The sequence below is a fragment of the Acinetobacter tjernbergiae DSM 14971 = CIP 107465 genome, from assembly GCF_000374425.1.
GTDB classification, from domain to species: domain Bacteria; phylum Pseudomonadota; class Gammaproteobacteria; order Pseudomonadales; family Moraxellaceae; genus Acinetobacter; species Acinetobacter tjernbergiae.
In genome coordinates this window covers 57,672-173,014 of sequence record NZ_KB894353.1, presented here as the reverse complement: position 1 = coordinate 173,014, position 115,343 = coordinate 57,672, and the positions used below count along the sequence as shown (strand labels likewise).

The 115,343-nt window shown below is 39.7% G+C and carries 84 protein-coding genes, 1 other RNA gene, 3 pseudogenes and 1 CRISPR repeat array (2 of these 89 cut by a window edge); of the genes and pseudogenes, 60 read left to right on the top strand and 28 right to left on the bottom strand.

Features of this window, described 5'->3' with window-relative positions; genetic code table 11:
- Positions 1-957: the 5' portion of a carbamoyl-phosphate synthase large subunit gene (carB, locus tag C502_RS0100680; RefSeq protein WP_018676936.1), read on the bottom strand. Its footprint begins 2,277 nt before the window's first position; 957 of the gene's 3,234 nt are visible here — the first part of the coding sequence; the start codon lies at positions 955-957; the stop codon falls past the left edge of the window.
- A gap of 14 nt (positions 958-971) precedes the next feature.
- Complete coding sequence (gene carA / locus C502_RS0100675) at positions 972-2,111, bottom strand: glutamine-hydrolyzing carbamoyl-phosphate synthase small subunit (RefSeq protein ID WP_018676935.1); 1,140 nt, start codon at positions 2,109-2,111, stop codon at positions 972-974.
- A 361-nt stretch (positions 2,112-2,472) separates the two neighbouring features.
- Between carA and C502_RS0100670 the strand changes: the two genes are divergently transcribed.
- A complete protein-coding gene (locus C502_RS0100670) occupies positions 2,473-3,081 on the top strand; it encodes a hypothetical protein (protein ID WP_018676934.1) in 609 nt (202 codons plus the stop codon).
- A gap of 52 nt (positions 3,082-3,133) precedes the next feature.
- Here the strand turns inward: C502_RS0100670 and C502_RS0100665 are convergent, their stop codons facing one another.
- Positions 3,134-3,670: a DOMON-like domain-containing protein gene (locus C502_RS0100665; protein ID WP_018676933.1), complete on the bottom strand. Its 537-nt coding sequence runs from the start codon at positions 3,668-3,670 to the stop codon at positions 3,134-3,136.
- A gap of 5 nt (positions 3,671-3,675) precedes the next feature.
- Entirely contained in the window at positions 3,676-4,002 is a 327-nt protein-coding gene (gene yhbY, locus C502_RS0100660) for a ribosome assembly RNA-binding protein YhbY (protein WP_023274485.1), read from the bottom strand.
- Between the two features lie 231 nt (positions 4,003-4,233).
- Between yhbY and rlmE the strand changes: the two genes are divergently transcribed.
- The 6 genes from rlmE (at position 4,234) to C502_RS0100630 (ending at position 10,415) form a co-directional block, all read left to right on the top strand.
- The gene (gene rlmE, locus C502_RS0100655; RefSeq protein WP_018676931.1) at positions 4,234-4,884 is read left to right on the top strand and encodes a 23S rRNA (uridine(2552)-2'-O)-methyltransferase RlmE; all 651 of its coding nucleotides are present in this window, start codon (positions 4,234-4,236) and stop codon (positions 4,882-4,884) included.
- Between the two features lie 136 nt (positions 4,885-5,020).
- Complete coding sequence (gene ftsH / locus C502_RS0100650; protein WP_018676930.1) at positions 5,021-6,916, top strand: ATP-dependent zinc metalloprotease FtsH; 1,896 nt, start codon at positions 5,021-5,023, stop codon at positions 6,914-6,916.
- Positions 6,917-6,985: 69 nt separating this feature from the next.
- The gene (locus C502_RS0100645) at positions 6,986-7,294 is read left to right on the top strand and encodes a hypothetical protein (protein WP_018676929.1); all 309 of its coding nucleotides are present in this window, start codon (positions 6,986-6,988) and stop codon (positions 7,292-7,294) included.
- Positions 7,295-7,389: 95 nt separating this feature from the next.
- Positions 7,390-8,241 (top strand): dihydropteroate synthase, encoded by an 852-nt coding sequence (gene folP / locus C502_RS0100640; RefSeq protein WP_018676928.1) that lies wholly within the window; start codon positions 7,390-7,392, stop codon positions 8,239-8,241.
- Between the two features lie 122 nt (positions 8,242-8,363).
- A complete protein-coding gene (locus tag C502_RS0100635; protein ID WP_023274487.1) occupies positions 8,364-9,983 on the top strand; it encodes a vWA domain-containing protein in 1,620 nt (539 codons plus the stop codon).
- Between the two features lie 117 nt (positions 9,984-10,100).
- Positions 10,101-10,415: a DUF5713 family protein gene (locus C502_RS0100630; protein WP_023274488.1), complete on the top strand. Its 315-nt coding sequence runs from the start codon at positions 10,101-10,103 to the stop codon at positions 10,413-10,415.
- A gap of 28 nt (positions 10,416-10,443) precedes the next feature.
- Here the strand turns inward: C502_RS0100630 and C502_RS0100625 are convergent, their stop codons facing one another.
- Together C502_RS0100625 and C502_RS0100620 are read right to left on the bottom strand one after the other, a co-directional pair.
- On the bottom strand, positions 10,444-12,045 hold the full coding sequence (locus tag C502_RS0100625) for a CocE/NonD family hydrolase (RefSeq protein ID WP_018676925.1): 1,602 nt from the start codon (positions 12,043-12,045) through the stop codon (positions 10,444-10,446).
- Between the two features lie 121 nt (positions 12,046-12,166).
- Positions 12,167-13,120 carry a DMT family transporter gene (locus C502_RS0100620; RefSeq protein WP_018676924.1) on the bottom strand — a complete coding sequence of 318 codons (954 nt, stop codon included), beginning with the start codon at positions 13,118-13,120 and terminating at the stop codon, positions 12,167-12,169.
- Between the two features lie 420 nt (positions 13,121-13,540).
- Here C502_RS0100620 and pnuC point away from each other — a divergent pair, with 420 nt between their 5' ends.
- Entirely contained in the window at positions 13,541-14,116 is a 576-nt protein-coding gene (gene pnuC, locus C502_RS0100610) for a nicotinamide riboside transporter PnuC (RefSeq protein ID WP_023274489.1), read from the top strand.
- A gap of 39 nt (positions 14,117-14,155) precedes the next feature.
- On the opposite strand, the gene C502_RS0100605 is transcribed toward pnuC, so the two are convergent.
- The gene (locus tag C502_RS0100605) at positions 14,156-15,289 is read right to left on the bottom strand and encodes a glycerophosphodiester phosphodiesterase (protein WP_018676921.1); all 1,134 of its coding nucleotides are present in this window, start codon (positions 15,287-15,289) and stop codon (positions 14,156-14,158) included.
- A 136-nt stretch (positions 15,290-15,425) separates the two neighbouring features.
- Positions 15,426-17,039 carry a phosphoethanolamine transferase gene (locus C502_RS0100600; RefSeq protein WP_018676920.1) on the bottom strand — a complete coding sequence of 538 codons (1,614 nt, stop codon included), beginning with the start codon at positions 17,037-17,039 and terminating at the stop codon, positions 15,426-15,428.
- 328 nt (positions 17,040-17,367) lie between these two features.
- On the opposite strand from C502_RS0100600, the gene C502_RS0100595 reads away from it, so the two are divergent.
- Positions 17,368-20,466, top strand: a complete 3,099-nt coding sequence (locus C502_RS0100595) for a multidrug efflux RND transporter permease subunit (RefSeq protein ID WP_018676919.1) — start codon at positions 17,368-17,370, stop codon at positions 20,464-20,466.
- Positions 20,467-20,778: 312 nt separating this feature from the next.
- Entirely contained in the window at positions 20,779-22,116 is a 1,338-nt protein-coding gene (gene mgtE, locus C502_RS0100590) for a magnesium transporter (RefSeq protein WP_023274490.1), read from the top strand.
- Positions 22,117-22,208: 92 nt separating this feature from the next.
- On the opposite strand, the pseudogene C502_RS0100585 reads toward mgtE, so the two are convergent.
- The 3 genes and pseudogenes from C502_RS0100585 to C502_RS0100575 form a co-directional block, all read right to left on the bottom strand.
- Positions 22,209-22,424 (bottom strand): annotated as a pseudogene (locus tag C502_RS0100585) (RND transporter); the annotation flags it as partial.
- A 4-nt stretch (positions 22,425-22,428) separates the two neighbouring features.
- Positions 22,429-25,614: a multidrug efflux RND transporter permease subunit AdeG gene (gene adeG / locus C502_RS0100580; RefSeq protein WP_018676916.1), complete on the bottom strand. Its 3,186-nt coding sequence runs from the start codon at positions 25,612-25,614 to the stop codon at positions 22,429-22,431.
- Between the two features lie 5 nt (positions 25,615-25,619).
- Positions 25,620-26,843, bottom strand: coding sequence for an efflux RND transporter periplasmic adaptor subunit (locus tag C502_RS0100575; protein ID WP_018676915.1), 1,224 nt, complete (start codon positions 26,841-26,843; stop codon positions 25,620-25,622).
- A 196-nt stretch (positions 26,844-27,039) separates the two neighbouring features.
- On the opposite strand from C502_RS0100575, the gene C502_RS0100570 reads away from it, so the two are divergent.
- Positions 27,040-28,071, top strand: a complete 1,032-nt coding sequence (locus C502_RS0100570) for a LysR family transcriptional regulator (RefSeq protein WP_018676914.1) — start codon at positions 27,040-27,042, stop codon at positions 28,069-28,071.
- Positions 28,072-28,664: 593 nt separating this feature from the next.
- On the opposite strand, the gene C502_RS0100565 is transcribed toward C502_RS0100570, so the two are convergent.
- From C502_RS0100565 to ssrA, 6 genes are all read right to left on the bottom strand, one after another.
- The gene (locus C502_RS0100565; RefSeq protein WP_018676913.1) at positions 28,665-29,129 is read right to left on the bottom strand and encodes a hypothetical protein; all 465 of its coding nucleotides are present in this window, start codon (positions 29,127-29,129) and stop codon (positions 28,665-28,667) included.
- Positions 29,130-29,202: 73 nt separating this feature from the next.
- Complete coding sequence (locus C502_RS0100560; RefSeq protein ID WP_154650399.1) at positions 29,203-29,739, bottom strand: hypothetical protein; 537 nt, start codon at positions 29,737-29,739, stop codon at positions 29,203-29,205.
- Positions 29,740-29,867: 128 nt separating this feature from the next.
- Positions 29,868-30,068 carry a helix-turn-helix transcriptional regulator gene (locus C502_RS0100555; RefSeq protein WP_018676911.1) on the bottom strand — a complete coding sequence of 67 codons (201 nt, stop codon included), beginning with the start codon at positions 30,066-30,068 and terminating at the stop codon, positions 29,868-29,870.
- A 54-nt stretch (positions 30,069-30,122) separates the two neighbouring features.
- A complete protein-coding gene (locus C502_RS0100550) occupies positions 30,123-31,070 on the bottom strand; it encodes a phage/plasmid replication protein, II/X family (RefSeq protein ID WP_018676910.1) in 948 nt (315 codons plus the stop codon).
- Positions 31,071-31,491: 421 nt separating this feature from the next.
- A complete protein-coding gene (locus C502_RS0100545; protein WP_018676909.1) occupies positions 31,492-32,736 on the bottom strand; it encodes a tyrosine-type recombinase/integrase in 1,245 nt (414 codons plus the stop codon).
- A gap of 180 nt (positions 32,737-32,916) precedes the next feature.
- Positions 32,917-33,275, bottom strand: a transfer-messenger RNA (tmRNA) gene (gene ssrA / locus C502_RS18700).
- Between the two features lie 479 nt (positions 33,276-33,754).
- Here ssrA and C502_RS0100540 point away from each other — a divergent pair.
- From C502_RS0100540 to C502_RS0100495, 10 genes are all read left to right on the top strand, one after another.
- Entirely contained in the window at positions 33,755-34,621 is an 867-nt protein-coding gene (locus C502_RS0100540; RefSeq protein WP_023274491.1) for a metal-dependent hydrolase, read from the top strand.
- A 16-nt stretch (positions 34,622-34,637) separates the two neighbouring features.
- The gene (locus tag C502_RS0100535) at positions 34,638-35,573 is read left to right on the top strand and encodes a metal-dependent hydrolase (protein WP_018676907.1); all 936 of its coding nucleotides are present in this window, start codon (positions 34,638-34,640) and stop codon (positions 35,571-35,573) included.
- Positions 35,570-36,481, top strand: coding sequence for an alpha/beta fold hydrolase (locus C502_RS0100530; RefSeq protein WP_018676906.1), 912 nt, complete (start codon positions 35,570-35,572; stop codon positions 36,479-36,481). The genes C502_RS0100535 and C502_RS0100530 overlap by 4 nt, the downstream gene beginning before the upstream one ends.
- A gap of 35 nt (positions 36,482-36,516) precedes the next feature.
- Positions 36,517-36,957 carry a PaaI family thioesterase gene (locus C502_RS0100525; protein ID WP_018676905.1) on the top strand — a complete coding sequence of 147 codons (441 nt, stop codon included), beginning with the start codon at positions 36,517-36,519 and terminating at the stop codon, positions 36,955-36,957.
- Positions 36,958-37,020: 63 nt separating this feature from the next.
- Entirely contained in the window at positions 37,021-37,479 is a 459-nt protein-coding gene (locus C502_RS0100520; protein ID WP_018676904.1) for a DUF6632 domain-containing protein, read from the top strand.
- Positions 37,480-37,495: 16 nt separating this feature from the next.
- Positions 37,496-38,179 (top strand): glutathione S-transferase family protein, encoded by a 684-nt coding sequence (locus C502_RS0100515; protein WP_018676903.1) that lies wholly within the window; start codon positions 37,496-37,498, stop codon positions 38,177-38,179.
- Entirely contained in the window at positions 38,176-38,949 is a 774-nt protein-coding gene (locus C502_RS0100510) for an SDR family NAD(P)-dependent oxidoreductase (RefSeq protein ID WP_018676902.1), read from the top strand. Before C502_RS0100515 ends, C502_RS0100510 begins: the two co-directional genes overlap by 4 nt.
- A gap of 1 nt (position 38,950) precedes the next feature.
- Entirely contained in the window at positions 38,951-39,640 is a 690-nt protein-coding gene (locus C502_RS0100505; protein ID WP_018676901.1) for an SDR family NAD(P)-dependent oxidoreductase, read from the top strand.
- A gap of 580 nt (positions 39,641-40,220) precedes the next feature.
- Positions 40,221-41,285: an AraC family transcriptional regulator gene (locus tag C502_RS0100500; RefSeq protein ID WP_018676900.1), complete on the top strand. Its 1,065-nt coding sequence runs from the start codon at positions 40,221-40,223 to the stop codon at positions 41,283-41,285.
- 281 nt (positions 41,286-41,566) lie between these two features.
- Positions 41,567-43,264: a hypothetical protein gene (locus C502_RS0100495; protein WP_018676899.1), complete on the top strand. Its 1,698-nt coding sequence runs from the start codon at positions 41,567-41,569 to the stop codon at positions 43,262-43,264.
- A gap of 122 nt (positions 43,265-43,386) precedes the next feature.
- Here the strand turns inward: C502_RS0100495 and C502_RS0100490 are convergent, their stop codons facing one another.
- The 5 genes and pseudogenes from C502_RS0100490 to C502_RS0100470 form a co-directional block, all read right to left on the bottom strand.
- Positions 43,387-44,898 (bottom strand): hypothetical protein, encoded by a 1,512-nt coding sequence (locus C502_RS0100490; protein WP_023274492.1) that lies wholly within the window; start codon positions 44,896-44,898, stop codon positions 43,387-43,389.
- A 399-nt stretch (positions 44,899-45,297) separates the two neighbouring features.
- Positions 45,298-45,572, bottom strand: a pseudogene (locus C502_RS18695) (IS982 family transposase); the annotation flags it as partial.
- 363 nt (positions 45,573-45,935) lie between these two features.
- On the bottom strand, positions 45,936-48,428 hold the full coding sequence (locus tag C502_RS0100480; RefSeq protein WP_018676896.1) for a TonB-dependent siderophore receptor: 2,493 nt from the start codon (positions 48,426-48,428) through the stop codon (positions 45,936-45,938).
- A 66-nt stretch (positions 48,429-48,494) separates the two neighbouring features.
- On the bottom strand, positions 48,495-49,451 hold the full coding sequence (locus C502_RS0100475; RefSeq protein WP_018676895.1) for a FecR family protein: 957 nt from the start codon (positions 49,449-49,451) through the stop codon (positions 48,495-48,497).
- A 22-nt stretch (positions 49,452-49,473) separates the two neighbouring features.
- On the bottom strand, positions 49,474-49,989 hold the full coding sequence (locus C502_RS0100470) for a sigma-70 family RNA polymerase sigma factor (RefSeq protein ID WP_018676894.1): 516 nt from the start codon (positions 49,987-49,989) through the stop codon (positions 49,474-49,476).
- Positions 49,990-50,220: 231 nt separating this feature from the next.
- Here C502_RS0100470 and C502_RS0100465 point away from each other — a divergent pair, with 231 nt between their 5' ends.
- From C502_RS0100465 to C502_RS0100440, 6 genes are all read left to right on the top strand, one after another.
- On the top strand, positions 50,221-51,432 hold the full coding sequence (locus C502_RS0100465; RefSeq protein WP_018676893.1) for an efflux RND transporter periplasmic adaptor subunit: 1,212 nt from the start codon (positions 50,221-50,223) through the stop codon (positions 51,430-51,432).
- Between the two features lie 4 nt (positions 51,433-51,436).
- Positions 51,437-54,526 (top strand): multidrug efflux RND transporter permease subunit, encoded by a 3,090-nt coding sequence (locus C502_RS0100460; RefSeq protein WP_018676892.1) that lies wholly within the window; start codon positions 51,437-51,439, stop codon positions 54,524-54,526.
- Positions 54,523-57,630 carry an efflux RND transporter permease subunit gene (locus C502_RS0100455; RefSeq protein WP_018676891.1) on the top strand — a complete coding sequence of 1,036 codons (3,108 nt, stop codon included), beginning with the start codon at positions 54,523-54,525 and terminating at the stop codon, positions 57,628-57,630. Before C502_RS0100460 ends, C502_RS0100455 begins: the two co-directional genes overlap by 4 nt.
- Positions 57,631-57,639: 9 nt before the next feature.
- Positions 57,640-59,058, top strand: coding sequence for an efflux transporter outer membrane subunit (locus tag C502_RS0100450; protein WP_018676890.1), 1,419 nt, complete (start codon positions 57,640-57,642; stop codon positions 59,056-59,058).
- Positions 59,059-59,326: 268 nt separating this feature from the next.
- On the top strand, positions 59,327-60,394 hold the full coding sequence (locus C502_RS0100445; RefSeq protein ID WP_018676889.1) for an amidohydrolase family protein: 1,068 nt from the start codon (positions 59,327-59,329) through the stop codon (positions 60,392-60,394).
- Between the two features lie 9 nt (positions 60,395-60,403).
- On the top strand, positions 60,404-61,243 hold the full coding sequence (locus C502_RS0100440; protein ID WP_018676888.1) for an SDR family NAD(P)-dependent oxidoreductase: 840 nt from the start codon (positions 60,404-60,406) through the stop codon (positions 61,241-61,243).
- Positions 61,244-61,325: 82 nt separating this feature from the next.
- Here the strand turns inward: C502_RS0100440 and C502_RS0100435 are convergent, their stop codons facing one another.
- Positions 61,326-61,748 (bottom strand): Lrp/AsnC family transcriptional regulator, encoded by a 423-nt coding sequence (locus C502_RS0100435; RefSeq protein ID WP_018676887.1) that lies wholly within the window; start codon positions 61,746-61,748, stop codon positions 61,326-61,328.
- Between the two features lie 229 nt (positions 61,749-61,977).
- Here C502_RS0100435 and C502_RS0100425 point away from each other — a divergent pair, with 229 nt between their 5' ends.
- The 7 genes from C502_RS0100425 (at position 61,978) to C502_RS0100395 (ending at position 71,022) form a co-directional block, all read left to right on the top strand.
- Entirely contained in the window at positions 61,978-63,252 is a 1,275-nt protein-coding gene (locus C502_RS0100425; RefSeq protein ID WP_171067595.1) for a Glu/Leu/Phe/Val family dehydrogenase, read from the top strand.
- Positions 63,253-63,332: 80 nt separating this feature from the next.
- Positions 63,333-64,538, top strand: a complete 1,206-nt coding sequence (locus C502_RS0100420; RefSeq protein WP_018676885.1) for an aspartate aminotransferase family protein — start codon at positions 63,333-63,335, stop codon at positions 64,536-64,538.
- Positions 64,539-64,559: 21 nt separating this feature from the next.
- Positions 64,560-65,603 (top strand): arginine N-succinyltransferase, encoded by a 1,044-nt coding sequence (gene astA / locus C502_RS0100415; protein WP_018676884.1) that lies wholly within the window; start codon positions 64,560-64,562, stop codon positions 65,601-65,603.
- Positions 65,603-67,072 carry a succinylglutamate-semialdehyde dehydrogenase gene (gene astD / locus C502_RS0100410; protein WP_018676883.1) on the top strand — a complete coding sequence of 490 codons (1,470 nt, stop codon included), beginning with the start codon at positions 65,603-65,605 and terminating at the stop codon, positions 67,070-67,072. The genes astA and astD overlap by 1 nt, the downstream gene beginning before the upstream one ends.
- A 32-nt stretch (positions 67,073-67,104) precedes the next feature.
- The gene (gene astB / locus C502_RS0100405) at positions 67,105-68,445 is read left to right on the top strand and encodes an N-succinylarginine dihydrolase (protein ID WP_018676882.1); all 1,341 of its coding nucleotides are present in this window, start codon (positions 67,105-67,107) and stop codon (positions 68,443-68,445) included.
- 32 nt (positions 68,446-68,477) lie between these two features.
- On the top strand, positions 68,478-69,452 hold the full coding sequence (gene astE, locus C502_RS0100400; protein ID WP_018676881.1) for a succinylglutamate desuccinylase: 975 nt from the start codon (positions 68,478-68,480) through the stop codon (positions 69,450-69,452).
- 178 nt (positions 69,453-69,630) lie between these two features.
- Positions 69,631-71,022: an amino acid permease gene (locus tag C502_RS0100395; RefSeq protein ID WP_018676880.1), complete on the top strand. Its 1,392-nt coding sequence runs from the start codon at positions 69,631-69,633 to the stop codon at positions 71,020-71,022.
- A 102-nt stretch (positions 71,023-71,124) separates the two neighbouring features.
- Here C502_RS0100395 and C502_RS0100390 read toward each other — a convergent pair whose 3' ends face one another.
- Complete coding sequence (locus C502_RS0100390) at positions 71,125-71,412, bottom strand: DUF1330 domain-containing protein (RefSeq protein ID WP_018676879.1); 288 nt, start codon at positions 71,410-71,412, stop codon at positions 71,125-71,127.
- 55 nt (positions 71,413-71,467) lie between these two features.
- Entirely contained in the window at positions 71,468-72,130 is a 663-nt protein-coding gene (locus C502_RS0100385) for a GntR family transcriptional regulator (protein WP_018676878.1), read from the bottom strand.
- Positions 72,131-72,283: 153 nt separating this feature from the next.
- Here C502_RS0100385 and C502_RS0100380 point away from each other — a divergent pair, with 153 nt between their 5' ends.
- The 11 genes and pseudogenes from C502_RS0100380 to C502_RS19700 all read left to right on the top strand — a co-directional run.
- Entirely contained in the window at positions 72,284-72,886 is a 603-nt protein-coding gene (locus C502_RS0100380) for an amino acid synthesis family protein (protein ID WP_018676877.1), read from the top strand.
- On the top strand, positions 72,855-73,646 hold the full coding sequence (locus C502_RS19065; RefSeq protein ID WP_018676876.1) for an alpha/beta fold hydrolase: 792 nt from the start codon (positions 72,855-72,857) through the stop codon (positions 73,644-73,646). The genes C502_RS0100380 and C502_RS19065 overlap by 32 nt, the downstream gene beginning before the upstream one ends.
- A 30-nt stretch (positions 73,647-73,676) precedes the next feature.
- Positions 73,677-74,609 (top strand): flavin-dependent trigonelline monooxygenase reductase component, encoded by a 933-nt coding sequence (tgnA, locus tag C502_RS19060; protein WP_018676875.1) that lies wholly within the window; start codon positions 73,677-73,679, stop codon positions 74,607-74,609.
- 2 nt (positions 74,610-74,611) lie between these two features.
- A complete protein-coding gene (gene tgnB, locus C502_RS0100365; RefSeq protein WP_018676874.1) occupies positions 74,612-75,649 on the top strand; it encodes a flavin-dependent trigonelline monooxygenase oxygenase component in 1,038 nt (345 codons plus the stop codon).
- Positions 75,650-75,659: 10 nt separating this feature from the next.
- On the top strand, positions 75,660-77,129 hold the full coding sequence (tgnC, locus tag C502_RS0100360; protein ID WP_018676873.1) for a (Z)-2-((N-methylformamido)methylene)-5-hydroxybutyrolactone dehydrogenase: 1,470 nt from the start codon (positions 75,660-75,662) through the stop codon (positions 77,127-77,129).
- A gap of 315 nt (positions 77,130-77,444) precedes the next feature.
- Positions 77,445-78,845 (top strand): purine-cytosine permease family protein, encoded by a 1,401-nt coding sequence (locus tag C502_RS0100355; protein ID WP_026315701.1) that lies wholly within the window; start codon positions 77,445-77,447, stop codon positions 78,843-78,845.
- A 25-nt stretch (positions 78,846-78,870) separates the two neighbouring features.
- On the top strand, positions 78,871-80,040 hold the full coding sequence (locus C502_RS0100350) for a hypothetical protein (RefSeq protein ID WP_018676871.1): 1,170 nt from the start codon (positions 78,871-78,873) through the stop codon (positions 80,038-80,040).
- Between the two features lie 147 nt (positions 80,041-80,187).
- Positions 80,188-81,645, top strand: coding sequence for an NAD-dependent succinate-semialdehyde dehydrogenase (locus C502_RS0100345; protein ID WP_018676870.1), 1,458 nt, complete (start codon positions 80,188-80,190; stop codon positions 81,643-81,645).
- On the top strand, positions 81,642-82,028 hold the full coding sequence (locus C502_RS0100340) for a carboxymuconolactone decarboxylase family protein (RefSeq protein WP_018676869.1): 387 nt from the start codon (positions 81,642-81,644) through the stop codon (positions 82,026-82,028). Before C502_RS0100345 ends, C502_RS0100340 begins: the two co-directional genes overlap by 4 nt.
- 301 nt (positions 82,029-82,329) lie before the next feature.
- Positions 82,330-84,030, top strand: a complete 1,701-nt coding sequence (locus C502_RS0100335) for an NAD-dependent malic enzyme (RefSeq protein WP_018676868.1) — start codon at positions 82,330-82,332, stop codon at positions 84,028-84,030.
- Between the two features lie 189 nt (positions 84,031-84,219).
- Positions 84,220-84,337 (top strand): annotated as a pseudogene (locus tag C502_RS19700) (IS5/IS1182 family transposase); the annotation flags it as partial.
- 227 nt (positions 84,338-84,564) lie between these two features.
- Here the strand turns inward: C502_RS19700 and C502_RS0100330 are convergent.
- Complete coding sequence (locus tag C502_RS0100330; RefSeq protein ID WP_018676867.1) at positions 84,565-85,383, bottom strand: rRNA large subunit pseudouridine synthase E; 819 nt, start codon at positions 85,381-85,383, stop codon at positions 84,565-84,567.
- Between the two features lie 192 nt (positions 85,384-85,575).
- Between C502_RS0100330 and icd the strand changes: the two genes are divergently transcribed.
- The 4 genes from icd (at position 85,576) to C502_RS0100310 (ending at position 91,474) form a co-directional block, all read left to right on the top strand.
- Entirely contained in the window at positions 85,576-86,832 is a 1,257-nt protein-coding gene (gene icd / locus C502_RS0100325) for an NADP-dependent isocitrate dehydrogenase (protein ID WP_018676866.1), read from the top strand.
- 158 nt (positions 86,833-86,990) lie between these two features.
- Positions 86,991-87,500, top strand: coding sequence for a hotdog fold domain-containing protein (locus C502_RS0100320; protein ID WP_026315700.1), 510 nt, complete (start codon positions 86,991-86,993; stop codon positions 87,498-87,500).
- A 242-nt stretch (positions 87,501-87,742) separates the two neighbouring features.
- The gene (locus C502_RS0100315) at positions 87,743-88,561 is read left to right on the top strand and encodes a PhzF family phenazine biosynthesis protein (RefSeq protein WP_026315699.1); all 819 of its coding nucleotides are present in this window, start codon (positions 87,743-87,745) and stop codon (positions 88,559-88,561) included.
- A gap of 144 nt (positions 88,562-88,705) precedes the next feature.
- Positions 88,706-91,474, top strand: a complete 2,769-nt coding sequence (locus tag C502_RS0100310) for a M16 family metallopeptidase (RefSeq protein ID WP_018676863.1) — start codon at positions 88,706-88,708, stop codon at positions 91,472-91,474.
- A 48-nt stretch (positions 91,475-91,522) separates the two neighbouring features.
- Here the strand turns inward: C502_RS0100310 and C502_RS0100305 are convergent, their stop codons facing one another.
- Positions 91,523-91,909, bottom strand: a complete 387-nt coding sequence (locus tag C502_RS0100305) for a DUF3144 domain-containing protein (RefSeq protein ID WP_018676862.1) — start codon at positions 91,907-91,909, stop codon at positions 91,523-91,525.
- A 104-nt stretch (positions 91,910-92,013) separates the two neighbouring features.
- Here C502_RS0100305 and C502_RS0100300 point away from each other — a divergent pair, with 104 nt between their 5' ends.
- The gene (locus C502_RS0100300) at positions 92,014-92,646 is read left to right on the top strand and encodes a hypothetical protein (RefSeq protein WP_018676861.1); all 633 of its coding nucleotides are present in this window, start codon (positions 92,014-92,016) and stop codon (positions 92,644-92,646) included.
- 103 nt (positions 92,647-92,749) lie between these two features.
- Here the strand turns inward: C502_RS0100300 and C502_RS0100295 are convergent, their stop codons facing one another.
- The gene (locus tag C502_RS0100295) at positions 92,750-94,198 is read right to left on the bottom strand and encodes a CYTH and CHAD domain-containing protein (protein ID WP_018676860.1); all 1,449 of its coding nucleotides are present in this window, start codon (positions 94,196-94,198) and stop codon (positions 92,750-92,752) included.
- Positions 94,199-94,374: 176 nt separating this feature from the next.
- Between C502_RS0100295 and C502_RS0100290 the strand changes: the two genes are divergently transcribed.
- The 10 genes from C502_RS0100290 to hemL form a co-directional block, all read left to right on the top strand.
- Positions 94,375-94,746, top strand: coding sequence for a DUF962 domain-containing protein (locus C502_RS0100290; protein ID WP_018676859.1), 372 nt, complete (start codon positions 94,375-94,377; stop codon positions 94,744-94,746).
- 114 nt (positions 94,747-94,860) lie between these two features.
- Complete coding sequence (gene cas1f, locus C502_RS0100285) at positions 94,861-95,808, top strand: type I-F CRISPR-associated endonuclease Cas1f (protein ID WP_018676858.1); 948 nt, start codon at positions 94,861-94,863, stop codon at positions 95,806-95,808.
- A gap of 343 nt (positions 95,809-96,151) precedes the next feature.
- A complete protein-coding gene (cas3f, locus tag C502_RS0100280) occupies positions 96,152-99,526 on the top strand; it encodes a type I-F CRISPR-associated helicase Cas3f (RefSeq protein WP_018676857.1) in 3,375 nt (1,124 codons plus the stop codon).
- Between the two features lie 18 nt (positions 99,527-99,544).
- Positions 99,545-100,780 carry a type I-F CRISPR-associated protein Csy1 gene (gene csy1 / locus C502_RS0100275; protein WP_018676856.1) on the top strand — a complete coding sequence of 412 codons (1,236 nt, stop codon included), beginning with the start codon at positions 99,545-99,547 and terminating at the stop codon, positions 100,778-100,780.
- Complete coding sequence (gene csy2, locus C502_RS0100270) at positions 100,780-101,667, top strand: type I-F CRISPR-associated protein Csy2 (protein WP_018676855.1); 888 nt, start codon at positions 100,780-100,782, stop codon at positions 101,665-101,667. The genes csy1 and csy2 overlap by 1 nt, the downstream gene beginning before the upstream one ends.
- Positions 101,668-101,693: 26 nt before the next feature.
- Positions 101,694-102,707: a type I-F CRISPR-associated protein Csy3 gene (gene csy3 / locus C502_RS0100265; RefSeq protein WP_018676854.1), complete on the top strand. Its 1,014-nt coding sequence runs from the start codon at positions 101,694-101,696 to the stop codon at positions 102,705-102,707.
- A 3-nt stretch (positions 102,708-102,710) separates the two neighbouring features.
- Positions 102,711-103,325: a type I-F CRISPR-associated endoribonuclease Cas6/Csy4 gene (gene cas6f, locus C502_RS0100260; RefSeq protein ID WP_018676853.1), complete on the top strand. Its 615-nt coding sequence runs from the start codon at positions 102,711-102,713 to the stop codon at positions 103,323-103,325.
- Between the two features lie 131 nt (positions 103,326-103,456).
- A CRISPR array of direct repeats spans positions 103,457-113,268; the repeat unit is 28 nt; unit sequence GTTCACTGCCATGTAGGCAGCTTAGAAA.
- A 122-nt stretch (positions 113,269-113,390) separates the two neighbouring features.
- On the top strand, positions 113,391-114,398 hold the full coding sequence (locus C502_RS0100255; RefSeq protein ID WP_023274705.1) for a S1 family serine peptidase: 1,008 nt from the start codon (positions 113,391-113,393) through the stop codon (positions 114,396-114,398).
- 46 nt (positions 114,399-114,444) lie between these two features.
- Positions 114,445-115,056 carry a thiamine phosphate synthase gene (gene thiE / locus C502_RS0100250; protein ID WP_018676851.1) on the top strand — a complete coding sequence of 204 codons (612 nt, stop codon included), beginning with the start codon at positions 114,445-114,447 and terminating at the stop codon, positions 115,054-115,056.
- An 81-nt stretch (positions 115,057-115,137) separates the two neighbouring features.
- Positions 115,138-115,343, top strand: partial view of a glutamate-1-semialdehyde 2,1-aminomutase gene (hemL, locus tag C502_RS0100245; protein ID WP_018676850.1) — the 5' end (the start) only. It continues 1,102 nt past the right edge of the window; only the first 206 of its 1,308 coding nucleotides appear in the window; it begins with the start codon at positions 115,138-115,140; the stop codon falls past the right edge of the window.

The following is a 115,343-nucleotide window of genomic DNA, read 5'->3' as shown; positions in this document are numbered from 1 at the left end:
AATCGGGAAACCTGTTGCTTTAGATGCAAGCGCAGATGAACGAGAAACACGAGGGTTCATCTCGATCACAACCATACGACCGTCTTTCGGGTTAATACCGAATTGAACGTTTGAACCACCTGTTTCAACACCGATTTCACGAAGAACAGCAACCGATGCATTACGCATGATTTGATATTCTTTATCTGTCAATGTTTGAGCAGGAGCAACTGTGATTGAGTCACCAGTGTGTACGCCCATTGGGTCAAAGTTTTCGATCGCACATACGATAATACAGTTGTCGTTTTTATCACGAACAACTTCCATTTCGTATTCTTTCCAACCAATTAAAGATTCGTCGATCAATAATTGTTTGGTTGGAGAAAGATCGAAACCACGTTCACAGATTTCAATAAATTCTTCTTTATTATATGCGATACCGCCACCAGAACCACCCATCGTAAATGATGGACGAATGATTACTGGGAAACCAAAACGTGACTGAATTTCCAGTGCATGTTCCATGGTTTCAGCAACATCGGCACGAGGACATTCCAAACCGATTTTACGCATTGCGATATCAAAAAGTTTACGATCTTCTGCTTTTTCAATCGCTTCTTTTGATGCGCCAATTAACTCAACATTGTATTTTTCTAAAATACCGTTGGCATCTAATGCAAGCGCACAGTTCAATGCAGTTTGACCACCCATGGTTGGGAGGACAGCATCTGGGCGTTCTTTTTCAATGATTTGTGCAACAGTCTGCCAAGTGATCGGCTCGATATACGTTGCATCCGCCATTGAAGGGTCAGTCATAATGGTTGCTGGGTTAGAGTTCACCAAAATAACACGATAGCCTTCTTCACGAAGTGCTTTACATGCTTGCGCACCTGAGTAATCAAACTCACATGCTTGACCGATCACAATTGGACCTGCACCAATAATTAAGATGCTTTTAATATCCGTACGTTTAGGCATTATTCGCTCCTTAATTACTTCTTAGATGCTTCAATAAGTTCGATGAAATGATCGAACAATGGAGCGCAGTCATGTGGACCAGGGCTTGCTTCAGGGTGACCCTGGAAGCTAAATGCTGGTTTGTCAGTGCGATGGATACCTTGGTTTGTACCATCAAACAGTGAACGATGTGTCACTTTTAAGTTTGCAGGTAAAGTACTTTCATCGACAGCAAAGCCGTGGTTTTGAGAAGTAATCATCACTGTACCATTCTCAAGGTTCTGTACAGGATGGTTTGCGCCGTGATGACCATGATTCATTTTCATCGTCTTCGCGCCAGAAGCGAGCGCCAAAATTTGGTGACCTAAACAAATACCAAAAACAGGTAAAGTTGTGGTTTCAACAATGGTTTTTACTGCTGCAATGGCATAATCACATGCTGCTGGATCACCAGGACCATTTGATAAGAATACGCCATCTGGATTTAAAGCGAGAACTTTCTCAGCAGGGGTTTGTGCAGGCACAACAGTGAGTTTACAGCCACGGTCTGCAAGCATACGTAAGATGTTGGTTTTGACACCATAATCGTATGCAACAACATGAAATTTAAATTCTGGTTGGCTAAAGCCTTGACCTAAAGTCCAAGAACCTTCAGTCCATTCAAAGCCTTCAGGATCACAGCATTCTTTTGCAAGGTCTAAACCATTTAAACCAACGAATGCACGTGCTTTCGCAATTGCTTCTTCTTCAGTGATATTTTCACCAGCAAGGATGCAACCATTTTGCGCGCCTTTGTCACGTAAAATACGTGTCAATTTACGCGTATCAATATCAGCGATTGCAACAACATTATGTTGTTCCAAGTATTCACTGAGTGATTGTTCTGCACGGAAATTACTATGTAATAAAGGAAGATCACGAATAATTAAACCGTTCGCCCATACTTTATGGATGCGACCAGATTCAACGTCTTCGCTATTACAGCCTGTATTTCCAATATGGGGATAAGTCAGCGTCACAATTTGTTGCGCGTAACTTGGGTCAGTCAAAATTTCTTGGTAGCCAGTCATGGCTGTATTAAAAACGACTTCACCAGTCGTACTTCCTGGCGCACCGATAGACGTTCCTTTAAAGATCGTTCCATCTGCGAGGGCTAAAATGGCGGGGGTGCTCAAACCAAAGCTCCTGAACTAAAACCACAAAAATAGGGCTGTAAAAAAGCGAGTAGACATAAAAAAAGGTAGGCTGTCCTTTAAAAACACGCCCCTCCTTCCAGTCTGCTCGCTTGTAACTTAACAGCGCATTATACGCATGAGTGTGTGAAAAGTCTATGTGTTTTATTTATTAAAGTAAGTAATCGCATATTTTCTTTTATCTGTTTGGTTCATATTGTGTCTATTGCAAAATCAGTCATTCTTCTATCTATATCATGAGATATTGTGCAAATTGTTAGACAATTTTTTAATGGTCTGAGTATAAAGCGTTTTATCTTATATTTAGCCAAAAAATTAACAATCAATATAGAGGGGAAACAAAATGGCTGAGAATCAAACAACAGCAGCAACTGAAGAAGTGAAAGATGTTGTGGCTGAAAAAACTGCGAAAGCAAAAGAAGTGGTTGCAGAGAAAACAGCAGAAGTGAAAGAAGCTGTTGCTGGAAAGACTGCTGAAGTGAAAGAAGTGGTTGCTGAGAAAACTGCAAAGGCGAAAGAAGTTGTTGCAGAAAAAACAGCAAAGGCAAAAGAAGTGATTGCTGAGACTCAAGAGCAGGCGAAAGAAGTCATTGCTGAAACTCAAGAGCAAGTGAAAGAGGTTTTAGCTGAAACTCAAGAGAAAATTGAGACTGAAGCGAAAGAACTCAATCAAAATATCCAAAATCAGCTTGCCCAAATCAAGCAAGATATTCTACAACGCATTGATGTAATTAAAACACAATTGAATTCATCACAAGGTAACTTGGTTGAGTTAACAGCTGCGTTGAAAACAGAATTGAATGCTTTGATTGAAGACTTAACTAAAGTTAGCAAAGAACTTAAAGATGACATTAGTCAGATTTCTGTTAAGCATAAAGATACTTTAGTGGGTAGCTTTAAGCGTACTAAAGAACAAGCGGTTGAAGCTTGGAATAAAGTGCACGCAAGCTAATTGCAGATAGAGATAAAAAAGCGAGAAATTTATTTCTCGCTTTTTTTTATGATTAAAATTGATGTAACCAATCTCGCTTATTGTGAAAGTCTGCTTGGCGACCACTGTGTTGCATTGCAAAATATTGCAGTCCTTGAGTGGTATTCAATACTGCCGATAAGCCAAGATACAAGTCAGTCCACTTTAATTTATTTTGTTGCATAAATTTTGATAAATCTAAACTGACATTTAAACCATAATGTGTACGTTGCAAATGGTTCAGTTCAATATCGTATGCTGCAACAGGTGGCATATTTTCGGGATAGCGGTATTCTTCAAATTGATAGACTTGCCATGCCTGAGAGGGGGAAAGATTGATTTCACGATAGAGATCCTCATCTTTCACACCAATAAAGATTTCAAAGCAGGTCTGTTCCCATAAAAAGTCATGGCGCGGGTGTGCCGCAACTTTGTCTGGATAAATCAAAAATTGATTTGGGTCACGAACCCAAAAACCAACATTTAATGTTGCTGGCGTTTGTTGCTCAATCGCTCCAACAACAGTAATGGCGCTAAAGCGATCAAAAGCAGATAGTTCATAACTTGCCATTGATATTACTTGTTACTTAAATGCGCAAAACGAACTAAGTTAGACAGGTGTTGATTTTGTTTTGCTGCTTTTTTATAAAGCAAAACGATTTTACCAATCTTTTGTACAGATTCTGCACCTGTTGCTTCAACAATTGCATCAATGGTTGCTGCACGTGCATCGCGGTCTTCACCCGCAATTTTCACTTTAATCAGTTCATGATCGTTGAGTGCACGATGAGTTTCTTCAATGACGTTTTCTGTAAGACCTTGGCTACCAATCATTACAACTGGATTAAGTGCATGACCAATTTGACGTAAACGCTTACGTTCATGGATAGATAAAGCCGCCATTAAAAATACCTGATTCGAGAAACGACCTAGTATAACTTGCATCCTGATTCTAAGATAGATTCAGAAGAGAGTCACTTGAAACAAATCTGTGCAAAATTGCCGAAAAACAACCAATCCTAGTGATCGGAAAAAATCTGTAAAAGTTCGTGTGAATGAACTACATCCGTACTGTAATAAGAATAATTTTCACGTACAATGATCAATCAGAAGTTTTTTGAAATTTAGTGAGTTATGGCGACGCGCATTACCAATCAAAAATTGTCGAAAAGCAGCCGTGTGTGGATGAGAGAGCACTTGGATGATCCTTTTGTAAAGAAAGCACAAAAAGAGGGTTATCGCGCACGAGCAGCATATAAGTTACTTGAAATCCAAGAAAAATATAAAATGATCAAACCAGGTATGACGATTGTTGACCTTGGTGCAGCACCCGGAAGCTGGTCGCAAATTGCAGGTAAACTGGTTGGATCAAATGGATTAGTGATTGCCTCAGATATTTTACCGATGGATGCACTTCCAGATGTAACTTTCTTGCAAGGTGACTTCCGTGAAGAAGAAGTTTTCGAAAAATTGTTAAATATTTTAAATGGACGTCAAGTAGACGTTGTAATTTCAGATATGGCCCCCAATACATCAGGTAATAGGGCTGTTGATCAACCACGTCAGATTTACTTATGTGAATTGGCTTTGGATTTTGCTCAGAAAGTGCTCGGACCAAACGGACAGTTTATTGTTAAAGTGTTCCAAGGCTCAGGATTTGATGAGTTTAGAAAACAAGTGGTCGATAGTTTTGATGTATTAAAAACAGCCAAACCTGCGGCATCACGTGCTCGATCGAAAGAAGTTTTTTTGATTGGTCAAGGTCGTAAAAAGGCATTGCAATAAAAGTGTACTTGCCAAGTTGTTAAAAATTGTGCATTTTGTACCTTTTAAGTTTTTTGCAACGCAAATTCATTGCTGTTTTTGTGAAGGTCAGCCAAGATTAGGTATGATCAAATTAGATTGATATGGGAATAAAGCCTTGAGCGATTACTTCAAGAATGCCGTATTGTGGCTCATCATACTCGGTGTTCTGATTTTGATTTTTAGCAACGTCAGTGACCGCAATAAGCCTGCAGCGATGAAATATTCTGATTTCGTTGCAGCGGTGAATGCTGGGCAAATTAAACAAGTCACAATTGACGGTTTAAATATTAGTGGTGAAAAAACCAATGGTTCTTCTTTTGAAACGGTTCGTCCGCAAGTAGAAGACACTGAATTGCTACCAAGCTTGAATAAACAGAATGTAGTCGTTGAAGGTACTGCACCACAACGTCAAGGCATTTTGATGCAACTTCTCATTGCGAGCTTCCCTGTATTACTGATCATCTTATTATTCATGTTCTTTATGCGTAATATGGGTGGGGGTGCTGGTGGTAAAAACAGCCCAATGAGTTTTGGTAAGTCAAAAGCGAAAATGTTATCTGAAGATCAAATTAAGATTACATTTACTGATGTTGCGGGTTGTGATGAAGCCAAACAAGAAGTTGTTGAAATTGTTGACTTCTTAAAAGACCCTTCTAAGTTCAAACGTCTTGGTGCAACCATTCCTCGTGGCGTACTCATGGTTGGTCCCCCAGGTACTGGTAAAACATTATTAGCCAAAGCAATTGCGGGTGAAGCTAAAGTTCCATTCTTTAGTATCTCTGGTTCTGACTTTGTTGAAATGTTTGTCGGAGTTGGTGCATCACGTGTCCGTGATATGTTTGAACAAGCAAAACGTCATGCACCATGTATCATCTTTATTGATGAGATTGATGCGGTTGGTCGTCATCGTGGTTCAGGTACAGGTGGTGGTCATGATGAGCGTGAACAAACCCTGAACCAAATGCTTGTTGAAATGGATGGTTTTGAAGGCAATGAAGGTGTGATCGTTATTGCTGCAACCAACCGTGCAGATGTGCTTGATAAAGCATTACTTCGACCAGGTCGTTTTGACCGTCAAGTCATGGTGGGTTTACCTGATATCCGTGGTCGTGAACAAATTTTAAATGTTCACTTGAAGAAACTTCCATCTGTTACTGGTGTAGACCTTAAGGTTCTTGCACGTGGTACACCAGGATTCTCAGGTGCGCAACTTGCAAACTTAGTCAATGAGGCAGCGTTATTTGCTGCCCGCCGTAATAAAAACACGGTGGATATGCATGACTTTGAAGATGCAAAAGACAAGATTTACATGGGGCCAGAACGTAGATCGATGGTGATTCGTGAAGAAGAACGTCGTGCGACGGCTTACCATGAAGCTGGACATGCGATTGTTGCTGAAATCTTACCAGGTACAGATCCAGTGCATAAAGTAACAATTATGCCGCGTGGTTGGGCACTTGGTGTGACTTGGCAGTTACCTGAACAAGATCAAATGAGCCACTATAAAGATAAGATGTTGAATGAGCTTTCAATCTTATTTGGTGGTCGTATTGCTGAAGAAGTCTTTATTAATCAAATGTCGACTGGTGCATCGAACGACTTTGAACGTGCAACCAAAATGGCGCGTGCAATGGTGACCAAATATGGTATGTCTGATGCGCTCGGTGTGATGGTTTATGAAGATGAAAACCAAAATGGTTTCTTCGGTAATGTCGGTAGTCGTACTATTTCTGAAGCAACACAACAAAAAGTTGATGAAGAAGTACGTCGCATCTTAGACGAACAATATAAAGTTGCACGTAATATCTTGGAAAATAATAAAGATATCGCGCATGCAATGGTGAAAGCGTTGATGGAGTGGGAAACCATTGATCGTGACCAAATCCGTGACATCATGGAAGGTCGTGAGCCTCAACCACCAAAAGTTTATGTTGCTGAAAATCCAGTGGCTGCATTTGAACCTCCTAAAGATGGTCCATCTACACCGCCACCATTACCAGCAATGGGTTAATGGTTGAAATCAAAGAGAGTCGCTAAAGAGCGGCTCTTTTTTATGACCTAATAAAAAGAGTGAATTAAAATGGCCAGAGTTGAAAGATCGTCAGCATTATTTTTGAAAGTTGAAAATTTGGCTTATAAATATTTAGAAAGAATTTTTCAAAAAAATACTTTGAGTGATCTAGATATATTATGTGACTTTGAGTCACTTCAATTCCAGACAGAATCTATTTTACAAGAAGTAAATAAGGATTATTCTCAATCTATATTTATTTGCAAACTTGATGTTTTTCAGAAAGAAACCAAACAGCTAGGTTATTACAAACTCATTCTTGATATGGATTATCAATTTTTGGATGAGTTTTTTGTCATTGTTGAAAATCTAGAATGAAAACCGAGCAGACAAGAGAAAAGATTGAAAATAAAGAAACACTTAAATCTACTGATCATTGTTAAAATATACGTTATTAAAAATGGAGAATATTGATGCAGTTGATGCCATTACCACAATGTCAGTTACAGTGTGGTCGTTTTACATTGGATTTATCTCAACTTCAAATGATGGGCATCTTAAATGTTACCCCTGATTCATTCAGTGATGGCGGACAGCATCATCAAAAAGACCTCGCCATTCAACATGCTTTGCAGATGATTGAAGAGGGTGCAAGCATTATTGATATTGGTGGAGAGTCAACTCGCCCAAATGCATCACCCGTTGAGCTAGAAGAAGAAATTCAGCGTGTCATTCCTGTGGTTGAAGCATTATCCAAGTATGATGTGATCATATCGATTGATACCAGTCAGCCTGAGGTGATTCGAGCTGCCGTGAAAGCAGGTGCGCATATCTGGAATGATGTTCGTGCTCTAACTCGTCCACAAGCTTTAGAAACGGCAGCTGAATTAAATATCCCTGTGGTGTTGATGCATATGCGTGGTGAACCGACCAATATGAATCAGCTAGATCAATATCAGGATGTGACCGAAGAAGTAATTTTTGAATTACAGCAGCGGCTTAATCAAGCAATTGAGGTCGGGGTAAGCAAAGAAAATATTATTATCGACCCAGGTTTCGGTTTTGCCAAGAATGCACAACAGAATTTTCAATTGCTGAATGAGTTTTGGAAATTGAATCGAATGGGGTATCCGATCTTATCTGGACTGTCACGTAAACGTTTTATTGGTGAAGCATTGAATGGTATACCTGCACAGGAACGTGCGGTTGGAAGTGTAATAGGACATCTACTAAGTATTCAGCAAGGTGCTAGTATTGTTCGAGTGCATGATGTTAAAGCCACCAATGATGCGATAAAAGTTTGGAATGCGATGCGTTTAGCTTAGTAATTACAGAGAAATAATGAAGATAAAGATACATTCCAATACGGTGTATCTTTATTTTTTTGCATACAATTACATTAATAGCGTCATTCATTTAAAAGACATAAAAATTGGGGAATTAAAATATGCATCAATCTACAAAAATACTGACCTTAACCTTGCTAAGTTCCATGATGATCGCCTGTGGTAATCCCGTAAAGGAACGTAGCCATGTAGTCGCTCCTGCATCTTCTATCATGTCTAATATGGCAATAGATAGTACTCGAAAGATGATTGCTCCTGCTGCTTACATGGCAGTAATGCCTAGTCCAGAAAGCGTGCGACTAGAACAGAATACTGAAAAATATCAAAAGAATGAGGTTAATCCTATTTATCGGGTTGCAGATCAAGCAGTCTCAACTTTTAGTGTTGATGTGGATACGGGCAGTTATACCAATACACGTCGTTTCCTGAATGATGGTCGTTTACCTCCTGTTGATGCAGTCCGTGCAGAGGAAATGATTAATTATTTTGATTATGAATATCCGCAACCGAATAGTATTCACCCATTCTCAGTCAGCACTGAAACTGTAGATTCACCGTGGAAAGAGAATGCTAAGTTGATCAAAATCGGCATTCAAGCAAAGGACTTAACAACCAAACAACTTCCACCTGCTAATCTCGTTTTCCTTGTTGATGTGTCGGGTAGTATGGATGCAGCAGATAAATTACCCTTAGTTAAGCAAACACTCAGATTATTGACTGAGCAATTGCGCCCTCAAGATAAAGTCACGATTATTACTTATGCCAGTGGTGAGAAACTCATTTTAGAACCCACTTCTGGTGATCAAAAAGACAAAATTTTAACCGTCATTAATGAATTACAGGCAAGCGGGGCAACCGCAGGCGAACAGGCAATTCAATTGGCTTATCAACAAGCTGAAAAAGCCTTTGTGAAGAATGGGATCAATCGTATTTTATTGGCAACTGATGGCGACTTTAATGTGGGTATTACTGACTTTAGCACTTTAAAAGGGATGGTGGCTGAGAAACGTAAAAGTGGTATTTCTTTAACGACATTGGGTTTTGGGACAGGAAATTATAATGAGCAGTTGATGGAGCAACTGGCGGATGCAGGAGATGGTAATTACAGCTATATTGATAATAAAAATGAAGCGAAAAAAGTGGTACAACGTCAGCTTTCGTCAACACTGGCAACAGTTGCTCAGGATGTCAAAATTCAGGTGGAGTTTAATCCTGCCACGGTAAAAGAATATCGCTTAGTTGGCTATGAAAACCGTATGTTGAAACAGGAAGATTTTAATAACGATAAAGTTGATGCGGGCGATATTGGGGCAGGGCATAATGTTACGGCAATTTATGAAATCATTCCAGTAGGTCAGCACGGTTGGCTCAATGATTCACGTTATCAAGCATCAACAAAGACAGATGCAGCGAAAAAGTCAGAATATGCTTTTGTAAACTTGCGCTATAAATTACCAAATCAAGAAAAGAGTATTCTATTAAGCCAACCTGTGAAAGCAGAAAGTAAAACGCTTGCTCAAGCCAATAACGATACACGTTTTGCCATCGCAGTTGCTGCGTACGCTCAGCAATTAAAGGGTGGGCAATATAATGGTGCAATGGGGTGGGATCAAATTATTCAATTGGCAAAACAATCTGCACAGCCTGATCCCTATCAGATGCGAGAGGAATTTATCGAGCTTGCGAAAATTGCTAAAAGTTTAAGTGCAAAAAGAGATTAAGCATTATTAATGCTTTAAGAAGCGGCCAGAAACAACCGCTTTTTTTACGCGTAAATATCGTGATTTGTATGAGATTGTGTTATAAGCATGGCGTTTTATTAACATATAATTTTATTTATGTTTGAAGATCTCCTCCTCCCCATGTTTGATGATGAATATTATCCCGATATTCTTGTCGCAGAAGTTAAACAGCATATTCAACAATTTTTGAAAAAAGTAGCTCGTTCTGGTTTGTCTGAAGCAGAAATTTATCGTTTTGCCCATCAAACAATAATTGAAATAAATGAAATGAAACCTCAGTTTGAGGACTTAGATTCAAGCTTAGATGATACTGCTGCGGATTATATTGCTGAAGCAATGATGATGATTGTGCAAGAAGCAGGTTATTTTGATATTGAAATGGAAGAATTGATTGTCAATCGAGAGTGGTAAAACTCACTCTCGATTTTTATAAAAAAGATTATTTTGTCGCGGTCGCATCCCAAAGTTTTGGTAAAGTAATTTGTCCTGAAATCCATGCTTCAATTTTAGGCTGTTTAATTTTTTGATAATAAATACTTTCTGTATGAATCAGTAAGCCTAAAGTATCACCTTGATTTAAGTTTCCATTTATACTTGGTAATTCAATGGTTTGATTATCTTTTTGATTCGATTTTGATCCGAAAATAACTTGATCAAAAGCCTGCTTTTTGCTTGGGTTAAATGCTGCTGTTTGATCATTGAAGATGACATATTTTCCAGTTTTCTTCGACTTTATCGCAACAGAAATAAATAAAGTAGGTGTTGAATCTTTCGATTGCGTTTCAATATTTAAAGCGAGCTTTGGTGTGCCTGTAATATGCATGACTTCAGTCATAGTCTGAATTGGAACAAAGATTGGGTGTGAATTTTTTGCTTCAATCCAAGTTTTATTTAAGGTGTAATGTGTCGTTGCATCTAAATCTTTGAGCTGCTGAACGGGGCTTTTATCAACACATAATTCAGGTAAATCATTTGTTGCGGCTTGGTCTTTGAGTTTTTGATCGAACCATCCCATGATTGTGCTTTGTAATTTATATTGCTTTTGATTCCCACAGGTAACAGATTTCCCAATATACCAAAAAGGGGTATCACCTAAAGGGGAGTGTTGGGCAAAGGGTTGTAAATGCCCGCCTTGTACACCGATTAAATGCACTTCATGTTGGGCTTTCTGAATACATTGTGCTGCTTTAACACCTTGATTAAAAGGGAATAATACATCTCTGAACCCTTGGATAATGAGCGCATCTGCTTTTGGCACTTGAGCATTTTCACAGAACCAACTGGCTTGATGCGTTTTTAAAAAATGATAGGTCGATTGTTTTAATTGTCCTTGTTGCGTATCTTGATAGGCTTGTTTAAGTTCAGGATCAAATTTGTTCCAGTTCCACCAGTCACCAATTAAATTTAAGAAACTTAGCCAATCTCCTTTTGGAACGCCATTGGGTACAAGGCTATCGACGATATCGTACCAAGTTGTGATTGGTACAATTGCTTGTAAGCGAGGGTCTAAAGCAGAAGCAATGTATTGCACACCGCCTGCATAAGATTCGCCAATCATGCCTGTACGAACACCATTTTGATTTTGTGCCAGTTGTGATAAGTTCTTTTCAGCCCAGTTCATAATGCTAATCACATCTTGAGCTTCTTTTTCAGGATCTGTTAAGCGGATTTTACCCTGACTATGTCCATGTCCACGTTGATCATAGCTAATCACCCAATAGCCATTTTTCCATGCTGTTTTAGCAACTTGCCCCGTTGGCAGTAAAAAACCGTACAGACTGAGTTCAGGTCGTTTCATGCGAGATAAACCAAAACCATGGGTATGTAGCAGTAAAGGTGCAGTTTGATCTGCTCTTAAATGAGGCTGATACACTGTAAAAGCAAGCACAGTACCATCTGAGGCAGTTGTTTTTGCTTGAAAATAACGTTGTTTTAATTTAATAGGTTGTTGTTGAACTGTTTGAGGTCGTAGGGTTGCATGTACACAACCTTGTAATAGGAAAAATACACCGAACCAGATCCATAAAACATTTGAACGCATCGATTTTTTCATCCTTGAGCAAATCTTTGGGAAGTTATAATGTGATGAACGCGAGTTTACTGTGTCAAACTCGCCGAGACTATAAAAGGATAGGTCATTTTACTGACCTACCAGTTTTGTTCTATTTTATCTGACGTGAGTTGGAACGATAAGCATATAAGAATAACCCTGCACACAAGAAAATTAAACCTAAAATTAAGTGTGAGTTCAGTGGTTCATGATTGAAAAATATGCCCCATACACTTGCCAACACGGGGGTGATAATTGTAATTAACATGACTGTGGTTGGGTTGAGTTTTTGAATCAGATTGAAATAAAAAATCATCGCCAAAACTGATGAAAATACTGCGCTATACAACAAAGCAAGACTGACTTGTAAACTTGGTAATTGCACTGGTGCTTGGGCGATAAAGAAGGGCAATAAACACAGATAGCCAAGCCATGAAATCAGTGTTGATCCTGTCGTTTGAATAATTGGATGAATCTCCGCACCAATTTTTGCGACGAGAAACATTGAGATCACATAAAGTAATACGGCAATAATTTCATAGCTAACACCAATGATATCCATTTGAATGTGATCAGAACCTATGCCCAGCGTGAGTGATAAGCCCAAAATGGCAATTATTAATCCATACCATTGACGTTTTAGAAAATGCTCACGTTTTAAAATAAAAACCGCAATTAAGCCAGACCATAAAGGTGCTGTTCCATAAATAATCGAGATCATTCCTGATGAGACTTTGCTTGCACCCATATAACAAAAAGCCATTGAACCAAATAATCCAAGCGCACCCGCGGCATAACTCATCATGGCTTTAAAGTTCAAGATAAGTTTAAGTTTGAAATAAAACAGACAAAGCAATGCAAGTGGAATGGCGAGGCTGAATCGAAGAAATAAACCCCAAGCCCAATGAATTTCATGCACAGTCCAGACGGCTGCTAACGGTGTAAATGACCAGATCAGCACAACTGCAATAAATTGACCGACTGTAGCTAGGCGAGGGTGAGTAGGGGCTACAGTCGGTTGAATCTGTGTCGTTTGTATAAAATTCTTTTGCTGAAACTGTGTCATGGAGATGCTCCTGTTGTCGTTGTGATTGCAACGCTGTATTTGAGTAATTAAAATGAAGGCAATAAAAAAGGTCGCTCTTGAGGCGACCTGTACTTTTCAAATGATGAGCTTGTTAAATTGTCATCGGATGAAAGAGATGTGCAAAGTCACCGTGCATAAAAATGCAGACACGTCGCCACATTGGATTGGCGGGAATGCAATCCTTAATGTGAATAAGACGAGTGGGTGAAACCTTGCGAATCAACATGTGATAAATTTTAAAATAAGCTTTACATTTTTATAGCATAAGGCTTGAGTGAAAAATAGTCTTTAGCTTTAAAAATACGGCGAATAGAAGCATATCAGATCAAGATTTTTGGCTTGCTTAAATAAAGAATATTTCCATAATGTTGTTATTCGGATTTTCAAAGTAGTTTGCTCTTGTCTTCTTTAGAAATTATTGCCGTTATTATTAGTGTGATCGGTGTTGCACTCACGATAAAACGGAATATGTGGTGTTGGTGGTTTAATTTTTTGGCATTTATTTTATATGCTTACCTTTTTTTCACCTTTAAATTATACGGCGAGACGATTTTACAATTCTTATTTATGCTGATGAATTTCTATGGTTTTTATTATTGGCTTAAAGGTAAACGCCAAGATCACGAGATTCGGATCGAACCAATTGCAGCCAAAATGGTATTGATGCAAATGGGTTTGGCAGCAATCGGTGGATTATTATTTGGTTTAACACTTAAACATTTTACCGATGCTGCTGTACCGATCTTAGATGCGCAACTTGCTGCATTTAGTTTATTGGCAACCTATTGGACGAGCCGTAAACATATCGCAACGTGGGTACTTTGGGTTTTTGTCGATATTGTGTATGTCGGTATGTTTATTTATAAAGAGTTATTCTTAACCGCAGGTCTGTATGCTGCTTTTGTTTTGTTGGCAGCTTATGGTTGGTGGCAATGGGAGCAAGTTAAGCAGAAACAGTTGGCGTCTCAAACATAAATAAAGGCAGTCAAGCTGCCTTTATTTATGAGTCTTGGATTATTTAGAGGTGCTGAGATAACTTTGTACCGCTTGACGACCTAGCGCAGGGTCATCTGTGAATACACCATCCACACCTGCTTTAAAATAGAGCTGCATTTCTTTAATTGAGCCTGTTGGACAGCGTTCATCTGCTTTTGAGCTACATTTTAAAGTATCAGCTAAATAATTGTTTTCAGGACGGAAAGTATAAGGATGTACTTTTAAGCCCATTTGGTGCGCATCGGGAATAAATGAGGTCGTTTGAGTCATGGTGCTATCTTTAAAGATATATACTTTCCATGGCCCTACGCCGTTTGCATATTTTGCGACATCTTTTAAACCTTGTGCGGTCGCCATGTCTGCGTAAGTTGTGTTGATATTTTGGGCAACATAATCAGCAGGTCTTGCAGTTTGTTCATCGTACAGTTGGATCAACTGCGCATGTTTCACGCTCTTATATAAATCTAATTGCCCCTTGAGATACTTTAAATTTCCAACTTCAAAAGACTGTAGATAAATTGGGGCAATATCACGGGTGTATTGATATTTAGATAATATTTTAAGTAAAGGATCTTCCATGGCTAAATTCTGTTTTTGGAAGTAGGTTGGATGTTTGGTTTCAATGTATAAGCCAATAATCTTGCCTGTTTTTTGATAATGTGCTTCAGTCAGCTCAATAATTTGCTCTAAGGTTGGAATGCTATATAAGTCATTGTATTTTGTGTTGGCTGGTCGATATTGAGGAATCCGTTCACGTGCTTTAAGTTGTTGTAACTCTTTCAAACTAAAGTCTTCGGTAAACCAACCTTCTAAAGTGACCCCATCAATGACTTTGGTTTTTTTACGATCGGCAAACTGAGTTAACGTGGCGACATTGGTTGTACCACTAATTTCATTTTCATGGCGAGCCACCAAAAAACCATCTTTGGTCGAGACTAAATCAGGCTCAATGAAATCAGCACCATCATCAATCGCTTTTTGATAAGACTCTAAGGTATGTTCGGGGCGCAGCGCACTCGCTCCACGATGTCCGATAACCAAAATTTTGGGTAATTGATAACTCGATTGAGTGTTATTATTTTGATCATTATTGTCATCATTACAACCAACAAGGCTAATGAAGCTAAGACAAAGAACTGCTTTTTTTAACATTATGATGCTCAAATGTTTTTATTAAAGTGGTTAGTTTGTCGTGGAAATTTATCAAGGGGATGACAGTTCAGTGATCGTTTTATGAAAAAATCAGTGTTTATAAAACAACTAAAATAAAAAATAGTCTGATTGAATGTTAAGACTTATTTTTCCAGTAGGGCCAATTCGCTTCTGGCGTAAAATGATAATTATCATCTAGCCAATAGCTCTGTGGTGGAGCGGATTTATCTTTGAGACCCATAATATGCATAAGATTATTATCGAGTTCTGCTGTGTTTAGGGTTTTATCTTTATTCACACCCGTGACTGGTATTTTGTCGTACCACATCATGACAGGGACTTGATAGCCTGCTTTTGTGTTTGGGCTATGACCAGCATAATCAATTTCATGCCCGACTTCATTACCATGATCAGAAACCATGGTAAATGATCTAAAATCAGGTTTATGATCCGCCTGTAAAGTCTCTAAGAATTTTACGAGCAATGAATCTTGATATAGCATTACATTGTCATAGTCGTTTCGTAATGACCGAATCCAAGGATCAATATTTCTGTCCTTGAGATCGCGTTCTACGGCATCATTACTGTCACTACTAAATTTATTAAATACAATTGGATAGCGTTCTTGATAATTCGGATGCGCACCAATCAAGTGAAGAATAATTAGTTTTTTCGGATTGGGATCTGCCAACGCTTGCTGATAGACAGGAATTAATGTTTCATCCAAAGAGGTACTGCTACGTCCAGAGCGTGTATTTTTATAGACGGCTTTATCCGCATAAGACCCAAATAAGGAGGATAAATAGCTGTCATCTTGGTTGCTTAACCAATAAATCTTATAACCTGCTGCTCGAGCATATGCCAATATACTTTCAGGGGAATATTGATCATGTTCTGATGCTGGGCTTTCAGTGAGTAGCACACGTAATGCATTAATGGTCGAAGGTGAGGGCGAAAATGCATTACAAAAGATACGAAGTTGATCAATTTTCTTTGCTAACTCTGGTGTGGTATTTCGTGGATAGCCACAAACCCCTAGATTTAAGCTGGTTAAACTTTCTGAAAGTACCAACACATGTGTTTGCTTAACGTGAGCTGACGTTGTGAGAACTAGATTCTGCTTTGCGCTCAGATCCCATTGATGGTGAACATCTTTATGTTGTTTGATTCTATTTTGGAAATCTTGAATCTTGGTTTGATAATCTGACCAAAAAACCACAGGATGAACGTTACGTGAAGGCTTCATTAAATAGCTCGTCACGGTCAATAAGATCAGTAGAATGATGCAACTACGGTAAATTCGACTATCCCAAAGTTGATTAAAATGTTTTGCCTTAATCAGTTTAAACGCTAAAAAACTATAAACCGTTAATAAAGTCATTAAAGCCAATACAACAATCGCAATGGTGTTTAGATGAAGTTGTAAGAACTCCCATGTTTCTTGTTGATTGGTATTGGCGATCGCTTCGATAATAAAATAGGCTTCATTATCACTATTAAATAAAAACCAAGTACTAGAACGAAGCAGTGCATCTAACCACGCAATAAACCACCAGATGACTGAAAGTATGTACCAATAAATGATTTGCTGCGAAATCGCGAGGTAAATAAAAGCAACACCTGGTAAAGAGAGAAAGCCAAGTCTTAAACCATCGGATAAATTTCCTGCAAAGATCAACAAACCACCCGTGATCAACGCTGGCAGTAAAATAAGTAGCAGAGTATTAAACCGTGTTAAGTTGGCCTTCATAGATGCCTGATAAAATGGGGGGAGAATAGAGAGCGTGCTACTATCGGTTTAAGTAAGTAGAGTGTCAATCTGAAATTGAGAACTATTTGATTGCATAGTAAATTAAATTATTTAGCTGAACTTTAGTTTTTGAAGATATTTATCATTTTTACTGGTCTTTAGCATATTTAAGAATATTCATGATTTCTCCGTAATTGTCGCTTTTTGCAATGATATGTTAATAACAATGGTGTTTGCTTGAAAGCTCAGTAATGATCATTGTTTGAAAATAGTACTCTCTCCCTATCTTTTTGAAAAATAGACTGTTTCAAAAATGGAATGAACAGCCATGTTATCTAAGTTTTTTATTGAGCGTCCGATCTTTGCAACCGTACTTGCGATTATGGTGATGGCTTTTGGTATTTTCTCTATTTTAAATCTCCCTGTAGAGCGCTATCCCGATATTGCACCACCTCGTATTACAGTCTCTACCACATATACGGGGGCTTCAGCTGAAACTGTTGAGCAAAGTGTGACTCAAGTTTTAGAACAACAAATTAAAGGCATTGATCATTTACTGTATTTTAGTTCAACCAGCGATTCATCTGGTCGTAGCCGCATTAACCTCAGTTTTGATATCGGTACTAATCCTGATACAGCACAGGTACAGGTACAAAATAGTATTAATGGTGTGTTGAATCGTTTACCTGAAGAAGTACAACGACAAGGGGTAAATGTTTATAAATCACTTGGCGATACACATATGGTGATTGGCTTATATGACACCACAGGTCGTAGCAGCAATATCCAGATTTCAGACTATTTAGCAGACCATATCGAACAAAATATTGCTCGAATTGAAGGTGTTGGTGAAATTGACGTTTTTGGTTCGCAATATGCCATGCGAATTTGGTTGAACCCACTCAAGTTAAAGCAATATCTGTTGATTCCAAGTGATATTCGTGCAGCAATTGAAGCCCAAAATACGCAAGTTGCAGCAGGTTCGATCGGGGCTTTGCCTGCGGTATCAGATCAATATTTAAATGCAAAAGTCAGTTCAGGTTCACGTTTGCAAACAGTTGAACAATTTGAAAATATTATTATTAAAGCCAATGTGGATGGAAGCTTTGTTTATTTAAAAGATATTGCTCGAGTTGAATTGGGTGCAGAGAACTATCAATCATTCAATACCATTAATGGCTATCCATCTGCGGGGATGGGTATTTCACTGGCATCAGGTGCCAATGCTTTAGCCACTTCCGCAGCCATCAAAGCTGAACTTGATCAGCTTTCAGCAAAAATGCCGCAAGGCTATAAAGTCGTTTATCCACGAGACAACACGCCGTTTGTGCAAGAGTCGATTAAACAGGTGGTGAGTACGCTATTTGAAGCCGTGGTATTGGTTGTGGTGGTCATGTTCCTATTTTTACAGAATTGGCGTGCCACGCTTATTCCGACTTTGACTGTTCCGATTGTAATTTTAGGTACATTCACGGTGCTGTATGTACTTGGGTTCAGTGTCAATACCCTAACTTTATTTGCGATGGTGTTGGCGATAGGTCTATTAGTCGATGATGCAATTGTTGTGGTTGAAAATGTTGAACGCTTGATGCATGAGCAACACCTTTCAGCGAAGCAGGCTGCGATTGCTTCCATGCAGGAAATGACGGGTGCGTTGATCGGGATTACCTTGGTGCTGACGGCTGTATTTATTCCTATGGCATTTTTTGGCGGCTCTATGGGGGTGATTTATCGACAGTTCTCAATTACATTAGTTGCTGCGATGATTCTTTCATTACTGGTTGCTTTAATTTTAACACCCGCCTTATGCGCGCTTATTTTAAAATCCAATCCTCAGCCTGCCAAATGGGCACAGTGGTTTAACCAAAAATTAGATCAATTAAAACAACGCTATTTGCAATCTGCCCAATACAGCATCCAACATAAAGCAATCGTTTTAGTGTTATTTGTGGGGTTAATTGCGATATTTGGTTTGGTGTATAAAGCCCTACCAACGAGCTTCTTGCCAAGTGAAGACCAAGGAATTTTGAGTGTGCAGTTCAAAACTGCGGAAGGAACGCCGTTACCGAGAACACAAGAAATGGGAGAGCGAATTCGCCAATATTTTGCTGATCATGAAGCTAAAAATGTTGAGGTTATTTTAGTTCGTTATGGGCGTAACAATTCAGGCACAGGGCAAAATTTAGGATCGGCTTTTATTGCTTTAAAACATTGGGATGAACGTAAAGGACAGAAAAATGCGGCACAAGCGATTCGCCAACGTGCAATGAAATTTTTTAAAAATAATCCCAATGTACAAGTAAATGTGATGATGCCTGCTTCAGTCAGTGGCTTGGGACAAACCAGTGGTATCGACTTTTGGATTCGAGATATTAATGGTCAAGGTCGGACTTTCTTAGATCAAAAATTTAAGGCGTTACAACAGCAGTCGGCGAACCAAAACAGTTTTGAAAATATTGATAAACAAACCACTTCTGATAAAACGGAGCTGAAAGTTCATATTGATCAAAAACAAGCAATGGCAATGGGGCTCACTCAAGCGGCAATGAACAGTACATTATCTGCTGCATGGGGTGGAACGTATATTAATGACTTTATTGATCGTGGACGAATTAAGCGAGTCATGATGCAAGGTGATGCACAGTTTCGTTCCAAGCCTGAAGATTTACAGTATTGGTTTGTACGCAATAACCAAAATCAAATGGTGCCTTTTAATCAGTTTGCTCAAACGGCATGGCATGGTGAACCTGATGTGGTCACGCGTTATATGGGCTATGCAGCAGTTCAAATGCAAGCAGATATCAAAGATGGATTTAGTTCGGGTGTTGCCATGAACGATCTGAAAAAGATGGTGAATCAGTCTGATGATCTAGATTTAGCATGGAGTGGTTTATCTTTTCAAGAACAGCAGTCAGGTCAAATGGCAATCTGGCTATATCTGGTGTCCGCAGGATTCATTTTCCTGTGTCTTGCTGCTTTATATGAAAGCTGGAGTATTCCAACTGCAGTTATGGCTGCAATCCCATTGGGCATCGGTGGCAATATCTTGTTTGCTTACTTGACTGGTTTTCCAAATGATATTTATTTCCAAATTGCCTTGCTCACAACGATTGGTTTGTCGTGTAAAAATGCGATTTTAATTGTTGAATTTGCAGCAATTGCTCAAGCACAGGGGCACAATGCAGTTCAAGCTGCTTTACAAGGAGCAGGTTTGCGTTTGCGTCCAATTTTAATGACCTCTTTTGCTTTTGGTGCAGGTATTTTACCACTCGTTTTTGCATCAGGTGCAGGGGCGGTGAGTCGTCAAGAAATTGGTACGAGTGTATTGGGCGGCGTTATTTTTGGAACCGTATTGGTGCTGATTTTTATTCCTTTTATGTATGTATTGGTGTCTAATATTTTCAAAATAAAATCAAAGCAGTGTTAAAAATACAGAATATGCTGATCTGTAGGTCACAAAACTGATGAGCAATTGATCGAGTCACTTAAACAGTTGATTCGCTTAATTGTTCATTTTTGTTGCCTAAGTTGTGAATAGAAAAAAAGGTTTGTAGTATTGCCATGCCGTATAAGCGGTTAAATGAGGTTTTGTTCGTTCAATGGACATACACAGTTGTGATTTATTAAGAATTACACATTTTTATATTCATCAAAATCTGAATGAAGAGCATTATTCGAGCGTCATATAATCGGCCGTATTGGCTCTTCATTGCAGGTGATTGGTCGTGAAGAGGCAAACATGGGCTATAATAACTTCTTATACTTATTAAATGATGCGCTAAAAAATAATCATATCGAACTTGCACTTGCATCATTAAAAACTTTCCGTGCCGCAGACATCGCAGATGTATTAACTCAATTATCTATAGAGCATAGCCAATTGTTGTTAATACACTTGCCTGAGCGTGCCTACATTTTTTCTTATCTGCCACCTACTCAACAAGTCAAATTCGCTGAGGCAATACCCAGAAATATTTTTGCAGAAATTATTGGCGAAATGCCATCGGATAAACGTGCTGATGTATTCAAACGTTTAGATGAAGCACAGCAAAATGCATTATTGCCTGCTTTAGCGCAAGCTGAAAGAGAAGATATTCGTCAACTTTCATCTTATATTGAAGGGACAGCTGGCGCAATTATGAGCTCTGAATATGTCACATTGAAACCCAATATGATGGTGAAAGATGCTATTAAGATGTTGCGTTTTGAAGCACATGATACCGAAACCATCTACTTTGCCTATGTTTTGGATCAAGCCCGAAAAATTCTTGGTGTTTTATCTTTAAAGCAATTAATCCTTGCACCCGAAGAACAAAATATTAATGAGTTAATGGAAACGAATTTGTTAACAGCTTATGTGGATACCGATCAGGATGAAGTCGCTAAAATTATTGCCCGTTATGATTTATTAGCACTGCCAATTATTGATCATCAAGACATGATGGTTGGAATCGTAACTTATGATGATGCAATGGATGTTGCCAGTGAAGAAGCAACAGAAGATTTCTTAAAAGTTGGTGCTGTTAATGCTTCATCTAAACTCAGTATTAAATCTGCGCCAATTCTGCAACTTTATCAAAAGCGTGTTTTTTGGTTAGTGTTTTTGGTCTTTGGTAGTTTACTGTCAGGGATTGGGATTGCTCACTACGAAGATGTGATTGCTCAGCACCTTGTTTTGGTCTTTTTTCTCCCACTTTTGGTTGGGAGTGGTGGTAATGCAGGTTCTCAGTCTTCCACGCTAATGGTTCGTGCTTTAGCCACAGGCGATGTACAATTTAAAGATTGGTTCCATTTACTTGGACGTGAGAGCCTCGTTGCATTGTGTTTAGGTGGAACAATGGCAATTGCTGTATCAATACTTGGTTATTTCCGTGGTGATGAAATGGTGGCACTGGTCTTGGCGCTGAGTATGATGGGCATTGTGCTGATGGGCTGTCTGATTGGGATGAGCCTGCCTTTTATTTTAAATAAAGTAGGGCTTGATCCTGCAAGTGCATCAGCCCCCTTAGTGACGTCCATTTGTGATGCAACAGGGGTGATTGTGTACTTATTTATTGCTTCGATGATTTTATTTTAATGAGTGGTGATAGTTAAAATATCTGTTAGAAATAGTGAGTAAAGAAGCTAAATTTATTTATTAGTTATCTGTTGTTCTAGATCATTCAGTTATGAATCCTTAAAAACATGCCACCATTCGCTGCGAGACTGCGCATTGGCAGCTTGAGAAATTTTCCAGTTCTGATCTCCACGTTGCAGGTCGGCTTCTTTAAATTGCAGCGGAATAACCACTTGAGCTGGTTGATATTCAGGGGCCAATGAGCAGCCTGCAAGTAGCAGGCTCCCCATCAGTGAGCATAACAACCAGTTCTGTTTCAGCAGGGTCATATGCTCATTCCTGGTGATCGTATGAACTGTGCAGGGGTGCTTCATGCACAGCGGCTGAATGCAGTTTATGTTTGCTGTTCAGGGTACGAATTAATACATAGAAGGCAGGGGTCAGGAACAAACCAAAGAAGGTCACTCCGATCATACCAAAGAACACGGCAACGCCCATGGCATGGCGCATTTCAGCACCTGCACCCGTTGATATGACGAGGGGAACTACACCCATAATGAAGGCGATTGAAGTCATCAAGATTGGACGTAAACGTAGTCGACTGGCTTCTACTGCTGCGTTAAACGCAGTCATTCCTTGCATTTCCAGTTCTCGGGCAAATTCGACAATCAAAATGGCATTCTTACAGGCCAGCCCAACCAGTACCATCAAGCCGATTTGGGTAAAGATGTTGTTATCTCCACCTGTGAGCCAAACGCCGGTCAGTGCAGCCAAGATACCCATCGGTACAATTAAAATCACAGCCAATGGCAAGGTCAGGCTTTCATATTGGGCTGCCAAAACCAAGAACACCAACAGCACACTGATCGGGAACACCCACAATCCAGCATTACCTGCCAAGATTTTTTGATAGGTCAGGTCAGTCCATTCAAACTTCACCCCACGTGGCAAGGTTTCAGCGGCAATACGCTCAACCGCAGCTTCGGCTTGGCTAGATGAATAACCTGGTGCAGGACCACCATTAATATCGGCAGCGGTATAACCGTTATAGCGCACCACCATTTCTGGGCCATAGGTTTGAGTCACATTGACCAGTGAAGACAGCGGCACCATTTGTCCGGCATTGTTACGGGTTTTAAGCTGTAAAATATCTTCAGGATTGGCACGGAATGGTGCATCGGCTTGAGCACGCACCTGATAGACCCGACCAAAGCGGTTAAAGTCATTCACGTATTGTGAACCGAGGTAAATCTGCATGGTATTAAATACATCGGTGACGGCGACGCCTTGCTGCTTAGCTTTAATCCTATCCAGATCAACATTCAATTGCGGTACATTGATTTGATAACTGGAGAACATTGGCCCCAATTCAGGTGCAGATTGTGCCGCCTTCATAAAGGATTGGGCTGCGTTATTTAACTCGGCATAGCCTAAAGCACCGCGATCTTCAAGCTGGAGTTTAAAGCCACCCATGGTGCCGAGACCCATCACGGGTGGTGGGGGGAATACTGCAATATAAGCATCTTGAATCGCTGAGTATTTTTGATTTAAAGCACCTGCAATTGCATTGGCAGAAAGATCGGCCGCTTTACGTTCAGCAAAAGGTTTTAAGGTCACAAAGACAATCCCTGCACTGGAACTGTTGGTAAAACCATTAATAGATAAACCTGGGAAAGCCACAGCACTTTCTACACCCGGCTGTTTTAGCGCAGCATCACTCATTTTACGGATGACATTTTCGGTTCGATCCAGTGAAGCACCATTCGGTAATTGGGCAAAGCTGATCAGGTACTGCTTATCTTGTGCAGGCACAAAACCACCCGGAACGATATAAGAAATCCCAATGGTCAGACCGAGTAGTACTGCATAGACACCCATCGCTGAGGTTTTATGCGAAATCACCCGACTGACGCCACGACCATATTGATCCGATGCGCGTGAGAATACGAGGTTAAACAAGGCAAAGAAGCGCCCAAAGACACGGTTCATCACACGGGTCAGGAAGTCAGGTTTGGCATCATGACCTTTGAGCAACATGGCGGCCAAAGCTGGTGACAGGGTGAGTGAGTTGAATGCCGAAATCACGGTGGAGATGGCAATGGTCATGGCAAATTGTTTATAGAATTGCCCTGTTAACCCTGTCATAAAAGCCAGCGGGACGAACACCGCAACCAAGGTTAATGCGATGGCAATAATTGGCCCACTGACTTCACGCATGGCACGGTAAGTCGCATCTCGTGGACTGAGTCCTGCTTCAATATTCCGCTCGACATTCTCCACCACCACGATGGCATCATCGACCACGATCCCAATGGCGAGTACCATCCCGAATAGTGACAGGGCATTGATGGAATAACCGAAGGCCAGCATTAAGGCGAAGGTACCAATGATGGAAACAGGTACTGCCAGTAAAGGAATGATTGAAGCACGCCATGTTTGTAAGAACAGGATCACCACCACAACCACTAGTGCAATCGCTTCAAGCAGAGTATGAATCACCGCTTTGATACTTGAACGCACAAATTGAGTCGGGTCGTAAACGATATCGTATTTAATTGAGGCTGGAAAATCTTTGGACAGTTCCGCCATGGTGCTACGTACTTGGTCCGAGACCTGTAAGGCATTGGCACCCGGTGCTTGGAAAATTGGAATCGCCACCGCCTGTTTATTGTCCAGTAATGAACGCAAGCCATATTGTGAAGCGGCCAGTTCAACACGCGCGACATCACCGAGTCTAGTTACTGCACCATCCGCAGCCGTTTTTAAAATAATATCGGCAAATTCCTGTTCGGTACTCAGACGACCTTGCGCATTCACCGATAGCTGCAATGGTGAATTATTGGGTGCAGCACCAATGGTTCCTGCGGCAACTTGAATATTCTGTTCACGAATGGCATTGACGATTTCAGTGGCGGTGAGATTGCGTTGCGCCACCTTTTGTGGGTCTAACCATACACGCATGGCGTAATTGCCTGAACCAAACAGACCAACTTCACCGACACCTTGTAGGCGTGCTAAACGGTCTTTGACATTGAGCACGGCATAGTTACGCAAATAGGTCATGTCATAGCGATTATAGGGTGAGGTCAGATGCACCACCATCGTCAAGGTTGGTGAGCTTTTCAGCGTAGTCACACCGAGACGCTGTACATCTTCTGGCAAACGTGGCAAAGCTTGAGAAACCCGATTCTGGACCAGTTGCTGTGCTTTGTCGGGATCAATGCCAAGCTTGAAATTGACGGTAATGGTTAGGTTGCCATCGCTGTTGGCTTGAGACTGCATATACAGCATGTTCTCAACGCCGTTGATGGATTCCTCCAACGGAGAAGCAACCGTTTCAGCAATCACTTTAGGGTTGGCACCTGGATATTGAGCACGCACCACCACAGAGGGTGGCACCACTTCTGGATATTCAGAAATAGGCAGTTGGAAAAGGGAAAGTAAGCCCGCCAGTAGAATCAGGACGGACAGCACCCCAGCAAAGATCGGACGATCAATAAAAAATTTAGAAATATTCATGCGGATTAACCTTTTGCCGAAGTTGGGGTTTTTTCTGTAGGCTGAGGTTGTTGTGCTGTGTTATCGGTGATGATTTGAGGATTCGGCATAGAGACCAGATGTGGACTCACAGGATCGCCTGGACGAATACGTTGTAAGCCATTCACCACGATACGATCACCGACTTGCAGACCACTATTGATGATTTGCAGACCATCTTGTTGTGCGCCGAGTTTTACTTCACGGTATGCAGTTTGATTTTTCGCATCGACCACCACTACAAAACGTTTGTCTTGATCGACACCAATCGCAGTCGGGCTAATCAGAATCGCCGCACGAGGCTGTCCACCGCCCAGACGAATGCGGGCATACAGCCCAGGGAGCATCACCCCTTTGGGATTATCAAAGGTGGCGCGGACACGGATGGTGCCTGAGGTGGTATTTAAATTATTGTCGATGGAACTGATAAAACCTTCACGACTAAAACCAGACTCATTGGCGAGACCTAAATAGACAGGAACTTGGGCTGAATTACGCTGATTGCTGATGTATTTTAAATAAGTCTGTTCATCAACATCGAAAGAAGCATACAGACGTGATACTGAAACCAAACTGGTGAGGACTTGGGCACCATTGCCTGCTGAAACCACGTTACCCACCGTGACTTCGGCACGGGAAATACGCCCACTGACAGGGGCAGTAATACGGGTATATTCCAGATTTAAACGGGCGGTTTCCACTGCGGCTTTGGCTGCTTGCAAGTTGGCATTGGCTGAGCGAGCTTCATTTTCCGCTTGATCAAGCTCTTGATGGGCAATCGCATTACTTTGGATTAAACGCTGGTTACGGCCTAGGTTAGCTGAAGAGTATGTCACTTGCGCTTCAGCAGAAGCCAGTTGCGCTTTGGCGCGATTCAGTTCTGCTTCAAAAGGGCGAGGGTCAATGGTGAAGAGTAGGTCACCTTTGTTGACCAAGCTTCCATCTTTAAAATGCACGGCAATGAGTTTGCCTGAAACTTGGGGGCGGACATCGACTTGATCGATGGCTTCCAGACGCCCCGAATATTCTTGCCAGTCGGTAATGGTTTGGCTGATGACATTTGCAACATCCACGGTCGCAGCAGGTGCTGCACTTGCTGTTGGAGTGGCTTTGGCATCTGCTTTTTCTTGGAAGAGAATAAAACTGCCACCCGTTGCAAAAATAGCAACAATGACGGCAGACAGCGTCAGCTGTTTGCGAGAAATTGACATGGGATGCTCCAGGTTATTTGAATCCCTGTTTTCAGACTTTTTGTTTTGGTCTGTATGGGAGAAACAGGTTTATGGAATGAAAGGAGCATAAAAGTTTGTCAATTACGAATAAATATACTAAATTTGATAACACTATTCGTATTTTTATAATAATTGTTGTGTGAAACTGAAAAGACACAGCAATGGGAGTGGGCCTGTGGATCTATTTCATGCAATGAAAGTCTTCAATAAAGTGGTTGAAACCAACAGCTTTAGTTTGGCTGCGGATAGCCTTGGACTACCACGTGCATCGGTCACGACCACGATTCAAGCTTTAGAAAAACATCTTCAAGTTCGCCTACTGAATCGAACTACACGTAAACTGAGCCTTACACCCGATGGTGCGGTTTATTATGATCGCAGCTTGAGAATTTTGGCGGATGTTGAAGATATTGAGGCGTCGTTCCATGACGAGGAACGAGGGCCACGAGGGCGTTTACGGATTGATGTGCCTGTGTCGATTGGCCGTTTGATTCTAATTCCAAGGTTAAGAGAGTTTCATCATCGCTATCCAGACATTGATTTGGTGATTGGTATGAATGATCGTCCGGTAGATTTAGTAGGTGAAGCGGTAGATTGTGCAATTCGGGTGGGAGAATTACAGGACTCGAGTTTAATTGCCCGCCGTATTGGAACCTTTGAGTGTGCAACAGCGGCATCAGCATGCTATTTAGAAAAATATGGTGAACCAACGACTATTGAGGATCTGCAAAAAAATCATCAAGCCATTCATTTCTTCTCCAGTCGTACGGGGCGCAACTTTGACTGGGATTTTGTGGTTGATGACTTGATTCAAAGCGTCAGTGTCAATGGGCATGTTTCTGTCAATGATGGTGATGCTTATATTGATTTGGCTTTACAAGGTTTTGGTTTAATCCAAGGACCACGTTATATGCTGGTTAATCATTTAGAATCTGGGGCCTTAAAAGAAGTTCTGCCTCAATGGACACCTGCACCGATGCCGATTTCAGCAGTCTATTTACAAAGTCGGCATTTATCTCTTAAGGTGCGAGTTTTTGTGGATTGGGTCGCAGAGCTATTTGCTGGTTGTCCATTATTGGGAGGAAGTACCTTAGCTTTAGATCAGAAATGCGAATTTGCTTGTGATCAAAAAACCAATCATGAATATACCATTCGAACGTTGGTTGAACAGCATAATATTGCAGAAGCACGTGCTTTGAAAACGTAAGAGTAAATTTGTTGTATTCAGAACTTCTTATTTCATCAAGAATTTATTGATATTAAAGTAATGAGATTGATTAGATTAAGTTGGGGTGGTTGTTTTTAAAGCAAAAAAGCCTTTTTTATGGATTCTTATTTTTCACTTAGGCTGTCGATATATTTTATTTAAAAGTAATTTAATCAATAAATTGATTTGCGATGATTAACATAAGAAAACCATCACCCTCTAATTCTCGATATTCTTTTTCTTCGGGTTTAAGGTTGGTAAGTATGGTGTCAGAAAGTGGACTGCGTTTTTATTTCTGTTCTTTTCATTTTCTTGTATCCCTGCGGTTTCAATTTTTCTTCAAGGATACACGTAGGGATACACGGTGAGCAATACTATATAAAGTTATGATCAGCTATGTATAGGCAAGAAAAAAGGCTTAAACCATTACAGTTCAAGCCTTTTCGTCTTATATATCGCTAAATGAAGTGATATAAATTTATGTATTTGGTGGGATGGCGTCAATTGAACCCACATCATAAACTACTGTAATTAATAAAATTAATCCACAGAATGATTTTCACCATACACAATACCATACAAATAGCTTTGTATTATTGAATTGAATCAAGTACACCTTTCTCAAATTTACCCATAGAGTTACAACTAATTTGACTTACTTGATTCTCATATCGTATCTGCTGAGAAATCGTTGTTGTCACTGTCACTTTTGGTTGTGCTGTTGCTTTAGAAACAAATATATTAAAACTACCAAATGCAATACCTCCGGTCCAAAACAACGGAGGTTGACCACAATCAGCTATTGGGAAGAATTTACTGAAAGAAGGTTTTGAAAAGTTATCAATTTCACTATAAATAACACCACTATCCTTTTCGATAGTTTTTATTGGAATATTATTAGCTGTCATAAATTCAATTACACCATCCCATACTTGATCATAAGTTTTATTACTATATGTTCTAGAGTTCTCGAATTGATAATTTTTAGCAGGAACTGTTGCACACCCCCACAATGAAATAGAAGTCACTGCAACAACCATTAACTTAAAGTTTTTCATAAACCACCCCTAAAATAAAAATTTAGCAACATTAATTAATACTATGAAATATATGGAATATTCTATCAAGTATTTACAAATCCAAACCACGCGGTCCATACACACGTTTTGAATAAGTTAAGCTTACAAAGCGTAATGCGTCTCGAATATCCACCAGTTCAATTACTTCTGATTTAGTTTGCCAGCTTGTCGTAATTTGCTTGCCCTTTATTGAAGTTACCCCTTGTCCATATTTACTAGCTAAAGAATCCTTTAATTCTTCATATTGATTTGTATTACGTAAACTAAGATATACAGAATTAAGGGTTGTTTCATTTAACTTTGCTCTAAAACTAACATCAAACTCAAATGGTCCTGTTTTGAAATCACTTACAGCTAAACAATCAAAATAATATGGGTTTGACTTGTTTCTCTGTTCCTCACCGAATACAGCCCTTGCTTTGCCATGAGAAGCTTCAACAATTTGCTCAGCAGTCATACCCCAATTTGCATACTGCCATCCTGATTTATTAGTTTGCTTTTGTGTTTCTCCAACTTTTATCTTCTGAGTAGGATTTGATGATTCAGCAGAACAGTACCCACTAATAAATAATATAACTATAAGACCCAAGTACCTCATAAATATTTCACAACATTGATAAATGATGCTCCCAACATAAAGAAAAATTAATGAAAAATATATAGTTTTTATCCCACAATAAAAAAAAACAGCTACCTAAGTAACTGTCATTTCATATCTCAACTATATCGAGTCTGCTTTTTGACTTCCCACCATTCAATCAACTCATTATGATCAAAATACACGGCGGATTGTCTAGTAGAACCTTCTTTGATTGGTCTTGGAAAAGTAGGATCATCCTTAACCATCTTATTTAATTTATCACGTTGTACTGATAAAAAGTGACAAACTTCATTCATTGTTAAGCGTAACTTCTGCATCTTTTTATTTCCCCCTCAATTCACATTAAATCGCTGTATTAGCCCCATAACAAGTCATACCATCAAACCGTAATCTCTAGCTAAATCACGCTTATAACGAGCTCTAGTAGATGCTGTATAACCTATATGCAAGGCTCCTTGCTTCTGTGTCGCTAAGAATCGAATATACTTAGCAGGTAACTCTATTTCCGACACAGGTTCAGGTAGATTCAGTTTGCTATGGGAGTCCTCAACTAAATGTTTAACCAACTCTTCATTCCAACAATAGCCATAATTCAATTCCTGATCTCTTAATTGCTGATTAAATAAACGTACTTCACATCTAATCATACGATCAGCATATTCTCTCAACTCAGTTGTAAGCGTTGTCTGTTGCTTGTTATGAGAACGGATTTCTTGACCTTTAAAATAGTAAAGCAAAGTAGTCCGCTTGCTACCTTTACCAAAGTAGATACCATTATTTTCGACTTCTCTATCGCGCCGTGGATAAGTTCCATGCTCTTTGATTGAACTTAAATATTGTTGAGCTTTTTGCTTATCATCAAACAATAATGCTTTATTCACGTCAATTCGATAGATGCGGAATAAACCTAATTTAATATTCTCAATCTCGGTATCAGTTGGAGTAATTGCATTGAATATCTGACTGAGTCTATTCACAGTATCGAGGACTAACTGAATCAAGTCAGTTGTACCTGTAACATTTTGACCATTCAACCACTTAAACAAATTACCCTGAATTAATATCTCATTTTTGTTAATTGCTTTAATTTGAATATGATCGTTATAAGAACCGCATACCCATTGCTTGCTATAAGATTCTTGTAATGGCTGAAATTCACCATCAAACTTGGTTAGGGGGATAACCATATTTTGAGATAATTCTAGTGGATTATTTGTTATTTCTACTTTTAGTTTTAAGTAATCAATAGCAAATATATGTTTAGCTTCCAGCACCTCTTCATTGTTAATTTGTTGATTTAAAACATTATTCAATACCATATATTTTCCTCACATAAAATTTAGAACGCAAAAAACCCTCAAACATCGATAGTCCATTTTTAAACTAGATGTAGAGAGTCAAGACTTTAAGTTTTCATTTACCTTAATAGGTTAGGTTTCGGATTTGCTTGTATAACTTATACAATCGTTCCGTCATGTTGTATTAACATAAAACAATACTTTTAAATATACAATAAACACAAGCAAAGAGTCAATAAAAATTATTGCTAATTGATTGTTTTTTGATCAATCAATTTTATTGTTAAAGCCTTACGTCATAAGGATAACATACCTCAAAAATATTATTTTATATCTCTATAGGGAGGAGAGGCAGTAGGCTTAACACCACTGTATTTATCGATGAGGTGCTTAACAATCTCGATACTCCCTGCTTCATTAACTTTCAAAATATTAAAATATCCTATGCTCTTTTAAACTGAATTACCGTACCAACTGCCAATTGTTCCAAATGATCAGCATACCATTGCATAATACCTTTTCTCTCTTCAAAATGAGTTGCCTTATCATACGTCCCTTTAACACCGTTTTTAGTATGAGCTAAACATGCCTCAACCACTTGGGGTTTATCACTAAATTGGTTATTTAATATGGTACTAGCAATATGACGGAAGCCATGAGGGTTTTGCTTTCCACCATACCCAATTCTTTTTAAAGCTTCGATAAATACCGTATCCGACTTAGGTTGCCCCTTATTACTCCTACTAGGAAATAAAAATGGTGAATGACTTGTTAATTGCTTTAGCTCTTGCAGTAACAACAAGGCTTGTTTTGCTAGTGGAACTTTATGCTCTTTCTTCATTTTCATTCTTGATGCTGGGATTAACCATATACCCTTTACCAAATCAAACTCCTCCCATTTTGCCTCTCTTAATTCAGATGGTCTGCTGAAAAGCATTGAAAGCAATTTAAGACCAATACGTGTATCCAATGCAGGGTATTTATCAATAGCCCGCAATAATGCTGGCAGTTCCTCATCAGCGACATGCTTCATCCCATTGCTTTCGTGTTTTTTAAGATACTTATGCAAATTAGTAATAGGGTTATATGTAGCTTTACCTGTCACCTCAGCATAATCATAAATTTCTCGTACCAATGCTGTGACACGCTGACCTGTTTCAATAATTGGTTTACCCGTTCGAGGATTCAGCTTTTTTTGTATCCCCTGAAAAAGATCATGCCATTCTTGTTTATTGATATTTCGGTAATCTTTCTTACCCATTGCAGGCATTACATGATTATTTAATGCACCTACATTACGAGCTGTAGTGTCAGGCGTCCATGTTTTTGTAAGATAAAACTCTTCAGCAAGTTGCTGAAAAGTAAAAGCTCCTTGCTCCAATGTCGCTAGTCTAACTTCCGCTTTCTGTACAACTGGATCAACACCTTGAGCAATTAACTTACGAGCCTCATCAGCTTTCTTTCTTGCAAAGCTTCCACCAACTTCAGGATATGTACCTAAACCCACCCATGACCACTTACCACTGCTAGGCTTTTTATATCTTAACTCCCATCGCTTATTGCCTTTAGGGTGAACTACAAAATGTAAGTTATTTCCGTCATTAATGCGGTACTCTTTTTCTTCTGCTTCCAATGAGCCTAATACGGTATCTCGCATCGGATAAGACTTTACATCTGATTTTTTCATAGCATGTCTTGTATGGTGGCTTTTTACTAATTCATACTATACACGCTACCATACACAGCAACAAGCTATAAGAAACTTCATATAACAGCATAAACAGGCATAAAAAAAAGCCTAAACCATTAAGATTTAAGCTTTATTTACTCATATACCGTAATGTTACGACATACAAATTTAAGAATTTGGTGGAGATGGCGGGAGTCGAACCCGCGTCCGCCAGCACTACGCTCGAGAATACTACATGCTTAGATATCGTCAATTATTTTAACTCTTTGTGACCCGACGAACAGGGTACAAATCGCGATCCTCTAAGTTTAGTACAAAGCCCCGAGGCTTGGCTTTATACGGACTTGTGTGCGTGCGCTTCAGTCGGACTCTCTAACCACAAGTATTCAGAGAGGCGGACAAGCTGCCCTTAGGCAGCTAGAGCGTATGATTCGTCGTTTGCGACTAAAAAATGCAAATTTGATTTACGAGAGAAAATGCGCTCTCGACATGCATCTATGAGTTTCATCACCAGCGTCGAAGCCAGGAACATCCCCAATTGATTTGCAATCATAGCATAGTTTATTAAAAACTAAATGTTAATTTATAACCAATTAGCAAGATATGAACAGAGTTCTTGTGATTGGATCACAGAGATTTTAATAATTTTAACAGCAGTTTCTTTCGGAAATGAACTGATAAGATTATGTTTATACTTATTATTTAGTTATTGATGTTTTTGGAAATACTTAAATTGAAATAGTCACATTTTAGAAATCATGGGCTGAGAAGATTCATAATTATCCTAGATTATTAAATTAAATATAAAAACTAATAGCACACCTATTCATCAGTCAATCTTTGAATCATTATTTTTTTATCAATTTATCTTTATGGGAAGAAGGCTGTCATTTGAGGACAACTTTACTGGTCGACCTATCTACTTTGTTGACAAGCTATTTGAGCATCGTTATTTTGTTTTTATAAGTTCCTTTTTAGAACTTAATATTTTGAGATAAAATTCTTGAGGTGAGTCATGTCTATGTCAGTGTTGAAAGAAAAATCAAAGCAAAAAACACCTGCATCATTCCCAGTACGTCGTATGGATTATGAGTTTCAGGATATGCCTAAGTATTGGTGTAATAATGAGCCTACGTTTACCCATTATTTCACGGGGTTGTCTACATTATTTCCAGAAGGTGAGTCTTATTTTGTACGATCAGTCCGTGCCTTGCGAAGTCAGGTTAAAGATAACCAGCAGTTAGATCGTGATATTGGTGCATTTATTGGTCAGGAAGCCATGCATTCCAAAGAACATCATGCATTTCATCGTAGTGCGCAGCAGTATGGTTTAGATCCTGAATCATTAGAAAAAACCACAGGGATTATTCTGAAAGCGATTGAACGAACTTTTCCCAAAAAATGGAATTTATTGGTTACGGTGGGCTTAGAACATTACACCGCTGTACTTGTGGTGGAAATGATGAAAGATGTGAATGAACTCATGACCGATGAAACCATTCGTAATTTATGGTTATGGCACAGCGTTGAGGAAACAGAACATAAAGCGGTTGCTTATGATATGTATGAATATTTATATGGCAAAGGATTGGCTGCTTATATTCCGCGAGTTGCTGTTTTTACCTTTAGTTTAGCCATGATTACCGCCATGTCGACAGCATATCAAGTGGTACTTTTGAAGCGTGATCAACAACTGTTAAATCTAAAATCATGGCGTAAATTTGCACAACATGGCAGAGAAAAATATAAAGTTTTCATTCCTAAATTTTTAGATTATTACCGTTTTAATTTTCATCCCAATGACAGTGATGAGTCTGAAATCGTCGCAAAAACCAAAGTAAAAATTGGATTATCCCAAGTCGAAAATCATTTACCTGCTTAACTTTGAGGAATAACCCATGCAATCACAAGCATCAAAAGCAAGTTGGGCGATGATTCCTCGACAAGTGAAATTTGAATGGAATGCTTCACCCTTACATTGGATTCCACAAGATCCATTAGCCAGTCATGGTGTTAATCATTTTAGTTTTACCTTGGTTCGTGGTGAGTATTTTTTCTGCCGCATGTTCAATAAAGCCTTGCCGTTGATTGAAGATGAAAAATTAAGAGCAGATACCAAGATCTTTATTCGACAAGAAGCCATTCATTCTCAAGCACATAAAGGCTCAATTGATGCCTATCTAGTGCGCTATGGCGTTGATGTAGAGCAGCAATATAAACGCGTCGTCAATCTGTTTGATCATGTCTTAGCGGACAAACCTTTAGGGTTTAAATTACCAAAATCATGGCAAAGACCTTGGCTAAATGCACGTGTTGGACTTGTAGCTGCTGCGGAACATTTTACTTCTGCAATTGGTCAATATGTTTTGACGCGTTCCGATTGGGAAGCTCGTGGGGGTGATCCTGTGGTCAGTGATTTATTCACTTGGCACAGTGCTGAAGAAGTTGAACATCGCACAGTTGCTTATGATGTTTATCAGCACATTTCTGGAAATTATCTATTGCGTATTGCGGTGATGGCAGTGACAGCACCTATTTTTACTTACCTGATGGCGGCAGGTACAGTACAACTTGCGCAAGATGATCCATTGATTCCGAAGCAGCAAAAAAGCTTATGGCGACCTGCATTTTGGAAGGCTTGGCATCGTTCGGATTTAAATGGCTATATGCCTGGTCCTGTATGGTTTTTGACTACCAGTTTACGGTTCTTTAAACCCAATTATCACCCGTTTTACGAAGCTTCAACGGAGCTTGCACAAAGCTATTTGGCTCAATCTGCGGGTGTACTTGCTTATCAGCAAAAAGCCGAGACTTTGACACAGGTGCAGTCATGAATCATTTTGAAAAAACCAAGCATTATGTGCATTCAGGCAATATCTGTTTAGCAGCTTATCACTGGGGGCGTTTAGATGCGGATCGAGAAACAATCGTATTGGTACATGGTTATCCTGATGCTGCTGATGTCTGGCAGTTGGTTGCCGAACGTTTAGCAGTTGATTTCAATGTGGTTGCTTATGATGTAAGAGGCACAGGGTTGTCTGATATTCCTGAAACCACGCAAGGCTATGCTTTTGATTATTTAGTACAAGACTTATCTCAAGTCATTCAAGCAGTGAGTCCAGACCAAGCCATTCATTTAGTTGGTCATGATTGGGGTGCTTTGCAAGCTTGGGAAGCCGTATTAGGGGATCGTTTAAAGCCTCAAATTGCCTCGTATACTGCATTAGCACCGAGTGCAGATCATGTGGGGTGGTGGTTTCAGCGTCAATTGGCTCAACGAAATTTCCAAGGCTATTTTAATGTCGCCAAGCGCATAACCGCATCTGGTTATATGGCGATGTTTCAGATACCGATATTGCCAGAACTGACGTGGCATTTAGGCTTAGATAAGCTGTGGTCAACGCTTGTGGGTTATTTAGAAAATACCACGGTCGAAGCAAGCCCGACACAACTGAGAAATGCAAAAAGCGGTCTGGGGCTATATCGTCAGAATTTAGTAAAACCACTTTTAAATCCTTCACGCCGTCGCACCAGCATTCCTGTGCAGATGTTGTTGATGAATCAAGATCCGTTTGTGCCCTTGTCATTGAGTCGAGGTATGGAGGAGTGGGTTCAGGATATTCGCTATACCGAAGTGAGCGCAGGGCATTGGGGAATTCTAAGTCAGCCACAGCCGATTGCAGAAAAGATTCAGCAATTTGTGCAATCCATTTCACAGCGTAGATCAAAGCAAATTGCTTAAACACTTTATTTCACATAGAAAATGAGATCAAACAGATGAAAACTCCAAATCAAATGACGGGTTTAGAAATCATGCAGGCATTTCAACAAGGTTTAGTGCCACCACCTGGAATTGCTAAAACAATGGGCATGGAAGGTGTCGCTGAAGTTGAATATGGGCGGATTGTATTTATTGCGATTGCAGATGAACGACATACTAATCCTTTAGGGGGCGTAAATGGTGGTTTTGCTGCAACAGTATTAGATTCGGTGACGGGTTGTGCAACGCATACCGTGCTAGCAGCAGGTGAGGGTTATGGTACAACGGATTTAGCCATCAAAATGTGTCGTCCAATGCCATTTAATAAAAAACTCATCGCTGAAGGAAAAGTGATTAATGTTGGACGTAATTTGGTGATTTCTGAAGGTTATCTGCGTGATGAGGAAGGAAAATTATATGCCCATGCGACAGCAACCAATATGGTGATCCGTACTTAATCGATGTATCAGTCAGTATGTAGGTTCTGAATCAAAACTAAAATGAGTTGTTGGAGATGAAAGATGCAAACCAATTTTTACGCTCGTCATTTCAATAAAGTAATGACTTTAATGGGATTGGGTTTTCTTTCTTTTTTTGGTATTGCTTTATTCGCCATACTTTTTGGATGGACTGATCATCTATTAAAAAATGAGGTCGGAAGACTGATTTTACGTTTAATTCGATGGGGCGGTGTAGAACCACATGCTGAACACTATGAAGCCATGATCTCGATTATTTATGTTGTTTGGGGATGGTTTCTGCTCAAGATTGCCAAGTTTCCTGAGAAAAATATCGCATTCTTGGATTTTACCGCAATCGCAAATATAGGTCATTTTGGATTAATGACAGCAATGGCATTGGTCATGCCGAATGAAAAAATACATCTACTGGGCGATTTGCTTTTAGGTTGGAGCATATTAGTGTTATTTATCGTATTTTGGCTTCCAACTCGCCGAAGTATTTTGCAAGAAACACAATAATTGACAGGAAAAAAGAATGAAAAATTCAGTTGTTTTACATCAGTGGGAAATCTCACCGTTCTGCCAAAAAGTTGCTCGAATGTTGAAGTTCAAAGGCATTGCCTATGAAACTGCCAATTATAATGGGGTTCTAGGTGCGAAAGTGCCGATGTTGAGCAAAGTTGGTAAAGTACCTGTATTGGATATTAATGGTCAACGGATTCAAGACAGTACGCGTATCGCTCGTTATTTGGATGAGACTTACCCTGAATTACCTCGTTTATATCCAGCAGATCCTTTGCAAAAAGCCTATGTTGAACTTTGGGAAGATTGGGCGGATGAGCTGCTATATTTCTATGAAATTCATTTCCGCGTGAGTGATGCTGAAGCATTTAATCATGCTGTGGCAATCAGTGCTGAAGGTCGTCCTAAGCATGAAGTTATTTTGCTGAAACCGTTATTGAAATCAGCTTTGAGTTTGCAGTTAACAATGCAAGGTACAGGACGTATGGCAAAAGCGGATATTGAGGCTGAATTTATTCGACATTTGGAACGAATTGAGTTGGTCTTGAGCAAAACGGGTTGGCTGGTTGGCGAGGTAAAAACGTTGGCTGATATCTCAGTTGGTTCACAGCTTCTGGAAATCGTACGTACTAATAAAGTATGGGGCGCAAAAATTAACAGCTATCCACATATTGCACAATGGATTGTCCAATTATGAGTACGCCAAGTAACAGCATAAAACTAACCAATCCGATACCATGTGCGGTGGTGATTGGTGTAGGTGCTCAGCAAGGCATTGGTGCGGCAGTTGCACGACGTTTTGCACAAGCGGGTTTAAAAGTCTATGTGGTTGGACGTACGTTGCAGAAGGTTGAAGATGTCGCTGCTGAAATTCGATTACATGGTGGAACGGCAATCGCAAAATCGTTAGATGCGGAAGACCCTGTACAAATTCAGATTTTGTTTGACTCGATCAATCACTCAGATGAACAGATTGCAGCAGTGATTCATAATGTCGGTGGTAATGTTCCTTCAATTTTCCTAAAAACGTCGCTTCAGTTTTTTACGAAAATGTGGCGTTCTACTTTTTTATCTGCCTATTGGGTATCGCAAAGTAGCCTAAAGATCTTTGAACAGCAACAAAAGGGCACGTTGATCTTTACTGGAGCAAGTGCCTCAATGCGAGGAAAACCATTTTTCGCAGCTTTTACCATGGGGAAGTCAGCATTAAGATCATATGCTTTAAATCTCGCACAATGCTATAAATCGCAAAATATTCATGTGGCGCATGTGGTGGTTGATGGCATGGTCGATGGTGATCGTGTCAATAAGGCTTTATTTGGCTTAGGGCGTTTGGCTCGGTTGACGCGTGGAACGGGTGGTTTAAATATCGAAGCAATCGCTGAAAATTATTGGATGCTGTATCAACAAAGTAGTGATTTGTGGACACATGAATTGGATTTACGCCCGTATCAGGAGCGATTCTAAGATGAAAAAAATATTCACACGATTGTTTCAATCACATCTCAAGCAACAGCCTTGTATTGTTCTTTTCGGCGATGATATTCAAGCCTTGAGCCAAGTTTGTATCGAACAGCATAAGCATAAAGCAATGCATGTTTATCAGGTCTTACATGATGCCAAGCAAAATTCGGTCAAGATTGAATGCCAAAATTCTGAATTGACGCTTGTCTATTTAAACTTAATCAATCAGATGGCTTTAAAAGATTTGATGCAGCATATTCGACAGCAAGCACATCAGATTGAACTATGTATATTTCAGCCTAGTTTTCATTCATATCCTCAAAAAGAAGCTGAATTAACTCAACAGATTGAACAGCAGTGGCAAAATACGGGACTAAGTGCCGTCAGTGTTTCACAAGTCATGATCAAGCAGATGCTGCGTCAGCAAGGTGGTACATTGATTTTTCTTGGAGGGCAACCGACGATGGCAGCACATGTCGATTTTCTGAGTCAAAGTATGTTTGCAGGTATTCGAGCATTATCACAATCTTTGGCGAGAGAGTTTCATCCGAAAGGGATTCATATTGCGTATTGTATGCTGCTTGATTGGGATAGCCAAAATAAGGCATTGATGACATCAGTTCAAAATCTTTGTTGGCATATTTATCAACAACCTGAGTCGACTTGGAGTCAGGAACTCAGTAATAACATTTAACATGCTATAGTTCTCGCTTGTTTATGATAAGCCCAACTGAATGCTTAAGATTGTTGTAATTATAATTAAGAAATATTTCCATAATTAAAAAAATCAGAAATTGATTTATAACGATAGGGATAATTTTAGGTTTATTTTTGCTTAAGCTCAAAATTTAGGACAAGAATATTTTACACTTGATTTACTTCGATAGACTAAGTCAATCAAGTGTAAATTAAATAAGAAAAATATAGCAATATGCAAGCTCTTATTTGGTAAAAATAATTATTTGATTTAATTTAAAATTTTATAAGTTATTTATAAAATAAATTCAGATAGGCTTTAGGTGTTCAGATTAAAGAAGATAAGAATGATTGAGTAGTTCTGATAAATATACAAGGAGTAGGGTTGAAATGTGTCGTATTTGGATCATGAGTATGTAAGACCGAGATGGTATGGATCATAATTAAGGAGATGAGCCTTTGATGTTAGGTTATAAACATATGAAGAAAATTCTAAATAGCACTTAAGGTTTGAATTATCGAATTATTGTGATTTAAAATCATGAAGATTTAGTACTTGATGATCTAGGATGATGCAAATGACTACTGATTTACAAAAGAAATTTGATGAAACTTTTGGAAGTAAAGTACTCGTTGGTTTAGTACAACATTTCTTAGAACATGCGAGTTTTTTTGGCATTAATAGATCAGAACTTTTATTACAAGGTGATTTAACAGAAGAGCAACTTGGAGATTCAAATCAATGCATCTCTTTACATCACTTTGAAAAAATTACTGCTTATACTTTTACTGTTTGTAATGATCCTTTAATTGCTTTGAGCTTTTTTCAAAAAATGGATTCCACAGCCTATGGTGTTTTGGGGCATTTAGTACCTTTATCTTCTAGTTTGAACAAAGCTATTGAAACATTAAAAGAGTTCCAGCCTTTAATTGGATGTATTGGTGATATCTCTCTTCAAATTAAACCAGATGTTGTGTATTGGAAATGGCAATGTCGGTCAAATGATCCAATTTTTAGTCGTTGTGCTAATGAATACAATTTAGCATGGTGGGTTAGTCTGCTACGTTTAGTTCGAAATGAAGACTTTTCTATACTGCAAGCAGTTCATTTTAATCATAGTTTAGCAAATTCTGAATTACAAAATTATTATAATGATTTTTTTGGTTGTCCCGTTTATTTTAGCCAAAAAGAGACGGCTTTGTTATTGTTACCCAAATCTTTAACCATGACACTGAAGACTGGGAATGCAGGTCTATATGATAGTGTCAGAATATTCGCTTCAAAACTATTAGAGCAACAACGGGTTGAACAGACTTTTATGGAGCAAGTGAGGGCACAAATTTATTTATTGCTCCATCATGATCGCTTGTCTCGTGAAAATGTTGCAGAACAATTAGGTATCAATGTGAGAACCTTGAGCCGAAAGTTACAGTTGGAGGAAAGTTCTTATAGTAAGTTGCTTGATGAGGTCCGATTTGAATTAGCCGCAGATTATTTAGGGAGCCATCAACATTCTGTGGTATTTATTTCTAAAGCATTGGGCTTTTATACAAGCCATTCTTTTATTTCATGGTTTAAATTACAAACAAATCTCACTCCGACTCAATATCGTAGACATATAAATGGTCAAAAAACTGACTGATTTTTGTACAATCTCATGTTATTAATTTTATTTTGTCCCATATTAGAAATCAATTGACTCACAAGCGTTACTTTTTACTTTCTGGTTAAGAATATGATCAATGGATGATCTAATAAATTATGTAAATCTTAATATTCAAGAGATTTACTCATTTATGTGGGTTTAAATTTTGGTTTAACCCTTAACCCTCGGGAAGTGGTTGACTAGAAATTACATAAGGATATCAATCACTCAGCGTATAGCCTTAGAACGGTCAATCTGAGTAATGGCAGGGAACGAATATGAAGGTACAGCAAATTTATAAACACTCTATAGGTCTAATCTTACTGAGTTGTGCCGTTTCAGGTTGTGGAGGGAATAATGATAGTGCCTCAATTACAACGCCTGAAGTAGAGGAGTCTTGTCCAACGATTATGGATGAGAAACAATTTACCGATGCCAAAACTTTGGAAAAACTGGTAGAAGTTGGTCCTGACTTAGCACAATTACGTACTACAGGTAGTCCAGCGCATCAGCAATTGATTGATTGGATAGAGCTTGAAGCAAAGAAAATCAATGGTATGCAAGTACAATCCGATAGCTATGAAATTCAGCGCTGGCAACCGATGATTGCTGCTGAAAATGGTAAAGGTCGTAGTTTATCTCGTTCAGGACAGTTATCTGTAAATGGTAAAGAGATTGCGATTGCAGGAGCTGTTCCCTATTCATTAGGTACTACTTTGGCTGGTACTACTGCGGAATTAGTCTTTTTAGCCAGTAATCAACCAATCACTGCTGAGCATAAAGGTAAAATTATTGTACGTGAAGTTCCGACATCACAAGACCCTATATATGCGAATATAGTCGCACCACCTTATGCCTTTTTATTTCAGTTTGCAAAATATCTAAGCCCTGCTCTTAATGAGCTTAAAATGCAAAGGTATGATAAACCTTTTTTAGCTGGCGAATTGATGAATAAAGATTTGGTTGCTGCTGGAAAAGTAGGCGCAGCTGGCGTGATTCTTGGTTTCGATGTTCCTAAAGAACAAATCAAAGACTACTTTGATCCGCATAACGGTTTGCATTATCGACTTCCTGCTGTCTTTTTAGGAGTGGATGAATTTGCTGAAATCAAAGCTTTTGCCTCAAGTAATATGCAAGCAAAAATCGTTGTACAGGCAGAAAGAGATACTGCAACTACTCGAAATTTAATTGCTACATTACCAGGTCAAAGTAATGAAAAAATAGTATTTGTTGCCAATACAGATGGTAATACATGGGTACAAGAAAATGGTGTAAGTGGCATGCTTGCATTAGCGCAATATTTCGCAAAACTACCATTAAAGTGTCGACCGAAAACTTATGAATTTGCATTCAATACAGCGCATTTACATATGTCGAAAGAAGGAACTTTTAGGTATATGGAAAAGTTAAATGAAGAATATAACGCGAAAAAAGTGAGCTTTGTTTTTGCTGTGGAGCATCTTGGAACACGTGAGATAATTGCGAAACCGAGAAAAGATGGGGGAGTGGGAAGAAGTTTAGAGTTTTCGGGCAAAGCAGAACCTCAAGCTTGGTTTGTGCCAGAAGACCATCTTTTAATGCAAAGAGTTGCATCTGAAGCTGCGAAAAGACGTAATTTACCAGCAGTTTTGATTACAACAGGACAAGATGTACCTAATATTCAACGTTTACCAAAACAGTGTGATTTTGGCGGGATTGGTAATGCATCACATAAAAACTTGATTCCAACAATGGCTACGATTTCAGGACCATGGTCACTTTGGGCACCATCATTTGGTCGAGATGCAGTTGATTTTAATTTGATGCGTAATCAATTATTGGCAATTGGAGACTCAGTTTTGTCATTGCAAAACCATACTAGAGCTGAAATTGATGGACCTTACACTGCATGGAGAGCTGCAAGTGATCAAGGAAAATTAGTTTGTACACATTCAATCAATAGTGGTGTTGAGGATGCGCCAAGTAGTGTGAACTGAGCATTGAAGTGATTTAAACGTATTGGGAGGAGTTAGGTAGATCATATTTAAATTTTTCTACCTAACTTGAGGGATATACCTTACTGAATTTATTGACTTAAAATCATTCTAAAATATTTAGATCATAATTTTTCTTTTAGCCATCCATAGGCTGCGGCAAACGGCAGAGCAGTTCTCGCTAAATAAGACACATGCCATAACCCACCGTGATTTGCATTTTCCATGATGAGCTCTAATGGATGGTTCAATTGGGTCTCAGGATTGGAGGCACTCTCAGGATTATTCAAATCGTGTACCCATAGTGCAGCCATGATTGCATTAGTTGTTTCAGGGTTGAATGTTTCTACCTTGAATAAATCAGCCCCAGAAAAAGCAGCTTTGAGTATCGGGTTTTTGACAACTGAGTGAGTTGTTGTAGAGGGTGCAATATTAATTACGGTCTTCTGACCACGCGCACGCGCACAAATTGCAAACCACTGTTGTAAGCGTTTGGCGAGGGCATAATTTGGCCCTTGTTCAATGACCATACAATCAGCAATACCATATTGTTGCCCATTATCTGATTCAATTAATTGTTTTGTATTGGGTCTAAAAAAATTGGTTAAAGAAATGTTATGAATTGATTTAGTGAGTAATTTTTCGAATAGAGACCGTTGAGAAGCCCTTTGTTGAACAGATTGTACAACGGATTTTGGAATCGCATAAATATCTGTTGGAGTCAGCATAAACATAATACTACTATCAGATTTAAGAAGACTAACTTGTTCCATGATGCTAATCATGGCGATAGAAACACGAACATGCTTTTCACCATCTAAATACGCGATTCCCGCTAGATCTAAGGTTTCAGTAAAAGTGTTTAGCCAATTGGCAATTTCTGGTGTTTGGGTCAGTAAGTTTGCTCCGAGTTGTTGTTGATTGTTCTCCGTAATGATTTTTGGGGCGATTAAAGTGGCATTTCCTTGTTGAATGACTTTCGTTATTTTTTCCCAAATCGCTGTTTGTGGTAAATCAATTGCAATAATATTGGCACGCCATTTTGCAAGCCAACTTAAAGGACCAGCTTCAGAACCTGCACCAAACAGCACCATAGTACGTTTAGACAGATCAAACCATTCAGGATGTTGAGTTAGCAAATGTAAGGCTTTAGCGTGACTTGGTTCGATAATTTGTTGTTGTTCCCAAAGATTAATTTGTTGTATTAAAGCTTCGCCTTGTAATTTTTTTCCATTATATGGAATAAACCAAGGTTCAATTGTTGGACTGCCTGTTCCTTTTAATATAAATTTTTCAAAGGGCTGCCCTTTAAAATTATGCATGGCATCATTTAAGGTATTGTGCTGTTCCCCTCGATTGAAGGAAAAAGATTCTTTAGCTACATTAAGTCCATGTTGAGCGATACATAAAGGATGATGTATAGAGTCAATTCCTGACCTTACTATTTCCTGAAAATAAAAGGGATAATTTTTTCTCCAATTTTTTTCACTCGTCAGTTGAGCAATATAAGGAGAGTCTACACTTTGAAGTGCTGACTTTAAAATTTGTTTCGCTGTATGTGTTGTGCTGGGTGATTTGCAACCAGATTGTATTGAGAATTGTATGCCATCAGAATTAGATCGTATTTTTTTGCTCAATTGATTGCTCCAGCTATTCAGTATGTTATTCAGAATAAAGCGAAAACAATAAATAAAAAATAGCGTAAAAGGGGCAATTTATGATGATTTTGGGGCATTAAAAGTCATGCTGAGCAGATATATCTCAATTAAAAAAAGAACTATTACAGATTGTTATTTAAATTTTGATAGTTTTTTATAAATTGTAGGGATAGGTAAAATATTACTTTCTAAGTTAATTTGAATAAGGAAGTTTTAGTTTATGATTTAATTTTTTAATATAACCCGAATCCTGCTTAAGCCTATATTTCCATAATACGAATTATCGGCTTGTTTTGATAACATATTTGATAAGCACATAAAGATGCATAAATACCAGCTAAATAGTCTCAAACACTTCTAGCTCTAGTTGTCACTAGATTGATGGGCATTGATCAGATGAATCATGCACTGATCATAAGGAAGCTGTTTAAATAAATGGTTTTTGTATAGTTTTAATGATGTAAAGAATGCTTTGAAATTATTGAAATGAGAGTATTTGTACCAAACAGCAATAAATATAATTTCAGAAATACTGAGCTGAGCAGGTCGACTTCTTAGTCGTTGAAAGTTCTGTTTTAGAAATTTCTAATAGATTGATTCGAATTTTAGAAAAAATCATCAATGATGCAGAATAATTGGGTATTATCGAACATAAAGACTAGAGCTGTGAGTTTGGTGTGGTAACTCAACTGACGGCTTTAACCTTTCTCTTTTTCAAGTCAATTGCTTATCCGACATTCAGGTTAATTATAAAACTATGGAGGAAGCAAAAGCAGATATTAAACATTAAAATGAGCTATTTTATAATCAATACAGAATTAAAAGAGAATTGGAATTTAAGACACCAAACCAAACGGCAGAGGGCTTTTATAGCTTGGTTTCTTAGAATCTCTCAAGTGAAATCTTATTGTAATTTCAGTACACCTCAATTTAAATTTTAGTTGCATCATAGCCAAATAAAAGAGGAAACCTACGTTTCCTCTTTTTATTTTGGTTATGAATTGATTTTTAGAGCTTTAGTAACTTGCTTTTAAAGTCAGAAGAAAGTTACGCGGTTCGCCATAAAAATTACCATAACCTGGATAACCGATTGTACTGTAATAGGTTTTGTCAAAAATATTGTTTAGGTTAAGTGCGATATTCCATTGCGGATTAATATCATAGGCGATACGAGCTGACCAAATAGCATAATTGGGTTGGACTAGCTCAATATTTTTCAATGCACCATCAAACTTTTGGGTGGCTGGATTAAATTCTCTGACCCATCCTTTGTTATAGTTTTTACTTTGAGCAATTACACCTCCGCCTATTTCTAAGCCATCGACAATTTGATCAAGCTGATAGGTTGTCCAAATTTTTAACAGATTTTTGGGGGTGTAGCTATTGTATGGATTTTCAGTATTATCCTTTTTCTCGTTTTTATTGTAGGTATAACCTACAGATAAATTCCAGTCAGGGCTAATATTGCCATTGAGTTCAAGATCAACTCCTTTACTTTCCATAGAGCCTGTACCGATATAACAGCATAATGAGTTACTGTTTGGAATGCTGGTATAGGCGTTATAAACTTTTTCCTTTTCTTTTTTGATATCGAAGTAAGCAATGGATGCAAGCAAGTTTGCATTAAGTTGATGCTTGATACCAAATTCAATATTTCGCCCCGTTAATGGTTCTAGTCCAGGACCATCGACCGCTGTTAAATAGTTACGCTGATTTTTATAAATTTCTGCAAAGCTTGCATAGGCTGTTGTAGTAGGCAAAATATCATAGGTAATTCCATAATAAGGCACAAATTTTTTGTCTTCTGTATAGGTATTTTCAATATTGCTATTGTGGTTATTGATGGTTAACTCATCTTTAAAGGTGTAGCGGCCACCAAGAATGAGGGCTAAATCATCAACAGGGCGTAATTTTAAAGAACCATAAAGTGCAGATTTATTATTCTTATTGGTAGTATTGTTTTCCCAAGAGATCGCTGGGTAATCCCACTCTGGTGGTGCAACGCGATTAAATGCATCGCCATCAGCATAATAAGTCCAGTTCTGTCGATAATCTTTTTGACTGTTGGTGTGATCAATACCTAAAATCAGATCATGTTTTTGTTCAAATAGATTAAAGCTGCCTTGTAGGTTTAAATCCATTGTAGTTTCTTTAAAGCGGGTATCATCCTGATAGCGCCACCATTGACTTTGGTGAGTGTCATAACTAACAGCACCCTCCATTTCAGCGCTATTAATCGCATCATTACCAATATTGTGACGTACATTGAGTTGTGTTTTCCAGTCATCGTTAATTTGGTGTTGAAGATTGGCGAAGAAGGATGTGTTTTTACGTTCGATCCACCCCCAAGGTGCTCCCATTGTCGTGTTGCGGGGTAAATGCAGATCAGCACCATCTTCCCATCGAGGTAAACTGGCATTAAAAGCGTCCATTTTATCTTTTTGATAACTGAAACCTGTAAACAATGTTGTTTCTGGTAATAGATCAAAGCTTAATGCACCATAGATCATCTCGCGGCGGCTTTGTGTTGGTTTGTAGAAGAAGTCTCGATCTTGGAAAACAGTGACCAAACGACCTTTAATACTTTGATCTTGTGTTAAAGAACCTGTCGCATCGAATTCGCCACGATAATTATTCCAGCTACCGGCTGAAATTGATCCATTGATTTCGGTTTCTGCTTTTGGTCGTTTAGAGGTGAGATTAATTACACCGCCAGCTTCACCTGCACCGAATAAACCATCCGCACCACGCAATACTTCAACTGCATCATATTGTGCCATATCGGCACTATTACTACGGTCTTCTAGACTCGAGGTACTGCCACCATCATAACGAATATTTTCAATCTTTAGCCCACGAGCACTATAGTTATTATTTAACCAAAGTTGTTCACGCGTTACGCCTGTTGTTTGTACTAACACATCATCAAGGGTTTTTAGACCTTGTTCATCAATACGTTGCCTAGACATGACGGTCACGGATTGGGGAATCTCCTTAATATTTTGAGCTCCCTTTCCAACATTCGCTAAATTTGAGTTAACTGCTTTTATTGAAATTGTTGGCAGCTGTATTGAGTTATTCTGATTATTAATAGTGTTATTTTTAGTTGATTCTGCTTTGGTATAAATCGTTTCTAACTGAACCACCTTAGGTTCAACTGAGGCCATGACTGTTTTGGCTTGAATGCTATATCCCGCATTGGCAACTTTGATTGCTTCAAATGCATGTGGTTTAAGCAAAGTCTCTAAAGCAGTTTCTACTGAATAATTTCCTTTTAGTGAGGCACTTTTTATTTTAGAGAGTGTGGTCGAGTCATAGCTGATGGTGGTGCCTGTTTGAATCGCTAGCTGTTTAAGTGCTTGGTCGAGTGTGGTTGAGCTAATTGAAATCTGATAAACATTGGCAGCATAGGCAGAAGTCATTGCAATGCTGATAACGCTGAGTGGCATGCCCCATAAAATGGCGCGTACAGCCAACGCCAAGGTAGTTTTGGCCTGATAATCCTTCATGTGGTCTTCTCGACTGGGAGTGTATTTCTCTATAAGTCGGACAAGATCAAAAAAAGGATCATCTTTTTATCTTTTTTTTATTTTTAATAGATATGGACTGTAATAGCTCAGCTCAAGTTGATGGGTATAGGCCAGTGTCTCTAAGCTTTGTTGAGGATTCTTTAATGAAAACACGCCGGAAACGCGAAGGTCTTTTAACGCTGGTTCGATGAAATAAGTGCCTTTTTGATAACGATATAGCTCACCAATGACTTTTTCTAGTGGCCATTGTTCTACCACCAGTAATTGTTGAGTCCAGTAGGGCTGCTCGTTATTCAATGGCAATGGTTTAGAGGTTTGTTGACTGTTGAAATATGCACGTTGACCTTGCTTTAAAATCTGTCTTTTCCCAGAATCCTGCGGCTGTAAAGCGACTGCATGTTGATACACTTTGACTCGAGTTTGGTCGTGATGCTCTTGTCGTACCGTAAACTGAGTACCCAAGGCCTCAATTGCACCATCTTTGGTCTTCACCATAAATGGACGGTGTTGCGGATCTTTGGCGGTCTGGATATAAATTTCACCTTCGATCAGTTGAATCTGTCGAGTCTGTTCGGAGAAATTCACGTTGATATAACTATCACTGGCCAAGATTAAGGTTGAACCGTCTTGCAGTGCAATGGTTTTAATTTCACCAACCTCGGTATGATCATCAGATTGCCATTTTGCCCAAGGCAACAAATACATTCCGCAACTGATAACCAATAATCCTGAAAGGCTAAACAGCATATTTCGTTTTGCAGTCAGATTAAATTTTTGCTTGGACTGGACTAAAGAATCTGAGGGAAAGTGGTTAGATAAACCTGTTAAGCCCTGAGTAAATGTATTGATTTGCTGAATGGCGAGGGCATGTTCTTGCTTTTCTGCTTGCCAATGTTGAAATTGTTGCTGCTCTAACTCAGTCATTTCACCTGAATGTAATAGCACCAGCCAATCTGCGGCTTGGTCCAATACATGATCATGGATTTTAGGGGCTTGAGACATAGCAGCAAAGCAAATTCAGCAATTAATCGGTCTGATTATAAAGACTAATGCAGGCCAAGAAAGCCTGTTTCATATCTCTTTTGACCGTTGCTTCTGAAATATCCAGTTTTTCACTAATCGCACGATAGGTCAGTCCATCCAATTGCGATAATAAAAACACCTGTGCAGTACGTTGAGGCAGTTTTTCCAGCATCAAATGTACTTGATAAAGTGTTTCACGAATACAGACTTCATGTTCAGCAGAGGGATAATATTCTTCTGGCAGTTGTGCAAGTGCATCTAAATACAGGTGTTCTATATGTTGGCGACGCCAATGGTCGATGATCACATGCTTGGCAATACCCATCAACCATGCTTGAGGTTCTTTAATCTTTTCAAAGCAATAGTCACTTTTTAAGGCACGGTAGAACACCTCCTGACTCAAATCTTCAGATTGGTGATGATGTTGCAGTTTATGCTTAAACCATGACAACAGTGTGCTTTGCTGGGCTTGATAAACTTGGCTAAACCATAACTGTTTTTCTACATTTAGGTTCATGACGGGGAGTCCACATATTGGCAGGCAGAAGCCAATCACAAGAGGATGAAAAATACTCTCAAATAGTAATGATAATTGTTATTAATATCAATAAAATTGTATACAGACTTTTACAGAAAAAATTGAGCTGATTTTGGATTTCGTTCGACTAAACCAATGTAGGGGAACATTTTGTGTTTTCTTCATCTCCCATATTTTTAATAAATTTTGTTTGATTAAGTAGAGCATGCTATGAGTGAACAGCAAATTGATTTAAAACCACAACAGCATTCTCGATCAAATAAAATCAAATGGTTGATTGCCGTGGCAGTGCTTTTATTGCTGATGGTATGGGGTTGGAATTATTGGAAAAAATCCCAAGCTGATAAACAGGAGTCGTTTAGCCAATGGAGTAAACCTGTGCCTGTGCGTGTGGTCGGGGTACAACGTGGCGATTTGCAATTACAAATTAAGGCGATTGGTACAGTGGTTCCAGCCAATACTGTGAATGTGCAGAGTCAGGTGTCAGGGGTGTTGCAAAAACTGTATTTCCAAGAAGGACAGTACATTCAGAAAGGGCAGTTGTTGGCACAAATTGACCCGACACCATTTCAGGTGGCATTGGCACAAGCACAAGGGACACAACAGCAAAATTTAGCGCAGTTGCAAAATGCACAAACCGAATTGAATCGTTATCAGTTGCTATATAAGCAAGATTCGATTGCCAAACAGCAAGTCGACCAACAACAAGCCTTGGTTAATCAGCTCAAGGGACAGATGCAAGCCAACCAAGCACAGGTGGACGCAGCCAAGTTACAATTGTCTTATACCAAAATATATGCACTGATTGAGGGTCGTGTCGGCTTTCGCTTAAAAGATGCCGGTAATTTAATCCAAGCTAATGAAGCAACAGGGTTGTTGAGTATTACCCAAATCCATCCTGTGTATATTCAGTTTGCGGTTGCTGAGAACTATTTAGATACGCTGCGCCAAGCCACAAAAAATAAGCAAAGTATTCAAGTCAGTGCTTGGGATCGTGCAGAACAAAAACAATTGGCGACAGGTTCAGTTCAAGCACTGGATAATCAGATTGATCTGAATACCGGCACACTGAAAGTAAAAGCCGTTTTTGCCAATCTCGATGATGCTTTATTCCCCAATCAATTTGTCAATGTTCGATTAAATGCCAAGACCTTGCAAAATGCGGTGCATTTACCGAGTGATGCCATCCAACATGGGGCAAAAGGCACTTATGTTTATATTGTCAATAAAGAAGATAAAGCCGAAGTGCGTATGTTAAAGCTGGGTGCGGTTTCACAAGGACAGACCGAGATCATTGAAGGTTTACAGGGCAATGAACGGGTGGTGCTAGAGGGGATTGATCGACTTTCCGAAGGGCAAGAAGTACAAATTGTTCAGGATGATGTTTCTAAGCTATTACCAGTAAAAAATGTAGCTGGATAAGCGCATGAATATTTCCAGATTCTTTATTTTACGACCCGTTGCCACCACTCTATTGATGTTGGCACTGTTTTTTAGTGGTCTACTGGTTTGGCGCATATTACCCGTATCAGCATTGCCACAAGTCGATTATCCGATTATTCAGATATACACCTTTCAGCCGGGTGCAAATCCAGACACAGTACAGCGAACCATCAGCTCACCGTTGGAACGAGAGATGGGCAAGATTGCAGGTTTGAAACAAATCTCTTCGAATAGCTCGGTTGGTGCTTCGGTGATCACCCTGCAATTTGAGTTATCTGCCGAACTTGGCATTGTCGAGCAAGAAGTACAATCGGCCTTGAGTACCGCAAGCAGTAAATTGCCCAATGATTTACCGACACCACCGATTTATCGCAAAGTGAATCCTGCCGATGTGCCTGTGATTACACTTGCGATCAGTTCTGACAGTTTGCCATTGACCACGGTCTACGACATGGTCGATACCCGAGTGGCGCAAAAACTGTCTCAGCTTTCAGGTGTGGGGATGGTCAGCCTTGCAGGTGGGCAACGTCCTGCAATCCGTGTGCAGATGAATCCAACTGCGCTTGCGGCATTTAAGCTCAGCGCTGAAGATGTACGTACGGCTATTTCTGCTGCCAATGCCAATCAACCGAAAGGGAGTTTTGATGGGCCTTTTCGATCGACCATGCTCGATGCCAACGACCAGATGCGTTCGATTGCCGATTATGAAAACCTGATTTTACGTTGGAATAATGGCGCACCGATTCGTTTAAAAGATGTTGCACAGGTGCTTGAGGGCAGTGAAGATCGCTATATGGCTGCATGGGCGGATAGCCAATCGGCTATTTTGGTGAATATCCAGCGTCAGCCCAATGCCAATGTGATTGAAGTGGCCGATCAGATCAAAAAAATACTGCCTGAATTACAACAAAATCTACCTGACAATGTTCATATTCGCGTCCTGACTGACCGAACGGAAAGTATTCGTAGCTCAATTAAAGATGTACAAAAAGAATTGGTCTTCGCCGTATGTTTGGTGGTGTTGGTCACCTTCTTATTTTTACGTAACTTTGCTGCGACCCTGATTCCGAGTATCGCCGTACCGCTGTCGATTATTGGTACTTTTGTATTGATGTATTTCCTTGGCTTCTCGGTCAATAACCTGACTTTAATGGCTTTGACCATTGCCACAGGTTTCGTGGTAGATGATGCGATTGTCATGCTCGAAAATATTGCACGACACCGTGAGTCAGGTGAAAGCATGTTGCAAGCAGCATTGAAAGGTTCTAAAGAAATTGGCTTTACCCTGATTTCCTTAACGATTTCACTGATTGCTGTTTTGATTCCCTTGCTTTTTATGGGCGATGTGGTCGGACGCTTATTCCACGAGTTTGCGGTAACACTGGCAGCTGCAATTGCACTTTCATTGCTCGTTTCGCTGACTTTAACTCCAATGATGTGTGCCTATTTACTTAAAGATGCACCGAAGCATGCAGAGCAGCCGAGTCGATGGAGTCTGGATCGTGTCATTCAGCATTATGCCAAGATGTTGCAATGGGTACTTCGACACCAAGTACTGACCTTGATGGTGATGTTGGCAACAGTGCTACTAGCAGGACTACTGTATTGGTCAATTCCAAAAGGCTTTTTCCCAGTACAGGACAATGGTGTGATTCAGGTGGTGACGGAAGCGCCTGACCAGATTTCATTTCAGGCCATGAGTGAACGTCAACAGGCTTTGGCCGAAGTGATTTTAAAAGATCCTGCGGTTGCCAGCTTATCTTCCTTTATTGGTGTGGATGCCAATAATCCGAAGTTAAGCAATGGACGTATTTTGGTGAATTTAAAACCGCATGCTGAAGGTGCACCTGCTACGGAAGTGATGGCACGACTGAATGAAAATTTTGCACAGGTACATGGCATTAAAGGTTGGATGCAACCTGTACAAGAGCTCAGTATTGAAGACAAAATTAGCCGCACCCAATATCAACTCAGTGTCACTGCACCGAAAAATCAATTGGTTGAGGAGTGGACACCCAAACTGGTTCAGGCCTTGCGTCAACAGCCTGCATTTGCGGCAGTGGCCAGTGAAGATGCGGGGCAGGGTTTACAAGCCTATATCGAGGTCAACCGTGATGCGGCAGCACGTTTGGGATTAACTCTTGAAGATATTAGTCTGGCTTTGCAAAATCTATTTGCTCAACGCCAAATCGCAACTTTATACACGCAATCTAATCAATACCGTATTGTTTTAGAGCTAGACCCAAAACTCACCCAAGGGATTGAGGCCTTAAACCAAACCTATATACATAATAATCAAGGACAGCCGATTTTATTGAGCTCTGTCGCCATGATTGTCGAAAAACATGCACCGATTCTTTTACAGCAACAGTCGCAATTTCCTGCCGTTGGCATTTCCTTTAATTTAGCCAAGGAGGTGTCTTTAGGCGAGGCGATTGAAGCGATTGAACAAGTGAAGCAAAGCCTTGAGCTACCGCCGGAGCTACAGGTTCAACTGCAAGGCGCAGCAGCAGCTTTTGAAAATTCACAGCAACATACCTTTTGGTTGGTGATTGCCGCAATTGTGACCATGTATATTGTACTGGGGATGCTGTATGAGAGCTTTATTCATCCTGTGACTATTCTTTCAACCTTACCTTCTGCCGCGATTGGGGCCTTACTGGCCTTGTTTATGGTGGGTCAGCCGTTGGACATGATTGCGCTGATCGGGATTATTTTATTGATCGGTTTGGTCAAGAAAAACGGCATCATGATGGTCGATTTTGCACTTGCAGCGCAACGTCATCAGGGCTTATCAGCTGAGCAGGCGATTTATCAGGCTGCTTTATTACGTTTCCGTCCGATTTTGATGACCACACTGGCCGCAGTGGTGGGCGCAATTCCGCTGATGCTGGCTTCGGGTTCTGGGGCAGAACTTCGCCAGCCTTTAGGTTTGATAATGGTGGGTGGATTGTTGGTGAGTCAGGTGCTGACCTTGTTTACCACACCTGTGGTGTATCTGTTTTTTGATCGTCTGCAAGCAACGCAAACTGACTCAAATATGCTTTCAGATCAGACAGGAGCTTCACAATGACGTTGCTGTCTGTGTTTGTGCAACGCCCAGTGGCCAGTGTACTGTTGGGGATCGCCATTGTTCTGCTGGGTATATTGGCCTATTTGCGTTTGCCTGTTGCAGCATTACCGCAAGCGGATATTCCGACCATTGTGGTGCGTGCCAATTTGCCCGGTGCCAGTCCAGAAAGTATGTCTGCAACCGTAGCAACCCCATTAGAACGTGCCATGATGGGCGTATCTGGGGTTAAAGCGATTAATTCATCTAGCAATCAAAGTTCGACACAGGTGGTTTTACACTTTGATTTAAATACCGATATTAATGAGGCCGCGCGTGAGGTTCAGGCTGCGATCAATGCGGCAATGTCACAGCTACCTGCGGGCATGCCGAGTCCGCCTGAATATTTTAAAATCAACCCGAGTCAAAGCCCGATTTTTTATTTGGCACTCAGCTCAAAACAACTTTCAGCGGCAAAGCTATACGAAATTGCATCCAATCAATTACAGCCCAATTTGGCGCAGATCAGTGGGGTCGGTGAAGTGGCAATTGATGGGGCTTCCATGCCTGCCGTGCGTATCACCATCAATCCAACTGCTTTAATTTCAACGGGCATTTCTCTCGAGCAAGTGCGACAAGCTGTCGCGAAAAGTAATGTGGTACAGGCATTGGGCGTGGTGGAGCAACAGCAATTGCGCTGGCAAGTGGCGCTCTCTACAGAATTAAAGACCGCCCAAGATTTTGCCGATCTGATCATCCGACATACCGATCAAGGCGTAGTTCGCTTAAAAGATATTGCAGAAGTGCGTGATTCGGTTGAAAACCGCTATATCAGTGGTTTTCACAATGGACAGCCTGCGGTGATTTTAAAGATTAGCAGACAACCCAATGCCAATACCGTGGCGACCATTGACCTGATTAAAGCCAAATTGCCCGTTCTAAGAGAATTGATGCCACGTGATGCGCAATTGACTGTGGTGATGGATGGCTCGACTATTGTCCGTAACAGTTTAGAGGAAGCAAGGGATACCTTGTTTTTATCCATGTTGCTGGTGGTCATCGTTGTGGTGCTGATGTTGGGGCGAATGCAAAGTGCGGTGATTCCCGCAATGGCACTGTTGGTCACTTTAATTGGCGTATGCAGTCTGATTTATTTGGCTGGATTTTCACTGAATAACCTGTCGATTATGGCGATCATCGTGGCGATTGGTTTGGTGGTGGATGATGCCATTGTGGTACTCGAAAATATTGAACGCTATATCGAACAAGGCGATTCGCCTACACAAGCAGCGGTAAAAGGCATCCAAGAGGTTGGCTTTACCTTGATTGCCATGAATCTGGCATTGATGGTGATTTTTCTCTCAGTCTTGTTTATGGGCGGTGTGATTGAACGCTTGTTTAGAGAGTTTTCGCTAACATTGGTATTTGTGGTGGTTTTATCGGTCTTTGTTTCCTTGATTTTAACTCCAAGCTTATCAGCACGCTGTTTAAAACCTCTATCTCTTAATCACCCTCCACGACTGTATCGTTATAGTCATGATCTGATTCAGGGGCTGACCCAGTCTTATATTCGCTCTCTTCATTGGGTACTCAAACACGCTTATCTGATTGTGGTGCTGTGGCTGGCGGCAATCATTGCTTCAGTTTATCTCTACAATTTATTACCCAAACGCGTTTTGCCTGAACAAGACACGGGGCGAGTAGGTGCTTTTATTCGAGGCGATGACGGTTTCTCTTTTCAGATTATGCAGCCGAAGATTGCTGCATTTAACCAAGCCTTACTCAAAGATCCTGCGGTGCAGGATGTGGTGGGCACCTCAGGCGGTGGTGGTGGCATGACCAACTCATTTTTAATGGTCAGTCTCAAACCAAAAGCTGAACGGGACGGTTTAAGCTCCAAACAAGTGGTCGAGCGTTTAAAGAAAAATGCACCTTGGCAGGCGGGGGCAGTATTCTCCGCAGATGTCGAACAAGATTTGGAATTGGATGATCCTTTTTCCAGTGGCAATGCCCAAGAATATTTGCTGTTACTGCAATCTGACAATGTGAGCTTATTACGTGAATGGGCACCCAAAGTGGCCGAGGCTATGCGTAAACTGCCTGAGTTTGAAGAGGTGGAAACACAGGGTGATGAAGGGGCACAACATGTTACTTTAGACATCGACCGTGAAGCGGCGAAACGATTGGGCATTGATATTGAAAGTATTTCCAGTGTGCTCAATAACTCCTTTTCACAACGGCAGATTTCCACAATTTATGATCGCAATGATCAGTTCTATGTGGTGATGGAAGTTGACCAACGTTTTACCGAACATCCAGAAGCCTTGGCGGATGTGAAAGTGCCAAATCAACAAGGGATCTATGTGCCCTTAAGCAATTTTGCAACTTGGAGTTATGGCATTAGCAATGATCGGGTTTATCGCCGTAATCAATTTGCTGCCATGGGTGTTGGCTATGTGGTGAAGAAAGGCTATAGCTATGAACAGGCAGATGCTGCGATTCGTCAGGTCTTGCCAAAGATCATGCTGCCAAAAGAAATCTTTGTGATGACAGATCGCGATGTCGAAACTGAAAGTCTACAGGCAGGTTTGAGTACGCCTGCTTTGATTGCGGCGGTGATCGTGCTGATTTTTATTGTCTTGGGGATCACTTATGAAAGTATTGTGCATCCTTTTACCATTTTATCCACCATTCCGACAGCAGCTATGGGCGCTTTACTTAGCTTATGGCTGTTTCAGATTCCGTTTAGCCTGATTGCCTTGTTAGGTATCTTTTTGCTAATCGGGATTGTAGTGAAAAATGCAATCTTGCTGATTGATTTTACTTTGCAGCAACGACGTCAAGGTCACACCGATTTAGACAGCATTATCGCTGCGGCAACATTGCGTTTTAGACCGATTTTAATGACCAATACCGCAGCTTTATTGGGCGCCATTCCTTTGGCACTCGGTTGGGGAGAAGGCTCGGAAATGCGGCAACCACTTGGGATTGCCATTGTTGGCGGATTGGCGCTGGGTCAATTATTAACCTTATATACCACCCCTGTGATGTATCTCATATTTGAAAAATTCGCTCAATTCCTGAATCGCTTCAAACTGCGATTGAATATCTTGCGTTGGAATAAATAGGAAGTCGCTATGAAAAAAACAGTTTTTACACTTTCTATAAGTATCACAGCGATGACACTGCTCACGGCATGTCAGTCCAGTAGCTTTAAGCCTGCAGCCTATCAGCAGCCTGAGATTCAGAGTGCAGCGCAGTATAAATATGCAGATTTGCAGTGGATTGAAGCTTCTAAGATAGCAGCGACACCGCAGCAATGGTGGGAGATGTATCAAGATCCGATCTTATCCAAACTGATACAGCAATTGGATCAGGACAACCTGAGCATCCAACAGGCCCAAGCCAAGTATCGCCATGCTATGGCACTGTTGGATGGGCAACGGGCCAATGCGCTTCCGAGCATCAGCATGGGCGGCAATGCCAATCAGACCGAGACTAAAAACGCTGGCAAGAGTCGTCAATTCGGTGCCAATGTCGCAGTGAGTTGGATTCCCGATCTTTGGGGGAGAGTTGCAAAAGCGGTGGAGGGTCAACAGGCCAACCTACAAGCATCTGTTGCTGATTTGGCTGCCATTCAGCTGAGTCAGCAACTGCTCACAGCAGAGGCCTATTGGAGCATTCGTTTATTCGATGCCAAACTGGATGTGTTAAATCAGACCAAGCAAAGTGATCAACGATCTGTGCGTATTTTACAGCAGCAATACCAAGCAGGCATGATTGCATGGGCTGATGTGATTCAGGCTGAGACCCAACTTAAACAAGTCGGGCTGCAATTGTTAGAGCTACAACGTAGTCGTGATTTACAAGAAAATGTGTTGGCGGTCTTAGTTGGACGCAATGTGGCTGATTTTAATTTAAATAAAAATCGCTATCAATTTAGTACCCCTCAAATCCCGACCCAAATTCCAAGTCGTCTTCTGGCACAACGCCCCGATGTGATTCGTAGCGAACGCGAATTGGCAATGACACATGCGCAATTAGGCTTAGCACAAACTGCTTGGTTACCTGATTTGACCATCAGCTTGGATAGCAGTGCCAATAGTCAGGTCTTTCATAGTTTATTACAGTCACCCAATACCGCATGGTCAATGGGTGCAAAAGTTTTAGGCACATTGTTTGATGGGGGGAAAAGACAGGCTGATATTCAACAGGCTCAAGCCAATTATGATGAAAAGCTTGCAGCTTATAAGCAGTCAGTATTAACTGGTTGGAAAGAAGTGGAGGATGGTTTGCTGCAAGCAGGTCATTTCCAGCAGCAGATCGTAGCGCAACAGCAACTGCTTAAGCTGTCAATTGAAAATGAACGGGTTGCCAAGCAGCGTTATCAAGCTGGTTTGGTCAGTTATCTAGAAGTCGCGACAGCACAGAATCTGCGTTTGAGCGCAGAAGAACGTTTATTGGAATTACAGCAATTGCAGATCAAGAACTCAGCTCAGTTGATAGCTGCTTTAGGAGGCGATATTAATTTTGGTTCATCAATACGATTAGATTAAAATGTTAATGAGTGGATAGATCGTTTAGTTATTTGTCACAACTGTTTTTAATAGACAAGTTGTGTTTGGAGATTGGTAAAGGTACTTGTCTAAACATTGATTATAATGAATAGTATTCATATTTAGTCATTAGAATAAATCATTTTATGCATAATATTTTATTCTGTACTCTAAAAAGATAAGCATAATTTAAAAAATTAAATGAGAGATTGCTTCGGATAATCATTGTTCAGAACGCAATTCTCTGACATTTATATAGAGTCTCGGAATGAAAAAACTCGATTTTGCAATCATTGATCCGCATATACATCAATGGGATCCATACCATACGCCACACTCTGCTGCTTTACTGGTTAAGATTTTTGGGCAGTATCCAAATGTGATGGACAATGTCGTCCGACTGGTCAAACCTAAGCCACTTTTAGAGACGCTAGGATTGACTCAGTATGCCTTAAGTCCATATTTACCAGAGCATTATCACGAAGATATTGCGATTCATTCGGTTGAAAGTGTAGTGCATGTTGAAGCGAATTGGCATCATCATAAAGGTTTGGGTGTTGTTGAGGAAACCAAATGGATTCAGCAATTAAATTTTAAAGACCATAATTTGAAATTAGGTGCAATTGTTGCCACTGCTGATCCACGAGATCGAAAATTTAAACAGATTTTAAAAGCCCATCAAGATGCCAGTCCTTTATTTCGAGGCATTCGTAAAATGGCTTCTTGGCATGAGGACTCAGGCATTTATCGTTGGTGTGATCAGGCACATTTATATCAGTCTAAGAAATTCCTTAAAGGCTTTGAACAACTTGCCTTAATGGATTTATCTTTTGATGCATGGGGCTATTCAACCCAACTTTCAGAAATCACAGATTTAGCCAAACAATTTCCTCAAACACGAATCGTGGTTGATCATTTGGCAACACCCGCAGGGCTTTTTGGTGCTATTGGCAAAAAAACAGGTAAAACGCTTTCGCAACGTGCCGCTATTTTTCAACAATGGCAGCATGATTTGGCAGTTTTGGCTGAGCAAAAAAATGTTTATGCCAAGATTTCTGGACTGATGATGCCTGTACTGGGTCATCGATTTTATCAACAGTACCGTACCGCAACTGTCTATGAAATGGTGAATTTATTAACCCCATTGGTTCAACATGCAATTGATGTGTTTGGTGTAGATCGAATTATTTTCGCCTCCAATTTTCCTATGGATAAAGCAAATACAACTTTAAATGATTTGATCCAAGCCTATATTGAAATGATCACACCTTATGGTGATCAAGCTTTGTATTCAATATTTAGACAAAACGCTGCCAATTTTTATCAACTGAATTAGAGTCATAACATGAAAAGTTTTAATCAAAAAGTTGCCGCAATTACAGGCGCAGGTTCTGGAATTGGTCAACAACTTGCAATTTTATTGGCACAACAAGGCGCTCATTTGGCTTTAAGTGATGTGAATGATCAAGGTTTAGCAGACACATTATCTCTAGTTAAACAATATCCTGTGAAAGTCACTTTAACCAAACTGGATGTTTCTAATCAGCAAGCTGTACGTGAATGGGCCGAAAATACTTTTAAAGACCATGGCAAAATCAATTTGATTTTTAACAATGCAGGCGTGGCATTGGCAAGTACCGTAGAAGGGATGAGCTATGAAGAAATGGAATGGATTTTTAATATTAATTTTTGGGGTGTTGTCTACGGCACAAAAGAGTTTTTACCTTATTTAAAGCAAAGTGGAGAAGGGCATGTCATTAATATTTCTAGTTTATTTGGACTCACTGCTCAACCGTCTCAAAGTGCTTATAATGCAACAAAATTTGCTGTTCGTGGTTTTACTGAATCATTACGTCAAGAATTAAATATGCAAAATAATGGTGTCAGTGCAACCTGTGTTCATCCCGGTGGAATTCGTACAAATATTGCCAATAGTGCGCGTATGAGTGACAGTATCCGTTCTTTAGGTATGAATCCAGCAAAGGCTAGTCGATCATTTAATAAAGTCTTGAAAACCCCACCAGAAGAAGCTGCAAAAATCATTTTAGAGGCGGTCAAACATGACAAAGCTCGAGTATTGATTGGGAATGATGCCAAGATTTTAGATTTGATTCAGCGGATTACACCAACGCATTATTCTCAAGCATTAGATTTTCTAACTAAAAAAACTTTGAAAAAAAACTAAATTATTCTTCAATCTAAGGATGCTCATTTAATTTGTGTGAGCATCCTAGTTAATTCATTTTAATGTGAATCATCATCTATCATTATGTTTTATAAGTAGACAGTAAAATACTAGTTTCACTATTATAAATACCTGAAATATTTCGAATTCTTTCAAGTGCTTTGTCGAAATTCTCAAGGCTATCTGATTGTAATTCGACCAAAATATCCCATTTTCCATTGGTGGTATGTAGGCGTTCAACCGCCGATTCTAAGCGTAATTCACGAATAACCGCTTGAGCTTTGGTTCCCTCAACCATGATATTCATCCACGCCCGAATAATATTTTTCTCTGTATTGGGGCGAAAGCGTACGGTATAGCCCGTAATGATACCTGTCGACTCCATATATTCGATCCGTTTTTGCACAGTCGCTCTAGAGACTCGTGTTTTTGCTGCCAAATCTGTGATTGAAATTCGAGCATTGTCTTTGAGTAATCCCAAGATAATATGGTCAATATTGTTCATTTTGACACTTTCTATTAGCAAATTGATAAAAATTAATTCATTTTAATCATTATAAGGCATTTTGTGAATCAATTTGATTCTTAATAATAATCACTATATGAAGCTCCAAGCATTTTTTATTCAATCTCATGAAGAAATCAATGCTGACAAGGGACGATGGGGCAAAACAGAAACTCTTCGCGAAAGGGAATCTGTAGATAACAGGGAAAATTGATTAATTAAGGAATAGATAATGTCTTTATCATATACGGCTCAAAATAGTGGTGCTTGGCAAACTTACCTCACTCAAATTGATCGAGTGACACCTTATTTAGATGCTGATCTCGGCAATTTCATTAATACGCTGAAACGCCCAAAACGTACCCTGATTGTCGATGTTCCAATTGTAATGGATGACGGCACAATTCGTCATTTTGAAGGCTACCGTGTACAACACAACTTATCACGTGGTCCAGGTAAAGGTGGTATTCGTTATCACCACGATGTTGAATTAAATGAAGTGATGGCGTTGTCTGCGTGGATGACCATTAAAACAGCAGTACTTAATCTCCCATTTGGTGGTGCTAAAGGTGGTGTACGAGTAAATCCTAAAGAGCTTTCACCTCGTGAACTAGAGCGTTTAACGCGTCGTTTTACCAGTGAAATTAGTTCAATTATTGGTCCTCAAATTGATATTCCTGCACCTGATGTGGGCACCAATGCCAATATTATGGGCTGGATGATGGATACCTATTCAAGTATCAAAGGTCATACTGTGACTGGTGTTGTGACAGGTAAGCCTGTGCATTTGGGTGGTTCATTGGGTCGTGTTCGTGCAACAGGACGTGGTGTGTTTGTAACGGGTTTAGAAGTTGCAAAACGAATTAATTTACCTGTTGCGGGCAGTAAAGTTGCGGTGCAAGGTTTTGGTAATGTCGGCAATGAAGCAGCTTACTTATTCAGTCAAGCAGGCGCAAAAGTGGTTTGTGTACAAGACCACACAGGTACGATTTTTAATGCAGAAGGCTTCAATGTCAAAGCTTTACAAAAGCATGTTGCTGAACATGGTGGCGTGATGGGCTTCGTTGATGCAACTGTGATCACAGATGAAGCATTTTGGGATGTCGATATGGACATTCTAATTCCAGCTGCATTGGAAGGTCAGATTACAGTTGAGCGTGCACAAAAGCTCAAAGCCAAAATTGTACTTGAAGGTGCAAATGGCCCAACTTACCCAGAAGCAGATGATGTATTCGTTAGCCGTAATATTACGGTTGTCCCTGACGTGATCTGTAACGCTGGTGGTGTAACGGTCAGTTATTTTGAGTGGGTTCAAGATATGGCGAGTTATTTCTGGAGCGAAGATGAAATTAATGAGCGTCTTGACAAATTAATGATTCAGGCAATGGGTGATGTGTGGAATACCGCAGCGCAGAAAGAATGTAGCTTACGTACCGCCGCTTATATTTTAGCCTGTGAACGTATCCTTAAAGCGCGTAAAGAACGCGGTATTTTCCCGGGTTAAAACCATTCATACAGTTAAAGCAAAGGGCTTGTTGAGAGTTTAACAAGCCTGAATATCCAAACAGGAAGTGAGTAAGTAAAATGAGCGATGTCGCAATTACACGTAGCAATTTTAATGATTGGATGGTGCCTGTTTTTGCTCCAGCAAATTTCATTTTAGTTCGTGGTGAAGGTTCTCGTCTTTGGGATCAAAACGATAAAGAATATATTGATTTTGCAGGTGGTATTGCGGTTAATGCTTTAGGTCATGCACATCCAGTTGCGGTGAATGCTTTAACTGAACAAGCACAAAAACTTTGGCATATTGGTAATGGTTATACCAATGAGCCAGTATTACGTCTCGCGAAACAATTGGTTGAAAGCACTTTTGCCGACAAAGTCTTTTTCTGTAACTCAGGTGCAGAAGCCAATGAAGCTGCTTTGAAACTGGCACGTAAAATCGGTTTACTCAGTGGCAATTCAAATAAAAACCAGATTGTTGCATTTAAAAATGCCTTCCATGGTCGTACTTTATTTACTGTAACAGCAGGCGGTCAGCCGAAATATTCTCAAGATTTCGCACCTTTACCAGGTGGGATTGAACATACTGCATTTAATGATCTTGAAGCTGCAAAAGCTGTGATTACTGACAATACTTGTGCGGTCATTGTTGAGCCAATTCAGGGCGAAGGCGGTGTTCTGCCAGCAGATATCGAATTCTTAAAAGGCTTACGTGCGCTGTGTGACGAAAAAGGTGCAGTACTGATTTTTGATGAAGTACAAACGGGTGTCGGTCGTACAGGCTCATTGTATGCCTATATGAATACAGGTGTAACACCTGACATTCTGACGACGGCAAAAGCATTGGGTGGCGGTTTCCCAATTGGTGCAATGATCACCACCGACAAATATGCCAACATGTATGCAGTGGGCGATCATGGGACGACTTATGGTGGTAATCCATTGGCGTGTGCAGTTGCAGGTGCGGTATTTGAATTTATCAATACACCTGAAGTATTAGATGGTGTCAAACAACGTTATCAATATTTTATTGATGCTTTAAATAAGATCAATGCGCAATATGACTTGTTTAAAGAAATTCGTGGTCAAGGTTTATTGATTGGCTGTGTGCTTAAAGATGAATATGCAGGTAAAGCAAAAAATATCGTCACTTTAGCAGGTGAAGAAGGTCTATTGGCTTTAGTTGCAGGTACGGATGTGGTGCGTTTTACCCCTTCACTGATTATTCCAATGGAAGATATTGATGAAGGTCTAAACCGTTTTGCTCGTGCCTTAGCACGCCTTTAAGTCTGTTGTGAGCATCTAACCATGATGATTGTTAGACATGCAGCGCATCGGGATTTAGATGATATTTATCGTTTAGCGCAAAGAGCAGGAGAGTCAGGCATTGGTTTGACCTCCTTACCAGAAAATAAAGAAATCTTGGCTGAACGCATTACACGTACACATCACACTTTGGATGGTTTAGCCGAGAAGTGTGATGCCAGTTATTTATTTGTACTTGAAGATACCAGTATTCAAAAAATTGTGGGTGTGAGTGCAATTGAAGTTGCAGTGGGTTTAAAAGAACCGTTTTACAACTTCCGTGTAGCAACACAAGTACATGCGTCTAAGGCTTTAAATGTTTATAAAACTTTAGACACTTTATTTTTAAGTAATGATCATACGGGTTGTAGTGAACTCTGCACCCTGTTTCTTGATCCTGAATATCGCAAAAATCAGAATGGTAAATTTTTATCCAAAGTTCGTTTTCTGTTTATTGCTGCATTTCGTTCTTTCTTTGAAGAAAGGTTGATTGCCGAAATGCGTGGTTTTTCAGATCAAAATGGGCATTCGCCATTCTGGGATGCCTTGGGTTATCACTTCTTTAATATGGATTTTGCAACGGCAGATTATTTAAGTGGTATTGGGCAAAAAGTCTTTATTGCTGAATTAATGCCGAGATTTCCTGTTTACGTTGACTTGCTGACCTCAGAGGCACGTGCCGTGATTGCTGAAATGCATCCTCACACACTCCCTGCGGCAAAGGTGCTGATGTCAGAAGGTCTTAAATATCAGGGGTATGTGGATATTTTTGACGCAGGGCCAACATTGGAAGCCAATACTGCTGATTTACGTGCAGTCAAAGAAAGTCGTTTGTTCAAGGTCAATATGACCGAGCAAGTTGAGACAACAGAGATTCATTATTTGGTTGCGAATGACCAATACAAAGATTACCGCGTGTTGTTGATCAATAACAAAGTAGATCAAGGCAATACTTTGCGATTAACAGCAGCTCAAGCTCAAGCTCTGAATGTGAATGAACAGGATGAAGTACGGGTTTTAGCATTAGAAAAAATGGAGAAGAACTAATGTCACAAGGTGCGTTATTAATCAATGGTGTTTGGGTACAAGGACAAGGTACAACATTCATCAAAACAGATCCTGTCAGCAATCAACTTATTTGGACAGGGCATGAAGCAGACTCTGCTGATGTTGAGCAAGCATGTCATGCTGCAAGACAGGCATTTCCTGCTTGGGCACGTTTGCCATTAGAAGATCGTATCGCGATTATTGAACGTTTTGCCATATTGCTTGAACAAAATAAAACGCAATTGGCACACGTCATTAGTCAAGAAACCAGTAAACCACTTTGGGAAACATTGACCGAAGTGCAATCGATGGTTGGCAAAGTGGCGATTTCAATTCGTGCTTATGATCAACGTACAGGTTTCAGCGAAACTAAAATGCCAGATGGTGTGGCTTCGTTACGCCATCGTCCACATGGGGTATTGGCTGTATTTGGCCCTTATAATTTCCCTGGTCACTTACCAAATGGTCATATCGTTCCTGCATTGATTGCGGGCAATACTGTGGTGTTTAAACCAAGTGAATTGACGCCGTGGACAGCAGAAGAAACTGCAAAACTCTGGCAACAAGCAGGTTTACCAAATGGCGTCCTCAATGTTGTACAAGGCGGACGTAGCACAGGTGAGGCTCTTGCAGCGGCTGAACAGATTGATGGTTTGCTTTTCACAGGTAGTGCCAATACAGGCTATCACTTGCATAAGCAAATGGCAGGCGCACCTGAAAAGATTCTTGCTTTGGAAATGGGCGGCAATAATGCCTTGATCATTGATGAAGCAAGCAATATTGATGCGGTTGTGAATTTAGCCATTCAATCCGCTTTTGTTTCTGCTGGGCAACGTTGTACTTGCGCACGCCGTATTATTGTCAAACATGGTGCGAATGGTGATGCCTTTATTCAACGTTTTGTTGAAGTCGCCAAGAATTTAGTTGTTGGTACGTGGAATGCTGAACCACAACCATTTATGGGTGGTGTGATTTCTTCTCATGCTGCTGAACAAATGTTAGTTGCACAAACTAAACTCATCGCTTTAGGTGCAAAACCATTATTAGAAATGACACGTCCACAAGCAGACAGTTCATTGTTGACCGCAGGCATTTTAGATTTAACACAGGTCGATGGCATTCCTGATGATGAATACTTCGGTCCGTTGACGACGATTTATCGCTACAACACCTTTGATGAAGCATTAAGCATCGCCAATAACACTCGATTTGGTTTGGCGGTTGGTCTGGTTTCACCTGATCGCGATTTATTTGATCGCGTGTTGATTGAAGCACGTGCGGGTATTGTGAACTGGAATAAACCATTGACTGGTGCTTCAAGTGCAGCACCGTTTGGTGGGGTAGGCGCTTCGGGTAACCATCGTGCGAGTGCCTTCTATGCTGCCGATTATAGTGCTTGGCCGATGGCATCGTTGGAGAGTGACAATGTCACGCTCCCTGCAAAATTATCACCGGGCATTGCGCTCTAAGTCGGATCGCATCAAGACACGTGGAGAAGAAAATGTCAGGTTATGAAATTAATTTTGATGGTTTAGTTGGGCCTACGCACCATTATGCAGGTTTATCGTTTGGTAATGTTGCATCCACTAAAAACCGTAATAATGCGTCAAATCCTAAATTAGCTGCAAAACAAGGCTTAATGAAAATGAAAGCCCTTGCGGATTTAGGACTCAAGCAAGGTGTGTTTGCACCACAAGAGCGTCCGCATGTGCCAACACTGCGTCGCTTAGGTTTTACAGGTAGTGATATTGATGTCATTACTCAGGCGATGCGTACTGCACCAGCACTATTGTCATCGTTAAGTTCAGCATCTTCAATGTGGACAGCAAACTCGTGTACGGTTTCACCCTCGGCAGATAGCACAGATGGGCGTATGCATTTTACTGCGGCAAACTTAAATAATAAGTTCCATCGCTCAATTGAGCATCATACGACCACACGCATTCTTCAAGCGATGTTCAATAATGATGTCTATTTCGCGCATCATGAAGCATTGCCAGAAGCTGCTTTGTTTGGTGATGAAGGTGCAGCCAATCACAATCGTCTTGGTGGTGCATACGATCAAGCAGGCGTACAAGTTTTTGTTTATGGTCAGCAGCAACTTGGTGGTACTGTTGCACCACAAAAATTCCCTGCACGTCAAACGCGTGAGGCAAGTGAAGCGATTGCACGTTTACATCGTCTTGATGCGAAGCGTACCGTGTTCATTCAGCAAAATCCTGATGTGATTGATCAAGGTGTCTTTCATAACGATGTGATTGCGGTCAGTAATCAACAGGTATTATTCCATCATCAACATGCTTTTTTAAATCAAGCTGATTCACTCAATCAAATCCGTAAAAAAATGGCGGGCATTGAACAAGAGTTTGTTTCGATTGAAGTACCTGAAAGTCGAGTAAAGGTTGAAGATGCAGTTTCAACTTATTTATTTAACAGTCAAATTTTGACACGTGCTGATGGTGGCATGAGCATTGTTGTACCAGAAGAATCTCGTCAGAACAAAGCGGTGTGGAGCTATTTGAATGACATGATTCAAATGGGAACGCCAATTGATGACATTAAGGTCTTTGATCTACGTGAAAGTATGCGTAATGGTGGTGGGCCTGCATGTTTAAGATTACGTGTTGCTGTGAATGATGCTGAGCTTAATGCAGTCAATCCAAACTTATTTATGAACGATGCATTGTTTAAAACGCTGAATCAGTGGGTTGATCAACACTATCGGGATGAATTAACACAGGATGACTTAGCTGATCCACGATTATTGATCGAGAGCCGTACTGCACTGGACGAACTCACCAAAATTTTAGATTTAGGCTCGGTTTATCACTTCCAAAGATAAATAGAAACAATGGCTTTTAAGGATGAAGGTACATGGTTGATCTACTCGCGTTGATTTTAGCACAACAGCCACCTGAGCAAACTCAAGGTGAAACGGTAGGCTTTACATGGCAGTGGCTAGGTGAAGGGTTACTGCAATGTACGCCAAAAACAACCTATAGAAAAACCATCGTGCTTTCTGCGGGTATTCATGGCAATGAAACTGCACCGATTGAGCTATTGGCACAGATTATCAATGATTTATTTGTTGAACGCGTAGCGCTCAAGGTGCGGGTGCTGTTCGTCTTTGGTAATCCTGAAGCGATTCGTAAAGGTGTACGTTATCTTGAAAATGATGTGAATCGGATGTTCTGTGGTGCTTATCAGCATTTACGCCAAGATGCTGAAACTGAACGTGCAGCTCAATTGGAACAGCGAACAGCCCAATTTTTTGAGCAAAGTGGTGCTGAAGCACAGCGTTATCATTACGATTTACATACTGCCATTCGTGCCTCACTACTTCCTGTATTTGCATTATTTCCCTATCAAACACAGCCCTATGATGATTTTCTGATTCAGAGTTTGAATGCTGCGGATCTTGATGCTTTGGTGTATCACAATACGGTTGGTAAAACTTTTACCCATTTTACTGCTGAACGATGTCAAGCGGCGAGTAGTACCTTGGAATTAGGCAAAGCAAAGCCGTTTGGTCAAAATGATTTAGCTGAATTTGCGAGTACCGATCAGGTTTTACGTGCGGTACTTTCAGAGCAGGCTTTGCCATGTAGACAGAAACCAAGTATTCGCCAATTTAAGGTGGTGGACTCCGTTCTAAAGCAGAGTGACGATTTCCAATTGCAATTAAGTGCTGATGCACCTAATTTTTCAACCTTTCAGAAAGGTGAGGTGATTGCAACTCAGCAAGCAGGCAATTATGTCGTAGATAATCAGCAAGTTTGGATTTTATTTCCAAATCCAAATGTGAAGATCGGTTTGAGAGCTGGACTGGTTTTAAAGGAAATTGGGTAGCATACACATACATCGACTTTTAAAAAATGGATGTGAAACGGAATAGAGCTAAATGGAGTTTGAATATGGATGTTCAGTAAAAATAAACATGGGAAAGAAATATCTATTGGATATTCATTTTTATGAAAGTGGAAAGCAAGGACAGGTTGTCATAAAAAGATAGTTGGAGTGATCGTGTATGAGTAACAATATAGAAGTGGGTAAGCCCCTAAAACGTGCCATGACGAAACGTCATTTGGTGATGATTTCATTGGGTGGTGCAATTGGAACGGGCTTATTTTTAGGCTCAGGTGACGTGATTTCACAGGCAGGTCCCGTTGGTGCGATTCTCTCTTACCTGCTCGGTGGTATCATTGCATACATGGTCATGCTGTGTTTAGGTGAGTTGGCAGTACAGATGCCAGTTTCGGGGTCATTCGGTGAATATGCCAGAACCTATATTGGGCCAGGCACGGGCTATATGATCACATGGTTGTATTGGTTGACGTGGACTGCAACGTTAGGAACAGAATTTACTGCCGCAGCATTACTCATGCAAGAGTGGTTTCCAGCTATTTCCATGTGGACATGGACTTTATTATTTGCGGCACTGGTCTTTACGCTGAATGTGAGTTCCACTCGGTTATTTGCTGAGTCGGAATTTTGGCTGTCTTTGGTTAAAGTTCTCACCATTATCTGTTTTATTGCATTGGGCTTAGCCGCTATTTTTGGCTTAATCTCCTATCATGGTCATGAGTCAGCACCGTTATTTAGTAAATTGACTGAGCATGGTTGGTTCCCAAATGGTATTTACCCGATTTTTGCCACAATGCTCATCGTTAATTTTGCATTCTCTGGCACAGAATTGATTGGGGTTGCCGCAGGTGAAGCTGAAGAACCTGCTAAAACTGTACCGAAAGCAATTAATGCTGCAATTTGGCGTTTATTGATTTTCTTTGTGGGTACGATCGTGGTGATTTGTGCATTACTGCCTTATGAAATGGCAGGACTGAATGCAAATGGTGTAAGTAATAGCCCATTTGTAACAGTATTTAATTACATCGGTATTCCATATGCGGAAGATATTATTCGTTTTGTAATTATTACTGCACTTTTATCGGCTGCCAACTCTGGCTTATTTGCTGCTTCTCGAATGATGTGGTCATTGTCAACACAGAATCAACTCCCTAAAGTGTTTGCTAAATTGACACGTTCAGGTACGCCAATTATTGCGATTATTGTTACGATGTTTGGTGCAATTCCTGGTTTATTATCTGAACAATTTGCGCCTGAAACCATTTTCAAAAATTTACTGGGTGTTGCCGCTTTTACCATGGTTGTGGTTTGGATCTCAATTTGTGTGAGCCAATTTAACTTCCGTAGACAATGGATTAAGTCTGGTAAAACTGTCAAAGACCTTAAATTTGCTGCTCCGTTGTTTCCGTTGACACCAATTTTAGGCGGGGCCTTCTGTGTCATTACCTGTATTAGTATGGTGGCAGATCCTTCAATGCAAGTTGGTTTTGTCTGCTGTGTTTTATTTATCATCGCTTGTTATGCAAGCTACAATATGTTTTATAAAGATAAATGAGATTAATGATTTCGATGAATAAAAAATAATTTGAATCAGCTCAGTTAAACGAATAAGTTGCGAAAAATTTCTCCCCCAACTTATTCATTTTTTAGAACTAGATCAATTGATGCTCTCAACAATACTAATCATAACTTCAGCGCAGTTTTCACGTGCGAGTCTTGCTTTTGTATATTCTTCAGAATGATAACAAGCTTGTGCAGTCGCCAAATCAGTAAATTCAATAATGACATGACGTTGAAACTGCGCACCTTCCATACAGGTTGATTTTCCCCCTCTAGCAAGGAATTTAGCCCCATATTTTTCAAAGGCTAAAGGTGCTAAAGTCATATATTCTTTGTATTGTTCTACATCATGAATGGTGACATGTGCAATCCAGTAAGCAGACATTCTTGTATCCTTCCATTTTAAATTTTAAAACTATTTTAGTTACAGAATTAGCCGATTAAGCATTCAAAATATTTTTTGCAACCTTAGCTGCTTCCGCAATATGTTCAGCCACGGCTTGCTTCGCTTTTTCAGGATCTTGATGAAGATAAATGGCTTCGCACATATTTTTAATACGTTGATAGCCAGAAATTTCACGTTTCGTCGATTTCATGGTCATTGCACGAAGACGACTAATTCGACCATTCAAACGTTGTACGACTTCCCAAGCAATATGATGTTTTGCGGTGGTAAAAATAGTTTCGTAGAGTTTTGAAGAAGTAGAAATAATTAAATTAATATCATCTGCAATAAAAGCTTGCTCAAGTTCAACCAATAATGCTTTAAGCGTCTCTGTTGTTTCAGCCGTTAGGTTTTGGGTGCAATCGGCAACAGCACTTTGTTCGAGTAAAAGTCGAATTTCATAAATTTGTGAGGCGATGTTCCAATTTAATAGTGAAACGATAGGACCTTTATTCGGTAAAATTTCAACTAAACCTTCTGCTTCTAAATAACGAATCACTTCACGGACGACTGAGCGGCTCACGCCCAATTCATCACATAAGCTTCTTTCAACCAGTCTTTTCCCAGAGGGGAAATAGCCCGTAATAATGGCATTGCGTACCTTGTCTAAACAAAGCTCTCGCAAAGTCACAGGTGGGTTTTCAATTTTAAGATTCATAAGCGATCAATCTGTCCTGATTTTAATAATACAGAATTTTGTTACAAGTTCTTTACTAAAAAACAGCATAGCAAACTCTTGCTTTTTTTTCATTATGTATTATGGTATACCATAATACGAATGCAAAAATAAATTTACTCACAAGGAAATGCCATGAATCTAATCCGTAAAACAGTTCTTCATGTTGAAACGACTTATGTCGATGGTGATAAGGAAGCAACAAAACCGTTAAAAATGGTGGCTGCTGCTGCTGTGATCAAAAACCCATGGGCTGGTCAGGGCTATGTGGAAAACTTAACACCAGAGATTCGCCGTATCGCGCCAATTCTAAGTGAGCATTTAACTCAACTGATTCTTGATGAAGTTGGCTCAGGTGAAGCTGTAGAAGCATTTGGTAAAAGTGCGGTCGTGGGTCTCAATGGTGAGTTAGAACATGCTTCAGCACTGATTCATACTTTACATTTTGGTAATACTTATCGTCATGCAGTCGGAGCAAAGTCTTATCTTGCTTTTAATAATACCCGTGGCCCAGCGAATGCCTCGATTCTTGTTCCAATGATGGACAAAAATGATGAAGGCCGCCGTTCTCATTATTTAACATTACAGTTTGCAATTCCAGATGCACCCGCTGCTGATGAAATTGTGATTGTGATTGGTGCAGCAACAGGTGGACGTCCACATCATCGTATTGGCGATCGTTATCAAGATTTGGAAGAGTTAGGTCATGATCTCAAAAACCCTGCAGCTGTCAAATAATCGGATTGCTCATTATTTTGAGCAAGGAGAGGGAGAGCCTTTGGTTCTCATCCATGGTGTCGGAATGCAAGCAGCCGCATGGTATCCACAAATTGAGTATTTTTCGAAAGATTATCGCGTGATCTCGGTGGATATGCCAGGTCATGGACAAAGTACAAAACTTACAGATGGCGCACCGTTAAAAGCATTTGTCGACTGGACGATTGAATTTATTACAGCACTGAATTTAGGTGCAGTGAATTTGGCAGGTCATTCGATGGGTTCGTTAATCACTACTGGTGTGAGTGCGACTCGCCCTGATTTAGTTAAACGAATGGCGGTATTGAATGGTGTATACAAGCGTACCACTCAAGCCCGAGATGCGGTTGTAAATCGTGCAGAAGAGTTAAAAACAGGTCATATTGATATTGAAACACCACTACAACGCTGGTTTGGCGAAAGTGAAGCAGAGCAAATCGCTGCTGCGAGAGTCAAATCATGGTTAGAAGATGTTGATTTATCTGGTTATACCACGGCTTATGCAGCGTTTGCACATGGTGATCAAATTTATGCAGATGATTGGGCAAAAATTCAATGTCCAGCATTGGTTTTAACTGGAACAGATGACCCAAATTCGACAGCCGAGATGGCAATTCAAATGGCGAGCCAAGCACAACATGGCACCGCTATTGTGATCGAGAATGAACGTCATATGGTGAACTTGACTGCACCAGACGAAGTAAATAATGCAATGCAAGCTTGGTTAGAAACAAAAGTCTAGTTTGCCACACATTGATGAAGGAATATGACAATGAGTGAAATGGATAGTGTTAATAAAATACGCGAATTACGTGATGCCTTTGGATCATTTATGACTGGCGTAACCGTCGTAACCACCTGTAAAGATGATGGAACACCGTTAGGCTTTACCGCGAACTCTTTTGCTTCGGTGTCTTTGGACCCAGCTTTGTTGCTCGTCAGCATTGCCAAGACATCAAGCAATTATCATAACTTTGCGAATGCTTCGCATTTTGCAATTAATATTTTGGCAGAAGAACAAAAGGATGTTTCGAATACTTTTGCTCGACCAAGTGACGATCGATTTGCAAATCTAGCGTGGACAACCAGTGCATGTCAAAACCCTGTCATTGATCAAGTCAGTGCATGGTTTGATTGTACCACCTATCAAATTGTTGATGCAGGCGATCATGCGATTCTGATTGGTCAGGTTGAAGGTTTTGCCTCAGCTGGTTTTGCAGGTCTAGGATATTACCGTGGTGGTTATTTCACACCAGCTAAATTATCTGCGGAAGTCATTTCAGGACCTAAAGTGGTGATCAGTGCAATTATTGGTCACGAAAATAAAATCTTATTGGAACAAACAGCCGAGCAAAAATGGACGATCCCTCATCTCTTAGTCGATAAGGATGGCGCTGATAAAGCTCTCGATAAAATTTTTGCACAATATCAACCCGATGCCTCAGCCAGCTTTATTTATTCAGTCTATGAAAATATAGAGAACCAACAGCAGTACATTTCTTTCTTGTGTAATACCCCAATTGCACATGCGACGAAAGGTCAATTTATTGATTTGAATGATTTAGAACAACTGACTTTTGTAGATAGTGCTTTAGAAAGTATGTTGATGCGTTATCGTAAAGAAAATCATCTTAAAACTTATGGTGTCTATTACGGTAATCAAACCAGCGGTACGGTTCGTCAAATTGTTAAAGAGGAAGTTTAACTATGCGTTTTTCATTATTTGTACACATGGAACGTGTTTCTGATCAACAAACGCAGAAGCAGCTCTATGATGAGATGATTGAACTTTGCCAGATTGCCGATCAAGGCGGTATGCATGCGATTTGGACAGGTGAACATCATGCGATGAATTTCACGATTGCACCTAATCCATTCATTAACTTGGTTGATATTGCGAATAAAACCAAAAATGTACGTTTGGGTACTGGTACGGTGGTTGCGCCATTCTGGCATCCAATTAAATTGGCAGGTGAAGCTGCCATGACGGATATCATTACCAATGGTCGTTTAGATATTGGGATTGCACGTGGTGCTTACTCATTTGAATATGAGCGTATGGTACCTGGTATGGATGCATGGAGTGCGGGTCAGCGTTTACGTGAAATGATCCCCGCGATTAAAAACCTGTGGAAAGGCGATTATGAGCATAATGGTGAGTTTTGGCAGTTCCCAAAAACCACTTCTGCACCTCAACCATTACAACAACCGTATCCACCGATTTGGGTAGCAGCACGCGATCCAAATAGCCATGAATTTGCGGTGCAGAACGGCTGTAATGTACAAGTCACACCATTACATTTTGGTGATGAAGAAGTCGAAAAGTTGATGGGACATTTCAATACCGCGTGTGAAAAGTTTGTTGATATTCCTCGTCCTGAAATTATGTTATTGCGTCATACCTATGTGGCTGATAGTGAAGAAGATGCTCAATTAGCAGCAGATGAAATCAATACATTCTATAACTATTTTGGCGCATGGTTTAAAAATGAGCGCGAAATTACGCAAGGTTTAATTGCGCCATTGAGTGATGAAGAAATTGCAGCTCATCCATTTTATACGCCAGAAGCCATGCGTAAAAATAATGTGATTGGTGAAGCGCAAGAAGTGATTGATCGCTTAAAAGCGTATGAAGCAATGGGTTATAACGAATATTCATTCTGGATTGATACAGGAATGAGCTTTGAGCGTAAAAAAGCATCGTTACAACGTATGATCAACGAAGTGATGCCTGCATTTGCATAGGAGAGAAGACATGACTTCTCAATTCCAGTTGTATATCAATGGTCAATTCGAGGATGGTGCTGCACAATTTGACAGCATCAATCCTGCGACAGGGCAAGTTTGGGCGCAAATGCCTGAAGCACGTACAGATGAAGTCAATCGTGCCGTTGCTGCGGCATCTCAGGCTCTGCAAGATGCGGCTTGGGCCGGTTTAACCGCCTCACAGCGTGGAAAATTGTTATATAAACTTGCTGATTTAATCGAAAAAGCTGCACCGCAACTGGCTCAATATGAAACCAGTGATACAGGCAAGATCATTCGTGAAACGTCGAGCCAAATTGCTTATGTGGCTGAATATTATCGTTACTATGCAGGAATTGCAGACAAGCTCGAAGGTAGCTATCTACCGATTGATAAACCAGATATGCAAGCATGGACGATCCGTGAACCTGTGGGTGTCATTGCTGCAATTGTTCCGTGGAATAGCCAACTATTTTTGTCTGCGGTTAAAGTTGGGCCAGCATTGGCGGCAGGTTGCAGTATTGTTCTGAAAGCCTCTGAAGAAGGGCCTGCACCTTTACTTGCCTTTGCACGTCTGGTGCATGAAGCAGGATTTCCAGCGGGTGTGGTGAATATCATTACAGGTTTTGGCCCTGAATGTGGTGCGGTTTTAAGTAGCCATCTAGATGTTGCCCATGTGGCATTTACGGGAGGCCCAGAAACAGCGCGCCATATCGTGCGCAACTCGGCTGAAAATCTTGCCAAAGTATCACTAGAGTTAGGCGGAAAATCTCCTTTCATTGTATTTGCAGATGCTGACTTACAAAGTGCAGTGAATGCACAAGTCGCAGCGATTTTTGCAGCAACAGGGCAAAGCTGTGTCGCAGGCTCACGGTTGTTGGTTGAAGCAAGTATCAAAGATGAATTTGTTCAACGTTTGGTTGAGCGTGTTCAAAGTATCAAGATTGGTTTGCCTGATGATATGGCAACAGAATATGGTCCTTTGTGTACCTTGCGCCAACGTGAAAAAATTGAGCAAGTCGTTGCTCGCTCGATTCAGCAAGGGGCGAAATTATTGGCAGGTGGGAAAACGCTTGAAAGAGCAGGTTATTACTATCCACCTACAATTTTAGACTGTAGTGATGTAGCGCAAGCTGATTGCGTCATGACCGAGTTATTTGGTCCTGTCTTGTCTGTGGTGAGTTTTAGCACCGAAGCAGAAGCGATCCAAAAAGCCAACAGTACGCCTTATGGACTGGCAGCTGGCGTGTTTACCAACAATTTAAGCCGCGCGCATCGGATGACCAAAGCAATTCGTTCAGGGATTGTTTGGCTGAATACCTATCGCGCTGTTTCTCCACTTGCACCTTTTGGCGGTCATGGTCTATCAGGTCATGGTCGTGAAGCTGGCTCGGATGCAGTTTTAGATTACACCACCACCAAAACGGTGTGGTTACGTACATCTGATCAACCGATTGATGATCCTTTTGTGATGCGTTAATGCATCACAAAAGCAATCAGGATTTTAATTTCAAGGATGAAAAAATATGAATAAGCTGAATTTCAAAATCACATAAATCTGATCACGGCATAAGTAAGATCATTTTAGTTGGGCTTAAACAGCATCAACAAGGTTCGCTTGATCTTTTTTTGTCATTTCATCACCCAAAATTGATGTGATTGCGCTGTAAAACAAGAGAAATATAGGTCAGGTCATCTGGATATGGCGCTGATTAGGCAGGTTGTGAAACCTAAGTTTACTCTCACCAATATTGATATTGGGGAAAATGAAGTCCTCAAAAGAGAGATTAAGGATATGAGCCAAAATGAGAAAAATGCTTTCGCAATCGAAAGCCATTCAATTGATTATGTAGATCCGTCAGAACGTCATGGAAAAGTTCGCGATCTATTCACGCTCTGGTTTTGTACCAATATTGCACCTTTAGCGGTCATTACAGGTGCAATGTCCATGTTAACGTTTAACCTCAGTCTGATGAGCGCATTAGTGGCAATTTGTTGCGGCCATTTTTTTGGTGCTGCCATTTTAGCGTTGACCTCTGCGCAAGGGCCACAAGTGGGTATTCCGCAGATGATTCAAAGTCGCGCACAGTTTGGGCGTTATGGCGCATTACTGGTCGTGTTATTTACAACATTGATTTATCTCGGTTTCTTTATTTCCAACATTATTTTGTCAGGTAAAACCTTACATACGGTTATCCCCGCGATTCCTGTGCCAACAGCAACCGTGATTGGTGCAATTGCAGCAACGACCATTGGAGTGGTGGGTTATCATTTAATTCATAATTTTAATAAAATCGGGACATGGTTAATGGGCGGTTCATTGCTGATCGGCTTGTTGATTATGTTGCCACAAATTAATGCTGAAGTACTTGCCAAAGGCTCATTTAACCTAAAAGGTTGGTTTGCCATGTTCGGTTTATGTGCCGTTTGGCAAATTAGTTTTTCACCGTATACCTCAGATTATTCACGTTATTTGCCTAAGTCGATTGGGATTTTTAAACCGTTTATTTTCACTTACTTGGGCGCTTCGTTTGGAACAATCTTTGCGATGGCATTCGGTACAGTGGCGGTGAGTATTGGTTCTGGTGCTGATGCGATGGAAGCAGTGAAATCGGGTACAGGTGTTTTCGGTTCGATCCTGATGATTTTATTCCTTTGTAATATCATCGGTCACAATGCCATGAATTTATATGGTGCGGTTTTATCGTGTATTACTTCGATTCAAACTTTTGCTGGTCAATGGATACCGAGTAAAAATATTCGTATTGTTCTATCAATTATTGTTTTAATTATTGCAACATTTACAGCACTTTGGGCATCAAGAAACTTTATTAGCTTCTTCCTAAACGTCATTTTTGCCTTACTGTTTATCTTAGTGCCTTGGGTCTCGATTAACTTATTAGATTTCTATGTGATTAATAAGAAATCTTATGATATTCAGTCGATCTTTGCACAAGACGGTGGTATCTATGGCAAGTTCAACGCCAAAGCTTTAACGGCCTATTTCATTGGAATTGCGATACAAATTCCTTTCCTCACCAATGCCTTTTTTACAGGCCCATTCGCAAACGTCATTCAGGATGTAGATATCTCTTGGGTGATTGGATTGGTGGTGAGTTCCGTTGTGTACTACGTCTTTAATCTTGAAAAGATCAAATGTAATAGTCCAGAACTCAATGTAAAAGCACAACATTAAACGTGGTCAGAAAGGAATCTTCGACATGAAAAAAAGTTATTTACAATTCGCGTTGGCAACTGCGTTAACTACAATCATTACGCCGAGTTATGCTGGAATTAGTTTTGGTGACAGCAATGCGGACTCAGGCAAGTTAACGATTTCTGGTTACGTACGTGCCAATTATCAAGACAAAGATTATGGTGAACCTGTTTCAGAGCATCAGCTTCGTTTTAGTGCTGCACAATTAAAACTCGATTATGAGCGTGGCAAACTATTTGGGCATGCTGAATATCGTTGTTATCAGTACGATACACTTTGCGATTTTTCAACTTTAATTGATGCATATGCGGGTTATCATTTAAATGAGACTGATCAGGTCGTAGCAGGGATGCAAGCTGTTCCATTTGGTCCAGGACGTTTTTGGAACAATAGTCTATATGGCAGTATCAATACCACAACAGGGCTAGAAGATGTCCATAACTTAGGTTTGAGCTATCATTTTGAATTGCCAACTGCGACTAAATTTGATCTCGGATATTTTGCGATTGATGGTGGACACTATCAAGGAACAACCAAAGAGTCTGGTCGCTACAGTGCCAATTATGTCAGCTCAGATAATACGACACAAAGTGATCTCCAAGAGAAAAACATGTGGGTTGGGCGCATGACGCAAGATATTAATCTGGGTGTAAAAGGTTTAAGCACACAGGTCGGTGCTTCGTATTGGACTTCTGAGATTGATAATAAGACTACAGCTCAAACGGGTCGACGCAATGCGTGGGCATTATTTAGCAAAATCAATTATGGCAATCTAGGTCTGACCTTAACGGGTGGCAAAAATGATGTCAGTAATAAAGATGCAGTTGATGCAACATCATCTTTGATGGGTTCATATGACACTGAATACTATGTTGCAAACAAAGCGACCTATTATACGGCTGATCTTGGGTATACTTTTAAAGATGTTAAGCAGATTGGCAACATTACTCCTTATTTTATGCATAGCCGATATAATAAGGATTTGGCTGGATCACAAGATTCAACTCGGAATATTCTTGGTGTTTCAATTGACCATAAACAGATTTCTTTGGTCGCAGAATACATTATGAGTCAAAATGATCCCTTCATTGGTGGTACTGAAAAATCACTTGCAGTCGGGGATGATGGTCAATGGAATAAGTTGCTCAACTTAACTTTATTCTATTACTTCTAAGATGAGTTAGAAGATTCGGGCAACCGAAAATTTTTTTCAAGATTTTTATGGTATGCCATAATACAAGATGGCTTTATTTCAGATCATTTATGTTATGTTGGTAGATGATCTGAAAATTGATGCCGACGTCTAAATAGGATAATCAGTATGCAACTCAATGAAATGGCGCTATTTCACCAACAAGCTTTTGTTGCTGGGCAATGGTGTGATGCCGATAATCAGCAAACTTCTGATATTTATAACCCTGCGACCCAAGAAGTGATTGGTACTGTACCGAATATGGGCAAGGCAGAAGCCAAACGAGCAATTCAAGCAGCAGTTGCAGGTTGGGCCGCATGGAAAAATAAAACGGCTAAAGATCGCTCCACAGTTTTAAAAAAATGGTTCGATTTGATGGTTGAAAATGCAGATCAACTCGCATTTATTTTGACCAGCGAACAAGGTAAGCCTTTAGCCGAAGCGAGAGGTGAAATTTTATATGCTGCCAGCTTTGTTGAATGGTTTGCTGAAGAAGCAAAACGCGTTTATGGTGATATTGTGCCTAGTCCGTATCCAGATGCACGGATTATCGTGAGCAAACAACCGATTGGTGTTGTTGCAGCAATCACGCCGTGGAATTTTCCGGCGGCGATGATTACCCGTAAAGTTGCACCTGCTTTAGCTGCGGGTTGTCCTTGTATTGTTAAGCCTGCACCTGAGACACCGTTTACAGCTTTGGCCTTGGTCGATTTAGCGATTCAGGCTGGTGTACCTGCTGAGATTTTTAGTGTCATTACGGGTGATGCAGTCACGATTGGGGATGCAATCTTTGAAAGTGATGATGTACGGAAATTTACTTTTACAGGCTCGACACCTGTGGGAAAATTACTCTATCAACGTTCAGCGCAAACTCTGAAAAAAGTTTCATTAGAATTGGGCGGTAATGCACCTTTTATTGTCTTTGATGATGCAGATTTGGATGCTGCAATCGAAGGGGCATTAATTGCTAAATATCGTAATGCAGGGCAAACCTGTGTTTGCGTGAATCGCTTTCTTGTGCAAGAAGGAATTTACGAAAAATTCATTGCTGCATTAAGTGAAAAGGTCAATGCTTTTGCAATCGGCAATGGCTTGGATGCAGGTAGTGAAATTGGTCCATTAATTAATGCTAATGCAGTGAAAAAGGTTGAAGCCCATGTTGCGGATGCCTTAGCCAAAGCAGGTCGTTTGGTTGCTGGTGGTAAACGTCATAGTGCAGGTGAATTATTTTATCAACCTACGATTATTGCTGATGTCACCGCCGAGATGGATGTAGCGACTCAAGAAACATTTGGTCCATTGGCTGCAGTATTTAAATTTGAAACGGAACAGCAAGCCATTCAAATGGCAAATGCGACTGAATTTGGTTTGGCAGCGTATTGCTACACTAAAGATTTAGGGCGTGCTTGGCGTATGAGTGAACAACTTGAATACGGTATGGTTGGAATCAATAAAGGCTTAATTTCCAATGAAGTCGCACCATTTGGTGGGATCAAACAGTCTGGTTTAGGGCGTGAAGGTTCTAAATACGGCATCGAAGATTATCTAGAAATCAAATACACCTTATTTGGGGGATTGAACGCATGAGCAATGAAAAGTTTGAAAAAGGCTTAGCGATTCGCAAACAAGTATTAGGCGAAGCTTATGTGAATAACTCGATCAACAATGCCGATGATTTTAGTTTACCTTTACAAGAGTTAGTCACAGAGTACTGTTGGGGTGCAGTTTGGGGACGAGAGGAACTGAGCAAGCCAGAGCGAAGTTTAATTAATCTTGCCATGATTTCTGCGCTTAATCGCCCACATGAATTAAAACTTCATGTCAAAGGTGCTCTACGAAATGGCGTACCTAAAGAAAAAATTCGTGAAGTGCTTTTACAAGTCGCAATATACTGTGGTGTACCTGCGGCAGTAGATAGCTTTCGTATCGCCAAAGAAGCAATTCAAGAATATGAACAAGAAAATGCTTAATTAATTGATCGAGTAAACTGTATATTTCAATAAATAGGCAGTTTGCTCAATAATATGTACGCTTCAAAAATCCAAAAGTCAAAGATTGAAAAATGACAAATCCACTCCAAATCCGCAATAAAATGGCGTGTAAGTTTGGAGTACTATTTATTTTCTAAATAATGATTGAGTTCACATACAGCTATATTATTCGGTTTCTGGCAGGGATTGGTGTAAATTATTCGCCAAGCCAAAGTTCTTTTTATAAGAGTTTAAGCAACGAAATTTGTATAGTGTTGATCAATAATCTGAAGAGTAAGGTATGCCTGCGACCCCTAGTAAAATCAAAAAACCTTTATATATTCCTTACGCTGGGAATGCTCTTTTAGAGTTACCATTGTTAAATAAAGGTTCTGCTTTTTCGGAAGAGGAGCGCGAAAAATTTAACTTGCATGGTCTCATACCAAACAATATTGAAAACATCGAAGAGCAGACCCAACGCTCATATCAACAGTACCTTTCATTTGATAGCGACTTGAATAAACATATTTATTTAAGAAATATTCAAGACACAAATGAAACACTTTTTTATAATTTATTGAGTCAGCATTTAGATGAAATGCTACCGATTATTTATACCCCAACGGTAGGGGAAGCATGTCAGCGTTTCTCGGATATTTATCGCCGCCATCGCGGAATTTTTATCTCCTATGGCGAACGCCAATACATTGATCAGATTATTCATAATGTGAATAAGAAAAATGTCAAAGTCATTGTCATTACAGATGGGGAACGCATCCTAGGTTTAGGCGATCAAGGGATTGGTGGGATGGGAATCCCAATTGGAAAACTATCTCTCTATACAGCTTGTGGAGGGATTAGTCCTGCTTATACATTACCTATTACCATTGATGTTGGTACCAACAATCAAGCATTATTAGATGATCCAATTTATATGGGTTGGAAACAACCACGTATCAGAGGTGAACAGTATTATCAGTTCGTTGAGCAAATTATCTCTGCAATTCGTCAACGTTGGCCTGATGTCTTAATTCAATTCGAAGATTTTGCACAAACAAATGCAATGCCATTATTAACTCAGTATCGAGATAAAATTTGCTGCTTTAATGATGACATACAAGGAACTGCAGCAGTTACAGTTGCTAGTTTAATTGCTGCATCTAGAGCACTAGGTAAACAACTTAAAGACCAAACTATAACTTTTGTTGGTGCTGGTTCAGCAGGATGTGGTATCGCAGAACATATTGTTAGACAAATGATGGACGAGGGGCTGAGTGATCATGAAGCGCGTTCACGTATCTTTATGGTGGATCGTTTTGGCTTAATGACAGATCAACAGCCAAACTTACTCGATTTCCAGCAAAAACTGGCAACACCTACAAGTGTGATCAGTACTTGGGAATATACAGGTGAAAATATTGCACTCTTAGATGTGGTTAAAAATGCTAAACCAAGTATTTTAATTGGTGTATCAGGGCAGGCTGGATTATTTAGTGAAGAGGTGATTAAGACCTTAGCAAAATATTATAAACATCCGATTGTTTTACCACTTTCTAACCCAACTTCACAGGTCGAAGCGCAGCCTAAAGATATTATTGAATGGACACAAGGAACAGCGATTGTTGCTACAGGTAGCCCTTTTGCCCCTGTTTATTTCCAAGGAAAAAGTTATTCAATTGCACAATGCAATAACTCATATATTTTCCCAGGTATTGGATTAGGCGTAATTGCATGTGGTGCAAGCCATATTAGTGACTCAATGTTGATGGCTGCAAGTACAGCTTTAGCAGACTGTTCGCCACGCTTAAAAAACCCAGCAGCTGAACTATTGCCAAATATTAATGATATTCAGCAAGTTTCTAAATTTATTGCTTTTAAAGTTGCAAAAGCGGCTATGGCAGAAGGTCTAGCAATGCCGATGAGTAATGATGTTCTTAAAACAGTAATTGATGATAATTTTTGGACACCTGAGTATCGTCATTATTCTCGTGTGACTTTTTAATAGAGTTATATATTTCAATACTTTGATATGTTTAGAGTTTTTTAATTTATTAAGTGGTCAAAAAACTTTGATAGAACTCTAAACATATTGAGTCTTAGCTAACAAATATTCGGTATTAGGGGCTCTTGATATTTTCTGTATAAAAGATAGTAATTAAAATTTAATCGCTAAACCAAATTTACTATTTGAATGCTTCCTACAACACTAAATGATCAACATTAGAACCTTACGCAGTGATACTCGTAATTTTGATATTTATCTCAAACAAAATTTTAGAAATTATATTGAAGCTATTCTTTATCGATTAGAACAGGTTCTCTATAGGGAAATTTACCACTAAATTTTGACAATTTAAATCCAATATTAAAAAAGAATAATTGATGATCTAAGTACAAGTAAGTTAATCGAGATATTTAAGGGTTATAGTAGGTTAGTTTTGTGATGATTCATTACAGACCCAAAAAATAATAGTTTAAAATTACAGTTCCAAATATGTAAGCCCACTTACGTGAGCTTTGATTATATTACTAAATCTTAACGACCATTGCGGTTACGGCCACGAGGTGCTTTGGTATTTGGACGAGTCGTACCATTGGTTTTACGGCGTGGCTTATCCGTATCTTCAGTTTGCCAAATACGAGTTGTGCCACCACCTGCTTTTTTCTTCCCTTTAAAAGGCGTTTCGCCTTTTTCTTCACGCGCTTTATCTTTTGCACGAGAGAAATGCGGCTTATTGTGCGATTTTTTCGCAAAAGAACGTCCTTCATACGGTTTATCCGCAGGTACATCCTTAAAGTCAGGATAAAGCAACGGTTCAATTTCGATTTGTTCACCAGGTTTTAAACCAAGTTTAACGACATCAATCGAACCAATTTGAGTACGGATCAAACGTAAAGTTGGAAAACCAACGGCAGCTGTCATGCGGCGAACTTGGCGGTTACGTCCTTCACAGATTTGTAGTTCGATCCAAGTGGTTGGAATATTGGCACGAAAACGTACAGGTGGCGTACGTTCCCATAACCACTCTGGCTGATCTACTTTACGTGCTTTGGCAGGTAAAGTCATACCATCGGCGAGTTCAACGCCTTTTTGTAGTCGTTCAATGGCTTCTTCTGTAACATCGCCATCAACTTGAGCAAGATAAGTCTTATATTTCTTATTCTCTGGGTGGGTAATATATTGATTTAACCCTCCATGATCGGTAAGAAACATTAAGCCCTCGGAATCTAGATCTAAGCGACCTGCGATACGAAGTTCAGGGTCTTTAATAAAGTGTGAAACAGTTAAATGTGTTTCATCCTCACGGAACTGTGACAAAACGTCAAAAGGTTTGTTGAATACAACTATTTTCATATGAGTATACTGCTTTGGCTATGGGCGGCATCATAACAATAAAGGCTTTTATTTAATCGGAAAATGTTGTTATTTCCCGTATAAATCTCAAAAAAACCTGTTTTGAACTAAACTGTTTCATGCAATAAAAACGAAAGTATGCCATAGAAGGCATAGTGATAATCGCTAAATACATGAGGGAGAACCTGCAAAATGGGTTATCAGAAGATCGTGGTTCCTGCAGATGGTGACAAAATCACAGTAAATGCAGACCTGTCACTGAATGTTCCAAATCATCCAATCATCCCTTTTATTGAAGGTGATGGTATTGGTGTGGATATTACACCAGCTATGAAAGCAGTAGTAGATGCTGCGGTATTAAAAGCTTACGGTGGCAAACGTTCAATTGAATGGATGGAAGTCTATTGTGGTGAAAAAGCAGACAAAATTTATGGCAGTTATATGCCAGAAGAAACTTTTGACGCTCTACGTGAGTTTATTGTTTCCATTAAAGGGCCTTTAACCACACCTGTTGGTGGTGGTATTCGTTCTTTGAACGTTGCATTACGCCAAGAACTTGATTTATATGTCTGTGTGCGTCCAGTACGTTGGTTTAAAGGTGTTCCTTCACCTGTTCGACACCCTGAATCAACGGATATGGTGATCTTCCGTGAAAACTCAGAAGATATTTATGCAGGGATTGAGTGGAAAGCAGACTCAGAAGAAGCTAAAAAAGTCATTAAATTTCTAAAAGAAGAAATGGGTGTGACTAAGATTCGTTTCTCTGAAGGATGTGGTATTGGGATTAAGCCTGTATCAAAAGAAGGTACACAGCGTCTCGTGCGCAAAGCCATTCAGTTTGCGATTGATAATGATAAACCTTCTGTGACCTTGGTTCACAAAGGCAATATTATGAAATACACCGAAGGTGCGTTCAAAGAGTGGGGCTATGAACTTGCGATTGAGCGTTTTGGTGGTGAGTTACTCGATGGTGGACCATGGGTAAAAATCAAAAACCCGAAAAATGGGAAAGACATCATCATTAAAGATGTAATTGCCGATGCCTTCTTGCAACAGATTCTAATGCGTCCTGTCGATTATTCAGTTATTGCCACATTGAACTTAAATGGTGACTATATTTCTGATGCACTTGCTGCTGAAGTCGGTGGAATCGGTATTGCACCAGGCGCCAATATTGGTGGTGCAATTGCGGTCTATGAAGCGACTCATGGAACTGCACCCAAATATGCAGGGCAAGATAAAGTCAATCCTGGTTCGATTATCCTGTCTGCCGAGATGATGTTGCGTGATATGGAGTGGACAGAAGCTGCTGATCTGATTATCAAAGGTATTTCTGGTGCTATCGAAGCGAAAACGGTCACTTATGATTTTGAGCGTTTAATGACGAATGCAACCTTGTTACGTTGTTCTGAATTTGGTCAAGCGATCATTGAACATATGGGCGATTGAGTCATTTTTATTGTTTTTAAAGGAGTAGTTTTGACTACTCCTTTTTTTATTTTTTGAAAAATGAATGAACTGAATATTCAGATAACATCTTTGTAAAAGTAGGTCACATAGATTTCAATATGTTTACTCGTTTAAAACTGATACAGATCAATTGTAAAATGTCTAATTTATTTAATACCCTCGTTCAAGATTTAAAGAAAAGCATAAGTCCGCAAGGAAACTATGTATTAAGTGCTTACGCTAAGTTGAAAAATATTCCTGGTGGATTAACCATACTTTCAAAAATTGTGAGTCGCAAAGCACCTTACTTTCAAACGGTTAATCCCATCATTCGTAAACTTGAACGCAATTATTGCGAAGCGAGAATGTCAAAAAATAAAAGTGTAGAAAATCATATTGGTACAGTTCATGTGATTGCAATTTGTAATGGATTGGAATATGTCATGGGTGTTCTTGCAGAAGCTTCAGTACCAGCACATCTCAGATGGTTACCCAAAGGTATGCAAGTTGATTATTTAGCTAAAGCGAATACGGACATTCAATTGAAAGCGGTCGTTGAAGGAGATTGGAAAACTGGAGATTTGCATGTCAATGTGCAGGCGTTGCGTGAAGATGGAGTCGTTGTTGTTCAAGGCATTATCACGCTTTGGGTAACAGAAAAAAAATAAGATAGATTTTAAACATTCATTCATTGAGAAATATCATGTGCGTTATAGTTGCTTGAACTTAAACGAGTTTCAGTTATGGTTTTAATGAGAATATAAACAAATAATTGATGATAGTGATTTGAGCTAAATTGAGAAGAAATTTGCGAGTATTATGCTGTGTATCGTAAATTTAGAAAAATCTGTATCTACCATTGATAGACCAAAAGTTCAAAATGGCTGAAAAATATTTAGAGTCTCATGTCATGAAGATGTATCAAGTTGATGCTTTTACCCAAGAACTATTTAAAGGTAATCCTGCGGCTGTCATTGTTACAGAGCAATGGTTAGATGAAAACTTAATGCAAAATATCGCATTAGAAAATAACCTTTCCGAGACAGCTTTTGTTAAGACAATAGATGATGGAAATTATGAAATTCGTTGGTTTTCACCAACAGATGAAGTTGCATTTTGTGGACATGCCACGCTAGCGAGTGCCTTCATTTTATTTAAAGATTTTACGATGGCAAAAACCATTCAATTCCATGTGCGCGATTTGGGAATTTTTGTGGTTAGCCAAGCGGTAGATGGCAAGATTAAGATGAATTTTCCTATTCGAAAAGCTGAACTTGTGTCTGAATATCCTCAGGAACTGCGGGATGGTTTAACCAAGCCATTTAAAGCGGTTTATCTGAATGAGCAGGCTTATATTGTTGAATATGAAACAGTAGATGATGTCTTAAATGAACAACCTAATTTTGAAAAATTAAAACAATTAGGGAAACGACGTACTGCGATTACAGCCTCTCAACCTGATGTTGCTATTACAGCGAGAGGAGAAGGTCAGTTTGATTGTGTATCTCGTTATTTTGCCCCTGCAATTGGGATTAATGAAGACCCTGTCACGGGTTCGATTCATACTGCGATTGCTCCATTGTGGGCTGAAAAACTTGATCGAACCGAACTTGTTGCTTATCAGGCATCAGTTCGAGGTGGGATTTTAGACTGTGTGATTGAGTCTGAACAACGCATTGAAATCTCAGGTTATGCAAAACTATATATGCAAGCTGAACTTGAAATTTAAATTGTAACTAAACCGCTATAAAAACATAGAAAAAAGCTGTTTAAATACACAGCTTTTTTCAAAACATAACTATTAAAAATTTAAACCATTATCTAGTATAGCTTGTTGTTTTTATTTAAATCACCAAAAAAACTTGGATAATCTATGTTAATGCGGTTTAAGCAGCTTACGCTCTCACTTTGTTTGATTGGGTTGAGTGCAACGTCTTGGTCTCAGACAGTACTCGTAAAAAGTGAAAAAAATATTGAAGAATACAAATTAGATAATGGTTTCAGAGTTATCCTTGCGCCAAACGATAAAGAAAACAAAGTTTATGTCAATACGGTGTACTTAACAGGCTCACTGAATGATCCTAAAGGGAAAGGTGGTCTTGCTCATTTACTCGAACATTTGGCTTTTAAAGGTACACAAAATGTCAAAGGTGATGAATTTCAGCGTCGCTTGGATCAATTCACGTTGATGACCAATGCGAGTACCGATTATTATTCAACCAAATATTTAAATATTGTTCGTCCTGAAAAAAATGCACTGAATGAAATTTTATACCTCGAATCTGAGCGTATGGATAAATTGGTGTTACAAGAAAAATTTGTCCCTTCTGAAATTGAAATTGTAAAACGTGAACGTGAGATCCGAATGGATCAACCGTTTGCAGTATTGATGGACCAAATGTGGAAAGCTGCCTATGGCAATCAATATTTAGGTCGATTGCCGATTGGGGATTTACCAGAATTAAAATCCATCAAGATGAATGAGCTCAATCAGTTTTATAGAACATGGTATGCGCCCAATAATGCTGTGATGGTGATTTCGGGTAAATTTGATAAAGCAGAAGTACTGAATAAAATTGATCAATATTTTAGTCCGATTCCTGCACGTACTGTGCCTGCGCCTGTTCAAGTTCCAGTCTTAGATTCAAGTAAGATTGAGCAGCGTAAATTCACGGTACAAAAGGGCAGCGACCTCGCTAAATTCCACATCTATATGAATGGGAAAAATACACAACTACAGCCAGCTTTGGCACTTGCGCCAGCACTTTATACCATGCAGCCTAGTGGTACGCTGTATAAGAGCATGGTGGAAACGGGGGTGAGTACGGCTGTTCAATCGACAACATGGTTAGACCAAGATTTTAATTTGGTCTTTATGGGCGCTATTTATGCGCCGAATCATGATGCGAAGAAAGTCGATGACGCTTTGATTGAAGGTGTCGAGAATAGCCAAGCATTTACAGATGCAGAATTACAACGTATTAAAACCATTACTCAAAATACCGCTGATACGATTGCAAATGATGCCGCTGCTTTGGGTTCTCGTCTCAGTGATTATGCAGTGTCTTCACATGGGCAATGGGATCAGTACTTCAAAGATTTACAAGCCATTCAAGATTTAAAATTGAATGATGCAAATCAAACATTAAAACAGTTTCTAGTGTCATCTCATCGTATTTCGGGAGATATTCTACCTACGCCTGAAGATCAAAAGAAAGCGATGACACTCAAGGCACAAGATAAACCTAAAACCTTAGATCAAAGTGCCGAAAAACCTGAACCTTTGAAAGATGTTGCTATTTATCAACAAGAAGTTACTCAGTTTGTTGCACAGTCTGCGCAGCAGCTACAGAAACATGAGCAAAAAATCCAACGTGGTGAGTTAAAGAATGGTATTCGCTATGCTTTATTTCCAACCACAACACGTGATGACAAAACCTATGCCACCATTAGCCTAGATTTTGGTACGGAGAAATCACTGTTTGGCAAAGGGGTGACCTTAGATTTAACCAGTTATTTGATGCTGCGTGGTTCTGAAAAACATACATTGCAAGAAATTACAGATAAAGCGATTGCAGCAAGTGGTGGAGCATCTATCACTTCAAATGGTAATGGTTTGACGATTGGGATTCAGGCAAAAAAAGACAAATTTGAAGATTTCTTAAACTTTATTATTGATGTCATGAAGCAGCCTAAATTTGCACAATCAGAATTTGATTTAGCGAAAAATCAAAGCTTATCTGCATTAGATCGACCGTATACTGAACCTGCGATTGTTGCCTCAATGACCTTGGCTCGATTACTTGAAACCTATCAACCAGGTGATTTGCGTTATCACTTTGAACCTGAATTTGCCAAAAAGCAGTTAAATGAAGCGACACAAGCACAGGTTAAGCAATTCTATGATCAATTCTTTGTCACTAATCATGCGCAAATCGCAGTAACAGGTGATTTCGATCCGAAGAAAATGCAAAGCACCCTACAGAAAGCATTTGGACAGTGGAAAACCAAACACCCATACCAAAAAATTACATCGCCGTATGTTCAATTCAAAGCAGAAAAAGTACATGCTTTATCCGAGCAACGTGAGTTTGGTAGCTATCAAAGTATTCTAACCATTCCTGTAGGTGCTTACCATCAGGATGCACCTGCCTTGATTCTCCTCAGTCATATTATGGGTAACTCGCAGTTATCTTCTCGTTTGGCTCAGGAATTACGTGAGAAAAATGCGCTTGTTTATGGTTTTGGGAGTGATCTTGATCTAGATTCAGACACCGAAAGTGGGTCGATTAGTATTACAGCGAACTATACAGCGGGTCGTTCTGATCAGGTATCGCAATCTGTTCATAAGGTATTGACCGATTTATTGAGTAAAGGGGTAACTGAGCAGGAAGTGGAAGCGGCTAAAGCAGATATTATGAAGAAGCGCGTGACTTCATTAGAAGATGAACGAAATATTCATAAAATGCTTACAGGACAGTTAGAGCGTAATAAAACCTTGATGGATCGTGCTGAGCGAGATCAAGCGCTTGCAAAACTGACCAAGGCAGATGTGGATGCTGTGATTAAGAAATATATCAAGCTAGATCAGTTTGTTGAGGTGATGGCTGACCAATATGGTAAAGCCCAAGACTTAAAATAGCAGATCAAAAGAAAGCCACTCTTAGGTGGCTTTCTTTTTGAACTTAAATCATTCGTGATCGTGTTTGTGCGTATGAAAATCTTCATTTTTACGGAAGCGTAAGTAATTCTCAAACTGCTCGCAATATTCGTCAAAATTATCTTCTAACATCATTTGGAATTGTTGCAGCAGATAAGACATGACTTGCTCTTTGGCATCACGCATTTCATTGCCATCTTTAAAGTTATTGGCTGCGACCCACGTATTAAAGCGAGCTGTGCCAAATAACATCGCAGCACTCACTTGCGCACGTAAATCTTCTGGCTTCGGTTGTTGCCCTTTTTGTGGGCGGCAAAACTCATTGGCTTGTTTGATAAATTCATCCGCACGCTCAAAAAATACTGCATTTAAAGCTTCTTCTTCTGTCACATCAGTGGCATTAATTTTTTGAGACATGATTTTTCCCAACAACAAATAAGACACAATATTATAGACAAAGCCTTGTCGAAACTAAACCTTTGGCTTAATCTAAAATAGCCTAAGTAATTAGAATAATCACTATGCAAGATGCGATTGCAATTCAAAGTCTTAAAACGGATATTGCCTTACTACGCCAACATATTCATCCACCACAATATTTAGAGTATGTCGAAGGCTTGCCGATTTATTATGGTTTAAAGGACGAGGTTGATAAATATTACCGACAATGGCAACCTTTGATTGAAAGGGCACAGCAACTCTGTCAGCCCTTTATGGAGGATGGCGTGGTGGATGCCATTCATTTACCGAGCCATTTAAATCTGCCACTGTTTTTCTTTCATGTCGATCGTATTCGAATTAATAAAACACGGGCTAAAGAATCTAAGACTTTTCGTGGCGTGGCGGCTTTGCTCGAAAAATGTGGGCAATTTGAGACCGATCAGATTTTTGCGATGCAGGAATGGTTGGGGAGTGATGATACTGCGGCGTTAGTGGCACATCGTGAGTTTATTGATTTACGGACTTATGTATTTCAGCATGGGCAAACTGAGTATACACGCACCCGTTTTTATATGAATGGTATGATTTTAAGTGTTGAGCCACATTTTAAATTGGTGGATGCACGGGATAAGCCACGTAAGCAGCGTAATGATAGTTATAGTGATCCGATTGCAGATAATGGGATATGGAAGATTTTTGGGAAATATCGGTAAGATTTGATAATTTTTTGTGAAGTGTAGCTTTTCATTCCCCTCTTTTTCAAAGAGGGGTTAGGGGAGATTTATACTGATCAATATTCAGGTTTGGGGGCGATTACTACTTCCAAAAAATATCTTTAGCCGATAAATGCTGTAACTTTTTATCTGCTTTCTTTGCGACATGAGGCTGTTGTGCCTTAACCCAACCTAAAGCAAATAAAAATTGTGATTGTTCTGCTGCCTGTTTTTCAAAAATCTGCTCAGCCACAAATAGATCATTATAAAAACCTAAATATTCTTGGATTGGTTCTAGTTTATTTAGAAATTGCTGAACCTCTTTTTCAGGATAAAGCCCAGAAATAAAGTCGATGCAATAACGCAATTGCTTGATACGCTTACGAGTACGATGTTGTTGTTTAACTGTAAGTGTAGAAAACTGAGTCGCGTCCATTAAAATTTTATGAAAAAGCTTGCTCAAACTTTTAGTCACTTGTTTAGATAATTTTAATTTCGACTCATCACCACAATATATAAAACTAAATAATGATAAGAATAGCTGTGTTGTTTTAGCTGCACTGAAAAGCTTAGCGATATTGGAATCTATTTCAGCACTAAGAGGAAATTCAAAATCACAGCTTTGTTTGATTAGTGGAATCACGGAATCCTGAATCGCATCACGATCACGTGATTGTCCTAAAGCCCTAAAAAGTTCTGCCAATTCATTTTCCCAAGTTGGGTCAATCTGTGCTGACCAATTTGAAAAATGTTTTAAAGCAGAGCGTAAGCGACGTAAACCGACACGCGCTTGATGAATATGATCGGCTTCAGCGACACCATCTGCGATTGCGGCAGCATTTGGCAATATCTGGTTTAAGGTATTTTCGACGATCAATTTAACTGCTTGTTCAGCGCTAATGTCAGATTCTAAATTTAGCATTTTGGCTTTGGTCGCAGGAGAAACACATTTGCCAACCGCCAGTAAATTACCCCGTTCCGCTTTACTACGCACATCAAGCCATAATTGATATTTATCTACCCATGTCTTGGCAAAATTAATTAAGTCTTGTGCTGCACCTTGTTTGAGTTCAAATTCGACTTCACAGATTTTGGCTTGATTGGTTGGGGTACGAATTTCACCATTATCTAAACAAACTTCGATCTGTGAGCCTTCAAACTCAAACACATGGAAACTTCGTTGTACATTGGTTTGAAACTGTAATTGTAGTTCAGCAGGCGTATCACCTAAAATTTCATGTAGCACTGTTTGAACGGTTCGGTTGTGCTGATAAAGTGATAGATCGAGTTCGGGTTCTTGTTCACATTTACCCAGATAAATATCTTCTTCAATGCGTTGTAGATGGTTTTTACTGGCGGCTTTAAAGGTTTGTACCCAGTGTTCACCTTCTTGGCGTAAACGGATAGCGACATAATTTTTGGCAAGTAAGCGGTCAGCGGTATCATAATATTTGGCTTGGAGCTGAATTTTTTGCGCTTTTTGCTTATTCAGTGTTTGTAAAACCGTTTTTTTCTTAGATTCAGGAAGTTGAAATTTAAGCTCTATTTCCATGATGTTATGACTCCTGAGTGCAAAGAATGATAAATATAAAATGAGTATAACGGGTTGATCTCAAGAATGATTGTAAAGTTGTTTTAAGTCTGGATACGATGACACCTAATGACTTTATTTTGTGCAAAAAATGAATTAACGTGTGAACAATCTTGCACGATTAGGATGATCAAGAAATGAATGCACCAGCCAATATAACCAAGCCAGTGGAATTTTCATTACCGATTAAAAATTATAATGAATTCTATTATTTCTACCTGACAGAGCATCGTAGTATTACGAGCCGCCGATTGCATGTCGCAGGCAGTTCTATTGGCTTATATTTCTTTAGTAAAGCAATTCGTCAGCGCAAGGCAAAATACTTCGCTTATGGCTTAGTGTCAGGCTATGCCTGCGCTTGGGTGGGGCATTTCTTCTTTGAACACAATAAACCTGCTAGCTTTAAACAGCCATTTTATAGCTTTGTTTCTGACTGGCGGATGTTGTCAGATGTTGCGCGTGGGCGATTAAGTTTGGTTGATCGTCAATTGGATAAAATTGATTCTTAAAACATATTTTTATTTAATATGATAAACGACATTTACTGTCGCAAAGCTGCTTCGGCAGCTTTTTTATTACCAAGTGTTCAAGTAATATAAGAAAAAATAAGAGAAATCATAACAATGGAACAACTTAATCCTTCCGATTTAAAAGCAATTTTACATTCTAAGCGTGCCAATCTTTATTACCTTGAACATGCACGTGTCATGCAAAAAGATGGTCGAGTTTTATATCTCACAGAAGCCAAAAATGAAAACCAATATTGGAATATTCCAATCGCCAATACCACGGTCATTTTATTGGGTACAGGCACATCCATTACCCAAGCTGCCATGCGGATGCTCGCTAGTGCAGGGGTGTTGGTCGGTTTTACAGGTGGCGGCGGAACGCCTTTATTTATGGGGAGCGAAATTGAATGGATGATGCCACAAAGTGAATATCGCCCCACGGAGTACATGCAGGGGTGGATGAGCTTTTGGTTTGATGAGGCGAAACGTTTAGAGGTCGCAAAACAATTTCAGTTCGCGCGTATCGAATTTATCCGTAAAGTTTGGGCTAAAGATCGGGATTTACAAGCCGAAGGATTTTATCTGGATGACCAAGATATCATCCAAGCGTTAACAGGATTTGAAAAGAAAATTCCACATCAAAGCAAAGTCGGTGATTTGTTGCTTGCTGAAGCACAAATGACCAAGCAACTTTATAAAATTGCGGCAACACGTTGCAAACTCAGTTTTGAACGCAATCCTGAGCAGGGGGATTTAGCCAATGATTTTTTGAATCATGGTAATTATCTCGCCTATGGTTTAGCTGCAACCACGCTTTGGGTATTAGGCATTTCTCATTCATTTGCTGTGATGCACGGTAAAACTCGACGTGGTGCTTTGGTGTTTGATGTGGCTGATTTAATTAAGGATGCTGTAGTTTTACCTTGGGCATTTATTTGTGCCAAAGAGGGTATGAGTGAGCAAGAGTTCCGTCAACAGCTATTGCAAAAGTTTACTGAATATCGCTGTTTGGATTGGATGTTTGATCAGGTGAAGAATCAAAGTTTAAGTTATAAAAGATAAATATATTATGGATTGATATTTTTATTTGTTGGTGATATTTTGCTCTATATCGTTATTGGAGTAATTGTTATGCATCGTAAAAGTATCGTGTTTCTAATTTTATTCTCGGTTGTTCACCCTATTAGTGTTCCTATTTCTTTTCATTCGGAATTAAACATTGATCTCATACTTAAAGAGTAATTATGAATATAATGTATTCTGCTTATCACTGCATAAGTAGCTTAGAAAATAATAGATTTATCTTTGATAGATCACTTTTACTGCCGCATAGGCAGCTCAGAGGTTTGCAATCTTTAGGTTGCAAACCTCTTCTAATACTTAAAGCGGTACTAGGGGCGTTATTATGATCGTCACCTTTATCTCTCAGTGTGAAAAGAAAGCGATTCCTCGAACTCGCCGTGTACTCGATGCTTTTGCGGATCGAATTGGTGACAATACATGGCAAACAGTCATTACCGAAGATGGTTTGATTGCTGTTAAAAAATTGTTGAGAAAGACTGTTACTAAAAGTACGGCGGTCAGTTGCCACTGGATTCGTGGTCGCCGTAGAAGTGAGTTGCTGTGGGTCGTTGGAAATCGGAATAAGTTTAATACGCAGGGGATTGTGCCTGTGAATACCACGAAGAAAAAATTAGATCAAAATAAATGGGAAAATGACTGGCATTATTTACCTCTGATTAAAGCGTTGGTTGCCGTGTCCGCGTTACTTCACGATTGGGGCAAAGCAACGGTTTTATTTCAGCAGAAACTCCTCAGTAAAAATAACCAATCCAAAGGTGATCCTTTACGGCATGAATGGATTTCTTGTCTTTTGCTCAATGCATTGGTTCAATCATCGGGCGATATTGAAACTGATGAAGCATGGCTCAATTTATTTATCAGTCAAAGCTGGAATGAAGAAATACTCAAACAAACGATTGTAAAAAACTCAGACCAATCTAAAGTTTTAGATCAACTTCCACCTTTAGCACAGTTGGTTGCATGGTTGATCGTGTCACACCATCGTTTACCCAATTTAAAAAGTGAAGAAGAATATAAGAAATATGGCAGTGAAGATGTTTCATATATAAATAATTTATTTGAATTGATCAAAGCAGATTGGGGTTACCAAAATAAATTTGAGGAAAAAGAATACCAACAACGCCTTAAATTGTGCTTTGAGTTTAAACAAGGTTTGTTGACTCAGTCATCTGAATGGAACAAACAAATTAAAAAATGGTCAACACGTTTATTACAGGAGTCTCAAGCATCTCAACAGATATTTACAGATGGTAGTTGGCGAGTGATTTTACATCATGCCAGATTGTGTCTTATGTTAGGTGATCACTATTATTCATCTTGTGAGGCGGATAAAACGTGGAAAACCAGCTTATCACTCGTTGCAAATACTGACCCAAAAACGAAACAAGCTAAACAATTTTTAGATGAGCATTTAGTACGCGTTAGTGACAATGCGATGCGAGTCGCTCAATCTTTAAGTCGCTTAGCCGATGACATGGAGCCTGCTTATGATATTCAAAAATTAAAAAAGAAAAGTCCGCAAGGTTTTGAATGGCAAGATCAGGCAGTAAAAGGGATACAGCAATTTATTCAAAAAAATGAAGGGATAGAGAAACAAGGTTGGTTCATTGTCAATATGGCGAGTACGGGTAAGGGTAAAACAATTGCCAATGCTAAAATTATGCAAGCTCTATCTAAAGATGGGCAATCATTACGCTATATCTTAGCTTTAGGACTCAGAACATTAACCTTACAAACAGGTGATTCATATCGTCATGATATTGGTTTAAGCAATGATGAGCTTGCTGTTTTAATTGGTTCAAAAGTTGTTCAGGAATTACATCATCGAAGTATTCAAAATGATCAAAAAAATGAAATAAATATCGAGGAAATAGGTTCAGAGTCATTAGAAGAACTGTTAGACAATGAACTCGATTATGACGCTATGCCTCAAACAGAGTTTATGAATGCTTTATTTCCAAAGCATCAGGAACAACGAAATAAAGCTTTTTTATATAAACCTGTTTTGGCTTGTACCATCGACCATATGATGGTAGCCACTGAAACCAAACGTGGCGGGAAATATATTTTACCGAGTTTGAGGCTTTCCTCATCTGATTTAGTCATTGATGAAGTTGATGATTTTAACGGTCAGGACTTAATTGCGATTGCTCGACTGGTGCATTTGGCAGGGATGTTAGGGCGAAAAGTGATGATTTCCTCGGCAACCATTCCACCTGCATTAGCTGAGGGTTTCTTTAATGCGTATCAGCAAGGTTGGTTGTTATATTGTGCGTTTAAGAAACTTAAAAATACGAATATTGCTGCAATGTGGGTCGATGAATTTAAAACTAAAACTCAAATGATTGATTTAACTCAATCAACAGAAACAATACAGCAATATAAGAATGTACATAATCAATTTATTGAGCTTCGTACAGCTGCGTTAAGTCAGCAAATCGTAAAACATAAAGCCTATATTATAGATTGCACTGATCTTGTTGCAGAAAAAGAAGTACAACGTTTAGATCAAAGTTTGCAGTCGCAATATTTTGAACGGGTTAAGCAAAATGCAGAACAGTTGCATTTAAATCATCACAGTATTGATATTAAAACAGGCAAAAAAGTTTCTTTTGGTGTGGTACGCGTAGCGAATATTCCACCATGCGTTGCACTCACCCAATATTTATTGAATGCTGAGTGGTCACAAGGAATTGCACCTCGTGTCATGGCATATCATAGTCGCCAAGTTTTGCTATTACGTAGTGAGCAGGAGCGACATTTAGATCAGGTTTTGAAGCGCAAGGAAAAAGTAGGAGAACAGGCGGTTGCATTTTCGAATGATGTGATTCGCCAGCATTTAGATTTAACAGAGCATGAACATGTTGTTTTTATCTTAGTTGCAACACCTGTAGAGGAAGTTGGTCGGGATCATGATTTTGATTGGGCAATTGTAGAGCCATCTTCTTATCGCTCTATCATCCAGCTCGCTGGGCGTGTATTACGGCATCGGAAATTGGAACAGGATATTCAAAAAACCAATATTGCTTTAATGCAATATAACTTGAAAGGGTTACGAAAGGCGAAGGTTGCATTCGAAAAGCCAGGTTTTGAAATGAATAATGATAAATTCAAGTTAAAGACCAAAAATTTAAATGAACTTCTCGATATTTCAAATGTTGATTTTAATATTAATGCGATTCCACGTATTAAGGCAAATCAACCTTTGCAAGCCGAAAAAAAATTGGCTGATCTTGAACATGCTGTTATGGCTGATGCCTTAACCTCATATAATAAAGTTGGAGCAAAACCACTCAATGCATGGTTGACTCAAAACTGGTTTTTAACAGCTTTACCTCAGCGATTTACGCCTTTTAGACAAAGTTCACCTAATATTCAGCTTTTTGCAGTGTTGAAAAATAACAAGCTTGCATTTTGTGTAAAAAATGATCTTGGAAAATATATTGATCGTAATGGTTTTTATAATATTCATCACATTCAATTAAATGAATTAGAGCAACAGAGATTATGGTTAAATCGAAATTATTACGACATTTTGTGTCGTTTTGCTCTTGATAAAGTGAGCGAAAATGAGGATATTGATGAAAAGGTAGAAATATTATCAGAACGTTATGGGGAAATTATGTTGCCTGAGTATGATGAGAATAAAAGACTTATCTATTCAGAACAATTTGGACTTGTAGTTTTAGATAGATGATAACGGAGTAGTATATTAATGATTGAAGAAGAATATAAGAAATTTTTGATCAACCAAAAAAATGAATGGTTAAACAAGAGTTCAAATAAAGGAAAATTTTCTGAAGCTGATGAAAGATATCATCCTGAATTATGGTTTGCTAAAGCAATTAAAAATTCTAGATATGCAGTGACTACGCACTCGAGCACATTTACTCATCCCGATGCGAAATCTACTCCAATCTTGTTTTTCAAAGAGTCTTCCAATAATGGATATCTAATATCTAATAATGTAAATTTGAGTAAATTATTTGATGTGTTTGGAAATGCAGCTACAGATACTATTGTAAAAGAAACTTATTCATTTCTAACCTTGAAGCTAGCTGATGGATGTACGATTTGGCAGAAATTTGAAGAGGGAACAGATACTGCAAAATTATTTGTACAAAATCTGAATCAAGATTTTGATCAAGCATATTCTAATCTGAATAAGATTTTTGTTAATAAGAATGAAACAAGGACGACAGGATTACTTAAACAGGTTTATTATCATGTAGATAAAGCTGATTATCACTTACTTTCCTTGGTTGTATCATCACCATTGATAACTGAATTCGTTAAAAGGATTGATCAAATTAGATTTAACATATCAAATAAAGAAGCAAGGGAGTACCGAAGAAAACAACAACATTATGAGGATGGATATAGTGATCTATTTGATCTTACACAAGTAGGTTTTGGAGGGTCAAAACCGCAAAATGTCAGTGTCTTAAATAGTCAAAATGCAGGACGAGCTTATTTATTATCAACTTGTCCACCTAAATTTGAAAACCGTAATATTAAATTGCCCAGTCAAGACTTTTTTCAACAGTGTCTATATTGGAAAAGATTTGGTAGTGAATTTGAAAGCTTACAGAAATATGTCACTGGAATTAATAATCAGCATACACGTAAAAAAATTAAAAAAATTTTACGTCAAATGGTTGGAGATATTTTATTTATTGCCTTTTGTATACGTAAAAATGAAAAAGGATGGTCCCAAAAGGAGCATTATCAATCCTTAGCTCTAAAGCAAAAAATATGGCTTGACGATGCATATTTAGATGTAAGAGAAACTGAAAGTGAATGGCGAGATGAAATTGCTCGAAGAACTGCAAAATGGATTTTAGACAGCTTTGAAGACTTTTATGGTTCTAAGCTATTTGGCAGTCCTGAAATTATCGAGTTAAAAGGTATTGTATTTGAAGCACTAGATGAAGATAAGGAGTTTTTTTAATGCGTCATTTTTTATTGATTTCTCATTTAAAACTTCACAATGCCAATGCAATGAGTAGCCCATATACCATCGGATTTCCTGCAATGACAGCATGGCTCGGTGCAGTTCATGCCTTGCAACGAAAATTACAAACTAAAATGTGTGATGTGACTGTAACTAAAGTGGCAATTAGCTGTCATGAATTTCATTTGCAAACCTATAAAGGGCAGGGGGATTTTGTTCATTCGATTATAGGTACTGCAAACCCCTTAGATAAAGATGGTAGTCGTCCTGCTTTTATTGAAGAGGCTCGTTGTCATTTAGAAGCTTCACTTTTAATTGAAGTTGAAAATCTAAACATAAAAAAGAGAGAGCGACTTTTAGAACTTATTCCTGATCTCGTGTGCAGTATGAAATTTGCAAGTGGAGATGTTTTAGCAGTGAAAGATTATCAGATCATAGATTTTGATGATGAAGACGAAAATCAAGATAAAGAGTTAAGACCCATCTTAAATAAATTAATGCTTGGACACGTAATCATTGAGCGCCGTGATCTTGTTATAGAAAGTATGAATGAGGGTAAAGATGCACTAGATGCAGTTTTAGATTATTTGAAGGTCACACATAGTTCGAGTCTCGATGATGATGGCAAAGTGACATGGACATCAAAGCGTAAAGCTCAAGGTTGGCTTGTACCTATTGCTGTTGGTTTTCAGGGAGTTTCCGAATTAGGGCAAGCAAAAAATCAACGTGATGCCAATACCCCACATCGATTTGCTGAAAGCGTTTTAACGTTAGGTGAATTTGTGATGCCGTATCGTATAGAGCATATTGATCAACTGTTATGGAAATATTATGTTGATTTAGAAAATAATTTATACCTTTGTCAAAACCAAACAACAACTTAATTTTATATTGAAAAAAGGAAAAACTCATGGCTAAAAATGAAAAAGCAATTGCAAGTGTACTGGCATTTGAAAAGAAACTTGTTCCATCTGATGGTTATTTTTACGGAACAACTTGGATTAATCGTAATGAACAAACAGCATTAAAATTGATTCCAAAATCTGTACGAGGAACGATTTCAAACCGTTTAAAACCTGCCGTTGCAGGTGACCCAATAAAACTGAATGCCGAGGTTGAAAAAGCCAATTTACAAACTGTAGATGCATGTGCTTTAGGAGAAAATCAGGACACCTTAAAAGTTTCATTTACGTTGAAAGTACTCGGTGGAGTTGAAAACCCATCTGCTTGTAATAACGAAATATTTTTAAATTCTTATCAAGCTGTAGCAAAAAACTACATCGAACAATATGGTTTTACTGAGCTTGCTAAACGCTACGCACTCAATATCGCCAATGCTCGGTTTCTATGGCGCAACCGTGTTGGAGCTGAAAAAGTAGAAGTTGTTGTTACAATTAATGATCAACCAGCGGTCACTTTTAATGCTTTGCAATATCCATTGCATGACTTTGATCAGATTGATGAGAAAGTACAAAATTTAGCAAACCAAATTGCACAGGCTTTAAAAGGTGAAACAGCTTATTTGTTAATTAAAGTTGAAGCTTATGCTTTAGTTGGTAAAGCGCAAGAAGTCTATCCAAGTGAAGAATTGGTACTGGATAAAGGAAAAGGCAATAAGAGCAAAATTCTTTATCAAGTGAATGATGTTGCTGCAATGCATTCTCAAAAAATCGGTAATGCACTGCGTACGATTGATACTTGGTATCCTGAATTTGATGATAAAAAAACAGCAATTGCGATAGAACCATATGGTGCGGTTACAAATCTTGGAAAAGCGTATAGAACACCGAAAGATAAAGTTGATTTTTTTAATTTATTTGATAAGTACGCTTTAGGTGAGTCATTGGCTAATACTGAACAAGAACATTATGTGATGGCAGTTTTAATTCGTGGTGGAGTATTTGGTCAAAGTGGAAAGGAGTAATCAATGGATTATTACCAAGAAATTACTTTGATTGATCAAGCTGAGATTTCACCTTATTTCCTTTGGTCAAAAATCTATATGCAGTTACATTTTGCTTTAGTGAAAATGAAAGATCAGTACAATCAAGTGCCAATAGGAATTTCTTTTCCTGATTATGTGTATGAAACGCAGGAAAATAAAAGATCTAAAGTTGGTTTAGGTGGGAAACTACGTATTTTTGCTATATCTGAAATAGATTTACAAAAACTAGATATCCGAAAATGGCTAGATCGTTTATTAGATTACACACATATCACGAGTGTACGTCCTGTCCCTGAAAATAGAATTACAGGCTATGCCATTTATAGGCGTAAACAGGTGAAAACTAATCCACAGCGTTTGGCTCGTCACCGTGTGAAGCGTGATGATATTGGTTTTGATGAAGCATTGGCTCGTTATAGTAATGTTGTAACAACAACGGATTTACCTTATATCCAATTGCAAAGTTTAAGCACTTCTGATGAACAAGATAAGAGACGGTTTAAGTTGTTCATTGAAAAGAAATCTGCTGAAAAATCTGAAACTCAGGTTTTTAGTACTTATGGTTTAAGTTCACAGAGTTCTGTACCCGAATTTTAACCCAATATTTTTATACTCTTTAACAGCTTAATAAAATCAATAAGTTATAAACGTGGGTTGAAACTTGGGTCTTTTACTAGATTTAAAGCTTAACTCACTGTTATAGCTTTATTTTTTGTGTTAATATTACAGTTCACTGCCATGTAGGCAGCTTAGAAAGTAAAACACGCGGCTGGACAAAAGAAAGTGATGTTCACTGCCATGTAGGCAGCTTAGAAATATCAATGTAGGGCTAAAATTCGCATCAAAATGTTCACTGCCATGTAGGCAGCTTAGAAAACCATATCCGCCGCCAGTGCTTTGATTGCCTTGTTCACTGCCATGTAGGCAGCTTAGAAATGACCAAGATAAGCTGACTTTTGGCGGCACATGTTCACTGCCATGTAGGCAGCTTAGAAAAAGTGATTAGGTTGTCAAGTTCAAAAGAAACAGTTCACTGCCATGTAGGCAGCTTAGAAAAATCCGCCGCCTGCTTGAATCGTTCTAATGCCGTTCACTGCCATGTAGGCAGCTTAGAAAATTTTCAGGTTTTAACTCGTGGTGGTATTGATGTTCACTGCCATGTAGGCAGCTTAGAAATATGAGTGATAAGAATGGTCGTGGTGGTGTGTGTTCACTGCCATGTAGGCAGCTTAGAAATTGAAGCTTTAATTTCTCAGCATCTTGACAATGTTCACTGCCATGTAGGCAGCTTAGAAAATTGCAGAATATTCAAATTTCTACCTTGAAGCGTTCACTGCCATGTAGGCAGCTTAGAAATCAAAATGCGTGACGACATGGTGAAAGCAAATGTTCACTGCCATGTAGGCAGCTTAGAAATGATCAATCCGAAGTTTTTCCGCTTCATAGTCGTTCACTGCCATGTAGGCAGCTTAGAAAACGTATAAAGTATATCTCTTCAACAGAATATGGTTCACTGCCATGTAGGCAGCTTAGAAACGATGGGCTTCTCGTTCAATACCAACGCCGTAGTTCACTGCCATGTAGGCAGCTTAGAAACTTGAGCGCTTGCTCTAACTCGTCAGCGCATTGTTCACTGCCATGTAGGCAGCTTAGAAAGCCAAGAGTACGAAGCAAGCTTTGAAACTTATGTTCACTGCCATGTAGGCAGCTTAGAAAAAAATTATGCAAGGGCATAACGTTTATGGCACGTTCACTGCCATGTAGGCAGCTTAGAAATGTTAAGACTGAGCTTGTTGAATTAACAAGCGGTTCACTGCCATGTAGGCAGCTTAGAAATGATCGTAGACCGCTTCTAAAACTGAATAGCCGTTCACTGCCATGTAGGCAGCTTAGAAATATAAGCAGCCATACGGCAAAGCATTACTTACGTTCACTGCCATGTAGGCAGCTTAGAAATAACCACCAAAGTTATTGGCTGTTGCTATGGAGTTCACTGCCATGTAGGCAGCTTAGAAAACTACGCTCACGTACAGAGTACGAAAGGATACGTTCACTGCCATGTAGGCAGCTTAGAAAAGAATCGTCAGAAACAACACCACGACCAACGCGTTCACTGCCATGTAGGCAGCTTAGAAAGTTCGCTGACCAATACGTTGTATGTGGTCAGGGTTCACTGCCATGTAGGCAGCTTAGAAATGAGAAATAAGGAACTGTATTTATCCAAGTGAGTTCACTGCCATGTAGGCAGCTTAGAAATGCACCAAACGAGCACCCAACTCTTTCATCTGGTTCACTGCCATGTAGGCAGCTTAGAAAACCCGTTTCTGGGTCAGGTTCATTTTCTTTGAGTTCACTGCCATGTAGGCAGCTTAGAAAAGTCGTCATCCGTGAGCATGATGCTCGTGTCTGTTCACTGCCATGTAGGCAGCTTAGAAAAAGCTTGAGAACGGCGCGTTACTCCCGATCCGGTTCACTGCCATGTAGGCAGCTTAGAAACACAAGGCGAACCAAAGCTTCTGAGCAATCTGGTTCACTGCCATGTAGGCAGCTTAGAAAATGAATTTAATCGATGGGCTTAAATTAAAAACGTTCACTGCCATGTAGGCAGCTTAGAAATGAACTACCCGACTCTTTAAGCTCTCGCATTAGTTCACTGCCATGTAGGCAGCTTAGAAATTGCGCATTACATTGATAGTGCAGATTTCCAAGTTCACTGCCATGTAGGCAGCTTAGAAAAAGCCGCTATTGCAGCCAAATTTAATTTAGATGTTCACTGCCATGTAGGCAGCTTAGAAAAACCATATCGTCAACTAAGTAGCCACCAGTTAGTTCACTGCCATGTAGGCAGCTTAGAAAAACATAAAGACTCGATTCTAAAAGGCAATCAAGTTCACTGCCATGTAGGCAGCTTAGAAACAAGAATGTTAGGGGCGTTTTAACGACATGATGTTCACTGCCATGTAGGCAGCTTAGAAATTAATACATGACCACCAACTCGCTGAATACCAGTTCACTGCCATGTAGGCAGCTTAGAAAGTACTGTTCAAGCCATTGATGAGCTGAACGCTGTTCACTGCCATGTAGGCAGCTTAGAAAAAGAAAAAATTGCAGTACCTGCTGACATGATTGTTCACTGCCATGTAGGCAGCTTAGAAAAAGCCTCTGAAAGCTTACACATTGGCATGGATGTTCACTGCCATGTAGGCAGCTTAGAAATCCAAAGATTGCCTCATAGTCTGCGATGGCTTGTTCACTGCCATGTAGGCAGCTTAGAAAAATTGAAATGAAGATGAATCCACAGGGATTTGGTTCACTGCCATGTAGGCAGCTTAGAAATATTTTTCCATTAAAAATTAACTGCGTATCATGTTCACTGCCATGTAGGCAGCTTAGAAAATGAACTTCACCTATATGTGAAGCTAAAGCACGTTCACTGCCATGTAGGCAGCTTAGAAAAATCAAAAAAGCAATGCGCTCATGTGACCAATGTTCACTGCCATGTAGGCAGCTTAGAAATACACGGATGCACAAGTTTAGCAAGTTTCATGCGTTCACTGCCATGTAGGCAGCTTAGAAATCATAAGACATTTCATTTTCTAATTGCACTTTCGTTCACTGCCATGTAGGCAGCTTAGAAAATCTGAGTCAACCATGTATTCACCACCTGAAGGTTCACTGCCATGTAGGCAGCTTAGAAATGATGGGATTGATGATCTGACTGTTTTGACCGGTTCACTGCCATGTAGGCAGCTTAGAAAAGTTTCCGAAAACTGATCCGCAGCCCAAGCAAGTTCACTGCCATGTAGGCAGCTTAGAAATTAGCAAACGACCAATTCAAGCCAAATTTTTGGTTCACTGCCATGTAGGCAGCTTAGAAATATTCAGATAATTTGCTAGGGCCACAACAACCGTTCACTGCCATGTAGGCAGCTTAGAAACACCAGAACTAAGCCAAGCACCCATGTCAACAGTTCACTGCCATGTAGGCAGCTTAGAAAATGCAATAACTTCTTGATCTCGATTGAATGTAGTTCACTGCCATGTAGGCAGCTTAGAAATTTGTAAAGTGGTCTACAAGTGAAATCTCATTGTTCACTGCCATGTAGGCAGCTTAGAAAATCAAGCAGGGGCAATCTTTGTACAAGGTATAGTTCACTGCCATGTAGGCAGCTTAGAAAAAATAAAGAGGATGCAGAAGCATTACTTGATGGTTCACTGCCATGTAGGCAGCTTAGAAAAAACAAGATCACCACGCCCTTTCTTGTCAAAAGTTCACTGCCATGTAGGCAGCTTAGAAACAATACTTAAGCCGTCTTGAGTCTTTGTTAGTGTTCACTGCCATGTAGGCAGCTTAGAAATTGCTGCCAAAGTCTTTTTAATGTATATGCTTGTTCACTGCCATGTAGGCAGCTTAGAAATGAACTTGTCAATTGCAATTTAAGATTTATTTGTTCACTGCCATGTAGGCAGCTTAGAAAATTGGAAATATCAGCAAGAATTTGCTGTGCTTGTTCACTGCCATGTAGGCAGCTTAGAAAACTGTAAATGCTGCTGTTGCAAATGCAGGAAAGTTCACTGCCATGTAGGCAGCTTAGAAAATATACGGGTTATCACTTAGAAGAAGGTGGTAGTTCACTGCCATGTAGGCAGCTTAGAAAAATTCAGCGTTTCAGCATAAACAAGGTAGAACGTTCACTGCCATGTAGGCAGCTTAGAAAAAATCCAATAAAGCACCAACACACTTAAAGCCGTTCACTGCCATGTAGGCAGCTTAGAAATTCACAGGGTCGTTGCGATGCTTGTATAAATAGTTCACTGCCATGTAGGCAGCTTAGAAAAATAATTCATCCAACCTTGAGCCGTTGCTGGTGTTCACTGCCATGTAGGCAGCTTAGAAAGCCCCGAAAGGGGCTTTTTAATGCCTGTAGTTGTTCACTGCCATGTAGGCAGCTTAGAAAATTGATTATCTAAAAACAGTTGATGCTTGTGAGTTCACTGCCATGTAGGCAGCTTAGAAAAACCTGAATCAAAACTTAATGCAGCCATTTTAGTTCACTGCCATGTAGGCAGCTTAGAAAGATGGGTAATTTTGGTAACGCTATGCCACAAGGTTCACTGCCATGTAGGCAGCTTAGAAATTGGCTACACCGTTTAAAGCTTCGGTATAACCGTTCACTGCCATGTAGGCAGCTTAGAAAAATAGTGATTTACAGACGGCGGACAAGTTGCAGTTCACTGCCATGTAGGCAGCTTAGAAATTCATGATATGTTCGTGAATGCAAAACGTTATGTTCACTGCCATGTAGGCAGCTTAGAAAAGGTGTTTGTACTCGGCGTGTCATAAAAAGCCGTTCACTGCCATGTAGGCAGCTTAGAAATGAGCGTCAGCAGTCTTTTTCATCAAATTTCAGTTCACTGCCATGTAGGCAGCTTAGAAAGTCTGTAAATCACTATTGGGTAGCAAGCGGCAGTTCACTGCCATGTAGGCAGCTTAGAAAAAAGTGACAAGCTGTACCAGCGTACGCAATTGGTTCACTGCCATGTAGGCAGCTTAGAAATGATATTCGACTGAGCTGCTAAACATCTCAGAGTTCACTGCCATGTAGGCAGCTTAGAAATTTGTAAAGTGGTCTACTTTACCTAGTAAACCGTTCACTGCCATGTAGGCAGCTTAGAAAAGTAGTTCATCCAGCCCTGTGCTGTTGTTGATGTTCACTGCCATGTAGGCAGCTTAGAAACAAAATGCTGCACTTACTTTAAACAGCGTTTAGTTCACTGCCATGTAGGCAGCTTAGAAAGCTGTATTGGGTCGGACGTGTGAACTGGTGATGTTCACTGCCATGTAGGCAGCTTAGAAAAGCAAGCAAACCAGTTGCACCACCAATGGAAAGTTCACTGCCATGTAGGCAGCTTAGAAAAATATGAGGGTGAAGTATCTGGTTGTTGTCCAGTTCACTGCCATGTAGGCAGCTTAGAAAAAAACAAGTTGAATCGGTTGTGAGCATTAGTGGTTCACTGCCATGTAGGCAGCTTAGAAAGCTTGTATAAATCTGTATAAGAAATTTGGCTTGTTCACTGCCATGTAGGCAGCTTAGAAAAGATGGTGAGAACACATCTAAACAATACAAGCGTTCACTGCCATGTAGGCAGCTTAGAAAACATCATCATTTTGAATTTCATTGGCACGAGAGTTCACTGCCATGTAGGCAGCTTAGAAAAATTCAAAGTTTAAAGCTTGGCTGAATAATTCGTTCACTGCCATGTAGGCAGCTTAGAAATAAGTGTAAATAACTTTGTTTTTTAACCATTAGTTCACTGCCATGTAGGCAGCTTAGAAATAGCACACTAGTCTATTAGTGTCAATCAGTATGTTCACTGCCATGTAGGCAGCTTAGAAATCGATAAACTTTGGGATAACTTCATTTCTAAAGTTCACTGCCATGTAGGCAGCTTAGAAAAGTATATTCAACTAGTAGTTTAGGGTCTGCTAGTTCACTGCCATGTAGGCAGCTTAGAAACTTTAGCTATCTTTAAAATTCACCTTAAATTTATTCACTGCCATGTAGGCAGCTTAGAAATTTTGGATGCCTTTCTAATTCCCCTATTAAGAGTTCACTGCCATGTAGGCAGCTTAGAAAACTATAAACGGCTATTGTCTATCTAGTGGTGCGTTCACTGCCATGTAGGCAGCTTAGAAAATATTAAGCCCCTACAAAATAACTATTGATTTGTTCACTGCCATGTAGGCAGCTTAGAAAATGGTAGTTATCAGCGTTTCTACGCTTATATTGTTCACTGCCATGTAGGCAGCTTAGAAAATTAAAAACCTTGAAAATCCCCCCATAACGTTGTTCACTGCCATGTAGGCAGCTTAGAAATAGCTGGATAAATACAACATCAGGCGCAACAAGTTCACTGCCATGTAGGCAGCTTAGAAATTTACCCGTATTAAAGAAAATGCGCTGCTTCAGTTCACTGCCATGTAGGCAGCTTAGAAAACTTGGTTAAAGCAGGAAAGCAAAGTTGGTTAGTTCACTGCCATGTAGGCAGCTTAGAAAATTTGGTTTGTTGATGACATGGGGCTATAAATGTTCACTGCCATGTAGGCAGCTTAGAAAGCCACTTCAAAACCTAAATTGCTCATAATCAGGTTCACTGCCATGTAGGCAGCTTAGAAAAGACGAACGTGATTTTATCTTTTTTCATCTATGTTCACTGCCATGTAGGCAGCTTAGAAAACTATAAACGGCTATTGTCTATCTAGTGGTGCGTTCACTGCCATGTAGGCAGCTTAGAAATTAGAAATCCTTGTGAACCGTGCCTGACCTAGGTTCACTGCCATGTAGGCAGCTTAGAAACAAAGGATGCAGCAGATCGCGCTGCATCGAATGTTCACTGCCATGTAGGCAGCTTAGAAATGACAGATATTTAATCCTTACCCCTTGATGCAGTTCACTGCCATGTAGGCAGCTTAGAAAACTCGAAACATAGTAATAAAATCGAAGTCAAGGTTCACTGCCATGTAGGCAGCTTAGAAATTGCCACGCCTTAAGGCATCTAAAAACTCAGGGTTCACTGCCATGTAGGCAGCTTAGAAAAACGCATACCGAGCAAGCACTGCGGTTGTGAAGTTCACTGCCATGTAGGCAGCTTAGAAAGGATGGATATTTTGATCGTGGCATGATCATGTGTTCACTGCCATGTAGGCAGCTTAGAAATGACTTCGATAGAACAAAAAACAACTACAAGGGTTCACTGCCATGTAGGCAGCTTAGAAAAATCATCAAAATTCAAACCGCAAAACCGATCAGTTCACTGCCATGTAGGCAGCTTAGAAAACCAACGGAAGATAAGACATTTCAACATGCGTGTTCACTGCCATGTAGGCAGCTTAGAAATTTTTGCATAACATCAAGATCAAGCTTGTCTTGTTCACTGCCATGTAGGCAGCTTAGAAAGATTGCAGGAGCAATATATGGGCCAACATAAGGTTCACTGCCATGTAGGCAGCTTAGAAAAGCCTTGTGACTCAAAAAAAGCCCTTGCACCCTGTTCACTGCCATGTAGGCAGCTTAGAAAATCTGGAACTTCTACTGCATCTGACAGTTCATGTTCACTGCCATGTAGGCAGCTTAGAAATCAAGAAGCTAAGATTGAAGTTCTAGAAGTTGGTTCACTGCCATGTAGGCAGCTTAGAAAAACCACCCACTTTAAATCCAGCTCATCTTGCTGTTCACTGCCATGTAGGCAGCTTAGAAATATTGAAACAGGCTCGTGCAGTAAATGCACAGGTTCACTGCCATGTAGGCAGCTTAGAAAAGAAGAACAGGTTCAAGCTGCACAACCTGTTCGTTCACTGCCATGTAGGCAGCTTAGAAAACGACCATTTCCAACGAGTACCGCTACAGCATGTTCACTGCCATGTAGGCAGCTTAGAAATAAATTGCTCATAATCAGCTCTCTTATAGTTCGTTCACTGCCATGTAGGCAGCTTAGAAAAGCTGGCAAAGCAACTGTACCAGTTGTTACTGGTTCACTGCCATGTAGGCAGCTTAGAAAGAACAAGCATTACCATCAACCGCCACTTCAAAGTTCACTGCCATGTAGGCAGCTTAGAAAAGCACCTTGACGCCCCACGGCACTATCAATTTGTTCACTGCCATGTAGGCAGCTTAGAAATGATGCAGATGACTTGCTTTGTCGCAACCTCAGTTCACTGCCATGTAGGCAGCTTAGAAATTTGTAACCAGTTGCCGAAGCTGCACCTTGTTGTTCACTGCCATGTAGGCAGCTTAGAAAAAGTTGTTTTGCCTGTGCCGATCGCTCCAGTAGTTCACTGCCATGTAGGCAGCTTAGAAAAAAAAACAAAAGTAATGCAAATTCACACTACTGTTCACTGCCATGTAGGCAGCTTAGAAATGTTAGTGGACAAACTTCAACCATGATTTAATGTTCACTGCCATGTAGGCAGCTTAGAAACAAGACAAATCATTTGCAAGACATCACCTTTCAGTTCACTGCCATGTAGGCAGCTTAGAAAAAGAATTAAAGATAGCGGGTGATCAAGGTTTAGTTCACTGCCATGTAGGCAGCTTAGAAATTGAAATTAATTGGCATAAATGCAGGGTGAATGTTCACTGCCATGTAGGCAGCTTAGAAAAGTCACATTACGAAGTGAATACCAGATAGCACGTTCACTGCCATGTAGGCAGCTTAGAAAAGAAGGCATAGATGGTGAGTTGGCAAAAGGAAGTTCACTGCCATGTAGGCAGCTTAGAAATGACAAAGCCCGCGACCAATCACTTGTATAATGTTCACTGCCATGTAGGCAGCTTAGAAAGATTGGCGCATTTACACCTGAACCTATTATTCGTTCACTGCCATGTAGGCAGCTTAGAAAGAAAAAAGAATCTTGAGAAAGGCGAGGTTTGTGTTCACTGCCATGTAGGCAGCTTAGAAATGTGGAATCTAAGGTTAATTGAGCACTTGGAAGTTCACTGCCATGTAGGCAGCTTAGAAATTCATATCTTACAAAACAAGCTTTAGACGCAAGTTCACTGCCATGTAGGCAGCTTAGAAAGTGTCGATATTGCATTTGATGACTTTGAATCAGTTCACTGCCATGTAGGCAGCTTAGAAAAAATGCAGTAGACGCATGAATCTCATCAAAGAGTTCACTGCCATGTAGGCAGCTTAGAAAATCCAAATTGTTTAACACAGTCATTTATTTTTGTTCACTGCCATGTAGGCAGCTTAGAAAATAACAACATTCCTTTTAAAAATGATTTGATTGTTCACTGCCATGTAGGCAGCTTAGAAAATAGCATTCGACCTCAATTTGTGCAATCACGCGTTCACTGCCATGTAGGCAGCTTAGAAACATGTGACCGCTTTCCAAACGGCTTAATTATTGTTCACTGCCATGTAGGCAGCTTAGAAAAATAAAATTGATATAGATGGACGTATTGTTTCGTTCACTGCCATGTAGGCAGCTTAGAAAATAAAACTGTTGTACCAGGCAAAACCAATGTTGTTCACTGCCATGTAGGCAGCTTAGAAAGCCCGAAGGTGGCATTGGCTGGATCTACTTGTGTTCACTGCCATGTAGGCAGCTTAGAAATTATAACGATCGCGAGCTTGGAGAGGGTGCAAGTTCACTGCCATGTAGGCAGCTTAGAAAGTTCGCTGACCAATACGTTGTATGTGGTCAGGGTTCACTGCCATGTAGGCAGCTTAGAAAAATTTCAAGCGAATCAGACCAAGTTAAACCATGTTCACTGCCATGTAGGCAGCTTAGAAAACAAACAAAAATCTGAATTGGCTTACCTGTATGTTCACTGCCATGTAGGCAGCTTAGAAATCAGAATGCAACAATGCAAGCTGGATTCCCACGTTCACTGCCATGTAGGCAGCTTAGAAAAGACTCTACAGCACATGGTTTATTCCAAGTATGTTCACTGCCATGTAGGCAGCTTAGAAAATAAGCAATAGGACTGCTTAAGCTATCTTGTAATTCACTGCCATATAGGCAGCTTATAAAGTTTAAATTAAATATATTTTTATTTCCTAGTCATATTTTATTAGTTAAAATAAAAAAATAAAAAGAGTTTATGCTTTATTATTTTATGCGTAATTCAATATTATTTTTTGGGACTTATATTTGTGAAAAAATATCCTATTATTCTAAGTATTCTGTTATTTAGTTTCATACAAAGCGTATGGGCAAATATGAGTCCGAAAGCTCGAATTATCAATGGCAATCTGACTACAGAAGCACAAATCCCGTGGCAAGTTGCACTCATAGCTAGTCCCTTAGACCCTTATCAATCCTACATTTGCTCAGGAAGCTTAGTTGCAGATCGTTGGGTGGTGACAGCAGCACATTGTATTGAACAACTCGAAAAACAAAACAGTGATTATTATATTTTGATTGGCGCACAAAACTTACAAAGTATTCAATTAGGACAAATTATTAAAGTTAAAAAGGGGTATATACATGAGAAATATAATAATCATATTTATGATAACGATCTTGCACTATTAGAATTGGAAAGTGCTGTTGATTTTATAAAGTGTGGTAAAAATTGCCAAACGATCGACGTTATTAATCCAACTTTAGAAAAACAAAATGCATTGATTGCGAGTATGACGCAAATTGCAGGGTGGGGAGTATTAGAAGATTGTGACAATAGTCAATCTCTAGTTTGTCAGCAGTACGCAGGGCAAATGATGAGAAATCCTGCGCTGTATCCAACGACTTTAAGATATACCACCGTAAAATTAGCCAATTGTCTATCTTCATCATCATTATATAGCGCGCAACAAATCACTCAGAATATGCTTTGTGCAGAATCACCGATGCAAGACAGTCTTACAGATGCTTGTTATGGTGATAGCGGTGCAGGTTTAACGATTAATAATTTAGAAAAACCATATTTGCTAGGTGTTGCGAGTTGGGGAATTGGCTGTGCGAAGGTTGGTTATCCTGGGGTTTATACTCGAGTTGCGAACTATTCAGATTGGTTAAACGCTTATCTGCATCCAAATACCGTTCCCGAACAAAAAAGTAGCCAAACAAGCCAATCGGGTGGTGGAAGTGTCAGTGTGTTCATGATTTTATTCTTAGTAATATTGGCGATTGTACGTTGGCGCTTTATTAAAAGTGCTTAATATTTTTTGCTTTATACTGAATACCTGAAATTGATGAGTTTTAACTATGCGCGGTCTTTATCTTATTACCAATGATGATCCTCTCCAATTATTATTAGAAAAATTAGAGGTCGCTTTGGCGACAGGGCATATTGCGATTTTACAGTATCGTCGTAAGAAAGTTGCAAAAGCTGATCAGCCTGATGAAGTTGAACAAATCCAAGCCCTCTGTGAAACATACCAAGTTCCATTTGTGATTAATGATGATTTGGAATTGGCTGAGCAATTTGGTTTAGGTGTACATCTTGGACAGTCCGATGGTGAAATTACGGATGCCGCTGCACGTTTATCACAAGGTATCATTATTGGTCGTACCTGTCTGAATTCATTAGAATTGGCTGAGAAAGCAATTGCTGAAGGTGCAACCTATGTGGCTTTTGGTGCAGTTTATGCAACTTCAACCAAACCTGAAGCAGGGAATGTTGGGATTGAAGTGATTCAACAGGCAAAGCAAAAATTTGATGTACCCATTTGTGCAATTGGTGGTCTGACAGTTGAAAATTCTCAGCTTGTGATTGATGCTGGGACGAGCCTTTGTGCAGTCATTAGTGATATATTAGGACGATCAACAGCCGAAATTCCTGCTCGTGTGGCTGCATGGGCACAGTTATTTGCATAATTTTTTATTCGCCTTGTGGAACTGCAAAGGTTCTTCGGAGCTTTAGTTGTTCCTCATCTTCGATTTTAGGTTGAACATTTTATGAGTCTATCTCCAAAGCAAGAACAGTTATTTAAACAAGCAAATAAACATATTCCAGGTGGTGTCAATTCGCCTGTACGTGCATTTAATAGTGTTGGTGGTACGCCAGTCTTTATTGAAAAGGCAAAAGGCGCATACTTATGGGATGTCGATGGCAAACGTTATGTGGACTACGTGGGCTCATGGGGACCGATGATTCTAGGTCA

Excerpts from the sequence above, each read along its gene's own strand:
- tgnC (WP_018676873.1), top strand. The coding sequence starts at position 75,660 with ATGACTTCTCAATTCCAGTTGTATATCAATGGTCAATTCGAGGATGGT.
- C502_RS0100395 (WP_018676880.1), top strand. The coding sequence starts at position 69,631 with ATGAGTAACAATATAGAAGTGGGTAAGCCCCTAAAACGTGCCATGACG.
- cas1f (WP_018676858.1), top strand. The coding sequence starts at position 94,861 with ATGGAACAACTTAATCCTTCCGATTTAAAAGCAATTTTACATTCTAAG.
- C502_RS0100355 (WP_026315701.1), top strand. The coding sequence starts at position 77,445 with ATGAGCCAAAATGAGAAAAATGCTTTCGCAATCGAAAGCCATTCAATT.
- C502_RS0100300 (WP_018676861.1), top strand. The coding sequence starts at position 92,014 with ATGCAAGATGCGATTGCAATTCAAAGTCTTAAAACGGATATTGCCTTA.
- C502_RS0100310 (WP_018676863.1), top strand. The coding sequence starts at position 88,706 with ATGTTAATGCGGTTTAAGCAGCTTACGCTCTCACTTTGTTTGATTGGG.
- C502_RS0100350 (WP_018676871.1), top strand. The coding sequence starts at position 78,871 with ATGAAAAAAAGTTATTTACAATTCGCGTTGGCAACTGCGTTAACTACA.
- csy2 (WP_018676855.1), top strand. The coding sequence starts at position 100,780 with ATGCGTCATTTTTTATTGATTTCTCATTTAAAACTTCACAATGCCAAT.
- C502_RS0100550 (WP_018676910.1), bottom strand. The coding sequence starts at position 31,070 with ATGGTATTGAATAATGTTTTAAATCAACAAATTAACAATGAAGAGGTG.
- C502_RS0100665 (WP_018676933.1), bottom strand. The coding sequence starts at position 3,670 with ATGGCAAGTTATGAACTATCTGCTTTTGATCGCTTTAGCGCCATTACT.
- yhbY (WP_023274485.1), bottom strand. The coding sequence starts at position 4,002 with ATGGCGGCTTTATCTATCCATGAACGTAAGCGTTTACGTCAAATTGGT.
- cas6f (WP_018676853.1), top strand. The coding sequence starts at position 102,711 with ATGGATTATTACCAAGAAATTACTTTGATTGATCAAGCTGAGATTTCA.
- C502_RS0100605 (WP_018676921.1), bottom strand. The coding sequence starts at position 15,289 with ATGTTAAAAAAAGCAGTTCTTTGTCTTAGCTTCATTAGCCTTGTTGGT.
- C502_RS0100460 (WP_018676892.1), top strand. The coding sequence starts at position 51,437 with ATGAATATTTCCAGATTCTTTATTTTACGACCCGTTGCCACCACTCTA.
- C502_RS0100535 (WP_018676907.1), top strand. The coding sequence starts at position 34,638 with ATGCAATCACAAGCATCAAAAGCAAGTTGGGCGATGATTCCTCGACAA.
- C502_RS0100510 (WP_018676902.1), top strand. The coding sequence starts at position 38,176 with ATGAGTACGCCAAGTAACAGCATAAAACTAACCAATCCGATACCATGT.
- C502_RS0100420 (WP_018676885.1), top strand. The coding sequence starts at position 63,333 with ATGAGCGATGTCGCAATTACACGTAGCAATTTTAATGATTGGATGGTG.
- mgtE (WP_023274490.1), top strand. The coding sequence starts at position 20,779 with ATGGGCTATAATAACTTCTTATACTTATTAAATGATGCGCTAAAAAAT.
- C502_RS0100330 (WP_018676867.1), bottom strand. The coding sequence starts at position 85,383 with ATGAAAATAGTTGTATTCAACAAACCTTTTGACGTTTTGTCACAGTTC.
- astE (WP_018676881.1), top strand. The coding sequence starts at position 68,478 with ATGGTTGATCTACTCGCGTTGATTTTAGCACAACAGCCACCTGAGCAA.
- C502_RS0100475 (WP_018676895.1), bottom strand. The coding sequence starts at position 49,451 with ATGTCTCAAGCCCCTAAAATCCATGATCATGTATTGGACCAAGCCGCA.
- C502_RS0100390 (WP_018676879.1), bottom strand. The coding sequence starts at position 71,412 with ATGTCTGCTTACTGGATTGCACATGTCACCATTCATGATGTAGAACAA.
- C502_RS0100635 (WP_023274487.1), top strand. The coding sequence starts at position 8,364 with ATGCATCAATCTACAAAAATACTGACCTTAACCTTGCTAAGTTCCATG.
- astB (WP_018676882.1), top strand. The coding sequence starts at position 67,105 with ATGTCAGGTTATGAAATTAATTTTGATGGTTTAGTTGGGCCTACGCAC.
- C502_RS0100450 (WP_018676890.1), top strand. The coding sequence starts at position 57,640 with ATGAAAAAAACAGTTTTTACACTTTCTATAAGTATCACAGCGATGACA.
- C502_RS0100625 (WP_018676925.1), bottom strand. The coding sequence starts at position 12,045 with ATGCGTTCAAATGTTTTATGGATCTGGTTCGGTGTATTTTTCCTATTA.
- adeG (WP_018676916.1), bottom strand. The coding sequence starts at position 25,614 with ATGAATATTTCTAAATTTTTTATTGATCGTCCGATCTTTGCTGGGGTG.
- C502_RS0100630 (WP_023274488.1), top strand. The coding sequence starts at position 10,101 with ATGTTTGAAGATCTCCTCCTCCCCATGTTTGATGATGAATATTATCCC.
- C502_RS0100525 (WP_018676905.1), top strand. The coding sequence starts at position 36,517 with ATGAAAACTCCAAATCAAATGACGGGTTTAGAAATCATGCAGGCATTT.
- C502_RS0100465 (WP_018676893.1), top strand. The coding sequence starts at position 50,221 with ATGAGTGAACAGCAAATTGATTTAAAACCACAACAGCATTCTCGATCA.
- C502_RS0100380 (WP_018676877.1), top strand. The coding sequence starts at position 72,284 with ATGAATCTAATCCGTAAAACAGTTCTTCATGTTGAAACGACTTATGTC.
- C502_RS0100645 (WP_018676929.1), top strand. The coding sequence starts at position 6,986 with ATGGCCAGAGTTGAAAGATCGTCAGCATTATTTTTGAAAGTTGAAAAT.
- icd (WP_018676866.1), top strand. The coding sequence starts at position 85,576 with ATGGGTTATCAGAAGATCGTGGTTCCTGCAGATGGTGACAAAATCACA.
- csy3 (WP_018676854.1), top strand. The coding sequence starts at position 101,694 with ATGGCTAAAAATGAAAAAGCAATTGCAAGTGTACTGGCATTTGAAAAG.
- C502_RS0100320 (WP_026315700.1), top strand. The coding sequence starts at position 86,991 with ATGTCTAATTTATTTAATACCCTCGTTCAAGATTTAAAGAAAAGCATA.
- C502_RS0100520 (WP_018676904.1), top strand. The coding sequence starts at position 37,021 with ATGCAAACCAATTTTTACGCTCGTCATTTCAATAAAGTAATGACTTTA.
- C502_RS0100340 (WP_018676869.1), top strand. The coding sequence starts at position 81,642 with ATGAGCAATGAAAAGTTTGAAAAAGGCTTAGCGATTCGCAAACAAGTA.
- C502_RS0100495 (WP_018676899.1), top strand. The coding sequence starts at position 41,567 with ATGAAGGTACAGCAAATTTATAAACACTCTATAGGTCTAATCTTACTG.
- C502_RS0100455 (WP_018676891.1), top strand. The coding sequence starts at position 54,523 with ATGACGTTGCTGTCTGTGTTTGTGCAACGCCCAGTGGCCAGTGTACTG.
- C502_RS0100530 (WP_018676906.1), top strand. The coding sequence starts at position 35,570 with ATGAATCATTTTGAAAAAACCAAGCATTATGTGCATTCAGGCAATATC.
- C502_RS0100540 (WP_023274491.1), top strand. The coding sequence starts at position 33,755 with ATGTCTATGTCAGTGTTGAAAGAAAAATCAAAGCAAAAAACACCTGCA.
- tgnB (WP_018676874.1), top strand. The coding sequence starts at position 74,612 with ATGCGTTTTTCATTATTTGTACACATGGAACGTGTTTCTGATCAACAA.
- C502_RS0100670 (WP_018676934.1), top strand. The coding sequence starts at position 2,473 with ATGGCTGAGAATCAAACAACAGCAGCAACTGAAGAAGTGAAAGATGTT.
- thiE (WP_018676851.1), top strand. The coding sequence starts at position 114,445 with ATGCGCGGTCTTTATCTTATTACCAATGATGATCCTCTCCAATTATTA.
- C502_RS0100435 (WP_018676887.1), bottom strand. The coding sequence starts at position 61,748 with ATGAACAATATTGACCATATTATCTTGGGATTACTCAAAGACAATGCT.
- C502_RS0100595 (WP_018676919.1), top strand. The coding sequence starts at position 17,368 with ATGTTATCTAAGTTTTTTATTGAGCGTCCGATCTTTGCAACCGTACTT.
- C502_RS0100470 (WP_018676894.1), bottom strand. The coding sequence starts at position 49,989 with ATGAACCTAAATGTAGAAAAACAGTTATGGTTTAGCCAAGTTTATCAA.
- C502_RS0100515 (WP_018676903.1), top strand. The coding sequence starts at position 37,496 with ATGAAAAATTCAGTTGTTTTACATCAGTGGGAAATCTCACCGTTCTGC.
- C502_RS0100505 (WP_018676901.1), top strand. The coding sequence starts at position 38,951 with ATGAAAAAAATATTCACACGATTGTTTCAATCACATCTCAAGCAACAG.
- rlmE (WP_018676931.1), top strand. The coding sequence starts at position 4,234 with ATGGCGACGCGCATTACCAATCAAAAATTGTCGAAAAGCAGCCGTGTG.
- C502_RS0100305 (WP_018676862.1), bottom strand. The coding sequence starts at position 91,909 with ATGTCTCAAAAAATTAATGCCACTGATGTGACAGAAGAAGAAGCTTTA.
- C502_RS0100335 (WP_018676868.1), top strand. The coding sequence starts at position 82,330 with ATGCCTGCGACCCCTAGTAAAATCAAAAAACCTTTATATATTCCTTAC.
- C502_RS0100345 (WP_018676870.1), top strand. The coding sequence starts at position 80,188 with ATGCAACTCAATGAAATGGCGCTATTTCACCAACAAGCTTTTGTTGCT.
- C502_RS0100600 (WP_018676920.1), bottom strand. The coding sequence starts at position 17,039 with ATGAAGGCCAACTTAACACGGTTTAATACTCTGCTACTTATTTTACTG.
- C502_RS0100500 (WP_018676900.1), top strand. The coding sequence starts at position 40,221 with ATGACTACTGATTTACAAAAGAAATTTGATGAAACTTTTGGAAGTAAA.
- C502_RS0100555 (WP_018676911.1), bottom strand. The coding sequence starts at position 30,068 with ATGCAGAAGTTACGCTTAACAATGAATGAAGTTTGTCACTTTTTATCA.
- C502_RS0100445 (WP_018676889.1), top strand. The coding sequence starts at position 59,327 with ATGAAAAAACTCGATTTTGCAATCATTGATCCGCATATACATCAATGG.
- C502_RS0100440 (WP_018676888.1), top strand. The coding sequence starts at position 60,404 with ATGAAAAGTTTTAATCAAAAAGTTGCCGCAATTACAGGCGCAGGTTCT.
- C502_RS0100565 (WP_018676913.1), bottom strand. The coding sequence starts at position 29,129 with ATGAAAAACTTTAAGTTAATGGTTGTTGCAGTGACTTCTATTTCATTG.
- C502_RS0100315 (WP_026315699.1), top strand. The coding sequence starts at position 87,743 with ATGAAGATGTATCAAGTTGATGCTTTTACCCAAGAACTATTTAAAGGT.
- cas3f (WP_018676857.1), top strand. The coding sequence starts at position 96,152 with ATGATCGTCACCTTTATCTCTCAGTGTGAAAAGAAAGCGATTCCTCGA.
- C502_RS19065 (WP_018676876.1), top strand. The coding sequence starts at position 72,855 with ATGATCTCAAAAACCCTGCAGCTGTCAAATAATCGGATTGCTCATTAT.
- csy1 (WP_018676856.1), top strand. The coding sequence starts at position 99,545 with ATGATTGAAGAAGAATATAAGAAATTTTTGATCAACCAAAAAAATGAA.
- tgnA (WP_018676875.1), top strand. The coding sequence starts at position 73,677 with ATGAGTGAAATGGATAGTGTTAATAAAATACGCGAATTACGTGATGCC.
- astA (WP_018676884.1), top strand. The coding sequence starts at position 64,560 with ATGATGATTGTTAGACATGCAGCGCATCGGGATTTAGATGATATTTAT.
- C502_RS0100480 (WP_018676896.1), bottom strand. The coding sequence starts at position 48,428 with ATGAAGGATTATCAGGCCAAAACTACCTTGGCGTTGGCTGTACGCGCC.
- folP (WP_018676928.1), top strand. The coding sequence starts at position 7,390 with ATGCAGTTGATGCCATTACCACAATGTCAGTTACAGTGTGGTCGTTTT.
- C502_RS0100290 (WP_018676859.1), top strand. The coding sequence starts at position 94,375 with ATGAATGCACCAGCCAATATAACCAAGCCAGTGGAATTTTCATTACCG.
- astD (WP_018676883.1), top strand. The coding sequence starts at position 65,603 with ATGTCACAAGGTGCGTTATTAATCAATGGTGTTTGGGTACAAGGACAA.
- C502_RS0100620 (WP_018676924.1), bottom strand. The coding sequence starts at position 13,120 with ATGACACAGTTTCAGCAAAAGAATTTTATACAAACGACACAGATTCAA.
- C502_RS0100295 (WP_018676860.1), bottom strand. The coding sequence starts at position 94,198 with ATGGAAATAGAGCTTAAATTTCAACTTCCTGAATCTAAGAAAAAAACG.
- C502_RS0100385 (WP_018676878.1), bottom strand. The coding sequence starts at position 72,130 with ATGAATCTTAAAATTGAAAACCCACCTGTGACTTTGCGAGAGCTTTGT.
- C502_RS0100545 (WP_018676909.1), bottom strand. The coding sequence starts at position 32,736 with ATGAAAAAATCAGATGTAAAGTCTTATCCGATGCGAGATACCGTATTA.
- C502_RS0100575 (WP_018676915.1), bottom strand. The coding sequence starts at position 26,843 with ATGTCAATTTCTCGCAAACAGCTGACGCTGTCTGCCGTCATTGTTGCT.